Annotated in this window: 98 protein-coding genes, 1 tRNA gene and 1 pseudogene; 53 read left to right on the forward strand and 47 right to left on the reverse strand. The window is 67.8% G+C overall.

Annotated features, from left to right (window positions below; translation table 11 throughout):
* The 12 genes from AC1DKV_RS11645 to AC1DKV_RS11700 form a co-directional block, all read right to left on the reverse strand.
* Nucleotides 1-1,389: hypothetical protein (locus AC1DKV_RS11645; protein ID WP_477137608.1), on the reverse strand; the 1,389-nt coding region annotated here is incomplete at its 3' end.
* Between the two features lie 203 nt (nt 1,390-1,592).
* Nucleotides 1,593-2,897 (reverse strand): glycosyltransferase WbuB, encoded by a 1,305-nt coding sequence (locus tag AC1DKV_RS11650; RefSeq protein WP_441614556.1) that lies wholly within the window; start codon nt 2,895-2,897, stop codon nt 1,593-1,595.
* Nucleotides 2,898-2,988: 91 nt separating this feature from the next.
* Nucleotides 2,989-4,164, reverse strand: a complete 1,176-nt coding sequence (locus AC1DKV_RS11655; RefSeq protein WP_441614558.1) for a glycosyltransferase family 4 protein — start codon at nt 4,162-4,164, stop codon at nt 2,989-2,991.
* Between the two features lie 19 nt (nt 4,165-4,183).
* Nucleotides 4,184-5,173 carry a GDP-L-fucose synthase family protein gene (locus AC1DKV_RS11660; protein WP_441614560.1) on the reverse strand — a complete coding sequence of 330 codons (990 nt, stop codon included), beginning with the start codon at nt 5,171-5,173 and terminating at the stop codon, nt 4,184-4,186.
* Nucleotides 5,174-5,226: 53 nt separating this feature from the next.
* The gene (gene gmd / locus AC1DKV_RS11665; protein WP_441614562.1) at nt 5,227-6,345 is read right to left on the reverse strand and encodes a GDP-mannose 4,6-dehydratase; all 1,119 of its coding nucleotides are present in this window, start codon (nt 6,343-6,345) and stop codon (nt 5,227-5,229) included.
* Between the two features lie 84 nt (nt 6,346-6,429).
* A complete protein-coding gene (locus tag AC1DKV_RS11670; protein WP_441614564.1) occupies nt 6,430-8,655 on the reverse strand; it encodes a polysaccharide biosynthesis tyrosine autokinase in 2,226 nt (741 codons plus the stop codon).
* A 56-nt stretch (nt 8,656-8,711) separates the two neighbouring features.
* A complete protein-coding gene (locus AC1DKV_RS11675; RefSeq protein ID WP_441614566.1) occupies nt 8,712-10,091 on the reverse strand; it encodes an undecaprenyl-phosphate glucose phosphotransferase in 1,380 nt (459 codons plus the stop codon).
* A 226-nt stretch (nt 10,092-10,317) separates the two neighbouring features.
* Nucleotides 10,318-11,835: a mannose-1-phosphate guanylyltransferase/mannose-6-phosphate isomerase gene (locus tag AC1DKV_RS11680; RefSeq protein ID WP_441614568.1), complete on the reverse strand. Its 1,518-nt coding sequence runs from the start codon at nt 11,833-11,835 to the stop codon at nt 10,318-10,320.
* 148 nt (nt 11,836-11,983) lie between these two features.
* On the reverse strand, nt 11,984-12,991 hold the full coding sequence (locus AC1DKV_RS11685) for a GlxA family transcriptional regulator (RefSeq protein ID WP_441614570.1): 1,008 nt from the start codon (nt 12,989-12,991) through the stop codon (nt 11,984-11,986).
* A 686-nt stretch (nt 12,992-13,677) separates the two neighbouring features.
* The gene (locus AC1DKV_RS11690; protein WP_441614572.1) at nt 13,678-14,367 is read right to left on the reverse strand and encodes a PIG-L deacetylase family protein; all 690 of its coding nucleotides are present in this window, start codon (nt 14,365-14,367) and stop codon (nt 13,678-13,680) included.
* A 109-nt stretch (nt 14,368-14,476) separates the two neighbouring features.
* Complete coding sequence (locus AC1DKV_RS11695) at nt 14,477-15,553, reverse strand: glycosyltransferase family 4 protein (RefSeq protein ID WP_441614749.1); 1,077 nt, start codon at nt 15,551-15,553, stop codon at nt 14,477-14,479.
* Complete coding sequence (locus AC1DKV_RS11700; protein WP_441614751.1) at nt 15,553-16,818, reverse strand: oligosaccharide flippase family protein; 1,266 nt, start codon at nt 16,816-16,818, stop codon at nt 15,553-15,555. The genes AC1DKV_RS11695 and AC1DKV_RS11700 overlap by 1 nt, the downstream gene beginning before the upstream one ends.
* Nucleotides 16,819-17,154: 336 nt before the next feature.
* On the opposite strand from AC1DKV_RS11700, the gene AC1DKV_RS11705 reads away from it, so the two are divergent.
* From AC1DKV_RS11705 to AC1DKV_RS11720, 4 genes and pseudogenes are all read left to right on the forward strand, one after another.
* Nucleotides 17,155-18,363: a glycosyltransferase family protein gene (locus AC1DKV_RS11705; protein ID WP_441614574.1), complete on the forward strand. Its 1,209-nt coding sequence runs from the start codon at nt 17,155-17,157 to the stop codon at nt 18,361-18,363.
* Nucleotides 18,364-18,527: 164 nt separating this feature from the next.
* On the forward strand, nt 18,528-19,217 hold the full coding sequence (locus tag AC1DKV_RS11710; protein WP_441614576.1) for a DapH/DapD/GlmU-related protein: 690 nt from the start codon (nt 18,528-18,530) through the stop codon (nt 19,215-19,217).
* Nucleotides 19,218-19,359: 142 nt separating this feature from the next.
* On the forward strand, nt 19,360-20,502 hold the full coding sequence (locus AC1DKV_RS11715; RefSeq protein WP_441614578.1) for an acyltransferase family protein: 1,143 nt from the start codon (nt 19,360-19,362) through the stop codon (nt 20,500-20,502).
* Nucleotides 20,503-20,543: 41 nt separating this feature from the next.
* Nucleotides 20,544-20,978 (forward strand): annotated as a pseudogene (locus AC1DKV_RS11720) (IS3-like element ISAzo10 family transposase); the annotation flags it as partial.
* Between the two features lie 280 nt (nt 20,979-21,258).
* Here AC1DKV_RS11720 and AC1DKV_RS11725 read toward each other — a convergent pair.
* Together AC1DKV_RS11725 and AC1DKV_RS11730 are read right to left on the reverse strand one after the other, a co-directional pair.
* Nucleotides 21,259-23,217, reverse strand: a complete 1,959-nt coding sequence (locus AC1DKV_RS11725; protein ID WP_441614580.1) for a hypothetical protein — start codon at nt 23,215-23,217, stop codon at nt 21,259-21,261.
* A 67-nt stretch (nt 23,218-23,284) separates the two neighbouring features.
* Nucleotides 23,285-23,869 carry a phosphatase PAP2 family protein gene (locus AC1DKV_RS11730; RefSeq protein WP_441614582.1) on the reverse strand — a complete coding sequence of 195 codons (585 nt, stop codon included), beginning with the start codon at nt 23,867-23,869 and terminating at the stop codon, nt 23,285-23,287.
* Nucleotides 23,870-24,150: 281 nt separating this feature from the next.
* Here AC1DKV_RS11730 and galU point away from each other — a divergent pair, with 281 nt between their 5' ends.
* On the forward strand, nt 24,151-25,143 hold the full coding sequence (gene galU / locus AC1DKV_RS11735) for a UTP--glucose-1-phosphate uridylyltransferase GalU (protein ID WP_441614584.1): 993 nt from the start codon (nt 24,151-24,153) through the stop codon (nt 25,141-25,143).
* 45 nt (nt 25,144-25,188) lie between these two features.
* On the opposite strand, the gene AC1DKV_RS11740 is transcribed toward galU, so the two are convergent.
* The gene (locus AC1DKV_RS11740; RefSeq protein WP_441614586.1) at nt 25,189-25,659 is read right to left on the reverse strand and encodes a GDP-mannose mannosyl hydrolase; all 471 of its coding nucleotides are present in this window, start codon (nt 25,657-25,659) and stop codon (nt 25,189-25,191) included.
* Between the two features lie 551 nt (nt 25,660-26,210).
* Between AC1DKV_RS11740 and AC1DKV_RS11745 the strand changes: the two genes are divergently transcribed.
* The 18 genes from AC1DKV_RS11745 (at nt 26,211) to AC1DKV_RS11830 (ending at nt 45,558) form a co-directional block, all read left to right on the forward strand.
* Nucleotides 26,211-26,369 (forward strand): hypothetical protein, encoded by a 159-nt coding sequence (locus AC1DKV_RS11745; protein WP_441614588.1) that lies wholly within the window; start codon nt 26,211-26,213, stop codon nt 26,367-26,369.
* 639 nt (nt 26,370-27,008) lie between these two features.
* Nucleotides 27,009-30,077, forward strand: a complete 3,069-nt coding sequence (gene fdnG / locus AC1DKV_RS11750; protein ID WP_441614590.1) for a formate dehydrogenase-N subunit alpha — start codon at nt 27,009-27,011, stop codon at nt 30,075-30,077.
* A 13-nt stretch (nt 30,078-30,090) separates the two neighbouring features.
* Nucleotides 30,091-31,047 carry a formate dehydrogenase subunit beta gene (gene fdxH, locus AC1DKV_RS11755; protein WP_441614592.1) on the forward strand — a complete coding sequence of 319 codons (957 nt, stop codon included), beginning with the start codon at nt 30,091-30,093 and terminating at the stop codon, nt 31,045-31,047.
* 11 nt (nt 31,048-31,058) lie between these two features.
* The gene (locus AC1DKV_RS11760) at nt 31,059-31,700 is read left to right on the forward strand and encodes a formate dehydrogenase subunit gamma (protein ID WP_441614594.1); all 642 of its coding nucleotides are present in this window, start codon (nt 31,059-31,061) and stop codon (nt 31,698-31,700) included.
* A gap of 81 nt (nt 31,701-31,781) precedes the next feature.
* Complete coding sequence (gene fdhE, locus AC1DKV_RS11765) at nt 31,782-32,750, forward strand: formate dehydrogenase accessory protein FdhE (RefSeq protein WP_441614596.1); 969 nt, start codon at nt 31,782-31,784, stop codon at nt 32,748-32,750.
* Nucleotides 32,747-34,198 carry an L-seryl-tRNA(Sec) selenium transferase gene (gene selA / locus AC1DKV_RS11770; protein WP_441614598.1) on the forward strand — a complete coding sequence of 484 codons (1,452 nt, stop codon included), beginning with the start codon at nt 32,747-32,749 and terminating at the stop codon, nt 34,196-34,198. The genes fdhE and selA overlap by 4 nt, the downstream gene beginning before the upstream one ends.
* On the forward strand, nt 34,195-36,150 hold the full coding sequence (gene selB / locus AC1DKV_RS11775) for a selenocysteine-specific translation elongation factor (RefSeq protein WP_441614600.1): 1,956 nt from the start codon (nt 34,195-34,197) through the stop codon (nt 36,148-36,150). Before selA ends, selB begins: the two co-directional genes overlap by 4 nt.
* Nucleotides 36,129-36,224, forward strand: a tRNA-Sec gene (locus tag AC1DKV_RS11780). The genes selB and AC1DKV_RS11780 overlap by 22 nt, the downstream gene beginning before the upstream one ends.
* A 340-nt stretch (nt 36,225-36,564) precedes the next feature.
* Nucleotides 36,565-36,810, forward strand: coding sequence for a hypothetical protein (locus AC1DKV_RS11785; RefSeq protein ID WP_441614602.1), 246 nt, complete (start codon nt 36,565-36,567; stop codon nt 36,808-36,810).
* A 634-nt stretch (nt 36,811-37,444) separates the two neighbouring features.
* Nucleotides 37,445-38,566 (forward strand): transglutaminase-like domain-containing protein, encoded by a 1,122-nt coding sequence (locus AC1DKV_RS11790; RefSeq protein ID WP_441614604.1) that lies wholly within the window; start codon nt 37,445-37,447, stop codon nt 38,564-38,566.
* Nucleotides 38,567-38,574: 8 nt separating this feature from the next.
* Nucleotides 38,575-39,648 (forward strand): selenide, water dikinase SelD, encoded by a 1,074-nt coding sequence (selD, locus tag AC1DKV_RS11795; protein ID WP_441614606.1) that lies wholly within the window; start codon nt 38,575-38,577, stop codon nt 39,646-39,648.
* A gap of 310 nt (nt 39,649-39,958) precedes the next feature.
* Complete coding sequence (locus AC1DKV_RS11800; RefSeq protein WP_441614608.1) at nt 39,959-41,353, forward strand: selenium-binding protein SBP56-related protein; 1,395 nt, start codon at nt 39,959-39,961, stop codon at nt 41,351-41,353.
* 15 nt (nt 41,354-41,368) lie between these two features.
* Nucleotides 41,369-42,043 (forward strand): hypothetical protein, encoded by a 675-nt coding sequence (locus tag AC1DKV_RS11805; protein WP_441614610.1) that lies wholly within the window; start codon nt 41,369-41,371, stop codon nt 42,041-42,043.
* A 343-nt stretch (nt 42,044-42,386) separates the two neighbouring features.
* Nucleotides 42,387-42,728, forward strand: a complete 342-nt coding sequence (locus AC1DKV_RS11810; RefSeq protein ID WP_441614612.1) for an FKBP-type peptidyl-prolyl cis-trans isomerase — start codon at nt 42,387-42,389, stop codon at nt 42,726-42,728.
* Between the two features lie 120 nt (nt 42,729-42,848).
* Entirely contained in the window at nt 42,849-44,507 is a 1,659-nt protein-coding gene (locus AC1DKV_RS11815) for an FAD-dependent oxidoreductase (protein WP_441614614.1), read from the forward strand.
* A complete protein-coding gene (locus AC1DKV_RS11820; protein WP_441614616.1) occupies nt 44,504-44,872 on the forward strand; it encodes a 4Fe-4S binding protein in 369 nt (122 codons plus the stop codon). Before AC1DKV_RS11815 ends, AC1DKV_RS11820 begins: the two co-directional genes overlap by 4 nt.
* Entirely contained in the window at nt 44,869-45,003 is a 135-nt protein-coding gene (locus AC1DKV_RS11825; protein WP_441614618.1) for a hypothetical protein, read from the forward strand. Before AC1DKV_RS11820 ends, AC1DKV_RS11825 begins: the two co-directional genes overlap by 4 nt.
* 237 nt (nt 45,004-45,240) lie before the next feature.
* Complete coding sequence (locus tag AC1DKV_RS11830; RefSeq protein WP_441614620.1) at nt 45,241-45,558, forward strand: hypothetical protein; 318 nt, start codon at nt 45,241-45,243, stop codon at nt 45,556-45,558.
* A gap of 78 nt (nt 45,559-45,636) precedes the next feature.
* Here AC1DKV_RS11830 and AC1DKV_RS11835 read toward each other — a convergent pair whose 3' ends face one another.
* A complete protein-coding gene (locus AC1DKV_RS11835; protein WP_441614622.1) occupies nt 45,637-46,587 on the reverse strand; it encodes a LysR family transcriptional regulator in 951 nt (316 codons plus the stop codon).
* Between the two features lie 122 nt (nt 46,588-46,709).
* Here AC1DKV_RS11835 and AC1DKV_RS11840 point away from each other — a divergent pair, with 122 nt between their 5' ends.
* The 3 genes from AC1DKV_RS11840 to AC1DKV_RS11850 all read left to right on the forward strand — a co-directional run bounded on the left by AC1DKV_RS11840 (nt 46,710) and on the right by AC1DKV_RS11850 (nt 50,264).
* On the forward strand, nt 46,710-48,539 hold the full coding sequence (locus AC1DKV_RS11840) for a gamma-glutamyltransferase family protein (protein WP_441614624.1): 1,830 nt from the start codon (nt 46,710-46,712) through the stop codon (nt 48,537-48,539).
* A gap of 212 nt (nt 48,540-48,751) precedes the next feature.
* Nucleotides 48,752-49,732 carry a Bug family tripartite tricarboxylate transporter substrate binding protein gene (locus tag AC1DKV_RS11845; RefSeq protein WP_477137609.1) on the forward strand — a complete coding sequence of 327 codons (981 nt, stop codon included), beginning with the start codon at nt 48,752-48,754 and terminating at the stop codon, nt 49,730-49,732.
* Nucleotides 49,733-49,736: 4 nt separating this feature from the next.
* Nucleotides 49,737-50,264, forward strand: coding sequence for a GAF domain-containing protein (locus AC1DKV_RS11850; RefSeq protein WP_441614628.1), 528 nt, complete (start codon nt 49,737-49,739; stop codon nt 50,262-50,264).
* A 208-nt stretch (nt 50,265-50,472) separates the two neighbouring features.
* On the opposite strand, the gene AC1DKV_RS11855 is transcribed toward AC1DKV_RS11850, so the two are convergent.
* Nucleotides 50,473-51,426 (reverse strand): LysR family transcriptional regulator, encoded by a 954-nt coding sequence (locus AC1DKV_RS11855; RefSeq protein ID WP_441614630.1) that lies wholly within the window; start codon nt 51,424-51,426, stop codon nt 50,473-50,475.
* A gap of 135 nt (nt 51,427-51,561) precedes the next feature.
* On the opposite strand from AC1DKV_RS11855, the gene AC1DKV_RS11860 reads away from it, so the two are divergent.
* From AC1DKV_RS11860 to AC1DKV_RS11880, 5 genes are all read left to right on the forward strand, one after another.
* A complete protein-coding gene (locus tag AC1DKV_RS11860) occupies nt 51,562-52,455 on the forward strand; it encodes a TauD/TfdA dioxygenase family protein (RefSeq protein ID WP_441614632.1) in 894 nt (297 codons plus the stop codon).
* A gap of 2 nt (nt 52,456-52,457) precedes the next feature.
* Nucleotides 52,458-53,579 (forward strand): mandelate racemase/muconate lactonizing enzyme family protein, encoded by a 1,122-nt coding sequence (locus tag AC1DKV_RS11865; protein ID WP_441614634.1) that lies wholly within the window; start codon nt 52,458-52,460, stop codon nt 53,577-53,579.
* 131 nt (nt 53,580-53,710) lie between these two features.
* On the forward strand, nt 53,711-54,688 hold the full coding sequence (locus tag AC1DKV_RS11870; RefSeq protein ID WP_441614636.1) for a Bug family tripartite tricarboxylate transporter substrate binding protein: 978 nt from the start codon (nt 53,711-53,713) through the stop codon (nt 54,686-54,688).
* Nucleotides 54,689-54,691: 3 nt separating this feature from the next.
* The gene (locus tag AC1DKV_RS11875; RefSeq protein WP_441614638.1) at nt 54,692-55,285 is read left to right on the forward strand and encodes a chromate transporter; all 594 of its coding nucleotides are present in this window, start codon (nt 54,692-54,694) and stop codon (nt 55,283-55,285) included.
* Complete coding sequence (locus AC1DKV_RS11880; RefSeq protein WP_441614640.1) at nt 55,282-55,866, forward strand: chromate transporter; 585 nt, start codon at nt 55,282-55,284, stop codon at nt 55,864-55,866. The genes AC1DKV_RS11875 and AC1DKV_RS11880 overlap by 4 nt, the downstream gene beginning before the upstream one ends.
* Before the next feature lie 135 nt (nt 55,867-56,001).
* Here AC1DKV_RS11880 and AC1DKV_RS11885 read toward each other — a convergent pair whose 3' ends face one another.
* The 3 genes from AC1DKV_RS11885 to phnN all read right to left on the reverse strand — a co-directional run bounded on the left by AC1DKV_RS11885 (nt 56,002) and on the right by phnN (nt 60,497).
* Nucleotides 56,002-57,147 carry a porin gene (locus tag AC1DKV_RS11885; RefSeq protein WP_441614642.1) on the reverse strand — a complete coding sequence of 382 codons (1,146 nt, stop codon included), beginning with the start codon at nt 57,145-57,147 and terminating at the stop codon, nt 56,002-56,004.
* 195 nt (nt 57,148-57,342) lie between these two features.
* Entirely contained in the window at nt 57,343-58,335 is a 993-nt protein-coding gene (locus AC1DKV_RS11890; protein ID WP_441614644.1) for a tripartite tricarboxylate transporter substrate binding protein, read from the reverse strand.
* Between the two features lie 53 nt (nt 58,336-58,388).
* On the reverse strand, nt 58,389-60,497 hold the full coding sequence (phnN, locus tag AC1DKV_RS11895) for a phosphonate metabolism protein/1,5-bisphosphokinase (PRPP-forming) PhnN (protein WP_441614646.1): 2,109 nt from the start codon (nt 60,495-60,497) through the stop codon (nt 58,389-58,391).
* A gap of 373 nt (nt 60,498-60,870) precedes the next feature.
* Between phnN and AC1DKV_RS11900 the strand changes: the two genes are divergently transcribed.
* Nucleotides 60,871-61,416 (forward strand): MarR family winged helix-turn-helix transcriptional regulator, encoded by a 546-nt coding sequence (locus tag AC1DKV_RS11900; protein WP_441614648.1) that lies wholly within the window; start codon nt 60,871-60,873, stop codon nt 61,414-61,416.
* Nucleotides 61,417-61,570: 154 nt separating this feature from the next.
* On the opposite strand, the gene nadC is transcribed toward AC1DKV_RS11900, so the two are convergent.
* Nucleotides 61,571-62,407, reverse strand: a complete 837-nt coding sequence (gene nadC, locus AC1DKV_RS11905) for a carboxylating nicotinate-nucleotide diphosphorylase (RefSeq protein WP_441614650.1) — start codon at nt 62,405-62,407, stop codon at nt 61,571-61,573.
* A gap of 375 nt (nt 62,408-62,782) precedes the next feature.
* Between nadC and AC1DKV_RS11910 the strand changes: the two genes are divergently transcribed.
* Nucleotides 62,783-63,298 carry a (2Fe-2S)-binding protein gene (locus AC1DKV_RS11910; RefSeq protein WP_441614652.1) on the forward strand — a complete coding sequence of 172 codons (516 nt, stop codon included), beginning with the start codon at nt 62,783-62,785 and terminating at the stop codon, nt 63,296-63,298.
* Nucleotides 63,295-65,610, forward strand: coding sequence for a xanthine dehydrogenase family protein molybdopterin-binding subunit (locus AC1DKV_RS11915; RefSeq protein WP_477131439.1), 2,316 nt, complete (start codon nt 63,295-63,297; stop codon nt 65,608-65,610). The genes AC1DKV_RS11910 and AC1DKV_RS11915 overlap by 4 nt, the downstream gene beginning before the upstream one ends.
* A gap of 55 nt (nt 65,611-65,665) precedes the next feature.
* On the opposite strand, the gene AC1DKV_RS11920 is transcribed toward AC1DKV_RS11915, so the two are convergent.
* A complete protein-coding gene (locus tag AC1DKV_RS11920) occupies nt 65,666-66,574 on the reverse strand; it encodes a LysR family transcriptional regulator (RefSeq protein ID WP_441614656.1) in 909 nt (302 codons plus the stop codon).
* 163 nt (nt 66,575-66,737) lie between these two features.
* Between AC1DKV_RS11920 and AC1DKV_RS11925 the strand changes: the two genes are divergently transcribed.
* Both AC1DKV_RS11925 and AC1DKV_RS11930 read left to right on the forward strand, forming a co-directional pair.
* On the forward strand, nt 66,738-67,427 hold the full coding sequence (locus AC1DKV_RS11925) for a 3-oxoacid CoA-transferase subunit A (RefSeq protein ID WP_441614753.1): 690 nt from the start codon (nt 66,738-66,740) through the stop codon (nt 67,425-67,427).
* Nucleotides 67,424-68,059, forward strand: a complete 636-nt coding sequence (locus AC1DKV_RS11930) for a 3-oxoacid CoA-transferase subunit B (RefSeq protein ID WP_441614658.1) — start codon at nt 67,424-67,426, stop codon at nt 68,057-68,059. The genes AC1DKV_RS11925 and AC1DKV_RS11930 overlap by 4 nt, the downstream gene beginning before the upstream one ends.
* A 38-nt stretch (nt 68,060-68,097) precedes the next feature.
* Here AC1DKV_RS11930 and AC1DKV_RS11935 read toward each other — a convergent pair whose 3' ends face one another.
* Nucleotides 68,098-69,129, reverse strand: a complete 1,032-nt coding sequence (locus AC1DKV_RS11935) for an isocitrate/isopropylmalate dehydrogenase family protein (protein WP_441614660.1) — start codon at nt 69,127-69,129, stop codon at nt 68,098-68,100.
* Nucleotides 69,130-69,531: 402 nt separating this feature from the next.
* On the opposite strand from AC1DKV_RS11935, the gene AC1DKV_RS11940 reads away from it, so the two are divergent.
* The 3 genes from AC1DKV_RS11940 to AC1DKV_RS11950 all read left to right on the forward strand — a co-directional run bounded on the left by AC1DKV_RS11940 (nt 69,532) and on the right by AC1DKV_RS11950 (nt 72,849).
* On the forward strand, nt 69,532-69,912 hold the full coding sequence (locus AC1DKV_RS11940; protein ID WP_441614662.1) for a DUF1484 family protein: 381 nt from the start codon (nt 69,532-69,534) through the stop codon (nt 69,910-69,912).
* Nucleotides 69,913-70,022: 110 nt separating this feature from the next.
* Entirely contained in the window at nt 70,023-70,991 is a 969-nt protein-coding gene (locus AC1DKV_RS11945) for a LysR family transcriptional regulator (protein ID WP_441643321.1), read from the forward strand.
* Between the two features lie 184 nt (nt 70,992-71,175).
* Nucleotides 71,176-72,849 carry an FAD-dependent oxidoreductase gene (locus tag AC1DKV_RS11950; RefSeq protein WP_441614757.1) on the forward strand — a complete coding sequence of 558 codons (1,674 nt, stop codon included), beginning with the start codon at nt 71,176-71,178 and terminating at the stop codon, nt 72,847-72,849.
* A 92-nt stretch (nt 72,850-72,941) separates the two neighbouring features.
* On the opposite strand, the gene AC1DKV_RS11955 is transcribed toward AC1DKV_RS11950, so the two are convergent.
* Complete coding sequence (locus AC1DKV_RS11955) at nt 72,942-73,391, reverse strand: hypothetical protein (protein ID WP_477137610.1); 450 nt, start codon at nt 73,389-73,391, stop codon at nt 72,942-72,944.
* A gap of 108 nt (nt 73,392-73,499) precedes the next feature.
* Nucleotides 73,500-73,943: a MarR family winged helix-turn-helix transcriptional regulator gene (locus tag AC1DKV_RS11960; protein ID WP_441614666.1), complete on the reverse strand. Its 444-nt coding sequence runs from the start codon at nt 73,941-73,943 to the stop codon at nt 73,500-73,502.
* Between the two features lie 123 nt (nt 73,944-74,066).
* On the opposite strand from AC1DKV_RS11960, the gene AC1DKV_RS11965 reads away from it, so the two are divergent.
* Nucleotides 74,067-75,605 carry a DHA2 family efflux MFS transporter permease subunit gene (locus AC1DKV_RS11965; protein ID WP_441614668.1) on the forward strand — a complete coding sequence of 513 codons (1,539 nt, stop codon included), beginning with the start codon at nt 74,067-74,069 and terminating at the stop codon, nt 75,603-75,605.
* 18 nt (nt 75,606-75,623) lie between these two features.
* Here the strand turns inward: AC1DKV_RS11965 and AC1DKV_RS11970 are convergent, their stop codons facing one another.
* Nucleotides 75,624-76,298, reverse strand: a complete 675-nt coding sequence (locus tag AC1DKV_RS11970; protein ID WP_441614670.1) for an alpha/beta hydrolase — start codon at nt 76,296-76,298, stop codon at nt 75,624-75,626.
* A gap of 161 nt (nt 76,299-76,459) precedes the next feature.
* Between AC1DKV_RS11970 and AC1DKV_RS11975 the strand changes: the two genes are divergently transcribed.
* Together AC1DKV_RS11975 and AC1DKV_RS11980 are read left to right on the forward strand one after the other, a co-directional pair.
* On the forward strand, nt 76,460-76,819 hold the full coding sequence (locus AC1DKV_RS11975) for a hypothetical protein (RefSeq protein WP_441614672.1): 360 nt from the start codon (nt 76,460-76,462) through the stop codon (nt 76,817-76,819).
* Nucleotides 76,820-76,914: 95 nt separating this feature from the next.
* Nucleotides 76,915-77,355: a GFA family protein gene (locus AC1DKV_RS11980; RefSeq protein ID WP_441614674.1), complete on the forward strand. Its 441-nt coding sequence runs from the start codon at nt 76,915-76,917 to the stop codon at nt 77,353-77,355.
* 41 nt (nt 77,356-77,396) lie between these two features.
* Here the strand turns inward: AC1DKV_RS11980 and AC1DKV_RS11985 are convergent, their stop codons facing one another.
* From AC1DKV_RS11985 to AC1DKV_RS12040, 12 genes are all read right to left on the reverse strand, one after another.
* Nucleotides 77,397-78,353 carry a DMT family transporter gene (locus AC1DKV_RS11985; RefSeq protein ID WP_441614676.1) on the reverse strand — a complete coding sequence of 319 codons (957 nt, stop codon included), beginning with the start codon at nt 78,351-78,353 and terminating at the stop codon, nt 77,397-77,399.
* A gap of 118 nt (nt 78,354-78,471) precedes the next feature.
* A complete protein-coding gene (locus tag AC1DKV_RS11990) occupies nt 78,472-78,999 on the reverse strand; it encodes a hypothetical protein (RefSeq protein ID WP_441614678.1) in 528 nt (175 codons plus the stop codon).
* A 206-nt stretch (nt 79,000-79,205) separates the two neighbouring features.
* Complete coding sequence (locus AC1DKV_RS11995) at nt 79,206-80,216, reverse strand: branched-chain amino acid ABC transporter permease (protein ID WP_441614680.1); 1,011 nt, start codon at nt 80,214-80,216, stop codon at nt 79,206-79,208.
* The gene (locus AC1DKV_RS12000; RefSeq protein WP_441614682.1) at nt 80,216-81,100 is read right to left on the reverse strand and encodes a branched-chain amino acid ABC transporter permease; all 885 of its coding nucleotides are present in this window, start codon (nt 81,098-81,100) and stop codon (nt 80,216-80,218) included. The genes AC1DKV_RS11995 and AC1DKV_RS12000 overlap by 1 nt, the downstream gene beginning before the upstream one ends.
* A gap of 10 nt (nt 81,101-81,110) precedes the next feature.
* Nucleotides 81,111-81,830, reverse strand: a complete 720-nt coding sequence (locus AC1DKV_RS12005) for an ABC transporter ATP-binding protein (protein WP_441614684.1) — start codon at nt 81,828-81,830, stop codon at nt 81,111-81,113.
* Between the two features lie 8 nt (nt 81,831-81,838).
* Nucleotides 81,839-82,615: an ABC transporter ATP-binding protein gene (locus AC1DKV_RS12010; RefSeq protein WP_441614686.1), complete on the reverse strand. Its 777-nt coding sequence runs from the start codon at nt 82,613-82,615 to the stop codon at nt 81,839-81,841.
* A 50-nt stretch (nt 82,616-82,665) separates the two neighbouring features.
* Nucleotides 82,666-83,355, reverse strand: a complete 690-nt coding sequence (locus AC1DKV_RS12015; protein WP_441614688.1) for a DUF2848 domain-containing protein — start codon at nt 83,353-83,355, stop codon at nt 82,666-82,668.
* Nucleotides 83,356-83,413: 58 nt separating this feature from the next.
* Entirely contained in the window at nt 83,414-84,640 is a 1,227-nt protein-coding gene (locus AC1DKV_RS12020) for an ABC transporter substrate-binding protein (protein WP_441614690.1), read from the reverse strand.
* Between the two features lie 52 nt (nt 84,641-84,692).
* Entirely contained in the window at nt 84,693-86,039 is a 1,347-nt protein-coding gene (locus AC1DKV_RS12025; RefSeq protein WP_441614692.1) for an amidase, read from the reverse strand.
* 2 nt (nt 86,040-86,041) lie between these two features.
* Nucleotides 86,042-86,422, reverse strand: coding sequence for a cupin domain-containing protein (locus AC1DKV_RS12030; RefSeq protein ID WP_441614694.1), 381 nt, complete (start codon nt 86,420-86,422; stop codon nt 86,042-86,044).
* A gap of 58 nt (nt 86,423-86,480) precedes the next feature.
* Nucleotides 86,481-87,965 (reverse strand): 4-hydroxyphenylacetate 3-hydroxylase family protein, encoded by a 1,485-nt coding sequence (locus AC1DKV_RS12035; protein WP_441614696.1) that lies wholly within the window; start codon nt 87,963-87,965, stop codon nt 86,481-86,483.
* A gap of 33 nt (nt 87,966-87,998) precedes the next feature.
* Nucleotides 87,999-88,523, reverse strand: coding sequence for a flavin reductase family protein (locus AC1DKV_RS12040; protein ID WP_441614698.1), 525 nt, complete (start codon nt 88,521-88,523; stop codon nt 87,999-88,001).
* Nucleotides 88,524-88,885: 362 nt separating this feature from the next.
* Between AC1DKV_RS12040 and AC1DKV_RS12045 the strand changes: the two genes are divergently transcribed.
* Nucleotides 88,886-90,109 (forward strand): IscS subfamily cysteine desulfurase, encoded by a 1,224-nt coding sequence (locus tag AC1DKV_RS12045; RefSeq protein ID WP_441614759.1) that lies wholly within the window; start codon nt 88,886-88,888, stop codon nt 90,107-90,109.
* Nucleotides 90,110-90,114: 5 nt separating this feature from the next.
* On the opposite strand, the gene AC1DKV_RS12050 is transcribed toward AC1DKV_RS12045, so the two are convergent.
* A complete protein-coding gene (locus tag AC1DKV_RS12050; protein ID WP_441614761.1) occupies nt 90,115-90,687 on the reverse strand; it encodes a MarR family winged helix-turn-helix transcriptional regulator in 573 nt (190 codons plus the stop codon).
* Between the two features lie 143 nt (nt 90,688-90,830).
* Between AC1DKV_RS12050 and AC1DKV_RS12055 the strand changes: the two genes are divergently transcribed.
* Complete coding sequence (locus AC1DKV_RS12055; protein WP_441614700.1) at nt 90,831-91,406, forward strand: hypothetical protein; 576 nt, start codon at nt 90,831-90,833, stop codon at nt 91,404-91,406.
* A 54-nt stretch (nt 91,407-91,460) separates the two neighbouring features.
* Here the strand turns inward: AC1DKV_RS12055 and AC1DKV_RS12060 are convergent, their stop codons facing one another.
* On the reverse strand, nt 91,461-92,300 hold the full coding sequence (locus tag AC1DKV_RS12060; protein WP_441614702.1) for an enoyl-CoA hydratase/isomerase family protein: 840 nt from the start codon (nt 92,298-92,300) through the stop codon (nt 91,461-91,463).
* 488 nt (nt 92,301-92,788) lie between these two features.
* Here AC1DKV_RS12060 and AC1DKV_RS12065 point away from each other — a divergent pair, with 488 nt between their 5' ends.
* Both AC1DKV_RS12065 and AC1DKV_RS12070 read left to right on the forward strand, forming a co-directional pair.
* Entirely contained in the window at nt 92,789-93,463 is a 675-nt protein-coding gene (locus AC1DKV_RS12065; protein WP_441614763.1) for a type 1 glutamine amidotransferase domain-containing protein, read from the forward strand.
* A 170-nt stretch (nt 93,464-93,633) separates the two neighbouring features.
* Entirely contained in the window at nt 93,634-94,056 is a 423-nt protein-coding gene (locus AC1DKV_RS12070; RefSeq protein WP_441614704.1) for an organic hydroperoxide resistance protein, read from the forward strand.
* On the opposite strand, the gene AC1DKV_RS12075 is transcribed toward AC1DKV_RS12070, so the two are convergent.
* From AC1DKV_RS12075 to AC1DKV_RS12090, 4 genes are all read right to left on the reverse strand, one after another.
* Nucleotides 94,053-95,711, reverse strand: a complete 1,659-nt coding sequence (locus tag AC1DKV_RS12075; protein WP_441614706.1) for a methyl-accepting chemotaxis protein — start codon at nt 95,709-95,711, stop codon at nt 94,053-94,055. The two genes, AC1DKV_RS12070 and AC1DKV_RS12075, sit on opposite strands and share 4 nt — an antisense overlap.
* Before the next feature lie 368 nt (nt 95,712-96,079).
* The gene (locus AC1DKV_RS12080; protein ID WP_441614708.1) at nt 96,080-97,672 is read right to left on the reverse strand and encodes a hypothetical protein; all 1,593 of its coding nucleotides are present in this window, start codon (nt 97,670-97,672) and stop codon (nt 96,080-96,082) included.
* Complete coding sequence (locus AC1DKV_RS12085; protein WP_441614710.1) at nt 97,626-98,912, reverse strand: ATP-grasp domain-containing protein; 1,287 nt, start codon at nt 98,910-98,912, stop codon at nt 97,626-97,628. The genes AC1DKV_RS12080 and AC1DKV_RS12085 overlap by 47 nt, the downstream gene beginning before the upstream one ends.
* Nucleotides 98,909-100,429, reverse strand: coding sequence for a pyridoxal phosphate-dependent decarboxylase family protein (locus tag AC1DKV_RS12090; RefSeq protein WP_441614712.1), 1,521 nt, complete (start codon nt 100,427-100,429; stop codon nt 98,909-98,911). The genes AC1DKV_RS12085 and AC1DKV_RS12090 overlap by 4 nt, the downstream gene beginning before the upstream one ends.
* 361 nt (nt 100,430-100,790) lie before the next feature.
* Here AC1DKV_RS12090 and AC1DKV_RS12095 point away from each other — a divergent pair, with 361 nt between their 5' ends.
* Entirely contained in the window at nt 100,791-102,179 is a 1,389-nt protein-coding gene (locus AC1DKV_RS12095; RefSeq protein WP_441614714.1) for an MFS transporter, read from the forward strand.
* A gap of 121 nt (nt 102,180-102,300) precedes the next feature.
* On the opposite strand, the gene AC1DKV_RS12100 is transcribed toward AC1DKV_RS12095, so the two are convergent.
* The 3 genes from AC1DKV_RS12100 to AC1DKV_RS12110 all read right to left on the reverse strand — a co-directional run bounded on the left by AC1DKV_RS12100 (nt 102,301) and on the right by AC1DKV_RS12110 (nt 105,295).
* On the reverse strand, nt 102,301-103,284 hold the full coding sequence (locus AC1DKV_RS12100) for a Bug family tripartite tricarboxylate transporter substrate binding protein (RefSeq protein WP_441614716.1): 984 nt from the start codon (nt 103,282-103,284) through the stop codon (nt 102,301-102,303).
* 86 nt (nt 103,285-103,370) lie between these two features.
* Entirely contained in the window at nt 103,371-104,183 is an 813-nt protein-coding gene (locus tag AC1DKV_RS12105; protein WP_441614718.1) for an SDR family oxidoreductase, read from the reverse strand.
* Nucleotides 104,184-104,350: 167 nt separating this feature from the next.
* A complete protein-coding gene (locus AC1DKV_RS12110) occupies nt 104,351-105,295 on the reverse strand; it encodes an IclR family transcriptional regulator (RefSeq protein ID WP_441614719.1) in 945 nt (314 codons plus the stop codon).
* 458 nt (nt 105,296-105,753) lie between these two features.
* On the opposite strand from AC1DKV_RS12110, the gene AC1DKV_RS12115 reads away from it, so the two are divergent.
* The 6 genes from AC1DKV_RS12115 to AC1DKV_RS12140 form a co-directional block, all read left to right on the forward strand.
* Complete coding sequence (locus AC1DKV_RS12115) at nt 105,754-106,614, forward strand: branched-chain amino acid ABC transporter permease (RefSeq protein ID WP_441614721.1); 861 nt, start codon at nt 105,754-105,756, stop codon at nt 106,612-106,614.
* A 10-nt stretch (nt 106,615-106,624) separates the two neighbouring features.
* Entirely contained in the window at nt 106,625-107,677 is a 1,053-nt protein-coding gene (locus tag AC1DKV_RS12120) for a branched-chain amino acid ABC transporter permease (RefSeq protein ID WP_441614723.1), read from the forward strand.
* A complete protein-coding gene (locus tag AC1DKV_RS12125) occupies nt 107,670-108,434 on the forward strand; it encodes an ABC transporter ATP-binding protein (protein WP_441614725.1) in 765 nt (254 codons plus the stop codon). Before AC1DKV_RS12120 ends, AC1DKV_RS12125 begins: the two co-directional genes overlap by 8 nt.
* Nucleotides 108,421-109,128 (forward strand): ABC transporter ATP-binding protein, encoded by a 708-nt coding sequence (locus AC1DKV_RS12130; RefSeq protein WP_441614727.1) that lies wholly within the window; start codon nt 108,421-108,423, stop codon nt 109,126-109,128. Before AC1DKV_RS12125 ends, AC1DKV_RS12130 begins: the two co-directional genes overlap by 14 nt.
* Before the next feature lie 85 nt (nt 109,129-109,213).
* Nucleotides 109,214-110,386 carry an ABC transporter substrate-binding protein gene (locus AC1DKV_RS12135; protein ID WP_441614729.1) on the forward strand — a complete coding sequence of 391 codons (1,173 nt, stop codon included), beginning with the start codon at nt 109,214-109,216 and terminating at the stop codon, nt 110,384-110,386.
* Nucleotides 110,387-110,526: 140 nt separating this feature from the next.
* Nucleotides 110,527-111,752: hypothetical protein (locus AC1DKV_RS12140; protein WP_477137611.1), on the forward strand; the 1,226-nt coding region annotated here is incomplete at its 3' end.

The raw sequence follows: 111,752 nt of genomic DNA on the forward strand, positions 1-111,752 counted from the left end.
GGCCGTAGCCGGGGCCGGCAGCGGCAACGGCACCGGCCGCGGCAGCGGCGGGCGCACCGGCGGCACGGATGCCGCGCCGGCAGCCTCGGCCTCCCGGGCTTGCTGGCTGCGGGCCTGCGCGCGGCGCAGCCGCGCATGCGTGGCTACCAGCAGACCCAGCGCCACGCCGTACAGCAGGCCGGAAAAGCGCGGCCCGAGCGGATTGCCGCCGATCGACGTGGCTGGCAGCGCCGCCAGCACCAGCAGCGCGCGCCCGAGCACGGCCAGGTAAGGCGCGTCCGGCGCCACGCGTCGCCAGTGCCGGTAGGCGACGCTGCCGCAAAACAGCGCGTACAGCACCATGAGCGGCATGGCGATGCCGAACAGCAAGCCGCCCGCAAAGAACTGGTAGACCCAGAAATTGTGGCCGGCCGTCCATTCGTTGATGGCGTAGAACTCCTTCTCGGTCATCTGCCCGGTGAGTGCGGGCAGGTAGGCCGGCGAATAGCGGTAATGGTGTCCGTAGCCCTTGCCGAGCACCATCGAGGTCTTGGTCTGCGTGACCTGGTCGAACTGGTCCTTGAGCTCGGCAAGCCGGGTCGCGGTGGTGGGGTCCACGCCGGACTCGGTGGCCTTGGCCGCCGCGATGCGCTGGGCCCAGTGCGCCGCGACCGCGGGGAACAGCGCCGAGCCCACCAGCGCCGTGCCGCCCACCAGCGTCGTGGTGATGACCGCCGCCCGCAAGGCGGCGCGCAGCAGGTGCCGGATCGAAGGCGCGCTGAGCCAGGTCGCGAACAGGAACAACAACACCGTGCCGACCAGCAGGCTCCGGGTCACGCTCAGCAACTCGACCACCACGGTGACGATGAAGAGCAGCAGGTTGCTCTTGCTCACCCGCCGCGCAATCACGAACTCATGCAGCAGCACGCCCTGCAGTGCAAGAAAGGCCGGCGCGACGATGCGGAAGCGGACGTTCTCCAGCCCGCCGCCCACCGCCATGCCGTAGCCGAAGGTAAACAGCAGCGAAACCGCCATGCCCGTAAACATGGCCGTTTCGACCTGTTCCAGCCGGTCTTGCGGCCAGGGATGGCGCGCCGCCAGGTAGCCGATCAGGAACAGCAGGAACGGCAGCAGCACGCGCAGGTAATTGCCTGTCTCGTTGCCTTGCAGCAGATGGGGGACCAGACTGCCCGGCACCGTCAGCATCAGCGCCGCCATCACCAGCCGGCTCAGCCGGGTGCGCCCGGTGAAGCGCGGTGCGATCAGCGCCAGCGCGATGCCCCCGCCGAGCGCGGGCACCGCCAGCAGGATCTGCAGGATCCGGCTGCCCTGTCCATCGACGCTCTTGAAATCGAGCGCCAGCGGGAACAGCATCATCCAGATCCACAGCGGCGCGAAGCGGTTACGCATGGCGGCAATCCTCCCCTGCCCGCCGGAGGCCGGCGCGTGAGCGCGCCGGCGCCTCCGGGGCGCCGCCTGCCTGCACCGCTGCCTGTTGTCTGCCTGGCATCTCGCGCTTCCCTCCTCGGCTGCTCGTCCTGCTCGTCCTGCTCGTCCTGCTCGTCCCTTGCGACCCGCGCCCGCGCGCCAATTGCATTGCGCGGCGCCGCGGCCTATTCCGTTTTCCCGGGCTGCAGCGCATGCGCCGTCAGGTCCTCCGCGCCGCGCGCCTCTGCCGTCTGCGGCCGCTCCGGTCCGTCACCGCCCCAGGCGCGAAGCCTGGCGTCGAGACGGGACAGCACGGCATCGGACGACAGCGTGGCCTCGGCGTAGGCACGCGCCGCCGCGCCGAGCTCGGCGCGGCGCGCGGGATCCGAGGCCAGCGCCTTGATCGCGCCGGCCAGGGCGTCGATATCGTCCGGCGGCACCGCCACCCCGCGCGCGGACACGGTGGCAAACAGTTCGGTGCCGACATTGGCCATGGCAATGATCGCGCGGCCGCTGGCCAGCATGCCCGTGAGCTTGGACGGCATGACGAGGTCGGCAGCGTCGCCGCGCTGTGGCAGGACATGGATATCCGCCAGGTTGAGCAGCTCGTTGAAACGGTCGGCGGGCTGTAGCGGCAGGAAGCAGCAATTCTCCAGGCCCGCGCAGTAGGTCTCGAGCATGGCGCGGGCAGGGCCGTTGCCGCAGAAGACAAAGGTGATGCCCGCATTGCCGGCCAGCGCCGCCACGGCGCACACCAGCACTTCCAGGCCCTGCTTCTCGCCCATGTTGCCGGCGTACAGCACCACGATCTGCTCCGGCGCAATGCCGAGTTCCTCGCGGTAGGTGCTGGGCCGGTCAAGCGGGAAGACCGCGCCGGTATCCACCCAGTTCGGCAGGCGGAACACCCGCGCGGCGGGAACGCCCTTGCGCGTGGCATGCTCGGCCATCCTCTCCGAGATGGTGGACACCACGTCGAAGCGCCGCATCAGGAAGCGCTCGACGGACAGCGCGGCGCGCCGCAGCCAGGCACGCCTGAGCAGCCCCAGTTCGAAGGCAGCGTCCACTTCGTAGTCCTGCACATGCAGCCAGCTCCTGGCGCCGGTCATGCGCGCCAGCGCCAGCGAGGCGGGCACGCTCATCAGGCTCGGCGCGATGGCGATGACGGCATCGGGCCGCCACGGCACCTGCGCCAGCAACGCCGGCAGCGCGCACACCGCAAAGCTGGCGAGGTGCAACAGGCGCGTGACGCCGGTGGGGCGCCGCGGCACCCACAGCGGCGCGCGGTAGATGCGTACCCCGCCGCGCCATTCGCGGCTGAAGCGCCAGGCCGCATAGCCCTCGCCAACGCGCCAGGCGGGATAGTAGGGCGGTGCGCAGACCACGCGGACATCGTGACCCGCCGCCGCCAGCGCCTCCGCCATCTCGGCCGTGTACTTCCCGGTCCCGGTCAGCTCCGGCGCATAGTTCTGTCCGCAAACAAGGATTTTCACGGGACCCTCCCCTCGAACTTCCGCGAAATGACTCGGGCCGCGATGCCCTGCCCGTCAGCCAGGCATCGCGGCGTCTGTGTGGCGAATGGCTTCAGGTCTGCACCCCGGTGCGCTGGTGCATGTCAGGCGCACTGAGCATCGCGGCGCAGCCCCTGGCGATGTTCGATGCCGCATTGGCCGGGTCGAAGCGCCGGATCACGGCAAGGCAACGCTCCGCCGTGACCTGGGTGTCCGCGAACGCCTTCACCGCCCGCGCCATGCCGGTCTGCAGCGCGGCGGCGTCGCGCACCGGCACCGCAAAGCCGGTCTCGCCCTCCAGCACCAGCTCGGGCACGCACCCGCAGATATCGCTGGCGACCGTCGGGCAGCCGTGGCTCAGTGCCTCGTTGACCACCAGCCCCCACGGCTCGCTATGGCTCGGCAGCACCATGCAGACCGCCCGGTAATACTCCTGCGACAGCCCCTCGTCCTGCAGGCTGCCGACCTGGCACACCGCATCCTCGATTCCCAGGCTGGCCGCCATCTGGCTCAAGGTGCCGGCCAGCGGGCCGGTGCCGACGATGCGCAGCGTGGCCGCGGGGATCTGCTTGCGCAGCCCGGCAAACGCGCTCAGCAAGGTATCGAGGCCCTTTTCCTCGGACAGGCGGCCCACGTAGAGAAACACCGGCTTGCCATCGGCCCGGTGGCGCAGGCGTTCGCGCACCACCTGCTCTGGCCGGTACGTGGCCGGCATCGCCGCGGCCTGGCATGGCGTGAAGATCAGCTCGGGCTTGGCGCCGAGCGACATCAGGTATTCACGGCTGCGCTCGCCGAAGCCGAAATAGCCGTGGCACAACGAGAAGAACAGCCGCTTGGGGATCGAGGTCAGCATGCGCCGGGGCCGGTCGCGCCCGGTGGAATCGCAGAACACCGCGCGCCGCTTGCCGGTGACGATGCAAGCCAGCAGCATGGCCCAGTACTCCGGCCGGTGATAGCCCGGCAGCACCACCAGCTCGCTCTTGGCCTTGAACACTTCCCAGGTCAGGCGCGCTGTCATCTTCCAGCGCGGCACGTCCTCGTAGCAGCCGGTGTACAGCTGGTGCATCGGGTATTTGTGGAAGGAGTAGTCCACATCGGAAAAGCCCACCCGGTAGTGCTCGGTCTCGGCGATCTGCACCATGGTGTACCGGATCGGGCTGGCCGCCGACTGGCTGTACAACGCCGAGAACACGGCGCCCTTGTGACGTGACCAGACGATGTTATGGAATATGGTGACTGAACCTGCCATGATTCGCTCCTGTATCTCGTCACTCGATGACGGCGCTTGCCTGTGCGTCGGCCTCGGCCGGCGCCCCCCCGGGCAAGGCACCATCCCTGCGACTCGCGTACTCCTGGTAGACGGATTCGATACCCTCGTCGAGGCTGATCGCGGGCTGCCAGCCGAGCCGCGCCAGCCTGGAAATGTCCAGCCGCTTGCTTGGCGTGCCGTCCGGCTTGGAGGTGTCGAACGACAGCGTGCCCGCGAACCCGGCGACACGGCAGATGCGCTCGGCCAGCTCGCGGATCGGCAGGTCCGTGCCGGTGCCGACGTTGAACACGCCTTCGGCCACGTCGTGCTCGAGCATGAACAGCGTGGCCGCGGCGAGGTCGTCCACGTGCAGGAACTCGCGCCGCGGCGTGCCGGTGCCCCAGATCTGCAAGGTCGATGCGCCCTCCCGCACCGCCGTGTAGGCCTTGCTGATCAGCGCGGGCAGCACGTGGCTGGTGGACAGGTCGTAGTTGTCGTTCGGGCCGTACAGGTTGGTCGGCATCAGGCTGAAATAGCGCGCGCCGTACTGGCGGTTGTATGCCTCGCACAGCTTCAGCCCGGCGATCTTGGCGATCGCGTAGGCCTCGTTGGTGCGCTCCAGCGGACCGGCCAGCAGGTACTCCTCGCGGATGGGCTGCTGGCATTCGCGCGGATAGATGCACGAGGAGCCGAAGAACACCAGCCTCCCCACGCCGGCCTGGTACGCGGCGTGGATCACATTGGTCTCGATGACCAGGTTCTCATAGAGAAAATTGACCGGGCGCAGGGCATTGGCAAGGATCCCGCCGACGCGCGCGGCGGCCAGCAGCACGACGTCGATGCCCTCGTCGGCGAAGAAGCGGTGCACGGCACCCTGGTCGGTCAGATCCAGTTCGGCGCGGTCACGCGTGACCAGGTTGCTGTATCCCTCGGCGCGCAGGCGCCGCAGCAGCGCCGAGCCCACCATGCCGTTGTGCCCGGCGATATAGATAACGGAGTCTTTTTCCATGGCTCTTGCTGTTGGAGTCGCTCGTGGAGTCGTTTGTGGATGACGGGGTGGCGTTACTCGTGATGCTCGAGCGCCTGGAAGCCGGCCAGTGTCACCAGCGCGTCGCGCCGGGCAATCTGGAAGTCGGCCCGCACCATTTCCTTGACCAGCTTGGCGAACGATGTCGTGGGCTTCCAGCCGAGCTTCTCATGGGCCTTGGACGGGTCTCCCAGCAGCGTCTCCACCTCTGTGGGGCGGAAATACTTCGGGTCCACGCGCAGGATCACCTTGCCCGGCGCGAGACGGGTTTCCTTGCCTTGCACCCGCTCCACCACGCCAACCTCGTCCACGCCCGTGCCTTCGAAGCGCACCGTCACCCCCAGCTCCGCCGCGGCGCACTGGACGAAATCGCGCACGCTGTACTGCTCGCCGGTGGCGATGACGAAATCCTCCGGATGCTCCTGCTGCAGCATCAGCCACTGCATCTCCACGTAGTCCCGCGCATGGCCCCAGTCGCGCAGCGCGGAGAGGTTGCCAAGGTAGAACTCGTCCTGCAGCCCCACCGCGATGCGCGAGATCGCGCGCGTGATCTTGCGCGTGACGAAGGTCTCGCCGCGCACCGGGCTCTCGTGGTTGAAGAGGATGCCGTTGCAGGCATACATGCCATAGGCCTCGCGGTAATTGACCGTGATCCAGTAGGCGTAGAGCTTGGCCACCGCGTACGGGCTGCGCGGATAGAACGGCGTGGTTTCCTTCTGCGGCACTTCCTGCACCAGCCCGTACAGCTCCGAGGTCGAGGCCTGGTAGAAGCGCGTCTTCTTCTCCAGCCCGAGGATGCGGATGGCTTCGAGCAGCCGCAGCGTGCCGAGCCCGTCGGCGTTGGCCGTGTACTCGGGCTCCTCGAAGGACACCGCCACGTGGCTCTGCGCCGCCAGGTTGTAGATCTCGTCGGGCAACACCTGCTGGATGACGCGCAGCATGCTGCTCGCGTCGGTCAGGTCGCCGTGATGCAGGAAGAAGTGCCGGTCGGGATCGTGCGGCTCGCGATAGAGATGATCGATGCGGTCCGTGTTGAACAGGGAGGTGCGCCGCTTGACGCCGTGCACCTCGTACCCCTTTTCCAGCAGCAGCTGCGCAAGATAAGAGCCATCCTGCCCGGTAATGCCTGTGATCAGAGCAACCTTGTGCGTCATCGTCATTCTCCCGCCGTGCGTTGGTGTTGGTGTTGGTATTGGTGATCTGCATCGCGGACCGGGCCGCGCCCGGTGGCGGGCGCGCTACTTCGCGCTGCCCTGGTAACCGTAGTAATCGGTGTAGCCCGTGCGCAGCTGCAAGGGCGGCTTGGGCACGTCGGTGAGCAGCACGCCCTGCAGCGTGACGCTGCCGTTGTTGAGCCGCCGCGCGGTCTCGGCCACTTCGTTGGCCGAATGGCGGCCATGCCGCACCACCAGCAGCGTGGTGCCGGCATGCCGGCCCAGCAGCGCCGCATCGGTCACCGCGAGCACCGGCGGCGTGTCGATGACGACCATGTCATAGCGCTGCTTGAAGTGGTCGAGCAGGGAGTCCAGGCGCTCGCTCATCAGGAGCTCGGCGGGATCGGCGGGCAGCGTGCCGCGCGGCAGCACATCCAGGCCGGGCAGCACGTCGTGCACCACCACGGAATCGATATCCGTGCCCATCAGCGCATCGGACAGGCCCGGCACCTGCGCCAGCCCGAAATGCGCGTGGACCTCGCCGCGGCGCATGTCGCCGTCGATCAGGAGCACGCGCTTGCGCCCCGATGCCACCAGCGCGGCCAGGTTGACCGACATGAACGACTTGCCGGCATCCTGGCTCGACCCGGTCAGCATCACCACGTTGTTGCTGGCGGTGGCCAGCGCACCCCGCAAGGCCGTGCGCAGGCTGCGCACGCCCTCCACGGCGATGTCGTCGGGCGCGCGCGCCGCCAGTACGCCCTGGCGGTTGCGGCCAGAGTGGATTTCACGCTGCAGCCGCAGCTGGGTGCGGCTGCGCGGGATCACCGCGCAAACCGGCACGCCCAGCATCCGCTCCAGCTCCTGCGGATGCTCCACCCCGCCATACAGCCCCTTGCGCAGGAAGGCCAGCAACGCGCCCAGCACCAGGCCGACGCCGCCGCTGATCAGGATCAGCACGACGCGCTGCGGGCGCACGGGGTCGTCCGCCGGCTCGGCGAAGTCCACCACGCGCACGTTGCCGACTTGCCCCGCCTTGACCACGCGCAACTGCTGGGCATTGTTGAGCAGGTTGGTGTACAGCTCCGTGTTGACGCGTACATCGCGCTCCAGGCGCAAAGCGGCCTGTTCGGTATCTGGCAGCACCGACACCTTGCGGCGCAGCGCGCCCTGCTGCGAGGTCAGCGTGGCGATCTGCGCGGTCAGCGCCTGCACGGCGGGGTTCTGGTCGGTGTAGAGCGTGCGCACCTCGGACAGCCGCGTCTGCAGCTTGTCCAGGCTGGCCTTGTTGTCCACGATCTGCTGCAGCAGCAGGCGGCTCTCTTCCCCGAGATTGACGGTGCCCTGGCGGTTGCGGAAGGCGTTGTAGCGCTCCTCGGCCTGATCGAGCTGCTTGCGCAGGGCCGGCAGCTGCTGGTCGAGGAAGGCCAGGGTGTGCTCGGCCTCGGCCGAGCGGCGCCCGATGTCCTGCTGCACGAACTGGCGCGCGATGGTGTTGATGATATCGGCGGTGAGCTTGCTGTCCGGGCCTTCGAGGCTCGCACGGATGATGCCCGACTGCAGCGTCAGTTCGCCGACCGAGAGCGCGCGCTGGATGCGCTCCACGGTGCCGACGGTGGATGAGCGCACCAGCACGAACTGCGAGCCCTTGCGCCCCACCAGCTGGTCGATGCGCACGCTCACCGGACCCAGCGGCGTGGTGCCGGTGGTCTCTTCGCCGACGCGGCCCTGCAGCACGGGGTTGCCATCGGGGTCGCGCAGGCTATAGCTGCGATCGCCCTCGACCACCAGCACGAATGGCTTGCCGTATGACTTCTGCGGCGTCTCGAACGAGGACATCGTGATCGACTCCGGGCCCCACGCGTAGTCGGACAGGCCCAGCAGCGTCGTCGGCGCCGCCAAGCTCCCGTTGAGCGATGCCAGCCAGCGCCCGATCACGGGAAAGTAGCGCGGCCCGGCGGCGATATCCAGGTGCAGCTTGCGTACGGCTTCTTCCACCACCAGCCGCGAGCGGATCAGCTCGGTCTCGGCCGCCGCGGAGGACTTGGAATCGAAGATCGAGGACAGCGTCTGCAGCGAATTGTTCTGGTTCTGGTTCTGGTTGCCCTTGCTGTCTTCCACCTGGATCATCGCGTCGGCACGGTAGACCGGGCTTTGCAGGAACGCGAAGCAGGTGCCCACCGCCAGCGCCAGCAGCGTGACGGCGGTGATCATGCGCCAGTTCTCAAGCAGCGTGACGAGGTAGTCGGAAAGGCGAAGCTCCGACCCGCCGGAGACATCTGTGTACTGGGTGTCGAACTTCGCAGCCATAGCTTTGACTCCCTGTGACCATTGCTTGTCCGCCTGCGGCGCAGCGCAGGCGTTCTTCAATATGCGTTGCGATGAATCAGCCCCTTGACCACGGTGGCCGCGATGATGCGCATGTCCAGCGCGAACGACCAGTTGCCCAGGTAGTACAGGTCGCAGGCAATGCGGCCTTCCATTTTTTCGATGCGGTCGGTCTCGCCGCGAAAGCCGTTGACCTGGGCCCAGCCGGTGATGCCGGGCTTCACGCGATAGCGGTGGATGTATCCGCTCACCAGCTTCTGGTACTGGTCGTCATGCTCGATGGCATGGGGGCGCGGGCCCACCACCGACATGTCCCCGCGCAACACGTTGAAGAACTGCGGCAGCTCGTCCAGGCTGGTACGGCGCAGGAAGGCCCCCACGCGCGTGACGCGCGGATCGTTGCGGGTGGCCTGCGTGACCACGCCCGCCGCCTCCGCATGCGCGCGCATCGAGCGGAACTTGTAGATGGTGAAGATGCGGCCATCGGCGCTCTTGCGCTTCTGCCTGAACAGCACCGGCCCGTGCGAGGACAGCTTGACGGCGATGGCGATGGCCACCAGCAGCGGCGACAAGCCGATCAGCGCGGCGGCGGCGAACAGGCGGTCGAACACATCCTTCTGCCGCAGCGCGCTGGGGGACAGCGGCGACGCCACCAGGTTGATGGCGGGCATGCCGATCAGCTCGACGGTGCCGCTGTCGAACAGGGCCAGGCTGCGCAGGTCCGGCATGAAGCGGACATTGACCAGCTCCTCGCGGAACTCCGCCACGAACTCCAGGATGGTGCGCTCTTCCGACAGCGGCAGCGCCAGCCAGACTTCGTGGATGTCCTGCGAGCGGATGTAGCGGTGGAAGGCCACCCGATCCTCGAAGGTGGGCACCTTCACGTTGAGGCTGCCCACGGAGGGCGCCACGTTGAACGCCGCGACCACGCGAAAACCCGAGGCCGGCGCCCCTGCGCTGCGCCGGATGACAGCGCTGCAGTGCGCGCCGCACCCCACCACGGCGACCTTGTGCAGGTTCATGCCGGCGCTGCGCACCTGGCCGAGCACGCTGTGCGTGAGCAGGCGCGAGAGGATGAGCAGCGCGCCAGTGGAAGCGGTCCAGTAGGCAAACCACAGCCGCGAGACGATGGAGGCGTGGTGCAGGGAGAACAGCACCATGATGCCGCACAGCTGCACCAGCAGCCACGCCAGCGCCAGGTGCCCCGCCAGCCCGATCTTGGAGCGGCCGCGCCAGGAATCGTAGATGCCGAAGGCGGGAAACAATGCCAGCGTGAAGGCCACCGACAGCGCGAGGAAGACATCGTAGAAGGTGCGCTGCGCCATCTCGTCGAAGCGGATGTGCGAGGCGATGGCCGCTCCCGCGAACACCAGCGCGACATCCAGCATGCGTGCCAGCAAGCCTTCGATCTTCAGCATGTTCCCCTCTCCCGGTGCCTTCCTGCCTTGCCCGAAACTACCCCCGCCCCGCGCCGTGCCGCCGTCTCAGTTGCATCTGTTGCCCGTGTTTCCGTGTTTCTTCCCGCCTGGCCCGCTTGTCCCTTTTCCCTCTTTTCCCTCTTTTCCCGCTCTTCCCTTCCTCGCTGTTCGCCCCGCACTGGCCGCTCGCACCGGCCTTGCGGCGCCCGCCGTCCGGGCGGGACCGTCAGGCGCAGCGCCCGTAGGTGTCGTCGACACGCACGATGTCGTCTTCGCCGAGATAGCCGCCCGACTGCACCTCGATGATTTCCAGCGGCAGCTTCCCGGGGTTCTCCAGGCGGTGAAGCACGCCCAGCGGAATGAAGGTGGACTGGTTCTCGCTGAGCAGGAACTTCTCATCTCCGCGCACCACCAGCGCGGTGCCGCTGACCACCACCCAGTGCTCCGCGCGGTGGTGATGCAACTGCAGCGACAAGCGCGCACCCGGCTGCACCACGATGCGCTTGACCTGGAAGCGGTCGCCGTGCTCGATCGAGTCGTAGAAGCCCCAGGGGCGCCGCACCTTGCGGTGGGCATCGGCCTCCGGCGCGTGCAGGATCTTCATGCGCGCAACCACGTCCTTGACGTCCTGCACGTGCGAGCGGTCCACCACGAGCACCGCATCGGCGGTCTCGACCACCACGATATTGCTGGTGCCCACGCAGGCCACCAGCCGGCCGTCGGAGTGCACATAGCTGGAGTGCGCCCCCTCGAACACCACGCGGCCGCGCGCGGCATTGCCGGACGTATCCTTGTCCATGGCGTCCCACACCGCGTCCCATGAGCCCAGATCGGACCACCCGGCCTCCAGGGGCACCACCACGCCATGGCAGGGCGCCTCGGCGCTGTCGAGCCGCTCCATCACGGCATAGTCGATCGAGTCCGACGGGCTCAGCAGGAACTGCCTGGCGCAGGGCCGGAAGAACTGGCCGTCCTGCTCGCCTTCCGCGGCGGCGGCGACGCACATCTCGTGGATGGCCGGATGCAGGACCTCGATGGCTTTCAGCCAGACCGTTGCGCGCACCACGAAGATGCCGCTGTTCCACCAGTAGTTGCCGCTGGCCACGTATTGCGTGGCCAGTTCCACCGCGGGCTTTTCGACGAAGCGCTCCATGCGGCGCACCCCGTCCTGCAACGGCTCGCCGAGCTTGATATAGCCGTAGCCGGTATCCGGGCGCGTGGGCGGCACGCCCAGCGTGACGATGGCGCCCTGCTCCGCGTGGACGGCGGCGAGCGCCAGCGTGCGATGGAATGCGCCGGTATCGGGGATGGCGTGATCCGCCGGCATCACCACCAGGATCGCGTCTTCGCCGCCGGCATAGGCCAGCGCCGCGGCCAGGGTCAGCGCGGGCGCGGTATTGCGCCGCACCGGCTCCACCACCAGCCGGCCTTCCATGCCGCTGGCCTGCAATTGCTCCGCGGTGACAAAACGGTGCTCGTCGCCGCAGACGATGATGGCGGTGGATTCCACCGGATGCCTGCCCGTGAAGCCTTGCATGCGGCGCACGGTGGCCTGCAGCAGCGAATCCGGGCCGACCAGGTCGATCAGCTGCTTGGGAAAGTGCTCCCGCGACAACGGCCACAGCCGGGTACCGGCGCCACCCGCCAGCACGACCGGGGTGATGCGCAAGCGCGCGGCAGTATCCGGCACCTGCGCTTGCGCCGACAAGTGCGCGGCATCGCCTTCCACGAGCGTATTCGACATATCCCGGTCCTCCTTCAAGTGGAGCCGTGCTCCCGTTGCGCCTGGCTGTGCGCCGCCGTGCGTGGCGGCCGCCAGCCGATGCAGCAGCGCGCACACGCAGCGATGGCGCCTGCGCTGTGCCCTGTGCTGCTGCCAGGTTCCCCGCATCTCATTGCTCCGCTTCCGCGGCACCGGACTTGCTGCGCTGGCGGTACTCGGTGGGCGAGATCGACATGCGCTTGCGGAAGATCTTTGCCAGCCTGTCGCCATTGCCCATGCCGCAGCGCCTTGCCACCTTGTCGACCGGCAACTCGGTCTCGGCGAGGAAGCTGCAGGCGGTGTCGAGCCGTGCGTGCAGGAGGTAGTCAGAAGGCGTCACGCCCATTTCGAGCTTGAAGCGTCGCAGGAAATTGCGTTCGCTCATGGTCGCCACCTGGGCCGCGTCGGACACGGAGATCTGCTGCTCGCAGTGCTCGTGGAGCCATCGTGCGGCGCTGCGGATCTTGTCGCCCACGCTGGTGGTGCCGGTGTCGGCAAGCCGTGGCATCAGGCGGGCGGTCCACGCCGGCATCACGCGGCTGCCCACCGCGCGCGCCACGTCCAGGCCCAGGTCGCGCTTGATCAGCGTCAGCGCGCTGCGCACCAGTTCGTACTGCTCGCCGGACTCGTCGGCGCTGTGCAGGCCATAGATCACGTTGCTGTGCTCGCCACCCTGCGACTTGAGGATGCCAGCCGCGGCCAGCACCGCGCGCCCTTCGGCGATCGGCCTGACGGTTGCCGTCCTGGGCGACACCACGCGCAACCAGCGCAGCAGCCGCTCGTCGGCGGCGGCGTTGCGCGCACCCGCGCCGCCGGCGATGAAGAGGACGTCGAAGCCGGAGAACTCACGCGGATCGAGCCCGTCCGTCCACACCCGCATGGCGGCGGAGCAGGCGACACTCCCGCCATCGACGGAAAGCAGCTGGACGTCGTAGGCAGACTCTTTTCCGGAAGCAGCGGCCGAGCATTCATTGGCGGTCTGGAACAGTTCCGCCACCAGCCCGGCCCCCAATAAGGAGAATCCGTCGAACAGGAGAATGCCAACGCGACGCACGGCGCACTTGGAACGGTTTATGGAAGTGCTAAGCGAGGAACTGAGCCAACTAACCGTCGCCGGTTCGAGTTGCGCATAGGGCATGATTCTCCCCCCAAAGAATTGATGAACCGTTTCCGCGAGAATATTTAATTGGTGTTGCGTTGCATCGTAGCCATCCCGAAACCCTAGGAATATGACGGTGTCGGAAAGTAGCGAGATGTTGGCGGAAGGCATCCGTCTATCAGAAAAATCCCTGAAAAATCGGATGCGCCTCCCACTACACCAGCAAGAATCTGGCCCGCATAACCGCTGTAATACGGCGCCGGATGAGGTTCTTGCACTGTAGGCACCATGTTGCTAAGCAGCAAATTTCGCAGAAAAAACAATGCGTGCCAGCGAACATAAGGTCCTATTAAAGTGCATGGACGGCAATAGTCATAACATTAACTTTTGCTTACAATTAATTTCGCACGGACGGAAATGCCATTTTGTAGTTTTTTACAAATAATAAAATTAAGAAAAAATAATTAATATGTCGCATCCGATCCCGATTGAGCCACATGCGCAGTTCGCGAGATTCTTCTATTGTTACGGCGCCTTTCATCCGGCGCGGCGGTGAAAATGGCGCATGCGCCGCGTGCGAGCGCCGGCGCGCGCAAGCGGCGGCGCGCACGGGTTCGCGCGGCGGCAGCGTGAGAATGGAACTCAGGAGAACGACGGACGAGGCACGGGCAGGCCCTCCGGCGCGGCCGGAACGACCTGCCCTGCGGGCAGCCCGCCGGGGCCGGTCAGGCGCCCCAGCGCATGCGCAGGACGTGCAATACCTCGGCCAGTGGGAAGCCGGACTCGGCGCCGCGCCACTGCGCCAGCGCGGTGACGCCTTCCACCCCGACCAGATGGCCGGCCCCTTCGTGGATCTGCGAGACGTGCTGGCGCAGCGCATCGATCTTGCGCTGCCATGTCGTGCTCACATCGATATAGAGGGTGCCGCCAGCCACGCTCACGATGCCGCCGCCACCCCAGCAAGTCGCCGGATACTCATAGGCGGCCACTAGGCCAGGCGCATGCTTGGCGCGGCTCGGGCGCGTAGCCGCGAGGCCGACTTCCCAGCAGTAGCGATGGTCCTGGTGCGAGGAGGCCAGCGGGATCAACACCTCGTCGGGTTCGAAGCGGTTCTGCAACATGTCGAGGCGGTGGATCATCTGCGCGCGCGGCACGGCGTCGAGCGCGCCATCGAAGCCGGTGGTCAGGATCTCGGTTGCCTGCACGCCCAGCACCTTCATCGACTCCAGGAACTCCCCGAGCCGCTCGCGCTCGCTCACTTCGCGCCCGAGGTTCAGCGAACGGCTGGTGCCGGCCGTCGCCAGGGCCACCAGGACTTCGCCGCCGGCGTCGACGACCCGCGCCAGGTACCCGCCGACGCCCAGTTCGGCGTCATCAGCATGCGGGCTCAATACAAGTACGCGCTTGCGTTCCATGTCTCCTCCTTTTTTCCCCTCGCCCTCTTGCCTGGTATCAAGGCGCCATCACGCTCACACTTCCGCCACGCCTCCATCACACCTGCGCCCCGCCTCTGCCACCTCTGCGTCACGCCGAACTCAGCAGCCTGCGCGCCAGGAGGCGGTACTGGCCGGCGGTATCGTTGAGCGTCAGCCCGTCGAGCGGGCGCGCCACGCGCGGCTGCGCCAGCGCGCGCGTCAGCGCCGCTCCATACGCGGCGGCATCGCCGGTATCGAGCAACTGCACGCCGGGGTAGTCCCGTGCGAAGGCAAAGGCGGGAATGGCGCTGGCGACCACCGGCACGCCCGTGGCCAGCGCCTCCAGGAATGCGATGCTGTGCGCCTCCGAGGCCGACGGCATGGCGAACACGCTCGCCGCCGCCAGCAGCTCCGGCACGTTGTTCTGCGGCCCGTTGACCCAGACCCTGTCGACCAGCCCCAGGCTGGACACCAGCGCGCAGACCTCGGCGTAGTAAGCCGGGTCCTCGATCACGCCATACATTTCCAGCCGCGCGCCGGGCACGCTCTGCAGCGCTTCGCGGAACGCAAGCACGGTCTGCAGCTGGTTCTTGATCGCCGCGTAGCGCCCAACCTGCACCACCAGCGGCGCGCGCGCGTCGCCGGGCGCCTCGCGCGTAGCCGCGGGGTGGATGAAGAAACGGCTGGTGTCCACGCCGTTGGGAATCACCGCCATCAGCGGATGCTCGCCCACCGCGCCGATGTAGTCGCGCAGGTTCCCTTGCGAGACGCCGATCACCGCGCGGGCGCGCGTGGAGAGCAGGCGTTCGACGCAGCGGAACAGCTTGCTCTCGAAATCGTTGGCGGCCGAGTGCATCACGTAGACCACCGGCACCCGCGACGGCAGCGCGCGCGCATAGAAAGCCGGAATGGTGGCGTGGGCAAAGATGATGTCGGGCTGGTATGCGCGCAGCGCGCCGCGCAGGTGCCACAGGCGCCCGGGCAGGCGGCGCGGCTGGTCGGGAAACATGCAGCGCACGCCGGCGGCGTCGAGCTGGGCGCGCAGCGGCAGGAAATCGTCCTGCTGCGGCATCAGCGCCGACACGCACACGGTATCGCCATAGGCTTGCTGGTGGATGGCCAGATCCTTGGCCAGCATCTCCGCGCCCGACAGGCGCGGCGTCAACACCAGATGGAGAATCCGCATCATGCCCTCCTCGTTGTCCGTAGCCGGCGTATCTGGTAGAGCATCCAGCCGGCCGCGCACGACAGGCCCAGCGTCATGGCCCAGGCAATGCCGATCGCGCCCCGGTAGTGCGTGGCGAAGGGCACCGTGGCGAGCAGCACGCCGATCTGGATCACCGAGGCCTGCGTGGCCGCCTTGGGCAGGCCCACCGCCCGCAGGTACGCCACCAGCACGGCGATCAGCGCGCCGATCGCCATATAGATGGTGAAGATGCGGAACAGCGGCACGGCGCCGAGCCACGCCGGCCCCAGGATCAGCATGAAGAGCGGCTCCGCCACCAGCCGCAGCACCACCACCACGCAGGCCAGCCCCAGGCCGCCGATCAGCACGAAGCGCCGCAGCAGCGTGGCGTCGGAGCCGTCCTGCTTGCGGAAGCGCGCGGCGAAGGTGGGGAACAGGTACTGCGACATGGCGATCCCGGCGTCGGCCAGCAGCATCTGCGCGAACTTGGACGACATCTGGTACACGCCGAGCTGGGCCGGCCCGAGCAGCTTGCCCACGATGACCTTGTCGAACTGGTTGAGCAGCAGGTTGACCACACTGCCCGCCCAGATCCAGCGGCTGAATCCCATGTAGTGGCCGATGCCCGACCAGCGCGGGCGCAGCGGCGGGCGGGGCTTCATGGTCAGCCAGGTCAGCGCGCTCTTGAGCGATTCGCCGGCCAGCAGGCCGATCAGGATGGCGCTGGCACCGGCGCCGGCCAGCGCGCAGGCCAGGCCGACCACGCAGTCGGTGGCGGCGGCGGCCACCTCGACCCCGGCGATCTGCTGGAAGCCGCGCTCGCGCGTGACCACGAAATAGGCCGGCGAGGCCAGCCCGCGCAGCAGCGGCAGCGCGGCGGCCATCAGCAGCGGCAGCAGGCCGCCCTCCAGGTGGAACTGCGTCTGCAGCACCGGCGCCAGCGCCGCCAGCAGCAACGCCACCAGCGCACCGCGGCAGGTCAGCACGGTCCACAGCGCGCCGAGCTGGTCGGTCGTGGGCGGCTGCTGGCCCTGCACCACGGCCTGTGGCAGGCCCGTGTCGCTGAGGGCCTCGGCAATGGCCACGGCCAGCAGCGCCACCGCGGCGATGCCGACGGCCGACGGCCCGAGGATGCGCCCCACCATGAGGAACTTCACGGCGACCAGCCCGCGCACCAGCACCTGCTGCGCCAGCACCCACGCAGCCGAACTCGCATCCAGGCTACCCGGTGGCAGGAATGCGACACCTTTCAGGGATCTGGCCATATTGCTCTGTTGTCCCGTGGCGACAGCGGTGGCGGCGACGACGCGCACAAAGATGGTCACGCGCCGCGCCGGTGGCTATTGCGAGCCATGCGACCCAATCTACCGTAGCCGTGCAGGCGGGAATCGCCATGGCATAGCGTTAATCCGTCACCAAGGCGATGACCATGTGGACAAGCGCGCCGGCGCGAGCTTGCGTCCCGGCCGCGCCGGCCCAGTCCTTTTCCGCCAGGCGTGGCCACATATTGGCGGCTGGCGCGGCAGGCACGGTGCTAATGTGAAAAGGACGAGTCTTTCGCAACCTGCAGCACGGCGGCCCGCGCCGGGCCTGGATACGCCATGCCCGACCCGACCGCACTGATCATCGAGCACGACTTTACCGGGCACCGCTGGCGCTATGTCGAATGGGCGATGCAGGCTTACCGCGAAGCCGGGTATCACTGCATGGTAGCGACCGATCCGTCAAACCGCGATCACCCTCTCGCACGGCGGCTGCTCGACAGCCCCCAGCCGCACACCACGCTCCTGTTCGTGCCGGCGCCGGCCGCGGCGGGCGACGGCCTGGGCCGCATCGCCTATGTGCGCTTCTGGCGCATGTTCCGCCACGCGTTCCGCATCGCCAGCGCCGAGCGCGCCGCCTCGCTGGTGGTCGTGCCCTATGCCGACTACTTCCTCTATATATTGCCGCTGCTGGGCTCGCCGTTCGGCGCCGTGCCCTGGGTCGGCATCACGATGCGCGCGAACTTCCATCACAGCAAGGTGGGCGTGAAGGCGCCCAGGCGGCCGCTGGTCAACGCGGTCAAGACCTGGCTGTTCCGGCGCGCGCTCGGCACCGGCGGCATGAAGACGCTCCTGTCGATCGACCCGACGCTGCCGCAATGGTGCGCGCGCGCCGGCGGGCGCACGCAGGATGTCGCCTCGATTGCCTGCGTCGCCTATCTTGCCGACCCGTGTCCGGATGCCCTCCCGGCCGATCCCGCCGCGGCCAGGGCGCGCTTCGGGCTGGGCGAAGGCGCGCACCTGCTGGTCTACGGTGCCATCACCGAGCGCAAGGGCATCTGCGAACTGGTGGCGGCGCTGGCGGGCCGCCCGCATGCGCCGGCCCTGGTGGTGGCGGGACAGCAGGATGCGCAGATGCGCGCATTCCTGAGCGAGGCCGCGCCTGCATTGCTGCCTCCGCCGCTCATCCTGGACCGCTTCATTACCGACGAGGAAGAAGCCGCCCTGTTTTGCGCCTGCGACGCGGTATGGCTCGGCTACAAGGGGCACTACGGCATGAGCGGAGTGCTGGTGCAGGCTTACCGCGCCGGCAAGCCTGTCATCGCCACGGCCGACGGGCTGATCGGCTGGTTCTGCCACGGCCGCGAACTCGGGCCGGTGCTGGAGGATCTCTCCGTCGCGGCCATCGGGCGCGCTCTCGACCAGCTCGCCTCGCCTGCGCGCGCAATGCAGCCGGCGGTACCTGCGCAAGGGCCACCGCGCGCCCACCTGCTGGCGCATAACACCCTGAGCGAATTCAAGCAGACGCTGCGCCGCGCGGCCATCTGAGGCCCGCGACCCGCGCGCCGTAGTGCGATGCCGCCAAAACGCCCCTTGCCAGAGGCCAATCCGGCCAAATAGCGGTGCGCCCGCGTTTTCACGTTCGATAATTTTCCCGACAGGAACGAAATGAATGAAATCGCCAGCGGAACGCGAAGCACGAAGGGCCGGACATGAAAACCGAAGCTTACGCAGATTACCTGGATCGGGCGGCCAAGCGCCGCGAAGCCGGCGCAGCGGATGTGCGCGACGGTAGCCGCCAGGCATACGCAGGCCGCGCCGGTGGCCGAGTCATCGATCTCGACCTCGCCGGCAAAGGCAACTATGTCCGCCGCCGCAGCCAGCTGGTCGAGGCGATCTGGTTCGTGATCGAGGCGCTCATCATCAACAACAAGCTGATGCCATTTTCCGGCCTGCGCGCCGGCCTGCTGCGGCTGTTCGGCGCGCGCATCGGAAGGCACTGCCGGCTGGTCCATCCGATTCGCGTCAAGTCGCCGTGGAACCTGGAGGTCGGCGACAGTTGCTGGTTCGGCGTGGACGTCTGGATCTACAACCAGGCGCCGATCCGCATCGGCTCGAACGTGTGCATCTCGCAAGGCAGCTTCCTCACGGCCGGCTCGCACGAAGTGGACGGCAGCATGGACCTGCAGGTCGCACCGATCGTGATCGAGGATGGCGTGTGGATCACCGCCAGGTGCGTGGTCCAGAAGGGCATCACGATCGGGCGCTCGGCGGTGGTCACGCCGCTGTCGGTGGTGCATTGCTCGCTGGAGCCCGAAGGCATCTACGGCGGCAATCCGTGCCGGTTTATCCGCAAGCGCTTCAGTACGCCAGGTGAACCTGGCACGCACGGCGAGCGGTAAGCCTGGCGCGTACAGCACGCCGGGCCAGGTGGCCAGCGGCCAGCCAGGCGCCGCCCGCACCCTGGCCGCGCCGGGGGCCGCCGGAACCAGCGCCGGGACCACCGCCGGGACCATTTCGGAAGCGCCCTTGGAGGAGAACAATATGGAAAACCCGGCCACCCACGGCAAGCACATAGGAAACCGCTCGATAGAGCTGGATTTCGTTCGCGGGCTGGCCATCATTGCCGTGATGGGGATGCACTTCCACACGGTCGCGACCGGCAGCCAGTGGATCGCGCTGCTCGAGTACCCGCTCAAGAACTTCGGCCGCGAGGGCGTCAACCTCTTCTTTACGCTGAGCGGCTTCCTCGTCGGCGGGCTGCTGCTGCGCCAGTATGCGCAGCGCGGGCAGGTGGATGCGCGGCGCTTCATCATCCGCCGCATCTTCAAGATCTGGCCGGCGTACTACGCACTGATCCTGTTCCACGTGCTCGCGGGCAGGCACCCGACCAGCTCCTTCCTGTACCAGAACCTGACGCACTTGCAGAACTATTTCGGCAGCTCCATCGCGCAGACCTGGAGCCTTGCCGTCGAGGAGCACTTCTACCTGTTCCTGCCCGCGGTGCTGCTGCTGGTGGCGCGCTGGAGCCTGCGCGCCGGCACCATCCTGTGGGTGACGGCGGCGCTGTGCGTGGTGGTGCTGGCGGCACGCTGCTTCGCGGTGGCCAGCGGCGACCTCGAGGGCGCTTCGGCCTACACGCAATACCGCATCGACAGCCTGCTGTACGGCGTGATGCTGGCCACGATCTACTGGATGAAGCCCGAGCTGTACCGCCGCATAGCGAGCCGGAAGCTGGTGCTGGTATCGGTCGTCGCGGCCACGGTGGTATGGCTGGTGGTGCTGCAGCGGAACCTGGTGCTGGAGGAAACCATCGGCTACACCATCCAGTCGATCGGCTTTGCCGCGCTGATCGTGCTCGTGCTCGAGTATTCCGGCACGCTGCGCAGCGCACGGCTGTACCGCGCGGTGGCGTGGATCGGCGTGTACTCCTACGGGATCTACCTGTGGCACTCGGTGGCGCTGGCGCCCGGCGAGATCTTTATCCGCAAGGCAACGGCGTTCGGCGTACCGGCGATCCCGCTATGGGGCCTGGCGCTGGTGGTGCAGTTCGCAGTCGCCATCCTGGTCGGCTATGCCGCCACGCGGGCCATCGAATTTCCGTTCTTGCGCATCCGGGACGCACTTTTCCCGGCCAACCGGCGCGGCCAGCCGGCGCTGCAACCCGGCGAACAGCACGCCGCCTAGCGCACCGGATACCGTCGCACGGAGAAACAGGGTGAACCACAGTGGCTAGGTATGCTCAGGCCATCAAGGATCTCGCGGTAGCGCGGATGCTGCCTCCCGAGAATGCCAGCGTCGAGCAGGTCGCGACCGAGATGCATATCTCGTTGGCAGCACTCGGGCGGTGGCGCGCCGATGCCATGGCCATGCCGTCGGCCGACCCGGCTGCGGCCGGCGAAGCCCGGCTCGAAGCCGTGCTGGCCACCGGCGCCATGGGCGAGCTGCAGAAGTCCGCCTGGTGCCGCGAAAACTCGGTCGACCCGCTCGAGCTGGAATACTGGCGCCGCAGCGCCGCCGCGGCGCTGTCGGACAGCCGCGGCATGGGCGCCGTGCGGCGCCTGCACGAGCAGGACCAGCGCAGGATCCGCGAGCTGGAGCGCGAGCTGCGCCGCAAGGAACAGGCGCTGGCCGAAGCCGCCACGCTGCTGGTGCTGACCAAGAACGTCACCGCGCTGTTCGAAGCCCGGGACAAATAGCCAGTAAATAGCCAACAAATAGCCAGCCGGCATCTCGCATGGCTGCGCATTGCGCGCCGCACAGGCATGCGCAGCCGTTCGGCGCGCAGCCCGCTTCCATCCGTTCCTCGGTTCCTCTCTTCCCTCCGCGCCGCTCACCCTGGCGGTGCCATCGCAGCCGCCGTGCGGCGCAGGTGGCAGACTTGCCGCGGCGACGCAACCACGCCGGGCGCTTGCCGATGGCGCCGCGCCGGGCTCGCCCGCCCTATTGCGCGATATATCCCTCCGGCGTGGTCACGCCGGCCTGCGCCACCGTGGCGTTCGCCGAGATGACGTAGATCGGCGCCTCCGTCAGCGTGAGCGTGAGCACGCCATTGGCGTAGGGCACCGTCGATACGTTGCCCATCATGTCCAGCACCGCCACGCTGCCGCTGGTGCCGGGCGCATCCACCTGCAGCGTGTAAGGCACGCTATAGGTCGCGCTGAAGCCGGTGGAGGCGCTCCAGTTCGCATTGTTGTGCGTCCACAGCGCGGTCACTACGCTATTGCTGCCCAGGCGCTGGAATGCATAGCCGTAGACGCCGGCAGGCAAGGCCTTGAGCGGACCCAGCGTATTGGTGCCGTCGATCAGCCGGGTCATCACCGCCACCGCCAGCGCCGCGGGCTTGGGGCTGATGCTCGACGTGCCGAAGCTGCCGCTCGCGCTGGCCAGGTCGAAGAAGATGCCGTAGCCAGGCTCGATCGGTGCGTCGGCGGCGTAGAACACGAAGCTCACGTCCGCGCCTTCGCCCAGCATGATCAGGTGCGTGCGCGCCGTCACCGCACCGTGCGCGAAGAGGATGTTCTGCGTCGGGTAGTCGGGGCCGTAGGTCGAGCCGATGTCATAGCTGATGCCGGTCTCGGTGACGAACAGCTTGGCGCCGCGCTTGAGGCGCGTGGCCATCACGTGACGCAGTTCGCGCATGGAGGCCGGCAAGGCATTCGCGGCGTCGTCGGCGCTGGCGGCACCCACCAGCCGCTCTGGCGGATGCGACGGCGAAGTGCCCGCATCGTAGTAGCCATGCGCGGTCACGCCATCGAGGTACTGTGCGATGCCGAGCGGCACCAGGCGCTCGATCCAGACGGAGTTCTGCCGCAGGAAGGCGTTGGTGGTGCCCATCACCACGGCGCTGGGATCGCCCGCATGGATGCCCTGCCAGGTGGCGCGGTACATCGCCACGAAGTTTGCGTCGGTGTCTTTCCACGGCAGGCCGCCGTCATAGTCCGGCTCCCAGGTCACCTGGTAGTAGTTGGCCGACTGCGCCGGGAAATAGCGCGTGCGCACCGTGTTCGATTCCTGTCCCACGCGCGTCATGTAGTCCTGGTAGGCCGGCAGGGATTTCGGCGCATAGGCGTGGTGGGTGGTATCGGCGACGGGGCTGGCCCAGTCGGGAATGCCGTCGAGCTGGATCAGCCGCATCAGGTCGCCCGGCTTGAAATAGGACGCGAGCTGGTCGGTGGCCGGGTTGAAGGTATTGGGACCGTTGGGCTCCATCTTGTACCAGTTGCGGTTGTCGTTGGCCCAGGACAAACCCAGCGCGGGATAGAGCGGGCGATAGCCGTCGCCGTCGCAGCACGTCTGCCCCGGCGCGAGGTAGGACGTGCCCTGTCCGCCGAAGCGGTGCAGGTCCTGGCGCGCGTAGCTTGCCGCCGGCAGCACCGCGGAGATATCGGGCAGCACGCCGAACGTGGCGATGCCGTTGGGACGGGTGCCGCGCGAACGCACGCCGCCGCCGGCCGACGCCAGGCTCACCGATACGGCGAAGTAGCCGGCAATGGTCGACTTGCAGTCCAGCGTCGATACGCGCGGGCCGGCGATCACGGGGAACTGGCCGCTGGCGCGGGAGCGGCCCCAGGTGTCGGCGATGGTCCAGTTCACGACATCGGCGGCGGCGGACCGCGTCGTGACGCTGAGCTGGAAGGTACTGCCTGCGGGGAACAACCGCGTGCCGTCGCTGCCCGGCGTATCGGCCTCGAGGGTATCGCCGTCCGGCGCGGCATCGGTGCTGGCGGCGGGCGCGGCGCAATTGAGGATGCCGCTGTCGGTCACGCCCGCCGCGGCGGCGGGCGGCGCGCTGCCGTTGGCCTGGGGCTTGGCCTTGTCGGCGCTGCGGTCGCCTCCGCACGCCGTGAAGGCGAACAGGAGCAGGCAGGCGGCAAACGGGAACGGGACATGTCTGGCCATGGCGCGCTGGCGGCGGCACGGCTGGGGCCCGGCAAGCAGGCGGGGAAGAAGCGGCACACTAGCCTCCCTAACGACAAATCACCGGTGCGTAGTACGGTGAGTAGTGCCAGATGATCTGCTCGAAAGGGGCATGGCGTCCATAGGCAACCGTGCACAAGCCGAGTAGTGCAACCCCGGCGATCACGCCATTGCCGAGCCGCCGGGGCGCGGCGGCGCATGCGCGCAGCACCCAGCCTCCGATCGTGCCGCCCAGCAGCCATCCCGCGATCACTTCGGTCGGGGTATGCGCGGCGAGCATCACGCGGCTCAGGCAGATCAGCGCCGCGAGCAACAGCCCCAGCATGAAGCCGCCGTCGCGCCATGCCGGCCTGATGCTGCGCAGGAGCAAGGCGAGGAACACCGACCACACCGCCGCCGACAACATCGCGTGGCCGCTGATCACGCGCATGTCGAAACTCTCCAGCGACATGCCGCAGCCGGCGTTCAGCAGCTTGCTCGCCAGCACCAGCGCCGCGCCCGCGGCGAGGCTGGCGGCCCAGCGCAAGGCGACCCGCCAGCCGTCTGCCTGCAGCAGCCACAAGGCCACGGCCAGCGCCAGCGGCAGCGTCACCGCGGCATCGCCGAGGTCTGTGATGCGGTACCAGTTCATCATTCCTTCCATTGCGCACAGGCACGCCGGCACGCTTGTGCCGCCCCATGTCCGACTCTAGTCGGGCCGCGCCGGCCTGTGGCGCGCGCACCGCCGCGCTGGCTGAATATGGCGAACTGTTGGCAGATGCCCGGATCGGCGCGGCGATACGCTGGCTGCACCTGGACCGGCCGCAGCCGTCTTGCAGTGCGCTTCGCTGCCGGTTCCGCGGTCCGTTTTGCAGTTCGTTTTGCCCCCCATCTCGCAGCAAGTCAACGGAAGAACCACACTACGGGAGTCGCTCCATGCTCAAGATCAGGAAAGCCGTATTTCCGGTAGCCGGACTCGGCACGCGCTTCCTTCCCGCCACCAAGGCAAGCCCGAAGGAGATGTTGCCGGTCGTCGACAAGCCGCTGGTCCAGTACGCCGTGGAAGAGGCCATCGCGGCCGGGATCACCGAGCTGATCTTCGTCACCGGGCGCAGCAAGCGTGCCATCGAGGACCACTTCGACAAGTCGTACGAAGTGGAGGCGGAATTGCTGGCGCGCGGCAAACAGTCACTGCTCGACCTGGTGCGCGGCATCAAGCCCGCCCACGTCGATTGTTTCTATGTGCGGCAGGCGGAGCCGCTCGGGCTCGGCCACGCGGTGCGGTGCGCCAGCAAGCTCATCGGCGACGAAGCGTTCGCGGTGATCCTGGCCGATGACCTGCTGGACGCGCGCACACCCGTGCTCAGGCAGATGATCGAGGTCTTCGACCACTACCACAGCAGCGTCATCGGCGTGGAAGCGATCCGGCCAGAGGATTCCCGCTCCTACGGCGTGATCGAAGGCAAGCCGTGGGACGAGCGCGTGTTCAAGATGTCCGGCATCGTGGAAAAGCCCGCGCCCGAGGCGGCGCCGTCCAACCTGGGCGTGGTCGGGCGCTACGTCCTGATGCCCAGCATCTTCGCGCACCTGAACGCGCTCACGCCGGGCGCCGGCGGCGAGCTGCAGCTGACGGACGCGATCCAGGCGCTGCTCGGCCATGAACAGGCGCTCGCTTACCGCTACGAAGGCCGCCGCTTCGACTGCGGCAGCAAGCTCGGCTACCTCAAAGCCACGGTGGAGTTCGCGCTGCGCCATGCCGAGGTGGCCGCGCCGTTCGCCGAGTACCTGCGCACCGAGTGCGCGCTATTCGCTCAGCCCGCTCAGTCCGAGCAGGCGCACCCGGCTGGCACCGCTGCCGATGCCCCCGCCGCCGCGGCCGATGGCAAGGCCGCCGGCCGGGACGCCGCCCTGGTCCCGCTGGCCGCGTGAGCCGGCCCGGCGGCGGCCTGGCACCCGCCTGGTGCACCAGGGCACTCAGCGAAAGTAAGCCTTGGTGTTTTCATGCACATCGTCGCGGCCGAGGAGTTCCGCCGGGCTCATCCAGCGATATGCACTGTGCTGGCCCGGCGTGCCCACGGCAGCCTCCCTCGCCTCCTGCGTCCCGGCAGGCATCGTCCAGGCGTAGGCCAGCACGACATAGTGGGTGGTGACGCCAGGCTCGCCGGCAAAGTTGTCCGGGTAAAGGTGCTCGAACACGCCGCGCGCGGTGGCGCTGGCACGCTCCACGCCGGCGATGCCCAGTTCGTCCGCCACGATGCGGCGGAATGCCGCATCCAGGTTTTCGTCCTTGCGGATGCGCCCGCCCGGCACGAACCAGGTGTCGCGCGCCGGGCGGTTGCGCCGCCGCCCCAGCAGCGCGCGGCCCTGCGCGTCGGTGACGATCAGGTCGATCGAGACCAGCGGGGCGTGGCGGACCACGGAAAGGAAATCCATTGCGCCAAGCATCGAATGCAGCTCCTGGGATGGCATGCGGCGGCCAGGCCAGCCGCATGCAGCAAAAGGGGAAGTCGTAAAAGGGAAGTCGTAAGGGGGACGTCGTAAGGGGGAAGCGTACCAGTACCGCGCCGGCGCGGAGGCGCCTTCGGGCGGTGGGCAGGCGAACCCGGGCTTGCGCCTGCAGGGGGGATGACCGCAGACGTCGACGCACCCTCGCCGGCGCAGAAAGGCGCCCCGCCCACCGGGGGATAGGCGAGGCGCAAAACGCGCGCAAGTGGGTCAGACCTGCACGCGGCCTTTCGAGCCTAACCGCGTCCGCGCGATTGCAGCGTGGGCTAGCGCACCAGGCGTTGCCGAAGGCGAACGATTGGCGGAAGGCGACGGCATGCCGGCAGGCCGCCGCGGGCGCCATACCACCCTGACGTTGGGTATCCCTTCAGACTGGACCACGGCTGACGTTATTTTCCATGCGGCCGGGACTGGCCTGCCGCATGCCGGGCGCCCGCGCCCGGGTATCATCGCGCGCCAGCAAACCGTGCCCGACCGCACGCAGAATCACCATGCACCCTGAACTGACCAAATTTGCAGCGCTGTGCTGCACCTTCACCGCAGTGCTCTTTACTGCGCTGTGCATCCGCTATATCCGCAAGCGCTCCCGCGTGGACCTGCGCATCGCCGAGCTCGAGGCGCAGTTGCGCGAGCGGCTGCGCAACCGCTGACGCATCGCGCGCCGACTCCCCAGCGTTGTGCGGTAATCGCACGACCAGTACACGGTCCCGGCCTGCGCGAGCGCAGGAACAGAGGCGGAAAATAGGGGCTATTCTCTATACTATGTCTTATAGGCAATACGTATGATTCGTCGCGTGCCAAGTCGCAGCAAATACCTATAAATCCGAGAACTGGGCCAAGCGCGGTTTTGCCGCCTGGAACGATTTGGTTGCCGGTCTTCGCTGTGTGATTCCAGCAATGCCTACGCAGGCCACAGAGTCCGCGGGGCTGGAGTCACGATGTGCGGGATGTCGCGGGGTGTAAAAAGCCATTCTTCGGAATGGCTTTTTTTATGGTTGTGACCCGTCCTGCACAAGCTGAAGCAGGTTGAAGCAAGGTAGAAGCACGGTTGAAGCCTGGTCGACACGGTTCCCGCGCGGGGATGTTGTCGATCGGAAGTGGCTTCCGGGCGCCTGGGCCGGGGCATCACGGCCCCAAGCGGCCCAGGGCGGTGCGACCGGCAACGCCCCGCGGAGGCCGCCCTCGCGGCAAATCCCTCAAAAAGCCGCAATGCCATGCCATTGTGCATCTGGCTTCCTATACTGGACGAGACAATCCCCACCGCTGTCGCCATGCCCAGGAGGGTAGCCATGGTAACGATGAACCGGCGCCAGTTCCTCAAGATAACCGGCGCATCCCTAGCAGGCTCCAGCCTGGCGCTGATGGGATTCTCCCCCGGCGAGGCGCTGGCGGAAGTGCGGGCCTACAAGCTGGCGCGCGCCACCGAGACCCGCAACACCTGTCCGTACTGCTCCGTGGCCTGCGGCATCCTGATGTACAGCCTGGGCGACGGCGCCAAGAACGCCACCGCCAGCGTGATCCACATCGAAGGCGACGCCGACCACCCGGTCAACCGCGGCACGCTGTGCCCCAAGGGCGCCGGCCTGATCGACTTCATCCACAGCCCCAGCCGGCTGAAATACCCGGAGTACCGGGCGCCCGGCTCGGACAAGTGGCAGCGCATGTCGTGGGACGACGCGCTGGATCGCATCGCCAAGCTCCTGAAGGAAGACCGCGATGCCAATTTCGTCGACAAGACGGCGGACGGCAAGACGGTCAACCGCTGGCTGACCACCGGCATGCTGGCCGCATCCGCCAGCAGCAACGAGGTGGGCTACCTCACGCAGAAGACGATCCGCAGCTTCGGGATTCTGGCCTTCGACAATCAGGCGCGCGTCTGACACGGCCCGACGGTGGCAGGTCTTGCCCCGACGTTTGGCCGCGGTGCGATGACGAACCATTGGGTCGACATCAAGAACGCGGACGTGGTCCTGATCATGGGCGGCAATGCGGCCGAGGCGCACCCGTGCGGTTTCAAATGGGTGACCGAAGCCAAGGCGCACAACAAGGCCCGGCTGATCGTGGTCGATCCGCGCTTCACGCGCTCGGCCTCGGTGGCCGACATGTACGTGCCGATCCGCACCGGCAGCGACATCGTCTTCCTCGGCGGCGTGATCACCTACCTGCTGGCCAACGACAAGATCCAGCACGAGTACGTGAAGAACTACACGGACTTCTCCTTCATCGTGCGGGAGGACTTCGCCTTCGACCAGGGCATCTTCTCCGGCTACGACGCCGGCGAGCGCAGCTACGACAAGTCCACCTGGGACTACGAGCGCGGCGACGACGGCTTCGTCAAGACCGACCCCACGCTGGCGCATCCGCGCTGTGTGTTCAATATGCTCAAGCAGCACTACGCGCGCTATACGCCCGAGATGGTGGAGCGCGTGTGCGGCACGCCCAAGGACAAGTTCCTGGCGGTGTGCGAGATGATGGCCTCCACCGCCTCGCCCACGCGCGCCATGACCATCCTGTACGCGCTGGGCTGGACGCAGCACTCGATCGGCTCGCAGATCATCCGCACCGGCGCCATGGTGCAGCTGCTGCTGGGCAATATCGGCATCGCCGGCGGTGGCATGAACGCGCTGCGCGGGCACTCCAACATCCAGGGCCTGACCGACCTGGGGCTGCTGTCGAACCTGCTGCCCGGCTACATGACGCTGCCCAGCGAGGGCGAGCAGGACTACGACAAGTACATCGCCGCGCGCGCGCTCAAGCCGTTGCGCCCCAACCAGCTCAGCTACTGGCAGAACTACCCCAAGTTCCACGTCAGCCTGATGAAGGCGTGGTGGGGCAACGCCGCCACCGCCGACAACCAATGGGCCTTCGACTACCTGCCCAAGCTCGACAAGCCGTATGACCTGCTGCAGGTGGTGGAGCTGATGAACCAGGGCAAGATGAACGGCTACATCGCCCAGGGCTTCAACCCGGTGGTGGCCGCACCCAACAAGGCCAAGCTCATCGCGGGCCTGAGCAAGGTGAAGTTCCTGGTGATCATGGATCCGCTGGCCACCGAGACTTCGGAGTTCTGGCGCAACCACGGCGAGATCAACGACGTCGATCCGGGCAAGATCCAGACCGAGGTGTTTCGCCTGCCAACCACCTGCTTCGCCGAGGAAAACGGCGCGCTGGTCAATTCGGGGCGCTGGCTGCAATGGCACTGGAAAGGCGCGGAGCCCCCGGGCGAAGCGCGCAGCGACCTGGAGATCATGTCCGGGCTGTTCCTGCGCATGCGCAAGATGTACCAGGCCGATGGCGGCAAGTACCCCGACCCCATCGTCAACCTGACCTGGCAGTACGCCGACCCGGCCAGCCCGAGCCCGGAAGAACTGGCCAGGGAATACTCGGGCCGCGCGCTGACGGACCTGCAGGACCCAAAGGATCCCACCAAGTTCACGCGGCGCGCCAACGAGCAGCTGGCCGGCTTCGGGGAACTGCGCGACGACGGCAGCACCGCCAGCGGCTGCTGGATCTTCTGCGGCGCGTGGACTGCCGCCGGCAACCAGATGGCGCGGCGCGACAACGCCGACCCCAGCGGCATCGGCCAGACCCTGAACTGGGCCTGGGCGTGGCCTGCCAACCGGCGCATCCTCTACAACCGCGCCTCGTGCGACCTCAGCGGCAAGCCGTTCAATCCGGCGCGTCGGCTGGTCGCCTGGAACGGCAAGAGCTGGGGCGGCGCCGACGTGCCGGACTTCAAGGCGGACGAAGACCCGGCGGGCGGCATGAGCCCCTTCATCATGAACCCCGAGGGCGTGGCGCGCTTCTTCGCCCGCGCCGGCATGGCCGAGGGGCCGTTCCCTGAGCACTACGAGCCGTTCGAGACGCCGCTGGGCTACAACCCGCTCAACGACAAGCAGCCGCAGGCCACCAGCAACCCGGCCGCGCGCGTCTTCAAGGGCGACCTGGAGGCAATGGGCAAGGTGGCGCAGTTCCCGCATATCGCCACCACGTACCGGCTCACCGAGCATTTCCACGGCTGGACCAAGCACGCCCGCATCAACGCCATCCTCCAGCCCGAGCAATTCGTGGAGATCGGCGAGGCGCTGGCCAAGGAGATCGGCATCAGCGCGGGCGACCGGGTCAAGGTGTCGTCCAACCGCGGCTTCATCAAGGCCGTGGCGGTGGTGACCAAGCGCATCAGGCCGCTCAAGGTGGACGGCAAGACACTGCACACGGTCGGCATCCCGATTCACTGGGGCTTCACCGGACTGGCCAAGCCGGGCTTCATCACCAACACGCTGACACCGGTGGTGGGCGACGGCAATTCGCAGACGCCCGAGTTCAAATCCTTCCTCGTGAAGGTCGAGAAGGCCTAGGGAGGAGCATGCCATGGCACTGCAATCACTCGATATCCGCCGGCGCTCGGCTACCACCACGCCATCCACGCAGGCGCGCGTGCCGGTCACCGGCTCCGTGGCCAAGCTGATCGACACCACCAAGTGCATCGGCTGCAAGGCCTGCCAGGCCGCGTGCATGGAATGGAACGACCTGCGCGACGAAGTCGGACACAACGTGGGCGTGTACGACAACCCGGCCGACCTCAGCGACCAGTCGTGGACCGTGATGCGCTTCTCCGAGTACGAGAACCCCAACGGCAACCTCGAATGGCTGATCCGCAAGGACGGCTGCATGCACTGCGACGACCCCGGCTGCCTCAAGGCCTGCCCGGCGCCGGGCGCCATCGTGCAGTACACCAACGGCATCGTCGATTTCAATGAGGAGAACTGCATCGGCTGCGGCTACTGCATCACCGGCTGCCCGTTCAATATCCCGCGCATCTCCAAGCACGACCGCAAGGCGTACAAGTGCACGCTGTGCTCGGACCGGGTCGGCGTGGGACAGGAGCCCGCCTGCGTGAAGACCTGCCCGACCGGCGCCATCGTGTTCGGCACCAAGGAAGACATGAAGCAGCATGCGGAAGAACGCATCGTCGACCTGAAGTCGCGCGGCTTCGACAAGGCCGGCCTGTACGATCCGGCCGGCGTGGGCGGCACGCACGTGATGTACGTGCTGCATCACGCCGACCAGCCATCGCTCTACCACGGCCTGCCCGACGAGCCGCGCATCAGCCCGCTGGTGGGCCTGTGGAAGGGCCTGGCCAAGCCGCTGGCGGTGGCCGGCATCGCCGTCACCGCGCTGGCGGGCTTCTTCCACTACATCCGCGTGGGCCCCAACGAGACGCTGCCAGAGGACGAGGCCGCCGCGCAGGCCGAACTGGCCCGCGAGCGCGAGCGCGCCGGGCGCGACCCGCGCGATCCGGACGATTCGCGCGGCTTGCCCGGCTGAGGAGGAACGCCATGAGACCCGAAGACAGGCCCGGCCTGATCGTGCGCTACACCCCCGGCGAGCGCACCAACCACTGGATCGTCGCCATCACGTTCATCCTGCTGGCGCTGTCCGGGCTGGCGATGTTCCATCCGTCCATGTTCTGGATGAGCAACCTGTTTGGCGGCGGCACGTGGACGCGCATCCTGCACCCGTTCATCGGCATCGTGATGTTCGTGGCGTTCCTGTGGCTGTCGCTGCGGTTCTGGCACCACAACATGCTCGACCGCAACGACCGCGTCTGGCTCTCGCAGATCCGCGACGTGCTCAACAACCGCGAGGAGGCCCTGCCCGAAGTGGGACGCTACAACGCCGGCCAGAAGCTGCTGTTCTTCGTCATGGTGCTGTGCATGCTGTTGCTGCTGCTGTCCGGCATCGTGATCTGGCGGGTCTACTTCTCCGCGTACTTCCCGATCGGCATCATCCGCTTCTCCGCCGTGGTGCACGCCATTTGCGCCTTCGTGCTGATTTGCGGCATCATTGTCCACATCTATGCCGCGTTGTGGATCAAGGGATCGGTCGCAGCCATGACGCGCGGCACGGTGACCTATGGTTGGGCCTGGAAGCACCATCGCGCGTGGTTCCGGGAAGTCTTCAGGCAAGGCAACAAGTAGCGCCGTCCGGATGCTGCCGCCCGCACCGCCGGCGCTTCCGGCGTCCCCTCGGGGACGCGGTTTCACGGACGCGGGACAACCATGGTGCAGCGCATTCTCCAACCCCACGAAATCGAAGCGCTCGATCACGTCGCGCTGGCGCGCCTGCGCCTGCCGCAGCGCACCGGCACCTTCGGCGCGCGCGCGCAACGCCTGCGCCAGCTGGCCGCAGGCAATCCGATCGGCGCCTACCTTGGCCTGATGGCCATCGTGGCCGATGCCCAGGAAGCCATCGCGCGCACCCTGGAAGTACCGCCGCCCGACACGCACGCCATCGCCCTGGCACACGAGCACCGCATGCCGCCGCTGGCGGCCGCGGGCGGCCAGGGCCAGCACGCATGGCACGCCGCGCTGGCGGCGCTGGCCGGCACGCTGCGCCAGTCGCCCGGCCTGCCCGCACCCGTGATGGCGACGCTGGCGCGGCTGGAGGCCCTGCCCCCGCTCGAGCTGGATGTACAGGCCCAGGCGCTGCTCAGCGGGCGCGACGCGGAAGCGGACCTCGCCATGGCGCCGTTCCTGATGGCGGCGCTCCAGGTCGGCTGGACCTGCAAGGCCAGCCAGCTCGCCGAGGCCGACGTGCCGGCGCTCGACGTGCACACCGTCTGCCCGGTCTGCGGCACGCTCCCCGTTGCCAGCATCGTGCGCATCGGCGGGCGCTACCAGGGCCTGCGCTACCTGCATTGTGCGCTGTGCGCCACCGAATGGCATATGGTGCGCATCAAGTGCAGCCATTGCGAATCCACCGAAGGCATCGCCTATCATGTCGCCGAAAGCAGTGGCGCTGGCGAAGGCGGCGAAGGTGGCAAAAAGAACGACGGCCTGCACGCCGTCAAGGCCGAGTCCTGCGAGCACTGCCAGACCTACCGCAAGATCTGCTACATGGAGAAGGACGCGCAGGTCGAACCGGTCGCGGACGATCTCGCCACGCTGGCGCTGGACGTGTTGATGGGCGAAGCCGGCTACGCGCGCGCCAGCGGCAACCCCATGCTGTGGCAGGGAGCGGAGTCTTGAGCGCACTGGACGACGGCGCGCCCGCCCTTGCCGGCCCGGCGGACATCCCCTCGGTCGACCGCCTGCTCGGCGGCCCCGAACTGCAGACCTTGCTGGCCAGCCACGGCCGCACCCAGGTCACGGCCGCGCTGCGCAGGCTGCTCGACGGCCACCGCGCGCAGGCCATCGCCGGCAGGCTCGCCATGGACGCCGTGGCCCCCGGGGCCCTGGCCGACGCCCTGGCCGCGGCACTGGCCCGCGCCGGCGAGCCGCGCCTGCGCGCCGTGTTCAACCTCACCGGCACCGTGCTGCATACCAACCTCGGCCGCGCCCTGCTGCCCGACAGCGCCGTGCAGGCGGTAGCGCGCGCGCTGACCGCGCCCGCCAACCTGGAGTTCGACCTGGCCACCGGCGCGCGCGGCGACCGCGACGACCTCATCGAAGACCTGCTGTGCGAGCTGACCGGCGCCGAAGCCGCGACGGTGGTCAACAACAACGCCGCGGCCGTGCTGCTGATGCTCAACGCACTGGCGCAGCGCCGCGAGGTGGTGGTGTCGCGCGGCGAACTGGTCGAGATCGGCGGCGCCTTCCGCATCCCGGACATCATGCAGCGCGCCGGCGCGCGCCTGGTCGAAGTCGGCACCACCAACCGCACGCACCCGCACGACTACGCCGATGCCATCGGCCCGCGCACCGCGCTGCTGATGAAAGTCCATTGCAGCAACTACCAGGTGACCGGCTTTACCCGCAGCGTGGCGGTAGCCGAGGTGGCAGCGCTGGCCGCCCCGCACGGCCTGCCGGTGGTGGTGGACCTCGGCAGCGGCACCCTGGTCGACCTGACCCGCTGGGGCTTGCCGGCCGAGACCACGGTACGCGAGACCATCGAAGCCGGCGCCAGCCTGGTGACCTTCAGCGGCGACAAGCTGCTCGGCGGACCGCAGGCGGGCCTGATCGTCGGGCGCGCCGACCTGATCCGCAGGATCAAGAAGAACCCGCTCAAGCGCGCGCTGCGCGTGGGCAAGCTCACGCTGGCCGCGCTCGAGCCGGTGCTGCGGCTCTACCGCGCGCCGGAACTGCTGGCCGACAGCCTGCCCACCCTGCGCCTGCTCACGCGCAGCGCGCCCAGCCTGCACGCGCAGGCGCTGCGCCTGTGCCCGCTGCTGCAGCCGGCGCTGGGCGACGCGTTCCTGGTCTCGGACGCGCCGATGTTCAGCCAGGTCGGCAGCGGCGCGCAGCCCGGCAGCCAGTTGCCCAGCCACGGCCTGGCCATCGCGCCCGTCGCAACCGCGGCGGGCGGGCGGCGCGCCGGCGCGGGACGGCAGCTACAGCGGCTCGAAGCCGCGCTGCGCGAACTGCCCCGGCCAGTCATCGGCCGTATCGCCGGGCAGGCCCTGTGGCTGGACCTGCGTTGCCTCGAGCAAGCCGACGAGCCCGCCTTCACCGCCCAGTGGCAGGCGCTGCGCCTATGATCGTCGGCACCGCCGGACACATCGACCACGGCAAGACCACGCTGGTGCGTGCACTGACCGGTGTCGACACCGACCGCCTCAAGGAAGAGAAGGAGCGCGGCATTTCCATCGCGCTGGGCTACGCCTACACGCCGCTGCCCAACGGCGACGTGCTCGGCTATGTCGACGTGCCCGGGCACGAACGGCTGATCCACACCATGGCGGCCGGCGCCAGCGGCATCGACCTGGCGCTGCTGGTGATCGCCGCCGACGACGGCGTGATGCCGCAAACGCGCGAGCACGCGGCCATCGTCGAGCGGCTTGGCATCGCGCGCGCCGCGGTGGCGCTGACCAAAGCCGACCGCGTCGGCCAGGCGCGCCAGGCCGAGGTGCGCCGCGAGATCGAGGCACTGCTGGCCGGCACGCCATTCGCGCAGGCGCCGGTGTTCGCGCTCGACGCCACGCGCGCCGACGATGCCGGCGTATCGGCCCTGCGCGCCTATCTGCACGAGATCGCGCAGCAATTGCCGCCGCGCGGCACCGACGGCCTGTTCCGGCTGGCGGTGGACCGCGTCTTCACCTTGCCGGGCCACGGCACGGTCGTCACCGGCACGGTCCTCGGCGGCCGGGTCCATGCCGGCGACACGATGCGCCTGGCGCCCTCGGGCAAGCCGGTGCGCGTGCGCGGCATCCATGCGCAGCAGCGCCCGGCCGACACCGGCCTTGCCGGACAGCGCTGCGCGCTGAACCTGGCCGGCATCGACAAGGAAGCGGTCAGCCGCGGCGACTGGGTAGCGGATCCGGCGCTGGTCGCGCCCTCGGCCCGCATCGATGTCTCGCTCACCTTGCTGCCCCAGGCAGAGCTTCGCCTGACGCACTGGACCCCGCTACACGTTCACCTCGGCACCCTGCACCAGCTGGCCAACATCGTGCTGCTCAGCACCGAGGCCCTGGAGCCCGGGGGCACGGCGCTGGCCCAGCTGGTGTTCGGCGCCCCGGTATGCGCCCTGCCCGGCGACCGCTTCATCGTGCGCAATGCGCAGGCGACCCTGACCGTTGGCGGCGGCCGCGTGCTCGACCCCTTCGCGCCCGAGCGCCGGCGCCGCACCGACCGGCGCATCGCCTGGCTGCAGGCGCTGCAGCAGATGACCGAAGGCGCCGGCCTCGCCCCCCTGCTGATGCAGGCCACGCACGGCATCGCCGCGGCGCGGCTGGCCTGCCTGAGCGGCAGCGGCCCGGCCGGCTGGCGGCTGCCGGACGACGCGCTGGTCGTGCCCGCGCCCGGCCATGCCGATGCCTGCGTCATCCTCGCCGCGCACTGGCAGGCGCTGCAGCGCACCGTGCTCGACACGCTGGCGGCATTCCATGCGCGCATGCCGGACGAGCCGGGGCTCGATGCCGGCTCGCTGCGGCGCGTGGCCTTTGCCGGTGCGCCGGCGCTGCCGCATGCCGCCTGGGCGGCGCTGCTCGACACGCTGCTGGAGCGCGGCGAGCTGCGCCGCAACGGCGCCTGGCTGCAGCTGCCATCGCACCTGGCCACGCTGTCCGAGGACGATCTCGCCCTGGCGCTGCGCGTCGTGCCGATGCTGGCGGCCGGCCGATACGATCCGCCGTGGGTGCGCGAGCTTGGCACCGCGCTGAACGTGCCCGAGGAACGCATCCGCGGCCTGTTGCGCAGGATGGCGCGCCAGGGCACGGTGCACCAGGTGGTGCATGACCTGTTCTACGACAACACGCAGGTGCGCGAACTGGCCGCGCTGCTGGCGGCCCTGGTCGCGCAGCACGGCAGCGTGGACGCGATCCGCTTCCGCGACGCCACCGCCCTGGGCCGCAAGCGCGCCATCCAGGTTCTGGAGTTCTTCGATCGCGTCGGATACACTCGTCGCGTCGGAAACGCGCGCGTGCTGCGCCCCGACAGTGAATGGCAGCCGTCGGGTGTTGCCAGCTGCGAGGAAGGCATGCGTATCCGGTGATGCGGCCGGGCTTCAAACCCGGTTGGGGGCGTTAGCCGTTCCCAGGTAGGTTCGACTCCTGCTGCTTTCCGCCATAAGGTTTCCGGGTTTTTGCGGGCATATCGACAAGCGAAGACTTGAAAGGGAGGCGTGTTTTTTTGCCTTCCCCATGCAGATCGTCGAGATTGGATGACTCACAACTGCGGCGGGCGGCGCTAGAACCCCCCGCTCTATCGGAAGGTGCCCCCACCAATTTCCAGCCGGGATCTCATCCGGCGCGTCAGGTCGGAGAGAATGAGGCCGCACCGGGATCACTGTATATCCATACAGTAAACTCAACTATACCCCCACGGCCTCGGATGACCCATACACTGTATATTCATACAGGTCAGGGGCTGCATTCCGCGGCACCCACCTCCGCCCGGAGTTGCCGCCATGCCCGATACTCTCGCCGTCAAGTACATCATCGTGCCGTACCGCAAGGGCAAGAGCGACGCACTCCTGCCTGGTGAGATCCGCCAGGCATCGAGCGAGGTCAGCGCTATCCGTATTGCCAACGCCATGGCATCAAGCTTCGCCGGCGTCGCGGCCTATGAGGTATTGGTGGACGAGGAAACCGGCGAGATGAATTCGCCCCGAATCCTGGTGCAGGAGGGGAACGTCCCCACCCTCGGCGAATGAAACCTGTCGGCCTTGCCGACAGCTTGCGCCAGGTCGGGAAACTGCCGCATGGGTGCGCCCCGGGCGCGGAGGGCAAAGGCAGCCGAGTAGCGACCCATGCAGGCAGGACGGACAATTGGCAGTTGCCAGCGGAGGTCCGCTCTCGGCCAAGGAACAGTCCTTCGACAATCACGTCAGGAGCATCGACAATCTGCATGCTCTCCCTGAACGTGAAGTTTGGGGGCTCGCTAGCGATGCGTGGAGTTGGCAGTTCTGCGTTGCCTTGGCGCATCCATTTGGCGCTGGGCCGCTCCTGGAATCGCTCAGCTCGCTTGTGGTAAGAGCCGACCGGCTCACGACTGGTGGAGGTCGCTTGCCGGGCCAGGAAGAGACATTCGCTGGTGGAACTTCGGATTTAGCGGCGAACTCCTCCGCCCACCGAAACAGCGGCGTGCACGGCTTAGGCCGAGCTGGCCTATGCTTACTCTTACTATTCTGCTTACTCCTCTCCCTACTCCTCGCCCGCTTTTCATTTGCTGTGCCGCAGCATGCGTGCGCATCATGTTGTGCTCCCCGCTTGTGCCGCGCCGGCCTACTATGCATTGGGCAGGCATATTGCCGCGCATTGCCCTGGCTTTGAGTGGGAGGAGTGCAAATGGACCGTCGTTCTTTCCTGAAAGCGGGCGCGGCCGCGCCCGTCCTTGCGAGCACAGCCGGCCTGGCCCGCGCCGGCGCGCAAGGCGCCGAGGCGCTGCCCGCGGCCGAAGGCTGGCGCATCTATGAAGTGACCACCGAGGTCACGCTGCCCGCGGCCGCGGCGCCGGCCAGCGTGTGGGTGCCGATGACCGCCGCGCGCATCGATGACTACCAGCGAACCTTGTCCACCACCTGGAGTGCCCCTGGCGCCATGGCCCGGGATACCCTCGCGCCCGGCTACGACGCGCGCATGCTGGCGCTGCGCTGGCCCGGCCCGGACGCCGTCGAGGGCAAGCCGCTGCATGCCACGCTGACCAATGTGGTGGCCCTGCGCGACCGCAAGACCGACCTTGGCCAGCCGCCTTCGGCGCGCGCGCCGCGCGAATCGGCCGCCACCCTGCGCGAATACCTCCGGCCCACGCGGCTGCTGCCCACCGACGGCATCGTCAAGGCCACCGCGCTGCAGATCACGGCCGGCGCGCCGGACGACATGACGCGCGCCCGCGCGCTCTACGAATGGGTGATCGACCACACCTGCCGCGAAGCCAGCGTGCGCGGCTGCGGCGTGGGCGACGTGCAGGCCATGCTGCGCACCGGCGGCATCATGAACGGCAAGTGCGCGGACATCAACGGCCTGTTCGTGGCGCTGGCGCGCGCCTCCGGCATACCGGCGCGCGATGCCTACGGCGTGCGCGTGGACACCTCCGCCTACGGCTTCAAGGCCATGGGCAAGGCCGGCGACATCTCCAAGGCGCAGCATTGCCGGGCCGAGTTCTACAACGCCGGCTACGGCTGGGTGCCGGTAGACCCCGCCGATGTGCGCAAGGTCGCGCTCGAGGAGGCGCCCGGCGGGCTGCCGATGACGCACTGGAAGGTGCGCTCGGCGCGCGCGATGCTGTTCGGCGCGTGGGAAATGAACTGGGTGGCCTACAACCACGGCCATGACGTGGCGCTGCCTGGCAGCAAGGAGGCCCCGGTTCCGTTCCTGATGTACCCGAACGGCGAGAGCGTCGCCGGCACGCTGGACAGCGTCGATCCCGCTGCGTTCGGCTACCGCATCGCTTCACGACGGATTGCATAGGGAGACTCATGACGCAAGAGACGATGCCCAAACGGCCGGCCAGCACGGCGATCAAGCTGACGGCCTTTTCCCACGGCGGCGGGTGCGGCTGCAAGATCGCGCCCGCCGTTCTCTCCGAGATCCTGAAGAACGCGCGGGGCTTGCCGGCCCCGCCCGCCCTGATGGTGGGCATAGAGACCAGCGACGACGCCGCCGTCTACAAGCTCAACGACACCCAGGCGCTGATCGCCACCACGGATTTCTTCATGCCCGTGGTGGACGACCCCTACGACTTCGGCCGCATTGCCGCGGCCAACGCCATCTCGGATGTCTACGCCATGGGCGGCACGCCGATCATGGCGCTGGCGCTGGTCGGCATGCCGGTGGACAAGCTGCCGCCCGAGGTCATCGGCACCATCCTGGCCGGCGGCGAATCGATCTGCGCGCAGGCGGGCATCCCCATTGCGGGTGGCCATACCATCGATGCGGTCGAGCCGATCTACGGCCTGGTCGTGATGGGCCTGGTGCATCCCGACCACGTCAAGCGCAATTGCGGCGCGCGGCCCGGCGATGTGCTTGTGCTCGGCAAACCGCTCGGCGTGGGCATCATGTCGGCCGCCATCAAGAAGGAAAGACTGGATGCGCACGGCTACCGCGAATTGATCGCCAGCACCACGCGACTCAATACCCCGGGCCGCCTGCTGGCCGGCATGGCGGGCGTGCATGCGCTCACCGACGTGACGGGCTTCGGCCTGCTCGGGCATCTGCTGGAAGTCTGCCGCGGCAGCGGCGTGGGCGCGCGCCTGGCGATGGAGCGGATCCCGCTGCTGCCCGGGGTGGCCGCGCTGGCCGCGGACGGCGTGATCACCGGCGCATCGGGGCGCAACTGGGCCAGCTACGGCGGCGAGGTGACACTGCTGCCGCAGATCGGCGCCGCGCAGAAGGCCCTGCTCACCGATCCGCAGACCAGCGGCGGCTTGCTGGTCGCGTGCGATCCGGCCACGGTGGACGACGTTCTTGCGCTCTTCCGCGACGAGGGCTTCCAGCACGCCGCCGTGATCGGCGAGACCACCGGCGGACCGGCCCGCGTGACCGTGGCGTAGTGGCATGGTCGCGTAGCGGCGCGCGGCTACCGCGGCCGCAAACCGTCGAACGGGTCCTGCAAGCGTTGCCGGGTCGCGGCTTTGCCGGGCACGCGCGGATGGCATGCACCTCCGTGTGTGGCAGGCCGAAACTGCCGCCGGGCGTATGGCACAGCTTGTGGTGCAGCGCTTCGCTTTGGACCGGCGCGTTCGGGTTGCGCCCCGATGTGTCCTATAGTTCAAATCCCGCCCCTGTCCAGCCGGTCAAGCGCACGCGCGCGGCATGCGGGGCCAGGCGGGGATATACGGCATAGGCACAAGGAGGCGCATCATGGCAACCTGGAAGCCCGACCCCAGCTTTTACCCGTCGCCCCGCCTCGCAGCGAAGGCGCCGCCCGAATCACTCGCCTATGTGGCGATGTTCGATCCCACGCGCAGCCAGCCCGACGGCATCGCGGTGGTGGATACGGACCCGGCCTCGCCGTCCTACGCCACCATCGTCGGGCAGGTGACCATGCCGAATGCCGGCGACGAACTGCATCACTTCGGCTGGAACGCCTGTTCCTCCTGCCTCTGCCCGAACGCGCCGCACCCGCATATGGAACGGCGCTACCTGGTGGTGCCTGGCCTGCGCTCCTCGCGCGTGTACATCATCGACACCAGGCCCGATCCGCTGCGGCCCGCCATCGCCAAGGTGATCGAGCCGGGCGAACTGGCCGAGCGCACCGGCTATTCGCGCCCGCACACAGTGCACTGTGGCCCCGGCGGCATCTTCCTGACGGCACTCGGCAATGGCGAAGGCAAGGGGCCGGGCGGCATCATGCTGCTGGACCAGCAGAGTTTCGACCCCCTCGGGCAATGGGAAGTGGAGCGCGGCCCGCAGCAGTTCGCCTACGACGGCTGGTGGCATCTCGGCTACGACACGCTGGTCACCAGCGAATGGGGCACGCCGGACATGATCGAAGACGGCCTGGTGCCCGAGATCCTGCTCGGCTCGCGCTACGGGCGCCGCCTGCATTTCTGGGATCTCAACAAGCGCAAGCATCTGCAGGAGATCGATTTTGGCGAGGAGTACCAGCTGGTGTTCGAGCTGCGTCCCGCGCACAACCCCACCAAGGCCTACGGCTTCGTCAACTGCGTGATCAGCCTCAAGGACCTGTCCTCGTCGATCTGGACCTGGTACCGCGACGGCGACAAATGGGCCGTGCGCAAGATCATCGATATCCCGGCCGAGCCCGCCGACCCCGACCTGCTGCCGCCCATCCTCAAGGGCTTCAAGGCGGTGCCGCCGCTGGTGAGCGACATCGACCTGTCAATGGACGACCGCTTCCTCTACGTCTCGTGCTGGGGCACCGGCGACCTGCTGCAGTACGACGTCTCCGACCCGTTCGCGCCGAAGCAGACCGGACGCGTGCGCATCGGCGGCATCGTCTCGCGCGCCACGCATCCGGGCGCCGGTGGCGCCGCGCTCAACGGCGGCCCGCAGATGGTGGAGATCAGCCGCGACGGCCGCCGCGTCTATTTCACCAACTCGCTGTACGGCGCGGTGGATGCGCAGTTCTACCCGGAAGGCATCGACGGCTGGATGGTCAAGCTCGATGCCGCGCCCGACGGCGGCATCGCGTTCGATCCGCGCTTCTTCCTGCGCTGGCCGGCGGGCCACCGGCCGCACCAGGTGCGGCTGGAGGGCGGCGACTGCTCGTCGGACTCGTACTGCTATCCATAACGGCCCGGAGCCGCCATGTTCACCGGTGCGGCCATCGCGCCGCAGACGCATCTCGCCGCGCAATGGGCCGCGCTGTGGCCGCTCTGGTGGCCGTGGCTCGCGGTCGCCGCGCTAGGGCTGTTCCACGGCATCAATCCCGCCATGGGCTGGCTGTTCGCGGTCGCGCTCGGGCTCCATCGCGGGCGCCGCAAGGTGGTGCTGCTGGCGCTGCTGCCGATCGCGCTCGGCCATGCGCTGGCGGTCGCGCTGGTACTGGCCGCCACGCTGACCCTGGGCAGCCTGCTGGACCCGGCCTGGCTGGCGCGCGCCGGCGGCGCGGTGCTGGTCGGCTGGGCCGCGTGGCACGCGCTGCGCGGGCACCGCCGGCACCCGCGCGTGGGCATGCAGGCCGGCATGGCCGGGCTGGCACTGTGGTCGTTCCTGATGGCGGGCGCGCACGGCGCGGGACTGATGCTGGTGCCGGTGATGCTGCCGCTGTGCGGCGCCGCCACCGCCACGGGCGGCGCGCTGGTGCCCGCGCTGCTGGCGCTGGGCCTGCATACGCTGGCCATGCTGCTAGCCATCGGCACCGTGGCGCTGCTGGTGTACGACCGCGTTGGCGTGGCCTTCCTGCGTACCGGCTGGATCAACCTGGACAAGGTCTGGACGGCGGCATTGGTCGGCTGCGGCACGATATTGCTGCTGGCATGAGCGAGCAGGGCGCCCGGCTCGCCCAGAGCAATCCGCCGGTATCCGCCGGGTAGCCTGCCGCGGCGTACTGCCGTGCCTTCGCTTCGCAGTACGAGCGCAGGGTCCGGCAGGAACCACATGCAGATGGCCTGCATATGGTCCGGCCTGAGGTTGCGCTCGCAATGCTTGCCGCCCGAGCCGGCGGAGAACACGTAGTAGTATCGGCCCCCTCATGACGCAACACATCCTTTCGTGGAAACCGCCGTTCCGCGCCACGCTGGGCGCGGCAGCGGCCTTCGCCGCATAGCGCACGCACCGGCGCATCGAAAGGGCACGACAAGGCAAGACAAGGCAAGACAACGCAATGAGCACCGAACTGAAGATCGAAGACATCGAAGCCGGCACCGGCAAGGCCGTGGTCAAGGGCGCCCTGATCACCACCCAGTACACCGGCTACCTCGAAGACGGCACCAAGTTCGATTCCTCGCACGACCGCGGCAAGCCGTTCCAGTGCGTGATCGGCACCGGCCGCGTCATCAAGGGCTGGGACATCGGGCTGATGGGCATGAAGACCGGCGGCAGGCGCAGGCTGTTCGTCCCGGCGCACCTCGCCTACGGCGAGCGGCAGGTGGGCGAACATATCAGGCCGAATTCGAACCTGGTGTTCGAGATCGAGCTGCTGGAGGTGTTGACGCGGGATGACTGACCGTCGCGGCGGACCTGCCTCCCGCGACAACCGCATAAGGTTCTCACCAATCCTTCGTTGTGCGCGCGGCGCGCCGTGGCTACTGTCCTCCGGTACACCACGATCCGGAGGAACCGTCGCATGCCATCCAGAGAGCGCGAACAGCGCGCCGATATCCATTCGCTCGAAGCCGATGTCCTGGTGATCGGCGGTGGGCCCGCCGGCACCTGGGCAGCGATTGCCGCGGCCGAACGCGGCGCGCGCGTGGTGCTGGCCGACAAGGGATACTGCGGCGCATCGGGCGCCACCGCCGCGGCCGGCACGGCGATCTGGCATGTCGCGCCCGAACCCGCGGCGCGTGCGGCGGCCAGGGCCAGCCGCTACACGCTGGGCGGCGAGCTGGCGGAGCCGGCGTGGATGGACCGCGTGCTGGACCGCACCTGGACCGGACTGGAACGCCTTGCCGAATGGGGCTATCCCTTCCCGCGCGACGAGAACGGGCAAAGCCGGCGCAATTCGCTGCAGGGGCCCGAGTACATGCGCCTGATGCGCAAGCGCGTCAAGGCGGCGGGCGGCCGCCTCCTGGACCATAGCCCCGCGCTGGAACTGCTGGTCGACGCCGGCGGCAGGGTGCGCGGCGCGCGCGGCCTGCACCGGCAGCCACGCGAGGGGCAGGCCGCGCAATGGCGCGTGCACGCCGGCGCGGTGGTGATCGCCACCGGTGGCTGCGCGTTCCTCAGCCGCGCGCTGGGGTGCAACGTGCTGACCGGCGAAGGCCACCTGATGGCCGTGGAAGCCGGCGCCGAATTGTCGGGCATGGAATTCTCCAACGCGTACGGGCTCGGGCCCGCCTTCTCCTCGGTGACCAAATCGCTGTTCTACCAGTGGGCCACCTTCTACGACGCGCAGGGCCAGGAACTCGAAGGCGCGGGCTCGGCGCATGGGCGCGGCGTGATCGCGCGCGCCTTGCAGACGCAGGCCGTGCACGCACGGCTCGACCGCGCCGACGCCAAGGTGCGGGCGTGGATGCGCAGCGCGCAGCCGAACTTCTTCCTGCCGTTCGACCGGCTCGGCATCGATCCCTTTACCCAGCGCTTCCCGGTCACGCTGAGGCTGGAAGGCACGGTGCGCGGCACCGGTGGCCTGCGCATTGCCGACGCGCAATGCGCCACCAGCGTGCCCGGCCTCTACGCCGCCGGCGACGCCGCCACGCGCGAACTGATCTGCGGCGGCTTCACCGGCGGCGGTAGCCACAACGCGGCATGGGCAATGTCGTCCGGCTGGTGGGCCGGCCAAGGTGCGGCTGCGTTCGCGCAAGACGCGCCCGCGGCTGCGGGCGAACCCTTGCGCGGTGCCGGCGCCGGCGACGGCGCACAGGTCCTGCCCGCCGGGCCCGCTCCCGGCCCCGATCCGCAGGTACTGGTCGCCGCCGTGCAGGCCGAGGTCTTTCCCTATGCGCGCAACTGGTTCCGCCACGGCGAGACCCTGGCCGATTCGCTCACGCGGCTCGATGCGCTCTGGCATCAGTGGGGCCAGCGCGCGCCGCAACGCGACGGCGAACGGGCGCTGCGCACGCGCGAAGCCACCGCCATGCTGGCCACCGCGCGCTGGATGTACCGCAGCGCGCTGGCTCGCACGGAGACGCGCGGCATGCACCGGCGCACCGATCATCCCGGGCTCGATGCGAGCCAGCGCTATCGCCTGGTCAGCGGCGGCCTGGACGCGGTGTGGACCACGCGCGAAGCCGTGCGCGACGAGCCCGGTGGCGGGACGGAGTCCGGGTGGAGAGCCGCGGCATGATCGAACTGCTGAACAGCGCGCGCTGCACTGGCTGCAATATCTGCGTGCGCGTGTGCCCCACCAATGTCTTCGCCATCGTCCCCGGCAACGTACCGTCGATCGCGCGGCAGCATGACTGCCAGACCTGCTTCATGTGCGAGCTGTACTGCCCCGAGGATGCGCTCTATGTGGCGCCCCTGGCGGATGCATGCCAGCCGGCGGACCACACCGCGGCGGCGCCGCCGCACCACGCCGGCAGCTATCGCGCGGCAGTTGGCTGGGGCAAGGGGCGAGAGCCGACCGCCGCGCAGGACGGCAGCCACGCGCTGCTCGGCCTGGCCCGTCCAGCCCCGCGCGCAGCCGGCGCCCGCCGGGGAACGCCATGATGGACCTGATCGACTGGATCACCGCCATTGCCACCGCCGTGCTGGTCTACGCGGCGCTGCGGCACCCGCTCTATCCGCCGCGCCTTGGCAAGGAAAAGGACGCGGCGGGCCGTGACGATGCCGGCCGTTGATGCCAGTCGTTGATGCCAGTCGTTGATGCCGCTCGTTGATGCCGTATCCCCTGAAAACCCATATTCAAAAATTCTGAACAATAAATCCTGATAAGTGCGCTCTTAGGCCTGGATGACTCCCCTATAGTTCGTGACATGGACAGCACGCAAACAAGCAAAAACACTGCGGCAGCGTCCTGGCAGATGCAAACGAACAATCAACGAAATTCAACGAATTTTCAGATACTGGAGCCCATCATGACCAAGACCTTCGCCCTCAAGCTCGCTTCCACCCTCGTGCTGTCGTTCGCCGCCTTCGCCGCCACCGGCAACGCCCACGCCGCTTCCGCCCGCGATCTCCAAGCCGGCGACAAGTACGGCTACGATTTCCGCACGCACGACGCCTTCACCGATGGCGCCCGCAGCGGCAAGCTCGATCCGTTCACCGAAGGCGCCCGCATCGCCGGCCTGGACCGCAGCGGCGTCTCGGCCGCGCCGGCACGCAGCTTCGACCCGTACACCGAAGGCGCCCGCAGCGGCAAGGTCGATGTCTTCACCGAAGGCGCCAAGGCCTGAAGCGCGCCGCAGGCTTCTCCCGCTGCGCACGCGGCGCCGGTTGATCCCGGCGCCGTTTTTCCGTCCGCGGCCCGCGGCCTATCCCCTTGCCGGGACGGCCAGTTGGAGCGCACGCACCAGCGCCAGCAGCGGCTCGCTCTGCCCGCTGCGGCGCAGCCACATCGCGCCCACCGCGGGCAGGTCCCAGGTCAGGTTGTGCGGCAGCACCGCAGCGCTGCCGGTGGCCGCCAGTTCGGCCGCGACGGCACGCGGCACGATGGTGATGGCACGCGGCTGGGTGCGCAGCAGCGTGGCAATAGTCTTGATCGAATAGGTCTCCACCATCGGCGTGGGCGGCACCGCGCCGGCGGTCGCGAACAGCGTATTGATGGTTCGCCGGATCGGCGTGTGCCCGGGCGGCAGGATCCAGTCCAGCGCAGCCAGGCGCTGCCAGTCCAGCTTGCCGCGCGCCAGGCGCGCCGCGGCCGCCACCGGCACCACCAGCGCCGGCTCCTCCCGGTACAGCGGCGCCTGCACGATATCGTCGCCGGGCGCGTAGAAGGAGCGCGCGATCACGCAGTCCAGCTCGTGCGCGCGCAGCGCCGCCACCAGTTCGTCCGTGGTGCCTTCGCGTACCAGCACTGCCGCGCGCGGCTGCTGCTGCAGGCCATGCGAGCAGGCCGCGTCGAGCACCACCGGCGCCACATAGGGAATCACGCCAATGCGCAGCCGCCCGTGCAGGCCGGCGCCGATCACGGCCAGCTCGCGCCCCAGCGCCTCGGTGTCCGCCATCGCCAGCCGTGCGTGCGCCAGCACCGCCGCGCCGGTATCGGTGGGCTCCAGGCCGCGCCGCGAACGCACGAACAGCGGCACCATGAAGATCTCCTCGATCTCGCGCAGCGCCTTGGTCACGGCGGGCTGGGACAGATCCATCTCCGCCGCCACGCGCGAAACCGAGCGCTGCCGGTCCAGCGCCAGCAGCAGCGCGAGATGCTTGAGGCGCAGGCGCGAGATCAGGTTGTGCTGGAGCTGGTCGGCGGCGGTCGGCATGGCGGGTCCTCCATATATAACCAATCTTTCATACAACAATAATTAATCGGCTGCAATTGGTTATCCGGGACTTCTATACTTGCCGGGTATCACCCCCTTCGCCACCTCGTCTCGGAGCCCCCATGTTCACCACCCGCCCGGAAATCGTCGGTACCTTCGGCGTCGCCTCGTCCACCCACTGGCTGGCGTCGCAGACCGCCATGAGTGTGCTCGAGCGCGGCGGCAACGCCTTCGATGCGGCCGTGGCGGGCGGCTTCGTGCTGCAGGTGGTGGAGCCTCATCTCAACGGACCCGGCGGCGAGGTGCCCATCCTGCTGTGGAGCGAACGCGAACGCGCGGTGCGCTCGATCTGCGGGCAGGGCCCCGCCCCGGCACTGGCCGATCCCGCCGCGCTGCGCGCCATGGGACTGGACCTGGTGCCCGGCATCGGCCTGCTGCCCGCCACCGTGCCCGGCGCCTTCGGTGCCTGGCTCACCATGCTGCGCGACTACGGCACCTGGCCGCTGGCCGACGTACTGGCGCCGGCCATCGCCTATGCACGCGACGGCTTTCCGCTGGTGCCGCGCATCTCGCAAGCCATCCTCGCGGTGCGCGAGCTGTTCCAGCAGGAATGGCACAGCTCGGCCGAGGTATGGCTGCCGGACGGCCGCGTGCCGCGCCCGGGCAGCCTGCATGCCACGCCCGGCGTGGCGCGCACCTATACGCGCATCCTGGAGACGGCGGCGGCCGCCGGCGGCACGCGCGAGCAGCAGATCGACGCCGCCATGGCATGCTGGTACCGGGGCTTCGTGGCCAGGGAAATCGACGCGTTCTGCCGCACGCAGGCCGTGCGCGACACCACCGGCGAGCGTCACAAGGGCCTGCTGCGCCTTGACGACATGGCGGACTGGACGCCGGAGGTGGAAGCGCCGGCCACGCTGGATTTCGGCCGCTACACGGTGGCCAAGTGCGGCATCTGGAGCCAGGGCCCGGCCTTCCTGCAGCAACTTGGCATGCTGCGCCACGCGGACCTGGCGGCGCATGCCCCCACCTCGCCGGAATTCGTGCACCGCATTGCCGAGGCCGCCAAGCTGGCCATGGCCGACCGCCTGGCGTGGTATGGCGATCCGCGCTTCGGCGCTGCGCCCCTGCCCGGCCTGCTGGACGCCGGCTATCTCGCGGCGCGCGCGCGGCTGATCGGCCAGCAGGCCTCGCCCGACATCCGCCCCGGCACGGTCGACGGCACCGCGCCGCGCCTGCCCGATCTCGGCGCGGCCGAGCGCACGCTGCGCGACGCCGACGTGCGCTTTGGCGTTGGCGAGCCCACCTTCGCGGCAATGCCACCCGTGACGGAATGGGCCGAGCGCGAGATCTTCGTCGGCGATACCTGCCATATCGACGTGATCGACCGCCACGGCAATATGGTCGCGGCCACGCCGTCGGGCGGCTGGCTGTCGTCGAGCCCGGTGATTCCGGCGCTCGGCTTCGCGCTCAACACGCGCCTGCAGATGACCTGGCTCGAGCCGGGCCTGCCCAACACGCTGGCGCCCGGCAAGCGCCCCTGCACCACGCTGTCGCCCTCGCTGGCGCTGCGCGACGGCGAGCCCTACATGGTGTTCGGCACGCCGGGCGGCGACCAGCAGGACCAGTGGTCGGTCGCCTTCTTCCTGCGCCACGCCGTGCACGGCATGAACCTGCAGGAAGCCATCGACTCGCCGGCCTGGCATATCGATCATTTCCCCGGGTCCTTCTGGCCGCGCTCGGTGGTGCTCAACCGCCTGAGCGTGGAGTCGCGCCTGCCCGACGACACCATTGCCGAGCTGCGCGCGCGCGGCCACGAAGTGAAGGTGGGCGAGCCCTGGTCGGAAGGCCGCATGTCGGCCTGCACGCGCGAGCGCGATGCGCAGGGACGGCTGGTCCTGCGCGCCGGCGCCAATGCGCGCGGGATGCAGGGGTATGCGGTGGGACGGTGAGCGGGGTTGTTCCCGGTCGCACGGCATCACCGGAACACAGCCACAACTACTGCACCAGCGACACCAGATGCATCGGCTGCATCAACTGCATCAGCTGCATCAGTTGCATCCGTTGCACCAGCCACACCAGCCACATCGAATCAGTTCGAACCAGATCGAATCAAAGGCGGACCGCCCCGCGCGGCCCGCATCGCCATCGGAGAGAGAAAGACATGAAAGCCGTCCTCAAGCGCTGCCTGCTGGGCCTTGCCACCTTCTCGCTGTTCTGCGCCGCAACCGGCGCCGCGGCGGCGGATGCCTATCCCGCCAAGCCCATCACGCTGATCGTGCCGTGGGCCGCGGGCGGCTCCACCGATATCCTGGCGCGCGTGCTGTCCGAGCACCTGACGCGCTCGCTGGGCCAGCCGGTGATCGTGGACAACAAGCCGGGCGCCTCGGGCAATATCGGCTCGGCCATGGTGGCGCGCGCCAAACCCGACGGCTACACGCTGCTGGTCGGCTCCATGAGCACGCATGCGATGAACCCCGCGCTGATGCCCAATATGCCCTTCCGCGGCGTGGAGGACTTCACGCCGCTGGGCCTGCTGGCCTACGTCACCAACACCATGGTGATCCATCCCTCGGTGCCGGCGCACAACGTCAAGGAACTGATCGCGTATGCGCGCGCCAATCCCGGCAAGCTGGCCTATGCCAGCGCCGGCCCCGGCTCCACCAACCACCTGAGCGCGGTGCTGTTCGAGAAGATGGCCGGTGTGCAGATGCTGCATGTCGCGTACAAGGGCGGCGCGCCGGCGGTGGTCGACACGGTGGCCGGGCAGACCCAGCTGCTGTTCTCCGCCGGCACGCAGACGCTGCCGCACGTGAAGGCCGGCAAGCTGCGCCTGATCGCCGTCACCGAGAGCAAGCGCTCGCCGCTGCTGCCCAATGTGCCGACCGTGGCGGAAACCGTGCCCGGCTATGAGCTGTCGGTCTGGTACGGCGCCTTCGGTCCCGCCGGCATGCCGCCTGCGCTGGTGGCGCGCCTGAACCAGGAAATCAACCGGATCATGTCGATGCCCGAGGTGAAGGAGAAGATGAACGCCATCGGCGTGGAAACCGCCACCTCCACGCCGCAGCAGTTCGGCACCATCCTGCATCGCGATGCGGACCGCTACGGCAAACTGATCCGCGAACTGGGCATCAAGGGAGAGTGATACCGTGAACGGATACAACCCCGATGCAGCAGCCTGCGTGACGCTGCCTGCCGACCTGCTCGCTACGCTATGCGATGCGCTGGCTCGCGCCCCCGCGCCCGCGGCCGCCTTCGACGCGCTCGGCAGCGCCACCGCCGCGCTGCTCGGCCCCGGCCTGCTCACCATCAACGCCTGGCGGCGCGCGAGCGCGGAGATCGAGCGGCTCTGGTCTTCTGACACCGGCGCCTATCCGGTCGGCGGCCGCAAATACAAGGCCGATACGCCATGGACCATCCGGGTGCTGCACCAGGGCCAGGTCTTCGTGGGCGAAGGCGACACCGCGCTGGCCGCCGTGTTCGACGACATCGCGGTCATCCGCGGGCTGGGCCTCTCCGCCGTGGTGAATGTCCCGGTCTGCGAGCACGGGCAGTGTGTCGGCACCTTCAATTTCCTCGCCGCGCGCAATGCATGGACCGGCAGCGAGATCGCCACCTTGCGCATGCTGGCGCAGATGGCGGTGCCGGCGGTGCTGGCGGCGAGCCGCACGGCATAGCTGATGGCCGGGGCGCCGCCTGGCGCCCCGGCAAGTCCGCGGAGACGGTTTTCTCCACCGCCACGCCGCCACGGCGGCCGACTTGACCGCGCACGCCGGCGCGATCCTGCGCAAGCCGGCGCCCGACCGCCCCCCGCGCGAACCGGTGATCCTGCGTGTCGGCGCCCCTTCGGTTGGTGACGTCTCGCCGGGCCGCAGCCAGCCGGCATCATTCGCGCGAGCGCGCGGTCTGGTGAATCATCTGGCGAAAGCCGCTGAGCAAGGGATCGTCGTTGGCCATGCGGTTGAAGGCGAGCATCACCGGGTTCGCCGGAAGGGGCCGCCGCAGCTTGACGATGCGCAGCAGCCCGAACGCCACATGGCTGCGCGCAACGGATTCCGGCGCGATCGAAACCAGGCTGGTGCCTGCGACCAGGGCCAGGTTTGACTCGAAGGAACGCGTTTCGATGACCGGCCTGATCTTGGCCAGGCCGTGCTCGTTCCAGAACGCATCGAAGGTCGCCCGCGAGCTGGTCTCGGCTTCGGGCAAAGCCCAGCCCTGGCCAGCCAGGCGAGACAGGGCAATCGGGCCCGCCGGAATGGTGGGATGGCCGGCCGCGCAGATGATCACCGTGCGCTCCTGGTACAGGCGCTCCACCACCAGGTCATCGCCCTCCTCGCCGTCGCGCGCGATGCTGCGCAGGATGGCGAAATCCAGGCTGCCCGCCGCTATCTGGTCGAACAACATCTTCGAGCTGCCCTCGACCACGCGGAATTGGTAAGGCGTGCCGGCGGCCTGCGCCGACGCATCGGCCGGCACCGCCGGATAGAGCCGGGCGAGCAGTCCGGGCATCAGGGTATGCATTGCGCGCGGAATGCAGCCGAGCTGAATCGGCCGCCGCAGCGACTCGGCGGTGGCGTCGTTCAGGCGCTCGATCGCGCGCAGCACGAATCTCGCCTGGGACAGCACCGCCTTGCCCTGCTCGGTCGGCAGGCTGCCATGACTGGAGCGCTCGAACAGGCGGGCGCCCAGCAGGCTTTCCGCTTCGGCAAGCAGGCGCGACAGCACGGGCTGCGGCATGCCGAGCTCACGCGCGGCGCGATGCACGGAATGGCTGTCGCCGACAGCGACGAGGGCTTCGATATGGCGGCGCTGCAACGGCTTGCTGGCTGGTGAAGTCATGGCGCGGGCAGGAATCGGCATCGGCGTGGGGGATACTAGATCCGTATAACTTGATGCGCAATCTATATCATTTACGCTATCGGGTACCAGGTCTATATTGGGGGCACTCCAATTCACCACGGAAGGGCAGCCACCATGACACGCATCTCCGTTACGCCGCTCGGGCCAAGCCTCGGCGCTGATGTCAGCGGCATCGACCTCGGCCGGCCGGTCGGCGACGATATCCTGGCCGAGCTTCGCCAGGCCTGGGCCACGCACCTCGTGCTGCGCTTTCGCGGCCAGGCGCTGTCGGATCCGGAGTTGCTGGGCTTCAGCCGGCTGTTCGGCGAACTCGATCCGCCGGGCCCCAATCCCTACGGCAAGCCTTTCCTCAGCGAATTCCCCGAGATCAATGTGATCTCCAATGTGAAGGTCGATGGCATGCCCATCGGCAACCTGGGCGACGGCGAAGCGGTGTGGCATTGCGACATGACCTATGTCGAGCGGCCGCCGCGCGCCGCGCTGCTGCATGCGCTCGAGATTCCGCCCGGCGGTGGCGACACCTACTGGTCCAATATGTACCTCGCCTACGAGACCCTGCCTGGCGACATGAAGGCGCTGGTCAAGGGCCGCCGCGCCATTCACGATGCCACGTACAATAGCGCCGGCATGATGCGCAAGGGCATGAAGGAGGTGACCGATCCGCGCGAAGCGCCCGGGGCGCACCATCCCCTTGTGATCGTGCATCCCGACACCGGGCGCCCGGCGCTTTTCCTCGGCCGCCGCCGCAATAGCTATGTGACGGGCATGGACCTCGCCGAAAGCAATGCCCTGCTCGATGCGCTATGGGAGCACGCCACCCGGCCCGAATTCACCTTCCGCCAGGAATGGCAACTGCACGACCTGATCCTCTGGGACAACCGCTGCACGCTGCATCGCCGCGACGCATTTGACCCGAATGCCTCCCGCATCATGCACCGCACCCAGATCAAGGGCCCTGCCATCGAAGCCTTCGAGCCGGCCGCGGCCGGCATGGCGCTGGAGTCGTGAACATGGATGGCTTGCACCTTCCCATTCGCCGCGTCGAGGTGTTCGGCGTGGCCGTGCCGCTGGTCGGCCCGGGCTTTCGCAATGCCTATGTGACCAAGACCGTGCAGAAAAGCGCACTGGTACGCCTCACCGCGGAAGACGGCTCGATCGGACTGGGCAATATCGATCCCTCGCCCGGCTATTCGGTGGAGACCATCGAACAGTCGCTGCTGGCGATCCGCGACCAGCTCGCGCCGCTGGTACAGGGCGCCGACGCCGGCAATCCGCACCAGGTAATGCAGCGCATGAACGCCGGACGCGCCGGCTACCTCGACGCCAAGGCGGCGATCGAGATGGCCTGCGTCGACATGCTGGCGCGCCGGCTCGATATCCCGGTGCACCAGTATCTGGGCGGCGCCGTGGTGGACACGGTGCGCTTCAATGCGTGGATTGGCATTGTCCCGCCCGACGAGGCGGCCGCGGAGGCCCGCAAATGGTTCGACCGCGGGTTCCGCTCGGCCAAGATCAAGGTCGGCGGAGGCATCGAGGCCGACCGCGACCGCCTGACGGCGGTGCGCGAAGCGGTTGGACCCTCCATGGCCTTGCGTGCCGATGCGAATGCCGGATACAGCGTCGAGGAGGCGATTGCGCTGGGGCGCCTGCTGGAGCCGATCGGCCTGCAACTGCTGGAACAGCCGGTGGCAGAAGACGATCTCGCCGGCATGGCAAAGGTGAGGCAGGCCATCGGCATCCCCGTGATGGCCGACGAATCGATCACCGACCACGCCAGCCTGATCGCGGTGATCCGCGCCAATTGCGCCGATATCGTCAAGCTCAAGGTGATGAAGCAAGGCGGCTTCCTTACCTGCAGGCGCATGCTGGAAACCGCCAGCGCGGCCGGCATGAAGGTGGTCATCGGGCACGGCTTCGGGCTGGGCGTCAACACCGCGGCGGAAATCATGCTGGCATGCACCAGCGCCGACGTGCTCGAGGGGCTGGAATGCGTCGGCCCGCTCAAGACTTCCGACGATATCGTGACCCACAAGCTCGACATCAGCAGTGGCGCGGCCGCCGTTCCGGCCGGCCGCGGGCTCGGCGTCGAACTCGACGAGGAGAAGGTGGCACGCTATCGATTCGCCTTCTAGGTTCGAGGTTCGAGGTTCGCGGTTCGCGGTTCGCGTCCCGGTGCGGTCGACAGGCTCCGGGACCGGGCGCGCGCGTAGTTGCGGCACAGAGCAGAAAAAAACCACGGCAAACGTGGTACCAGGAGACAAGCATGTCGATTCGGAAGTTTTCTGTTCTTTGCGCGGGCATGTCGCTGGTTGCCGCCACCGCGGCCGTGCCGGCCCGCGCGGCCGACTGGCCGGCCAAGCCGGTCACCATCCTGGCGCCCTTCGCCGCGGGCGGTACCGTCGACCTGGTGGCGCGCGTGCTGGCGGTGAAACTGGGCCGCGAACTCGGCCAGCCCTTTGTCGTCGACAACCGCGGAGGCGCGGGCGGCACCATCGCCACGGCGATGCTGGCGCGCGCGGCACCCGACGGCTATACCGTGATGATCCACCACATGGGACTGGTATTCAGCGATTCGCTCTATAGCCATCTCCCCTATGACACCAGGCGCGACATCCTGCCGGTGGCCTATATCGGCGCCACGCCGAACGTCCTGGTGGTGACCAAGACCCTGCCGGTCAAGACCATGGACGATTTCCTGGCGCTGGCCAAAGCCAGGCCGGGCTCGATCAACTATGGCTCCGGCGGCATCGGCAGCGCCGGCCACCTGCCCATGGCGGTGCTCGGCATGATGACCGGCGTGAAGCTCCAGCACGTACCCTACAAGGGTTCCGGCCCCGCGCTGACCGAACTCGTCTCGGGCCAGATCCAGTCCATGCTGCTGACGATTCCGGCCGTGATGCCCTTCATCGCGTCCGACATGGTCCGCCCGATCGCCACCTCGGGCAAGAAGCGTTCGCCGGCATTGCCCAACCTGCCGACCATGGAGGAAGCGGGCATCAAGGGTTTCGAGTACGCGCCCTGGTATGGCTTCTTCGCGCCCGCCGGCACGCCGCCGGCGGTGGTGCAGAAGCTGCACGAGGCGGTCGGCAAGGTCCTGCGCGACCCTGAGGTGGTGGCGAAACTCAGCCGCGAAGGGATCGAGGTGGAAGCCATGTCGCGCGAGCGGTTCGCCGGCATCGTCGAGGCCGACACGCAGCGCTGGGGCAAGACCATCAGGCAGCTTGGCATCAAGGCCCAATAAGGTATGCCGGCGATGCGTGCGAATCATCCGGAAAGCGGCAACGACCGCCGCGAGCCCCGCTCTCCCACCGACCTGTTCGTGACGTTCACGCTGCTGGGCCTGCAAGGGTTCGGCGGCGTGCTGGCGGTGGTGCAGCAGGAACTGGTGGAGCGCAAGCGCTGGCTCACGCGCGAGGAGTTCGTCGAAGACTGGGCGGTGGCGCAGATCATGCCCGGCCCCAACGTGGTCAATATGGCGCTGATGATCGGCGGCCGCTCGTTCGGCCTGGCCGGCGCGCTGGCCGCATCCACAGGCCTGCTGGCGCTGCCGCTGGTGCTGGTGGTCCTGCTCGAGTTGCTGCATGCCCGCTTTGCCGACCACGCCGGCGTGGCCGGCGCATTGCGCGGAACCGGGGCCGTGGCCGCAGGGCTGTTCGCGGCCACCGGGCTCAGGCTGCTGAGCGCATTGCGCGCCAATCCGCTGGGCCGCCCGCTCGCCATCGCGCTGGGCGCCGCCTGCTTCGGCGCCGTGGCGCTGCTACGCTGGCCGCTCTTCTACGTGCTTGCCGGCCTGGGCACCGCCGCCTGCCTGCTCTGCTACCGGAAGCTCAAGCCGTGAGCGGCGTACCGGTGCTGGCGCTGGGATGGGGCGACTGGCTCAACCTGTTTTACCACTACCTCTCGCTATCCTTGCTGTCGATCGGCGGCGCCATCACCACGGCGCCCGACATGCACCGTTACCTGGTAGATCAGCAGCACTGGCTCAGCGAATCCCAGTTCAATGCATCGGTGACGATCGCCCAGGCGGCACCGGGACCCAATGTGCTGTTCATCGCCCTGCTCGGATGGAATATCGGCATGAACGCTGGCGGCGTCCCCACCGCCCTGCTGGGCGTGGCACTGACCATGTCCGGCATCCTGCTGCCCAGTTCTGCCCTGGCCTACCTCGCCGCCCAATGGGGTCACCGCAACCGCGGCTTGCGCTGCGTGCAGGCGTTCCGGCAGGGCATGGCGCCGATCGTGGTGGCGCTGCTGATCGCGACGGCGTGGACACTGGCCAGCGTCCACGCCGACGCGCCCGGCGACTGGCGCCTGTGGCTCGTGACAGTGCTCACCGCCCTGATCATCTGGCGCTTCCGGCTGCACCTGCTGTGGCTGCTCGCCGCCGGCGCCGCGCTTGGCTGGTTCGGGCTGGTTTGACTCATCGCCGCACCTGGGCGGGAACGCCACCCGGCCATCGCGGGAGCCAGAAGCCGCGCGAATTGCTCGACGGCCCGGATGAATCGCTACCGGGCATCCGTGGCGTGGCAACCCGCGAGGGGGGAGAGTTCGCGGCTAGAACTTGTGGCGAATGCCCGCTACCGCGCCGAACTGGCTCATGCCTGGCCCGATGCTGGTCTGCGGCCCGTTGAGCCCCACCCGCGAGCCGTCCTTGTTTTTCACGTAACCCACCGTCAGGTAGGCATCGGTGCGCCGGGAGAACGCGTAGTCGAGGTTGCCCACCAGGCTCCAGGGGTCCTGGCCGGAGCGACGGTCGTCCGTCACATAGGCGGAGGTGCTCAGCGTGAGCGCCGGCGTGAGGGCATAGCTTGCGCCAAGCCAGAACAGGTTGTTGCGCCGCGCGGGCACCGTCGCGGTCGCGCCGATGTCGCCGCTCAACCAGCGGTAGCCGGCGAACAGCTTCGCCTTGGCCAGCGTGAGGTTCGCGGCGAGAGCGATGCGCCGGTCCCGCTGGGCGGGGCTCTGGCCGGCGATCCCGGCCGTGCCCTGCTGCTGGTCGTAGATCAGCGCGGCCGCCGCGTTGCCGGCGTCGTATTCCAGCGCGCCGCTGAAAGCGCGGTCGCTCCTGGCATCGCCCGGGGTCTCGCCGGCGATGGTGCCCGTCGCGCCGCTTCCCACCGTTGTGCCGCGCGCGAAGGAATACATCGCGCTGGCGCTGAGTCCGCCGAACTTCGCCACATACTTGGCCGCATTGTCGTAGCGGCCGGCAAGCGAGGTATCCATCAGGAACGCGGAGTAGCGCGGCGCGATGGCCATGGCGTCGTAGTTGATCAGGATGTCGTAAAGCAGGTTGTTCTGGTGGCCCGCGGTGAGTCGTCCGTACGGCGTGGCAAGGCCGGTGAATGCCTGCCGCCCGAACAGCCGGCCAGCCTGGCCCAAGGTGCCTGCGTCGATGTCGAAGCCACTCTCGAGCACGAACAACGCACTGACTCCGCTGCCCAGATCCTCCGTTCCGCGCATGCCCCAGCGCGACCCGGATAGGTTGCCCGAAGCCATGCGCGTCAATGCGTGCCCGCTGGCGTCGGCATGGCTGAGGTACTCCACGCCGACATCGGCCACGCCATAGAGCACAAGGCTCGATTGCGCCCAGGCAGGCGCACAGGCGGCCGCAAGCAGGCCGATGGCAGCACGTGCTAGCCGGGCATGCATGGCGCGCTCCGTGGCGGATTCGAAGCGGGTCGTTGCCGTTTTCGCTGACATTGCTCTCATGGATTGTTCTGTTCGTGTTGCTTGCCTCCCTCATGCCGCGCCTGCCCCCGGCCCGGCGCGTGCGAACACGTGCCAGGCCTGGGCGCAAGCGGGCACACGGGGCCGGCGGCGTCCGTGACTGGAGGGGAATGACTACGGAATGGAACTGGGGCTGGCTCCCGGCGCGGACCGGTTGCCTGCGCCGGGTCAGTCGACCCGGAGGCCGATCTGCGCGGCGAGCTTCTTCCAGCGTTCGATGTCGCTGGCGACGACCTTCTGGAACTCGGCGGGGGTGCTGTTTGCGGTGGCAAAGCCGAGTTGGGCGAGATTGGCCTTGATCTCCGGCTTGGCGACGGCGCGGGCGATGGCCTGGTTCAGCTTCTGCACGATCTCCGGCGGCGTATTCGCCGGGGCGAGGATGCCGAACCACTGATCGACATCGTAGCCGGCGACGCCCAGTTCGCTGACCGATGGCACTTCGGGCAAGAGCGGCGAGCGGCTGCGGGAAGTCACGGCCAGCGCGCGCAGCTTATGGCTCTTCAGGTACGGCACGGTATTGGCCAGCGTATTGATACTGATGTCGGCCTGCCCTCCCAGCACATCGGCAAGCGCCGGCGCGCAACCCTTGTACGGGATGTGCAGCATATCGACCTTGGCGGAGATCTTCAGCAACTCACCCGCCAGGTGCTGCGGCGTGCCGTTGCCGCAGGACGCATAGCTGGGAGGCCGGGCCGAGCGCGCGGCGCTCAGCAGGTCGCCGAACGTCTGGATCTTCGAGCCGACCGGCACGGCGATCACGGACGGCACCGAGGCCATGGAAATCACCGCGCTGAAGTCCTTGCCCGGATCGAACGGAAGATTGCGAAAAACGGCGGGATTGATCGCGAAACTACTGTTGACCGCGAGCAAGGTATAGCCATCGGACGCGCTCTTGGCAACGAACTCCGCGCCGATATTGCCGCTCGCGCCGGGTCGGTTGTCCACCACCACCGGCTGGCCGAGGCTGTGCGCGACCTCGGCCCCGATCACGCGGGCCAGGATGTCGGTTCCCCCGCCAGCCGGGAAGGTCACAACCAGCCGGATCGGCTTCTGGGGAAAATCCTTGGCGATGCTGGCGCTGGCCAGCGCGGGCATGCCGAGCAACGCCGCGCCCAGCAGGGATAGAGAGACGATACTGCGAACCACAGATACAGGGGTCATTGTGAAGCCTCGACAGTTGAAGGAAATGATAGTGCAATGCGCCGGCGCGCCGGCTAACCGGGAACGACGCTGATGGCAGGCGGCATGGCGCGGGCACCGCCTGCGCGAAGCAGCGCACATGCCTCGCGCGCCGCTTCCAGGTCTGCGGCATTGCCGGCGTGGATGCGCAACAGCGCCTGCCCCGGCACAACGCGCTCGCCCACCGCGCACAGCAGGTCCACGCCGGCGCCGGGGCAGCGCGGCGCGCCGGCGCTGCGGGCAATGCCGGAAATGGCGAATCCGTCGATCTGCGTGACCACGCCGGCGCTCTGCGCGACCACCTCGTGCACGTGCGCGGCTGGTTTGTCCGCCACCGGCTTCGCGCCCTGGGCCGCCACGATGGCATCGAGCGCGGCGCGGGCGGCACCCGAGGCCAGCAGTTGTGCGGCACGCTGGCGGCCCGCCGCGGCTGTGCCGATGGCGGGGTCGAAGGCCAGGATCTCGCCAGCGAAGAAAAGTGCCTTGTCGCGCAGGTCGGCGGGCGCACGCGCATCGCCGTCCAGGACGAGGCGCACGTCGCGCACCTCGAGCGCCGGCCCCACGCCACGGCCAATGGGCTTGCTGCCGTCTGTGGCAAAGGCACGCACATGCATGCCCAGGCCTTGGCCCACCACCTCGAACAGGGCCGCCAGCTCGCGCGCCTCGGCCTCGCTCGCCAGCTTGGCCTGCGGGCCGTAGGGCAGGTCGACGATCACGTGCGTCGAGCCGGCCGTGTACTTCTTGGAAAGGATCGAGGCGACGGACCACCGGTTGGTATCGAGGCCGAGCGGGCGCGTGATGGCATTCATCACATCGTCGACCGGTGAGTGGTTGAGCCGGCCATTCCAGGCGATGCAGGCACGCGCCTGCGCCACGCAGCGGCGTACGCCCTCGAAGTCCAGGTCCACCTGCGCCAGCGTCTCCATCGCATCGGCCGTGCCGGACGCCGAAGTGATGGCCCGCGAGGATGTCTTTGGCATCGCCAGCCCGTGCGCGGCCACGATCGGCACGACGATCAGCGTGATGCGGCTGCCGGGCACGCCCCCCATCGAATGCTTGTCCACCACAATGGGCTCGCTCCAGTCGATGCGGCGCGAAAAGCGCGTGCGCGCCCGCGCCACCGCCACCACTTCCGCATCGGAGAGCTGGCGCGAGGCGGCCACCAGGAACGCCGTCAGTTCCAGCTCGGTATAGCGCCCTTCCACCGCGTCGCGCAGCACCGCCTCGAAGCCCGCTTCGTCGAGCGGCTCGCCCCGCAGCTTGGCACGCAGCGATGCGCGGCTGGCCGGCTCCGGCAGGCGACGCACGCGCACGGTGGCGCCCGCCACCGCGCCCAGCCGCTCGCGCAGCGGGCCTGACAGTCCCACTTCGTGGTCGCCCAGCAGCGCCGCGCTGTCCAGTACATGCAAGGCGGCGGGCAACTCCAGGCCGCCGGCGCGCACGGCCACGCGCGCGTGGCGAACGGCGTCGGCAACAGCGGGGGAAACGTAGGCGATATGCGCGCCTTCGGCCGAGACCGGCACCGGCCGCAGGGCCAGCGCAATGGCCGTCGAGCGCAATGCGTGCACGAAATGCATGACGCCGGCTTCGAGCGTGCCGTCATTGCACACCGAAACGCATGGCACGCCGGCCGGCATGGGATCGGGCGCGCGCTCCAGCCGGCGCCGCACCGCGTCGCCGGATTCGCGGCCCCGCGCAGCGATGCGTTGCGCCAGCACGGCAGCCGGCGCCGTCACGTGGATCACCATGAAATTCCGCATGCGCTGCGCCAGCGCCGCCACCACGCTGCGCGAACCGTTGGCTACCACGTGGCGTCCGCACTCCAGCTCGCGCAAGGTCGCTGCCGGCAAGCCGTATCGCAGGCCATGCGCCTGCCAGGTCATCAGGAACTCGCCGGCTGCCTCGCGGGCGGCGAACTCGCACTCATCGACGCCCTCGTGGTCCTCGCCTGGCGCACCTGCAGCGCGCGTGATCACCCGGCGCGCGAAGACATAGCGCGCATCGCCCGCCAGTGCCGCACGCGCGCCGTCCATCAAGGAGTCCTTGCCCGCCCCGCTGGGTCCCACCACGAGAAAGAACGTGCCGGCGGCCACGGGCTTGCCTAGCGGCGCCGTCGAGATGGTGCTGAAGTCCTCGCTTCTCATTTGTCGTCCTTTGCGGCATCGCGCAATTTTGCTTAGATATCGAAGTACTAGCTATGCTAGCAGCTGTCATCGCGTTGTCAAGATAAGTTCGACATCTAAGAATATGCAAGAGCCGGGCCAATGCCGGAAAGCCTTTGTGCACAAGGAACCGGAGGAATTTCCGTCTCCGGCGCCAGGCGAAATCCCTGTGCGGGTGCATGCCGGCGCCGGCCCTGCGCACGCCGCACTGATGTAGTGAGCACTACATTAGTGAAAGCGGACGGTCCGCAGCGCCACGCCCGCGTCGCGGCACTTCGGGGGCCGACGCGATATCATTCGGAGATACAGGCGCGGCGCTTCGCAGGCGCCGCAATCGGAATCGAAGACCGTCAACATGGCAACCACGAAAGCGAAAGCACCCCAGGCAGCCCCGAAGGAAGAGGAGCTTGCCAGCGAGCGCCTGGCTCACCTTGTCAAGGATGGGGCGCGCGCATTCATCCGTGCCCTGCAAATGCGGCTGGCCGAACACCAGGTGTCGTATGGGCACTGGGTGATCTTGCGCATCCTGTGGACCAACGACGGGCTGTCGCAACGCGAGCTGAGCGATCTCGCCGGCGTCACCGAGCCGACCACGTTCACCGCCGTCAAGGCACTCGAGGCCCTGGGCTATGTCGAACGCACGCACCTCCCCGGCAACAAGAAAAACATCCACGTTTTCCTGACGCGGTCGGGCAAGGCGCTCGAGCGCAAGCTGGTGCCGCTGGCGGAGGAAGTCAACGACATCGCCATCCAGGGCGTGTCGGCCGCGGAAGTGGCCGCGGCGCGCAAGGTGCTGATGGCCGTCATCCGCAACCTGGCGCAGGACGAGACCGAAGCGGAAGGCACTGGCCGCCGCGTGCCATCCACGCAAGAACTGGGCCGCCTGCTGGCAAGCCTCTGAGGCCCGCCGGAGACAAGCGCCCGCCGTCTGCGCGGGGTACGCGCCGGGAGCGCGCGAAAAAAAGCGCGAGGACTTGCCTCGCGCAACCAACATGACCGGTCGGCAGACTTCTGGCCGGCGATGCAGGAGTGACCTGACGTGTTGCCCTGCCCGCTTACACCGCGTCGTCCAGACCGATGTCCACCGCAGGTGCCGATTGGGTGATCTTGCTGGTGGAGATGTAGTCGACGCCGGTCTCGGCGATCGGGCGGATCGTTTCGAGGCGAATGCCACCTGACGCTTCGACCTTGATCCGCCCGTCGACGAAGGCCACCGCCTCGCGCATGTCGGGCACCGACATATTGTCGAGCATGATCACATCCACGCCCGCGTCGAGCGCCTCGCGCACCTGATCGAGCCGGTCGCATTCGACCTCGAGCCTGGTCAGCACCGGCAACTGCCGCCGCGCGCGCGCCACGGCCGCGGCAATGCTGCCGCAAACGGCAATATGGTTGTCCTTGATCATCACGCCATTGTCCAGGCTAAGCCGGTGATTCAGCCCGCCTCCGCAGGTGACCGCGTGCTTTTCCAGCGCCCGCAGCCCCGGGGTTGTCTTGCGGCTGTCGATCAGGCGCGCCTTGGTGCCGGCGATCGCTTCCACGTAGCGAGCCGTCTGGTTGGCGATGCCGCAGAGCCGCTGCATGATGTTCAGCGCCGTGCGCTCCGCGGTCAGCACGCTGCGCGCGGAGCCGCTCACCGCGATCAGGATGGCGCCCTTGCCGACCTTGTCGCCGTCGGCGACGCGTACGTCGACATGCAGTTCGGGGTCATAGCGCTTGAACACGCGCGCGGCCACGTCCACGCCGGCAATCAGCATCGGTTCACGTGCGTTCATATAGAACGAACCTGTCTCGTCCTTCTCGATCATGGTCTGGACGGTCAGGTCGCAGATGCCGATGTCTTCGGTCAGCCACAGGTCAATCAGCTTGTCGGTTGCAAAAGTGTCGTACATGCTTGGCTCCAGGTTCCGGTTGATCCGGCAGGTTCGCGTGGTATCCCACAAAAAATACTTAGATATCGAACTACATGAAGCAATCGTAGCACCTTGGCAGCCCTTGTCAATAAAAAGTTTGATCTCTAACTAAAATAGCGCGACGACCGGCGCAGGCCGGCGCGCGCCGATGCTGGCCAGTGCTCCTGCTTTCGCCCCCCCTTGCGATGGCCTGGCGCCTTTATTCCGTTTTCCGGAATTGACAAATCCCGACGGCGTCATTCCCGCCCCATCCCCGCCGGCGTCACAATGCGCATTGCGCCACGTTGCCGCAGCGGCCCGCATGCCGATGCGCGCTGGCCGTCCTTCCTCCGCTGGACCACTCCCCACAAGACGATGAGAACAATCACGATCAACGGCAAGCCGCATTCGATCGACCTGCCGGACGACGCCCCCCTGCTATGGGCGGTGCGCGACCACCTCGGCATGACCGGCACCAAGTTCGGCTGCGGCATGGCGCTGTGCGGCGCCTGCACCATGCACCTGGACGGGCAGCCCATCCGCTCGTGCGTGACGCCGATCTCGGCGGTCGCAGGCAAGAAGATCACCACCATCGAGGGCCTGTCGGCGGACAAGACCGGCCAGGCGCTGCAGGCGGCCTGGGAGGAATTCGGCGTGCCACAGTGCGGCTACTGCCAGGCGGGCCAGCTGATGTCCGCCACGGCACTGCTCCACGCCAACCCCCACCCGACCGAAGCCGATATCGACGGCGCCATGAGCGGCAATATCTGTCGCTGCGGCACCTATACCCGCATTCGCGCGGCCATCCAGCACGTGGCCAAGTCCAATGTGGCGGGCGCCAAGGCCGGTGGCAAGGCCACCGGCACCGCCGGCAAGCGGAGCGCCAAATGAACGCCCGCGACGCACTCACGACGGCCGCGGACGGCAGCCCGCAATCGGCAGCGCGCCGCCGCTGGCTCAAGGGCATGGGCGCCATCGCCGGGCTGACGCTCACGGTGGGCCTGGACGGCGTCGTGCTGGCCGCCGACGAACCCAAGAAATACGGTCGCGACGGCATGCCCGGCGGCGCGGTGGACAGCCCGCTGGTGTTCCTGTCCATCGGCGAGGACGGCCAGGTCTCCATCGTCTGCCACCGCTCCGAGATGGGCCAGGGCGTGCGCACCAGCCTGCCGATGGTGGTGGCCGACGAACTCGAGGCCGACTGGGCCCGGGTGCGCGTGGTGCAGGCGCCCGGCGACGAAGCGCGCTACGGCAGCCAGAACACCGACGGCTCGCGCAGCGTGCGGCATTTCTTCGAGCCGATGCGGCACGTGGGCGCAAGTGCCCGCGCCATGCTGGAAACCGCCGCGGCGGCGCGCTGGGGCGTGCCGGTGAGCGAGGTGCAGGCGCGCAACCATGCGGTGGTGCACGCCGCGAGCGGCAGGAGCCTGGGCTACGGCGCGCTGGCGAAGGACGCCGCGCGCCTGCCGGTGCCGGCACCCGCCAGCCTCAAGCTCAAGGACCCCGCGCAGTTCCGCTATATCGGCAAGGACAGCACGCGCAGCATCGACGGGCATGACATCGCCACTGGCCGCGCGCAATATGGCATCGACGTGCGCCTGGACGGCATGCTCTACGCCGTGGTGGCGCGCCCGCCGGTGTTCGGTGGCAAGGTCGCCAGCTTCGATGCCGCGCAGGCGATGAAGGTGCCCGGCGTGGTCAAGGTGGTGGAAATCGCCGGCAGCCCCGCGCCCGCGCTGTTCCACCCGCTCGGCGGCGTGGCGGTGATCGCCACCAATACCTGGTCGGCCATCAAGGGCCGCGAGGCGCTCAAGATCCAGTGGAACGACGGCCCCAACGCCAGCTATGAGTCCGCTGCTTTCCGCGCCACCATGGAAAAAGCCGCCAGCCAGCCCGGCAAGGTCGTGCGCAACCAGGGCGACGCCATGGCCGCGCTGGCCGGCCCCGGCAAACACGTCACGGCGCAGTACTACCTGCCGCATCTGGCCCATGCCACCATGGAGCCGCCGGTGGCCACCGCGCGCATCGCAGGCGGCAAGTGCGAGGTATGGACCTCCGTGCAGGCACCGCAGGCCACGCGCGAGACCGTGGCCGGGCATCTCGGCCTCAAACCCGAGGACGTCACCGTGCACGTGACGCTGCTGGGCGGCGGCTTCGGCCGCAAGTCCAAGCCGGACTTCGCCGCTGAAGCCGCGCTGCTGTCGAAGGCCATGGACGGCAAGCCGGTCAAGGTCACGTGGACGCGCGACGACGACCTGCACCACGATTACTTCCACACCGTCTCCGTCGAGCACATGGAAGCCATGCTGTCCGCCGACGGCCGCGCGCAGGCCTGGCTGCACCGCACCGCGGCTTCCACCATCGCCTCGATCTTCGCTGCCGGCGCCAGGAACGAAGCGGCGTTCGAGCTCGGCATGTCGGCCGTCAACATGCCCTTCGACATCCCCAACGTGCGCGTGGAGAACCCTGAGGTGGAGGCGCACACGCGCATCGGCTGGTTCCGTTCGGTATCCAACGTGCCGCACGCGTTCGCCGTGCAGTCGTTCGCGGCCGAACTGGCCGCCGCGGCCGGGCGCGATCACCGCGACTACCTGCTCGCGCTGCTGGGACCGGACCGCAAGGTCGACCCGACGCAACTGTCCGATACGTGGAACTACGGCGAGTCGCCGCAGCAGTATCCGCTCGATACTGCCCGGCTGCGCAACGTGATCGAACTGGCCACGCGCGAAGCCGGCTGGGGCAGGAAGCTGCCCAAGGGCCGCGGCCTCGGCCTGGCGGTTTGCTACAGCTTCGTGACCTATGTTGCGGCGGTGATCGAGGTGGCGGTGAGCGATGATGGCGGCATCAGCGTGCCGCGCATCGATATGGCGGTGGATTGCGGCGCGCAGATCAACCCGGACCGCATCCGCTCGCAGGTCGAAGGCGCCTGCATCATGGGCATCAGCCTCGCCACCACGGGCGAGATCACCTTCAAGGATGGACGTGCCCAGCAGGACAACTTCCACCAGTACGAAGTGATGCGCGCCCCGGCCGCACCGCGCGCCATCCACGTGCACCTGGTGCCGGGCAGCTTCGACGCGCCGCTCGGCGGCGTCGGCGAGCCCGCGGTGCCGGTCATCGCGCCGGCGCTGTGCAACGCCATCTTCGCGGCCACCGGCAAGCGCATCCGCGCGCTGCCGATCCGCGAGCAGCTCAAGGCGTAAGCCCCGCTGCGCGTGGCGGCGGGCCGGGCGGGAGATCACCCCGCCCGGCCCGTTTTCATTTCTGGCGCCGGCCTTTGAGCTGCCGGCACCGCTCCAGCAGCCGCAGCACCGCGGGGGAGCGCTCGTTGCGGCGATGGATCACCGCCAGGTGGGACAGCACATCGTTGCGCGCGAGCGGCTTGAATACCACGTCCGGCGGCGCGAACGCGCGCATGGAGGCCGGGATGAACGCCACGCCGAAGCCCGCCGCCACCATGCTGATGATGGTCGCCATCTGCCGCGACAGCGCCTCCACGCGCGGCTGGAAGCCGGCCTGGCCGCAGATGGCCAGCGTAATGGCGTAGAAGCCGGTGCCGTGTTCCGTGTGCGTGCAAATGAAGGTCTCGTCGCGCAGCAGCGCCACGTCGATGCGCGCGCGCCGCGCCAGCGGGTGGGTGGCGTGCATGGCCAGCACCACCGGTTCGGCCGCGATGTCGAGCAGCGCCACGCCTTCCGGCAGGGAGCGCAGCGGCGGCCGCACGAAGCCGATATCGAGCTCGCCGCGCGCCACGGCTTCGAGCTGCGCCGGCACGTCGGTCTCGCGCATCGACATGCCGACGCCGGGATACTCCTGGCGGAAACGATGGACCAGGCCCGGCAGCAGGCCAGACAACGCGGCCGATGCCACGTAGCCGATCGACACGCTGCCGACATCGCCCCGGCTGGCGCTGGCGGTGGCCAGCTCGGCCTGGCGTACCTGCCGCAGGATGCCGGCGGCCTCCTCGTAGAACACCGTGCCGACCTCGGTCAGCGCCAGGCGTCGCTTGTTGCGCGAGAGCAGGGGCGCGCCCGCCTCCTGCTCGATCCAGCGGAACTGCTGGCTCAGCGCCGGCTGCGAAATGCCGAGCCGCTCCGCCGCCCGCCCGAAGTGCAGTTCTTCGGCCAGCGCGACGAAATAGCGGTAATGGCGGAGTTCCAGGTTCATTGGCGCCGTCTTTTCCGGATCACCGGAGTTCGTCATGATCATAAGTCTAGCTTATCAAAAATTAAGCAAGCGATACTTGAACCTATGCTGCTCCCCGACGCATGATGCTGCCTTGGCGGCATGGAGTGCCGCGGCACGGATGGGGAGCAAGCCTCGCATGGGACTGGTGAACAAACAGGTGGGCAGCTGCGGCGAGGCCCTGCACGGGCTGCACGACGGCGCCACGGTGATGGTGGGCGGCTTCGGCAGCGCCGGACTGCCGGGTGGCCTGATCGGCGCGGTGCTGGCGCACGGCGCGCGCGACCTCACGGTGATATCCAACAATGCCGGCTACGACGGCGAGGGCGTGGCCAGCCTGATCGAGGCGGGCCGCGTGCGCAAGCTGGTCTGCTCCTACCCGCTGACCGCGGGCGCCACCGCCTTCCGCGACGCCTACCGGCGCGGCGAGATCGAACTCGAACTGGTGGCCCAGGGCACGCTGGTGGAGCGCATCCGCTGCGCGGGCGCCGGTCTGGGCGGCTTCTACTGCCCCATCACCGCCGGCACCATCCTGGCAGAAGGCAAGGACACGCGCGAGATCAAGGGCGTGCAGCATGTGCTGGAGCTGCCCTTGCATGCCGACTTCGCGCTGATCCGCGGCCGGCACGCCGACCGCCTCGGCAACCTGGACTATCAACTGGCCGGGCGCAACTTCAATCCCGTGATGGCCACGGCCGCGCGCGTGGTGGTGGCCGAGGTCGACGGCATGGTCGAGGCCGGCGCCCTGGACCCGGAACGGATCGTGACACCCGGCATCTTCGTGCACCGGGTGGTCGTCACGGCAGCGGCAACGCAAAATGGGAGCGCGCAATGATGCGGTGGACCCGTGAACAGGTCGCGCAGCGCGCGGCACAGGACATTCCCGCCGGGGCCTACGTGAACCTCGGCATCGGCCTGCCGGTGCAGGTGGGCGACATGATCCCGCCCGGCCGCGAGGTTTTCCTGCACAGCGAGAACGGCATCCTCCACCTGGGCCCGAGGCCGCCGGCCGGGCAGGAGAATCCGGAACTCGTCAATGCCAGCAAGCAGCCGGTGACGCTGCGCCCGGGCGCGGCGATCTTCGATTCCGCGCTGAGCTTCGCCATGATGCGCGGCGGCCATCTGGACCTGGCCATCCTCGGCGCGTATGAGGTCGCCGAGAACGGCGATCTCGCCAACTGGACCCGCGCCGACCCGAACACCCCGCCCGCGGTGGGCGGCGCCATGGAGCTTGCCTACGGCGCGCGCGAGGTGTGGGTGCTGATGGAACACACCACGCGCGAAGGCCGCCCGCGCCTGAGGCACCGCTGCAGCCTGCCGCTGACCGCGCACGGCGTGGTGAAGCGCATCTACACGGACCTGGCGGTGATGCGTGTCACGCCGGATGGCCTGCAGGTCGAAGCGATGGCCGAAGGCATGAGCCTCGACACGCTGCAACAGCTGACCGAGGCAAGGCTGCTGGCCTGACGCACGTATCGGCGCGCTGGCGGGTCCGGCGCGTGGACTCAGCCCAGGCGCTTCACCACCGCTTCGGTGAACTGCAGGGTCGAGGCCGATCCCTTCAGGTCGCCGGTCCTGACCTGGTCCTGGTTGAGCGCCTGGTCGATCGCGCCGCGCAGCCGGACCGCCAGGTCCTGCCGGCCCACATGCTCGAGCATCAGTCCGGCGGCCAGCATCAGCGAGATCGGGTTGGCGATGCCTTTGCCGGCGATATCCGGCGCCGAGCCGTGCACCGCTTCGAAGATGGCGGCGGCGTCGCCGATGTTCGCGCCCGGCGCCATGCCCAGGCCGCCTACCAGCCCGGCGATCTGGTCGGACAGGATATCGCCGAACAGGTTGGTACACAGCAGCATGTCGAACTGCCAGGGATCGAGCACGAGCTGCATCGCGCAGGCATCCACGATGCGGTCGTCCATCTCGACGCGGCCGGCATAGTCCTGCGCCACCTCGCGCGCGGCCTCCAGGAAAATCCCGGTCAGCGCCTTGAGGATATTGGCCTTGTGCACCACGGTGATCCTCTTGCGCTGGTTCTTCACCGCGTACTCAAAGGCGAAGCGGGCAATGCGCCGGCAGGCATCGCGCGTGTTGGTGCCGGTGGAGACCGCCACGGCATGCGGATCGTCTCCCACGCCGATGTAGTAGTCGTGCGCCACGTAGAAACCGCCCACGTTCTCGCGTACCAGCACCAGGTCGATATCCTCGAAGCGCCCCGGCACCAGCGTGCGCGCGGGCCGCACATTGGCGTAGAGGTTGAACGCCTCGCGCAGCCGCACGTTGACCGAGCGGAAGCCGCCGCCCACCGGCGTGGTCAGCGGCCCCTTGAGCGCCAGGCCGGTGCGGCGGATGCTCTCCAGCGTCGCCTCCGGCAGCGGGTCGCCACCCTGCGCGATGCCCGCCATGCCGGCCTGCTGCACGTCCCAGGAAAACGGCGCGCCCAGGGCATCGAGCAGCTTGACGGTGGCCTCCACGACTTCGGGGCCGATGCCGTCGCCGGGGATGAGGGTGGCGGGGATTTGTTGGGGTGTCGGGGTGACCATTTGGGTGTCCTGTCGTTGGCGTGCGATCTACAAGAATAGGTGATGGATCGACCGTCGGCGCTGCCGGCATCGACGCTGCGCGTCCCCCCGCAACCACCGCGCGACCCGCAACAGAAACGTCACAAAACCGACATGGCATCAGCTTGACACCCCCACCCCGATCGTCAAGAATCGCAGGATCGGGTTGCCTGCAAATCGCACGAAGCAGTGCCGGGGAGTGCGGGACGGCGCAAGAATGGCGCAAGAACGGCGCAGGAACGGCGCAAGAACGGCGCGGCAACAACACAGAAGCTGCGCCAAAGCAGCGGGGAAACGGCGTAGCATCGCCAGGCAGTTTTTCCGGGCCCGCTTCCCTTGCATGGGAACAAGCGCAAGCGGCCCTCCCTATCCCAGGAGGCACCATTGCGCCACAACGCCCGCAACAGCTCCAAGCCCGCCACCGCTGCCGCCGCCAGTGCGCCGCTGCTGTCCGGGCCCGTCATCAGCCAGCACAGCGAGCTGATCGCGGAACTGATCGATGCAGCCATCGCCGCCGGCACCAAGCCCAATCCCCGCGTCCCCGAAGTGGCTGCCCTGATCGAGGTATTGGGCGCGGATATCCGCCAGCGCGTGACCAACGGTTGCGCCGAACTCGATAGCGTCCGCGCGGGGCTGGACAGCGTGATGACGCTGGCGGAGATGCAAAGCGAGAAATCCGAAGAAGCCTACGGCATGTATTGCCTGCTGAGATTGCTGAGACATCAGCTGGAAGCAGCAGCGGGACAACTCCGGCAATTGATCTGACACCGCGCGCCACGCCGGCGCGCGCGATGCTTCCGGCTGCCATCGGTTTGGCGCGTCCATTGCGCCAGGCGTACCATCATTGCTTCATTCCCAACCGCTGGTTGCAAATCATGGACAAGGCCCGGGCACTCACTCTCTTTCTTGGCGTCGTGCGGGCGAAGAGCTTCAACCAGGCGGCAGTGGAGGCCGGCGTCACACCGCAAGCCGTCAGCAAGGCGATTCGCACCCTGGAGGAAGAACTGGGCGTGCGGCTTTTTCACCGGACCACGCGCAAGATGAGCCTGTCCACCGAGGGTGCCCGGCTATTCGAGCTCGCGGAGCCCGGCATGCGTCAGCTCGACGAGGCGCTCGGACAGGTGCGCAGCAGCAAGAGCGAAGACGACGGAATGATCCGTCTCACGGCGCCGCCTTCCATTGGCGCCCGCGTGCTGGTGCCGCTGATCAGGGCATTCCGCGAACAGTACCCCGGGATCACCTTCGATATCGTCTTGAGCGACCTGTTCACTGACCTGGTCGAGTCACGGATCGATATCGGATTTCGCGCCGGCACGAGCCCCGGCCAGAATCTCGTGGCCCGGCGGCTGTGCGACCTGCCGCTGCTGATCTGTGCCGCCCCGGCCTACCTGGAAAAGCATGGCGAGCCGGGTAGCCTGGAAGACCTCGCCAACCACCAGTGCACAGGGTTCAGGCGCCCCGTCACGGGCCGCATGGTGCCATGGGAGCTGCAGGTGGACGGCAATCTCGTGTACCAGGAATTCCCCGCCGTGGCCACCTTCAACGACGTCGAGACGGAGGTCGAGGCGGTGCGGGCCGGCATCGGGATCGGTCAGCTCTCGGCCTACATGGTGCACGAGGACCTCGGGACCGGCAGGCTCGTCCCGGTGCTGTCGCGCTTCAGCAGCAATAATGTGGGCCTCTACATGTACTACCCGCATCGCAGCCACATCCCCGTACGGGTCAGGCGCTTCATTGACTTCGTGGCCGATGCCAGCCGCGGTGCCGAGCATTCGCTGTCGCAGCTGGCGGGCGTTGCGGGCGCCGCCAGCCCCACAAGGCGCACGCGGCGCCAGGCCGGCTAGCGCCATGCGCCACGGCGGATCGCGCGGCGAGATCCGAGGGCACCCTCAGGCACTTTCGCCATGCGAGAACGCTGCTAATATTGTCTGAGCCATGCATGCGCTGGCCGGAGTCGCTCCCGCGGCTTTCGGGGCTGCGCGATTCGCGGCCGCACGGCTGCGCGCCGGGACGGATGAGGGGGACGTGATGAATAAGGCCGATCCGAAAGACTTGCCACCGTCGCCACTCGCCAGCCGCCAGCACCAGCTCTATCCGCTACTGAGCCAGGCGCAGCTGCAACTGATGAGCCGCTATGGAGAGCGGCGCCACATTCCCGCCGGCGAGGTGCTGTTCCGGCAGGGCGACCGCCATGTCAGGACCTTCGTCGTGCTCTCCGGCGGCGTCCAGGTCGAACGCAGTACCGCCCTCGGCTCGCACGTCGTCGGCAAGCACGGCCCCGGCATGTTCTCGGGCGATATCGGTTCGCTGGTCGGGCGAGGCGCGGTCGCTACCGTCAAGGCCGACCGCGACAGCGAGATGCTCGTCATCGAGGCCGAGGCAATGCGTACGCTGGTCATTTCCGAAGCCGACCTCAGCGAGATTGTCATGCGCGCGTTCATCCTGCGGCGCGTCGCCTTCATCGACGATGAAGCAGGTGGCGGCGTGATCGTGATTGGCTCGCGGCAGTGTCCCAACGTGCTTCGCCTGCGCGAGTTCCTTGCGAGAAACGGCCAGCCGGCGGCTTACTTCGACATCGAAGTGCATGAGGAAGCAAAGGACCTGATGCGCCGGTTCAGTGTCCGCGCCGAGGATATTCCCGCCGTCATCACGCCGCGCGGCGAGGTCTTGCGAAATCCGAGCAACCGCGAGCTGGCCGACGCGATCGGCTCAAGCCCGGACGCACTGCACGGAAGGCACTTCGACCTTGCGGTGGTCGGCGCGGGCCCCGCCGGCCTGGCCGCCGCGGTGTATGGCGCGTCCGAAGGCCTGCGGGTCATCGTGCTGGACGCCAAGGCGCCCGGCGGCCAGGCGGGCACGAGTTCCAAGATCGAGAACTACTTCGGTTTTCCGACAGGCATCTCGGGGCGGGCGCTGGCGGGGCGCGGCTTGTCGCAGGCGCGGAAATTCGGCGTCGAGGTGGCCGTGCCGGTGCAGGTGGAAGCGCTGCGCTGCGATGGTGAAGCCGCGTTCGACATGCGGCTCGACAACGGGGAGGATATTCACGCGCGCGCGGTGGTGATCGCCACGGGCGCGAGGTATCGCAAGCCGCCCCTGAAGAACCTGGCGCAATTCGAAGGAAGGGGGATCTATTACAACGCCTCGTTCATGGAGGCGACCTACTGCTCCGACGACGCGGTGATCGTCGTCGGTGGCGGGAATTCGGCGGGGCAGGCGGCGGTATTCCTCTCGGGACACTCGCGCCACGTCCACGTCATGGTCCGCGCCAAGGGCCTCGCGGCGAGCATGTCGCGTTACCTGATCCAGCGGATCGAAGCCGCCGGCAACATCACGCTGCATACGGAGACCGAGATCGTCGACCTGATCGGCGACTCCAGGCTGCGGCAGGTGCGGTGCGTGACGCGGGGCAAGGACCCCGTGCTGCTGGACATCGAGCACGTGTTCCTGTTCCTTGGCGCGGATCCTTGTACGGCGTGGCTGGGCGATTGCGTGGCGCTGGACGAGAAGGCCTTCGTCCTCACGGGCTCGCAGGTGCCGCCCTCCCTCTGGCGGCTCGAGCGGCCTCCGCAGCCCATGGAGACAAGCCATCCGGGCATCTTCGCCGTTGGCGACGTGCGCGCCGGCTCCGTGAAGCGCGTTGCCGCCGCGGTTGGCGAGGGAGCGGTGGCGGTGCAGTCCTTGCACGAGTACTTCGCGGGCTGAGCCGCGGCCGGAACTGGCACAAGCTTGGCGCAGGCCTGGCGCGGACCCGGCGCGGCCCGCGGCCGGACGCCAGGCACTGGCAGGCGCGGGTATTACGCCGTGGTATTCAGCATCGAGCCCGAGGTGTTGCCGTTCTCGGCCAGCAGGGTCCGGGTCAGTGCGTTCATGGCCGTCTGCAGCGACGCCGAGGTCTGGGCGACCTGGGCCTGGAGGTTGCCCACGGCGGCGGTCTTGGCCTCGCGGTCCATCTTGCTGGCCTCGACTGCCTTGAGCTGGCGCAGTTCTTCGGCCAGTTGCTTCTGCAACTGGGCGATCTGCTTCTTCAGTTCCTTGACGGTGTCGGACTCGCCGCTGCTGCTGTCGCTGCTGGCGCCGCTGGCACTGGCGCCCCCCAGCCCGGCCGGGCCGGAGATGTGGCCGCCCGCGGCGGAAGCCGATGCGCCCGTGGCCTGGGTGTCCTGGCCTTCGGCCGCTGCGGCCTTGACGGGGGTAGTCGATCCGGAAGGCGTTACCTGAGGGGCAAACGCGGTGATGCTCGACATGATCAGGTTGTCCGAAGAGTTTGGGATAACCGGATCATCGGCACCCGGGCGGAGAACTTGAGCGGCTTGCGGTGGCTGCGCGCGCGGCCGCCCCCCCGGGCGCCCCCTTTACCGGTCGACAATCGTCCCCAGGTTGATGCGCACGCGCTGCAGCAGGCTGATCAGCTGGTCCCGGTCCTGCGCGCTCAGGCCGGCCAGCGCCTCGGCGGCGACCTCGTCGCCGACGCGGCGCGCCTTGTCCAGCGCCATCTCTGCCTTGGCCGTCATGCGCACCACGCGTTCGCGGCGGTCTTCGGGATTGGGCTTGCGCTCGATCCAGCCCCCCTCTTCCATGCGGTCCAGCAGGCGGCCGGCGGAGATCGGCGCCACTTCCAGCAGGTCCGCCAGCCGCGCCTGGTTCACTTCGCCGTAGTGGCTCAGGTAGGCAAGCGCATGGCACTGCGCGCGGGTCAGGTCGAGCGAGGACTTCGCCAGGTCGTCGAAACGCTTGCCGCACAGGCGGCCAACGTCCGAGACCAGGAAGCCAAAGCGCTTTTCGAGTTTCGTTTCCATGGCGCGATTGTACAAACATCTGCGCGGCGCCCCTTCAGTGCGCGGGGAGGACGTAAGCGCTTGCCACATCGGGGCGCCGCCGTATAATAAGCATGCTTATCATCCTGCCAGGCCGCCCCCACCATGTCTTCCCTAGCGGTGCCCGCGCGCGTCGAGACGCCGCTCAACCGGCCCATGATCACTATCGCAATCATGGCCGCGACCCTGATCCAGACGCTCGACAGCACCATTGCCAACGTGGCGCTGCCGCACATGCAGGGCAGCCTGTCCGCCTCGCAGGACGAGATCACCTGGGTCCTCACTTCCTATATCGTCGCCGCCGCGATCGCCACGCCGCTCACCGGCTGGCTTTCCGACCGGCTCAGCGTCAAGCGACTGCTGGCCATCTCGATCGCCGGTTTCACCGTGGCCTCGGCCTTGTGCGGGCTCTCCGAGACGCTGGCGCAGATCGTCGCATCGCGCCTGCTGCAGGGGATCTTCGGTGCCTCGCTGGTGCCGCTGTCGCAGTCGATCCTGCTCGATATCAACCCGCGCGAGAAGCAGGGACAGGCCATGGCGGTGTGGGGCATGGGCGTCATGGTGGGACCCATCCTGGGCCCGACCCTGGGGGGCTGGCTGACCGACAGCTACAACTGGCGCTGGGTATTCTTCATCAACGTGCCGATCGGAGCCTTCGCGCTGTTCGGCGTGCTGTCGTTCCTGCCGAACCGGGAGCCGGCGCGCAGCGTCAGGTTCGATGCCTTCGGCTTCATCACGCTGGGGCTGGCCATCGGCGCGTTCCAGGCCATGCTGGACCGCGGCGAACAGCTCGACTGGTTCGGCTCGATGGAGATCCGCGTGGAGGCCATCGTGGCGGCGCTGGCCTTCCTGTACTTTGTCGCGCACACCGCCACGGCAGGCAAGCTCTCTTTTTTCCGCTACGAACTGCTCAAGGACCGCAACTTCGCCACCGGCGCCTGCTTTATCTTCGTGATCGGCGCGGTGATGTACGCCACGCGCGCGCTGCTGCCGCCCATGCTGCAGAACCTGATGGGCTACCCCGTCGCCACCACCGGGCTGGTGACCGCGCCGAGCGGCGCCGGCACCATGCTGGCCATGCTGCTGGCCGGGCGCCTGCTCAAGCGCATCGACGCGCGCATGCTGCTGCTGTGCGGCTTCCTGATCTCGGCCTTCGCGCTGTGGCAGATGATGCAGTACACCATCGTGCTGTCGGTTTCGGACATCGTGTGGCCAGGCGTCATCCAGGGCTTCGGGCTGGGGCTGGTGTTCGTGCCGCTGAGCGCGCTGACCTTCTCCACCCTGGCGCCGGCGTTGCGCGCCGACGGCACCGCCACCTACAGCCTGATGCGCAATATCGGCAGCAGCATCGGCATCTCCGTGATCCAGACCCTGATGACGCGCAATACGCAGGTCGCGCACGCAGACCTGGCCGCCAACGTGAGCATCTACAACCCGGCCATGCAGTCGCTGCTGGCCAGCGGCTCGCGCCATGACCTGGCCTTGCTCAACCAGTCGATCAACCAGCAGGCCACGATGATCGCATACCTCAACGACTTCAAGGTCATGTTCGTGGCAACGCTGCTGGTGGTGCCGCTGATCCTCCTGATCAAGCCCGCCCGCCACGCCGACGATGCCACCGTGGCCCACGCCGCCATGGATTGACGCGGCGCGGCGGCCCGGTCAGCCGGCGGCGGCCGTGCGCGCCTGCCGGTCGAGGTATTCCGCCACCGCCCGCTGGAATACCGGCAGCTTGCCGGTGAAGAAATGGTTGGCGCCCGGCACCACCACCACGGGCAACTCCTGCGGCCGCGCCCAGTCGAACACCGCCTGCAGCGGCACGTTGGCGTCCTGCTCGCCGTGGATGACCAAGGCATCGGCCGGCACCGCCGGCGTGTCGTAGCTGCGCCCGCCCGGTGCCGGTCCCGCCGGCATGCCGGCCAGGACCAGGCTCGCCACGCGGCCACCGGATGCCAGCACCCGTCCCGCCACGCGCGTCTGCACATAAGCCCCGAACGAGAATCCCGCCAGCGCCAGCGGCAAGCCGGGATGCGCCTGCATGAGCTGCCGCACCACGCCCAGGGTGTCGTCCGTCTCGCCCTCGCCGGTATCGTGCCCGCCCTGCGTGCCGCCCACGCCACGGAAGTTAGGGCGCACTGCCAGGTAGCCGCGTGCCTCGAACAGCCTGGCCAGCGCCACCGGTATCTTGTGCGTGGCGCTGCCGCCGAGCAGCGGATGCGGGTGCGCGATCACCGCGATGCCCTTGGGGGCGCCCTGCGGCGCGTTGGCCAGGGCCTCGATGCGGCCGGCGGCGCCATCGAACCAGAGCGGATTGTCAGGGGAAGAAAGCGAAGACATGGGGAAGCGAAACTCGATGGATGTGGCGGCCCGGGCAGCGGATGCCGCGCCGCGAACCGGCATTGTAATGCCGGCGGCCCGCGGACGCGCCGGGGCCGCTCCTGCCTATACTCACTCCAGCACGGATACCGCTTCTCTGCCGCCGATCAGGAGGACTCCCCATGAGCGCCCCCCAAGCCCCAGCCGCACCAGTGCCCAAGCCACTGCCGCCACAGGTGGTGCCGGCCGGCTACCGGCAAGGCATCATCACCGCCATCACGGTATTGCTGGGCTTCTCGCTGGCATTCTGGCGCTTCTGGGGCTTCGAAAGCCCCGGACACTGGAGCGCGCAGGCGCTGTGCGCGGCGGTGTCGCTGGTGGCTGCCGTGTGCCTGCAGATCGTCGCGCTGTTCCGCTCGCTGCGCATCGAGGACGACCAGGTCCCGGAATACCGCAAGACCGTGCGCTGGTTCATCGCCTCCGCGCTGGCGTTGCTGATCGGCCTGTCCGGCGCCATGCTGGATGCCGCCCTGCAAGGCTGAGCGGCCGTTCACGGGCGCCGCGCGAGGGCCGCCAAGCAGGCTCGCGCGACCGCAAGTAGAATGCACATCGCCTTACCAAGACAGGAGACAAGCCCATGCCGATTCCCGCCACGCTGGCGTGCCTTTGCGGCCAGGTCGAGCTGCGCATCGCCGGGGAACCCGTCGCGAAAGCCAACTGCCATTGCCAGGCCTGCCGTGACTTCTATGCAACGCCGATGTTCGCGGCGACAGCCTGGGAACCCTCGCAAGTGACGGTGCAACGCGGTGCCGAGCACGTCGCCACGTATCACCATGCCACGCGCGCGCTGCAGCGCCAGTTCTGCCGGCATTGCGGCGAGACCCTGTTCGGCATCAACCGGCTGGGCATGTCGGTGGTGCCCAACAGCTTGTTCGCGCGGGCGGCCGGCGGCCAGTTGCCGGAAGCCCTGCAGCCGGCCATGCACCTGTTCTACCGTCACCGCGTGGTGGATGTGGCGGACGATCTGCCCAAGTACCTGGACGGCTGGGACGGCCCCCTTCACAAGGCCGGCTTCTGAGCCGCCCGCCGCCGGGGATCCCGGGCGGCGCGGCATCATTGCTAGCGCCGCCCGGGCAAGGTCATGGCGGCCACGCCCGTCACCACGCAGGCCAGCCCGATCCATGCGGCGGGCGCCAGCGACTCGCCGAGGAACACCATGCCGATGGCCACGCCGACCGGCACGCGCAGGTAGGCCTGCGCGGTGGTTCCTACCGGGCCGAGCGTGCGCACCAGGCGGAAATAGATCACGAAGGCCAGCGCCGTGGAGAACACCGACAACGCCAGCAGGGCCGCCACCGATGCCATCGACGGATGCAGCGTCCAGGGCCGGTCCACCACGACGCTGACCGGCACCAGCAGCGCCGCGCCGACCATCAGCGAACCGGCGGCCGGCGCGGCCGGCGGCAGGTCCTTGAAGCCGCGGCCATAGATCGCCGCGCCGGCATAGCAGACCGTGGCGGCCACGATGGCCAGCTGCGGCAGCAATTGCTGGCCGAGCCCGCCAAGCGCGCTCGCGCCCACGATCATGCAGATGCCGGCCAGCCCGGCCGCCACGCCAAGCAGCTTGCGTGCGGTGATGCGCTCGTGCCGCGTGACGAGCCATGTGCCCAGCACGGCGATGACCGGCGAAGACGAGTTCAGGATGGTGGCCAGCCCGGCCGGCACCGACTGCTCGGCCCAGGCGATCAGCGTGAACGGCACCACGCTGTTGAGCAGGGCCTGTACCGCGAAGCGCCGCCAGACCATGGCATCGACCGGCATCGGCACGCCCGTGGCCGCCATCCACGCGACGAGAAGCCCGCCGGCGATCAGCGTTCTTGCCGCGATCAGGGTCAGCGGTGGAATCGTGGCGACGCCGATGCGGATGAAGGTGTAGGACGCGCCCCACAGCGTGGACAGCGCCAGCAGGAGCAGCAGGTCCGCGGCGCGCCCGCGCGTGCGCGGCGGGTCGTGCGGACCACGGGCATGGCCGCTGGCAGGGTTGGCGGCCGCATCGGCCGCCGGCGTGACTTGCATGGCTGTCTCCGCAGCTGGACTTGCCTCCATTGTGGAAGCCAGGCGCGGGAAACGTTTCAACGCGTGCCGAAGGATGGATTGCACGCCGTCCGGCATGCCGGACGGCAGAGACTTCAGCTTAGTTGGAGCGGCTGCTGTCGCCGCCGAGCGGATCCACCGTGATCTGCACCTGGCGCAACACGCCCTGGCTGTCGAAGTAGCAACTGAACAGCGAGGCGAGCATGCCGTCCTGGCGGAAGCGGTAGGACCAGACCTCGCGCTTCATCAGCGGAAAATACTGGAGTGGCATGCGCGGCTTGCCGAAATGCTCCTCCACGTCGCGCTTGGTCCAGGTATCGACCTTGGCCTTGTAGATTTCCGTGTTGGTCAGCATCTGCCGGAAGTCCGTCAGCTTGCCGCCGGCATCGAAATCCGCCGCGTAGGCCTGGTAGCCGAGCGGCTGCCTGGAGTAGATCCAGCGGGTGGTGCCATCGGCCAGGCGATACACGTCGGTGGGCGTGCCGAAGGTGCCGCGCACGGCATCTTCGGGAGCGCCGATCATCTTCTGGGCCGTTTCCACCGGCTGCAGCACGCTGCAGCCCGGCAGCGCGGCCGCCGCGGCGGCGCACAACAGCCAGCCACCAAGGTATTGCGAAGGAGTCTTCATGGTTTCGATCCTGGTCCGGGTCGGCACGCCTGGAGCAGCGTCCGGCTGCGGGGCGATGGTGCCCTGGCGCGCTGGCGCCGGCGGCCGCTCCTGCCTGCAATATAGAGCATCGGCCGGCACACCGCCCGAAGCCGCGCGCGGGAAGCCATCCCGGGGGTAACCGATACCACGAAGCACTGGGCTGGCGGCTGCCCGCCAGCCACCGCCTATCGTTCGCCCAGCCGGCCGACAATACCCTTGCGGAACGTCAGGACGCACACAATGAATATCACGCCCATCACCATGGAAACCGATTCGCCAAGGGCGTTGAAGCCGTCGATACCGGTCAGCGCGCCAAGGTAGCTGCCTATCTCGCCCAGCTTGTTCTCGAGCGCCACCACCACGAAGGCGCCGATGATCGGTCCCGACAATGTGCCAAGCCCGCCCACCAAGGTCATGAGGATCACCAGGCCCGACATCGACCAGTGCACGTCGGAGAGCGTCTCGAAACCCAGCACCAGCGCCTTGATCGAACCCGCCAGCCCCGACAAGGCCGCGGACAGCACAAACGCCATCAGCTTGAAGCGGTCCACGTCATAGCCGAGCGAGATGGCGCGCGGCTCGTTCTCCCGGATCGCCTTGAGGATCTGGCCGAACGGCGAATGCACGGTGCGAACGATCAGCGCGAAGGCCGCGACGATCATCGCCAGGGCCACGTAGTACAGCGTCGTATCGTCGGACAGCGACAGCAGGCCAAGCAGCTTGCCGCGCGGAATGCCCTGCAAGCCGTCTTCCCCGCCCGTGAAGGGTGTCTGCAGGCAGATGAAGTACAGCATCTGCGCCAGCGCCAGCGTGATCATCGAGAAGTAGATGCCCTGCCGGCGGATGGCCAGCGAGCCGACCGCATAGCCGATCAGCGCCGCGCTGCCCGCGCCCAGGAGCAAGCCGGTCTCCGGGCTTACGCCCCACACCTTCATGGCGTGGCCGGCCGCGTAGCCGGCACCGCCGAAGAAAGCGGCATGCCCGAAGGACAGCAGCCCGGTGTAGCCGATCAGCAGGTTGAACGCACAGGCGAACAGCGCGAAGCACAGTACCTTGAGCACGAACACGGGGTAGGCGCCGGCCAGCGGCGCCACCAGCAAGCCCAGCAGCAGCAGGCCATACAAGGCGCCCTTCGGAAAGCGGCGGGCCGCCGCGTCTTGCCGCGGTGTGATCGCCGCGATGGATTGTCCGTTCATCATTTCTCCTTCCCGAACAGCCCTGCCGGGCGCAGTAGCAGCACGATCACCATGATGACGAACACCACGGTCGACGATGCCTCTGGATAGAACACCTTGGTGAAACCCTCGATCACGCCGAGCCCGAGCCCGGTGAAGATCGAGCCCGTGATCGAGCCCATGCCGCCGATCACCACGACGGCGAACACGATGATGATCAGGTTCTGCCCCATCAGCGGCGATACCTGCATGACCGGCGCGGCCAGCACGCCGGCAAACGCCGCCAGCGCCACGCCGAAGCCATAGGTCAGCATCACCATCAGCGGCACGTTGACGCCGAAGGCCTCCACCATCCTGGGGTTCTCGGTACCGGCGCGCAGGTAGGCGCCGAGCCTGGTCTTCTCGATGATGAACCACGTCGCCAGGCACACCACGAGCGATGCGGCCACCACCCATACGCGATAGTCTGGCAAGCGCATGAAGCCCAGGTCCGTGGCGCCTTGCAGCGCTTCCGGCGGCGAGTACGGCAGGCCCGACACGCCATAGACGGCGCGGAACACGCCCTCGATCACGAGCGTGATGCCCAGCGTCAGCAGCAGGCCATAGATGTGGTCGAGCTCGTAGATCCGGCGCAGCATGGTCTTCTCGATGACGACACCCAGCACCGCCACCACCAGCGGCGACAGCCCCAGCATCACCCAGTAGCTCAGCCCGGCGTATTCCATGCCGGCCCATGCCAGCAGCGCGCCGAGCATGAAAAGCGCGCCGTGCGCGAAGTTGATCACGTTGAGCAGGCCGAAGATCACGGCCAGTCCCAGGCTCAGCATCGCATAGAAGGCGCCGTTGACGAGCCCCAGCATCAACTGCGACAGCAGGGCCGGGAGCGGGATAGCGAATATGGTCATGCGACGTTCCTTATACGCCCAGCAGTGCATGCAGCACGGGCATCTTCGTTTCCAGCTCATTGGCCGCGAAGCGCTCAACGATGCTGCCGTGCTCCATCACATAGAAGCGGTCCGCCAGCGGCGCGGCAAAGCGGAAGTTCTGCTCCACCATCACCACCGTGTACCCCCTCGTCTTCAGCATCAGGATCATGCGGGCCAGCGCCTGCACGATCACCGGCGCGAGTCCTTCCGAGATTTCATCGAGCAGCAGCAGGTTGGCGCCGGTGCGCAAGATGCGCCCGACCGCCAGCATCTGCTGCTCGCCGCCCGACATGCGCGTGCCCTGGCTCTCGCGGCGCTCCTTCAGGTTCGGGAACATCTCGTAGATCTCGGCCTCGCTCATGCCGGCGCGCCGCCCCTTCAGTTGCGGCGGCAGCAGCAGGTTCTCCCCGCACGACAGGCTGGAGAAGATGGCGCGCTCCTCGGGGCAGTAGCCAATGCCGTAGTGCGCAATGCGGTGTGTGGGCAACCCGATGGTTTCATTGCCGTCGACGCGGATCGAGCCCTTGCGCGTGCCGGTGAGGCCCATGATCGCGCGCAGTGTCGTGGTGCGCCCCGCACCGTTGCGACCCAGCAGCGTGACCACCTCGCCGCGATTCACGCTCAGGTCCACCCCGTGCAGGATGTGGGATTCGCCGTACCAGGCGTGCAGGTCCCTGATCTCGAGGGCCGGTGTGTTCGATGTTGTCATGTCTTCCCTCAGTGCGCGCCCCGCAGTTCGGCATCAGCGGTGCCCATGTACGCCTCCATCACGCGCGGGTCCGTCGACACCGCTGCGTACGGGCCCTCGGCCAGGATGGCGCCACGCTGCAACACCGTGATCTTGTCGGCGATCGATGCGACCACGTTCATGTTGTGCTCCACCATCAGGATGGTGCGGCCCGCCGACACTTTCCTGATGAGCTGCGTCACGCGGTCCACGTCTTCATGGCCCATGCCCTGCGTGGGCTCGTCAAGCAGCATCAGCTCCGGATCCATCGCCAGCGTGGTGGCGATCTCCAGCGCGCGCTTGCGGCCATACGGCAGGTTGACAGTCACGGTTTGCGCAAACTCGGCCAAGCCGACCTGTTCGAGCAGCTCCATCGCGCGGTCGTCGAGCACCCTGAGCGAACGTTCGCTGCGCCAGAACCGGTACGCGGTGCCAAGCTGGCGCAGCAGCCCGATGCGCACGTTGTCCCGCACGGTCAGGTGCGGGAATACCGCCGAAATCTGGAACGAGCGAATCACCCCGCGCCGCGCGATCTGCGCCGGACGCTCACGGGTGATATCGATACCGTTGAAGAGAATGGTGCCGGTGGTCGGCTCCAGGAACTTGGTGAGCAGATTGAAGCAGGTGGTCTTGCCCGCGCCGTTGGGGCCGATCAGGGCATGGATCGAGCCGCGGCGTACGCGCAGGCCAACGCCGCTGACCGCGGTGAATCCCCGGAATGTTTTTCCCAGGTTGCGGGTTTCTAGTATCAAGTCGTCTAGGTGCATGGCCGTGACACAATGGGTATGCCTTGGAGATATGGCCGCCGAAGCGGTGCTCAGCCCGCGATGGGCAGCGTCGTGATGGCGTACGCATGCCGCAGGGTGCGGCGGAGCACCGGGTCGTCGAGCTCGATCTCGAAGCGCTCTGCCGCCCGGATCCCGCCTATCGCGGGCAAGGTCCCGCACAGCATCGCCGAACCGTCGGAGAAGTCGCCGCCATGCCCGGCGAACTTCGCCAGCAGATCGGCCGGAGAGCGCATGGCCGTCACCGCGCCCTCCTGATACAGCACGCGCTCGCCGTCGATGGTGGCGTAGGAACGCAAGATCAGCCGGTCCCAGTGGCCCTCGACCTCGGCGAGGCGCCACAGGGCCGCGGAGCAAGGTTTCTCGCACATCTGCTTCGAAACCGTGATGCCATAGGTTTCCACCTCGCGGTCGGTGTGATCCGATGCAATGCCGATCAGGATCTCGCCTGCGTCCTTTACCAGCAGGAACTCCGCCTCGCCGCTGCTCGCCTCGCCGCTCACCTGGATCTCCCGCGGCGAAGCCAGGCGTTGCGCCGCCACACGATAGAAGACCGGCGTGTAGGGCGGGCGCCTGACGCCGAGCGCTTCCAGTTCCCGGATGTGGGCCTCCATGGCTTCGGCATCCCGTCCGGTCCAGCCCGCCACGACGAGCTGGCGGATCGTGACGCTGCGCTGCGAATTTCCCTGGCGGCTCTCGATATCAAAAGTGAGCGTTTTCATGCTGAATGGTCTCCTGGATGGTGGGTCTGGCCGGCGCTCGCGCCGGCCGGGGGCACGCCTATTTGCCGACGAGCGGGCAGGTGCTGGCGCTGAGCGGACGGAAGGCTTCGCTTGCGGGAATCACGCTCTTGATCTTGTAGTAGTCCCACGGCCGCCTGGACTCTTGCGGCCGTTTCACCTCGACCAGGTACATGTCGTGGACCATCAGGCCATCGGCGCGTATCTTGCCGTCCCTGGCGAAGAAGTCGTTGACGGGCGTCTCCCGCATCCTGGCCAGCACCGCATCGCTGTCGTCGCTGCGCGCGGCCTGGACGGCCTTGAGATAGTGCATCGTCGAGGAATAGACCCCGGCCTGGACGAGGGTTGGCATCCGCTTCGTCTTCTCGAAGAAGCGCTGGGACCAGGCCCGCGTGGCGTCGTCGCGATCCCAGTAGAACGCGGTCGTCAGCGTCATGCCTTGCGCGGCGGGAAGCCCCAGGCTGTGGATGTCGCTGATGAACATGTGCAGCCCGGCCAGCTTCTGCTTGCCTGTGGCGTTGATGCCAAAATCCCTTGCCGTCTTGATGGCGTTGACGGTGTCGGCTCCCGCGTTGGCAAGGCCGATCACCTTCGCGCCGGACGCCTGGGCCTGGAGCAGGTAGGACGACAGGTCGGCGGAATTGATCGGGTGCCTGGCCTTGCCCGCCATCTTGCCGCCGACGCTGCCCAGCGCGTCGGTCGCATCCTTCTCGAGCGATGCGCCGAGGGCATAGTCGACGGTCAGGAAGTACCAGCTGTTGTCCCCGCCCTTTGTCAGCGCCTTGACGGTGTTGGCGGCGAATGCATAGGTGTCGTACGAATACTGGATCGTATAGGCAGAGCAGTCTTCGTTGCTCAGCCGGGTCGTGCCGGCGCCGCTCGCGATGACGATCTTGTGCTTGACCTTGCCCAGGTTGGACACCGCCAGCGCCACCGACGACGGCAGCGCGTCCTGGATGATGTCGACCTTCTGGTTGTCGAACCAGCCGCGGGCGATGGTCGCGGCGACGTCCGTCTTGTTCTGGTGATCGGCGTGGACCACCTGGACCGGCGCGCCCAGCACCGTGCCCCCGAAATCCTCCACGGCCATTTGCGCCGCCACGACCGACCCTTTGCCGCCGATATCGGAGAATATCGATGACATGTCGGTCAGGACGCCGATCTTGACCACGCCGTCGCTGATCCGGGCTGGCTCCGCCGCTCCCACGGGGGCGGCACAAACAGTGGCGCTGGCCAGGATGGCCGCACCGAAACGCATTGCAGGCATGATGTCTCCTCTGTGTTTTTTCGTTGCGTCTGGAATCGTCGCCGGTGCTTGCCTAGCGCCGGTCCTGCTGCAGCACCTTCTCCACACCCATGCCGATGGCCAGCAGCCTGCGGTCGGCCAGGTGGCGGCCGAACAGCATCAGGCCGACAGGCGCGTCTCCCGGCCGATGGCAAGGAACGGACAGCGAACACAGGTCGAGCATGTTGGCGATGGCGGGGTTGCGCAGTAGCAGCCGATTGGTCTTGAAGAACGCCTCGTCATCGTCGAGATCGGCGATGCGGGGAGCCACGATCGGCACGGTGGGCAGGACCACGGCGTCAAAGCCGGTCAGTTCCGCGTCCGCCTGCCGGCACAGCGCGGCCCGGCGCTTGAGCATGCGCAGGTAGTCGGCGGCACGCTGGCCGTCAGCCAGGCGGATGCGCGACAATACGCGGGGATCGTAGCGCCCGGCATGCGCTGCCATCAGGTCGCCATGCCAGGCGCTGGCTTCCGCTGCGACAAGCCCGCCGTCGGCGCCGATTTCGGCAAGACTGTTCCAGCTGTCGAACCAAACGTCCCGCAGCAATGCGCCCGCCGCCGAAAGCCGGCACAGGGCGCGTTTATACGTCTGCGCCACTTCGTCCGTCATGCCTTCGAGTACCAGCCCGGCCGGTACCGCCAGGCGCAGGCCTGCCACCGGCACCGGCTTCAGCGCAGCCAGGTCCTCGCCGGCCATCACGGCGTCGATGGCGGCGCAACACGCCACCGTGCTGGCCAGGCAGCCGACCGAGTCGTAGCTGGACGACAGGGGCACGGTGCCACGCAACGGCACGCGGCTCGCCGTGGGCTTGAAACCGGTGATGCCGCACAGGGCTGCCGGAATGCGGCAGGACCCGCCGGTATCCGAGCCTATCGCGGCAAGAGCCATGCCGTCGGTGACCGAGACCGCGGCCCCGGCGGACGATCCGCCCGGGATGCGTGCCGCGGAGCGGTCGAAGGGATTCCGCGGCGTGCCATAGTGCGGATTGATGCCGACGCCCGAGTAAGCGAATTCGCTCATGTTGGTGCGACCGACGAAGACGGCACCCGCCGCCCGCAGGCGCCCGATGGCGAGCGCATCGTGGCTGGCAGGCACTTCCGGCAACACGCGGGCGCCGGCCCGCGTGACATCGCCTTGCACGTCGAACAGATCCTTGACCGAGAGCGGCACGCCGGCGAGCGGGCCGGCAACGCCCTGCTCGCGCAGCATGTCGCAGGCCGCGGCCTGCTTTCGCGCCGCCATGCTGACGCCGTGCGGAAAGACCCGCCCGCCTTCGCCGGCGGGATTGCAGATCCGCTCGACGCACGATGCCAGCAAGGACTTTGCATTTGCGCCACCGCTCGCCAGCAGGTGCAGCGTCGCTTCCAGGGTCGGGGCCACGATCAGGCGGGGTCGAAGTAGTGGATTTCCAGCAGCATGCAGCCGCCGTCCGACTTGAACGGACCGTGGAATGCGCCGGGCGGACGGCAAGCGTAGGTGTTGGGCGCGAAGGCTTCGCCGCCCTCTCCGTTGACGTCGTTGCCGACGGTCAGGTCGCCGCTCACGAGATAGACTTCCTCCCAGTACTCGTGAACGAACGGCGAGGTAGTAAACACGCCGGGCTGGAAGCGCAGCAGGCGGGTACGGCTGCCGCTGCGGCCGCGCTCGTCGAGCGAGCCGGACAGGATCTTCTGCTGGATGCCCGAGGGATAGCCGTGCGGGACCTCCCAGCCGGATGCAAGGTCCAGGGAGTGGAACTCGTCGTGGAGTTTGTTGATCGCCATGTTGATCTCCGTAGGTGTGGTGATGGATAGCGCGAAGGGGACTGCGTTGAAGGTCAGCTCAGGCGGCCTGGGCCAGGCGGGCCAACTCGCCGTCGAGGGAATAGCTGCCCAGCATGTTGTCGACCAGATTCGCGGCACCCTTCCAGTCGTAGGTCCGGTAGGCATGCCCCTTGGTGACAAAGGAGGCGCCGGCGTAGAACATCTCGTACTGGTTGTGGCGCGACGCGAACTCTGAGCCGACCGCGTCCCATGCCAGCTTGAAGAACTTGACCCGCTCCTCGGGGCTGCAGGCGGGCGACTTCTGCGTCTTCGCAATGATTTCCGCCAGCGCGGGATTCGCGAAGTCATTGATGCTCGACGGCAGCATGATCATGCCGCCACCGGCCAGCTCGCGCAGCGTGCCGAGCACCTTTGCATAGAGCTGCTGGGTCAGGACCTGCGAGCCATACAGCATGCTGCGATCGGGAATGTAGTAGCCATTGTTGTTGACCTGCCCCTTGGCCTCCATGGCGTAGACCCACGCTTCGACCATCCCGGCCTCGGCGGCAAGCTGGCCGAGCATCTCCCTGACCTGCGGGAAGCTGTTCGTGCCGTTGACTTCGGTGATCTTGAGCGCGATCCCGACCAGGAAGCGCAGCTTCACCATCAGGCGAACCTGGCATTGATAGTTCTGGTAGCTGTGCGCCGGCGTGGCATGGAACTGCTTCGCGCACATCGCGACGTCGCCCGCGACGAAGATCCGCTCCCAGGGCACCTTCACATCGTCGAAGTAGAGAACGGCGTCGTTCTCGTCATAGCGGCTTGCCAGCGGGTTGTCGAAGACCGAGGTAGCGTTCTCCTCGTACGACTTGCGGGACATCACCTTCAGCCCCTTCGTGTTCATCGGCACGGCGAAGGACAGCGCGTACATGTCGTCGCCCTCGCGCAGCGGCTGGATGCAGCTGCAGAAGACCTCGTTGGCCATGATCCCGCTGGTGGCCAGCATCTTCGCGCCCCTGACCGTGATGCCCTCGGCGTCCTGGTCCACGATCCCGACGGCGAGATACTTGTCTTCCTGCTCATGTGCCGACTTGGACTGGTTCGCCTGCGGATTCACGATGACGTAGGTCAGGAACAGGTCGTTGTCGCGGGCGTACCTGTAGTAGTCGCGCAAGGCGCCGGCGCGTGCGGGGTCGGCCTGCTCGAACACGTCGATCCCCATATACATGCCCGATATGCAGGAGGCGACGTGGTCGGGAGAGCGGCCCATGAAGCCGTAGTGCAGCTCGGTCCAGGCCTCCAGCATCTGGCGGCGCTCGACCAGTTCGTTGTAGCTGGTCGGCAATTCCCAGATCCGGCTCACGCGCTTGTGCGTGCCCTCGGGCTGGAACGTCATCTTCCCGATGTTCTCCGGGCGCGCCTGGAAATCGTAGAGATTGGCGTAGCTGCGAATCGAGTTGCGGAACGCCGGGTGGCTCGTGACGTCGGTCACGCGCTTGCCGTCCAGATAGACCTCTCGGCCATCGCGCAGCATCTCGATGTGCTGGTTTCCGGTCTTAACCATGTCTTTTCTCCTGATTGCCTGCTTGCTGTGGATTCAGGCGGCTGCCGGGCTGCTCTCGAGTGCCCGGTACCTGCCGCCAAAGAAGATCAGGGGCCGGCCGTCATGCCGGGCCTGATAGCGGATCACCCGCCCGATGAAGATCACGTGATCGCCACCGTCATGCTGCGCATACGGCTCGCATTCGAAGGCGGCCAGGGCGTCGGGCAGGAGCACGTGGCCGCGGCTGTCGCGCGCCGAATAGTCGATGCCTTCCCACTTCCCGGAGTTCGCCTTCGCAAACCGGTTCGACATATCCTGCTGGGCCTCGGCGAGCACGTTGACCGCGTAGCGCGGCGCCGTGTATAGGTCCGCCAGGCTCAGGCAGCGGCGATCCACCGAGAACAGGACCAGAGGCGGATCGAGGGAAACCGAGTTGAACGACGCGACCGTGATGCCGACCGGCATCTCCTCCCTGGGCGCGGTGATCACCGCCACGCCCGTCGCGAACATTGCCAGCGCATTCCTGAAGCGGCGCTGCGCTTCGGCGTCGAAGCCGGTACCGACAGATGACTCAGACATCGCTACTCCTACACATGTTGTCGTTGCCTTGTTGCTTTGTTTATTACCTTTGTAAATTAGGTGTTATTGAATGCTATGCAACACTGCTATTCAAGTTGGTAAAAACCCTAGGAGGAGCGGGAGCGCGCTACGCTGGCGGACCGGATTTGCGCCGCAAAGCCTTGCTGCACAAGGGCTGGACGATCGTCTCCGGATTTCGGGTGACTGCAGGCGGACCACGCCAGGGCCATCCAACAACCCTACCGCCGGTGTGGCGCCAGCGCAGATGGAGCGCGCGCGGTGCTAGACTCCGCTCCACTTTCCCGCGCAGGGATCGCTCTTCCCTGCGACGCCAACCCATCAGCCGTCAGCGTAGAAGCAGCATGCACACAGCACCCAGGACCTATCCGATCTATATGGATTACAGTGCGACGACGCCTGTCGACAGACGGGTCGTCGATGAAATGGTGCCCTTCCTGCACCAGCATTTCGGCAATCCTGCTTCGCGCAGCCATGCCTACGGATGGCATGCCGAGGAAGCGGTGGAGACGGCACGCTCCCATGTGGCGGCACTGCTGAATGCCGATCCGCGGGAGATCGTCTGGACATCCGGCGCGACGGAAGGCAACAACCTCGCCATCAAGGGTGCGGCGCATTTCTATCGCGGCAAGGGAAGGCACATTGTCACCGTCAGGACCGAGCACAAGGCCGTGCTCGATACCTGCCGCGAACTCGAGAGGCAAGGATTCGAGGTAAGTTATCTCGAGGTGCAGGAAGACGGCCTGATCGATCTCGGCGCGCTGCGCGCTGCCTTGCGGCCGGATACGATCCTGGTGTCGGTGATGATGGTCAACAATGAGATCGGCGTCATCCAGCCGGTTGCGCAGATCGGCGAGATCTGCCGCGCGGCGGGCATCGTGTTCCATTGCGACGCGGTGCAGGCGGCGGGCAAGATCCCCATTGACCTCGCTGCGCTCAAGATCGATCTGCTCACCGTGACCGCGCACAAGGTCTATGGCCCCAAGGGGATCGGCGCGCTCTATGTGCGGCGCAAGCCCAGGATCCGCCTCGAGGCGCAGATCCACGGCGGCGGACATGAGCGCGGCATGCGCTCAGGCACCCTGCCGACGCACCAGATCGTGGGCATGGGCGAAGCGTTCAGGCTTGCGAGGGTGGAGCTTGCAGAAGAGGCAGGCCGCGTCGGGGCCTTGAGGGACAGGTTGCTGGCGGGGCTGACGCAACTCGACGAAGTCTATGTGAACGGGAGCCTGCGGCAGCGAATCCCGCACAACCTGAATATCAGCTTCAACTTCGTCGAAGGCGAATCCCTGATCATGGGCATCAAGGGTGTCGCCGTCTCTTCCGGATCCGCTTGCACCTCGGCCTCGCTCGAGCCATCGTTCGTGCTGCGTGCGCTCGGCCGCAGCGATGAGCTGGCGCACAGCTCGATTCGCTTCACGCTGGGCCGCTACACCACCGAGGCGGAAGTCGATGAAGTGATCCGGCTTGTCACCGCCACCGTTTCCAGGCTGCGCGAACTCAGCCCGCTCTGGGACATGCACCAGGAGGGTATCGATCTGCGCACCATCCAGTGGGCCGCGCACTGAAGCTGTCAGCGCTCCCTGGCGCCACCTCGCGCGGGCTGGACCGTTTGCCGGCGCGCCTGGAGGTGCTCGAGGTCAAGCGCGGCCCGGTCTCCGTTGGCGACGAGCCTGTCGACAACGGAGCACAAGACCTTGAATTCGGTGCGACTCACGCCGTCGAACAACACGTCGTTGATCTGCTGCTGCAGGGGCAACAGTTCATTGAGCAAGCGCGTGCCCGCGGCCGTGATGGTCAGGCGCATCTTGCGCTTGTCGTCGGGGTGGGCCTTCTTGTCGATCAGGCCCAGCTTCTTCAGCTTGCCGGTCTCGAGGGTGACGAAGGCGCCGCTGAGGTGAAGATGATCGGCCAGCTGGTTCACGGTCACCTCACCTTGCTGGGAGAGATGCGCAATGGACCGGATCAGCGAGTACTGGACCCCGGTCAGGCCAATCACGCTGCCGAAGCCGTCCCGCACCGAAAGCAGCCTTGCGGCGAATGGCAGCAGTCCGTTCACGAGATGACGGAACTCGACGTCAGAACCATCGACGAGGCACGCCGGATTGGTGATCGTCAGGGTTTTGTTTCCGGTAGTTGTCGCCACAGGCAATTGCTCCACATAGCTTTTCAAGCAAGCTTTGTGCCAAATTCTAGCAAACAACCCGGCTACGCGGCGGGAAGCTGCAGCGACAAGCCGGATTTCCGCCCTTCCGGGCGCCTCCATCCCTTCGCTGCTCAAGACATGCCATGAACCCGATCCCCTTGCATACCGCCAAGTCACTCCTGGAGACCTATGTCCGGGCCAAGGACAACAACCGCCCGGAACTGATCCATGAGGCCTTTGCGCAAGACGCTACGCTGACGATCTCGATCAACACCGATACGATCGCCTTTCCTGCGAAGACCGAGGGTGCACAGGGCATCGCCGCCACGCTCGTCACGGAGTTTGCCAAGACCTTCGATGCCTGCCGTACCTACTACGTCGCCGACGAACTCGCCCTGGTGGGAGACAGCATTGTTGTCCCCTGGCTGGTGGCAATGCGCGAAACCGCCGCCAACGTTCTCCGGCTTGGCAAGGGCTACTACCGCTGGGGCTTTGCGCAGGCCGATGGCCCGGCGCGCATCGCCAGCCTGCACATACATATCGAGCGGATGGACTCGGTGGCCGATCCGATGGCGGCCACGCTGGCGGCCCTGCAGGCAGGATTGACCTACCCCTGGCTTCCCGCGGATGAACTGAAAACAGAAATCAACCGGCTCGTGGCGGCAAAGCCGTCGCTCGCTTTCCTGCAGGCCTTTGCCGAGCCAGTGCCGCTGCCCTGACACGACACTGGCGCGGGCTCTATCGCGGATGGCCACAGGTTCGGCGCCAGGCCTTCAATTTCCCAGGGTACTGGTGTAATAGCCAAGTCGCGCTTCGACGTCGGCATTCTCCTGCAGGCCGAGCTTCAGCAACTCGCCTACCTTTCTCTGGGCCTGCGGACGACCCACCGATGTAATGAAAGCATCCCATTCGAGGCGAATCTCGGCGTCGGGCGGCAAGCTGGCGATGTCGACCAGGCGCTTGGTGTCGGCAATGGCTTGCTTGTCGAACGAGGCGATCCGCAAGGCGAGCGCTTCCACAAAGGCGTCCAGTTCGGAATCCGGCAACGAGCGATTCACGTAGCCATATCTCTCCGCGAGGTCGCCGTCGATATCGTCGGCCCCCAGCAGCACCTCAAGGGCGCGCCCTCGTCCCATCAGGCGAGGCAACCGTGCCATCGGGCCGCCACCGGGAACAAGCGCGGCGCCGACCTCCCACTGCGAAAGGATGGCCTTTTCCCGACTCGCGAAGCGCATGTCGCTGGCGAGCGACAACTCGCTGCCCACGCCAGTCGCCCGTCCGCGAATAGACGCGATCGACACGACCGGGGCGCGACTCAGGCGCACCAGCATATCCGGCAGCGGGTGCATGCCCGTTGGCCCGGGCGCCATGCTTGTCGACTCTTCAAGATCGCGGGTGAAGTCATAGTGCGTCAGGAAAAAACCCGGCACGGCACTTTCGAAAACGACGACCTTGACGTCCTTGTCCGATTCCAGCGCAGTGATGACTTCATTCAATTGCGGGATGCTATCCGGCCCGAAAATATTGAAAGGAGGATGATTGAGCGTGACTCTCCAGTATTCTGGCGTACGGCATTCCATAAAGATCTGCCGGTCTTTATTTGTCTTAGACATTTGGGATCCTTGGTTGCGGCAAGTGACGCTATACCACCATCATCGCCTCCATAAACCAATCGCGAGAGCCGACGGCACCGCCGGAAACGCACGCGGGCCGGCCTTTTCGAGGACGCTCCTTGAACAGGCTCGCCGCTATCTGGCTCCTTAGTATAGGCAAGGAGAGCAAGATCCAGCGTCGCGCGACGCGGGCGGCATTGTCCGGGCAAACCCCGTCCACGCAACAATAAATAGAATATTAATTGTCAATTCATAAATATTGATTTATTGAACGTAACCGAATCATAAAGATACCGCTTCGTCATAATTTCCAATTCCATCACCATCCGTTTTTTGATTGCGCCGTACCCTGCTGCTAAGATGAAGAGCGCATCGGCCGCCCGGCAAGGAGGGGGCGATGGACGAAAAGGGGGCGCCGTGGCTTCAGGCCGGAGGCGGCGCCCGCCGTCCCGGCGGGGTAACGCAGTCCCGGCCCAAGGAGCACGATGATGAAGATTCTGATGGTACTGACCTCCCACGATCAGTTGGGAAATACGGGGAAGAAGACTGGATTCTGGCTCGAAGAGTTTGTCGCCCCTTACTACACATTCCTCGACGCGGGAGTAACGATCACGGTTGCTTCTCCCAAGGGTGGCCAGCCGCCGCTCGATCCGAAGAGCGACGAGCCCGAGGGCCAGACCGAACTGACAAAGCGATTCAAGGAAGACACGGCTGCGCAGGCGGTCCTCGCCAGCACGGTCAAGCTCGCCGGCGTGAAGGCCGATGACTATGACGCGGTCTTCTATCCGGGCGGCCACGGTCCGATGTGGGACCTGACCGAAGACAAGAACTCGATCGCATTGATCGAGGCGTTCTACAACGCCGGAAAGCCGGTGGCGACAGTCTGCCATGCCCCCGCCGTCCTGCACCGCGTCGTTATCGACGGCCAGCCGATCGTGAAGGGCCGGCGCGTAACGGGTTTCACCAATACGGAGGAAGAGGCAGTCCAGCTGACCAAGGTCGTCCCGTTTCTTGTCGAGGATGAACTCAAGCGGCTCGGCGGCCTGTTCGAGAAGGTGGACGATTGGCAGAGCTTTGCGATCGTCGACGGCCTCTTGATTACCGGTCAGAATCCCGCCTCATCCACGGCCACTGCGCAGAAGCTGCTGACGCTTCTCGGCTGAGTGAAGCCGGTTTGCACAAGGCCTCGCGCAAGGCGGCCTGGCCGTGCGCGACGCGATGCACGATCGACGAGATCCGCCGCGGGCTCCCAGGGAGGCCGCCCGCGGCAGCTGTTGAACCGACTTCACCAACCCGCCAACACTTGGCCGCGGGCCCTTCTCAAGGAGTCATCATGAAGCTGGAAAAAGCTATCTACACCGCCCATGCCACCGCCACCGGAGGGCGCGATGGCCGCGCTGCATCGTCGGACGGCCTGCTCGACGTGAAGCTCGCGCTGCCCAAGGAAATGGGTGGCGCCGGCAATGGCGTCAATCCCGAACAACTGTTTGCTGCCGGCTACTCTGCCTGCTTTATCGGGGCCATGCGTTTCGTAGCCGGACAGCAGAAGATCACGCTGCCGGCCGATACCTCGATCGAAGGCGCGGTCGGCATCGGCCCGATCCCGCAAGGCTTCGCCATCCAGGTCGAACTGAAGATTTCGATTCCGGGATTCGATCGCGCCGAGGCCGAGAAGCTGGTCGAGCAAGCCCATCAGGTCTGCCCCTATTCGAATGCCACTCGCGGCAATATCGACGTGACCCTGACGCTGGTCTAGGGGGCCGGCACGCCGCGCGCGCCAAGCGATCGCATGCCGGTGGCAACCGGCCCGGTCGTGGCCGCCCGGTCCGGTGCCTGGCGGCGGCCACTGCCGGTGCCAGGCAGGCGGAAGAACGCCACCGCTTCATCCAGGTCCCGGCCCTGATCCTGCAACGCGCGCGATGCGCTGGCGGCCTGCTCGACCATGGCTGCGTTCTGCTGCGTGACCTGGTCCATCTGCGAGATCGCGGTGTTGACCTGCTCGATGCCGCGGCTTTGCTCCTGCGCCGCGCCGGCAATTTCCTCCACGATGCCGCTGACGCGCGCCACGGCCTGGGTCACCGATGCCATGGTCCGCCCTGCTTCGCCGGCGAGCGTCGAGCCGTCCTCGATCTGCCGCATCGAACCTGAAATCAGTTCCTTGATCTCCTTGGCTGCGCCGGACGAGCGCTGGGCCAGGCTGCGCACTTCGCTGGCCACCACCGCGAACCCGCGGCCCTGCTCGCCTGCGCGCGCGGCTTCCACCGCCGCGTTGAGCGCCAGGATATTGGTCTGGAAGGCGATCCCCTCGATCATGCCGGTAATGTCGGCGATCTTGCTGGAACTGGCGCTGATGCCTTGCATGGTATCGACTACCCGGCCCACCGCCACGCTGCCGCTCTGGGCAATATCGGCGGCTTCGCGGGCGAGGTCGTTGGCCTGCCTGGCGTTCTCGCTGCTCAGGCGTACCGTGGTGGTCAGCTCTTCCATGCTGGCGGCGGTTTCTTCGAGCGAGGCCGCCTGCTCTTCAGTGCGGCGGCTCAGGTCCGCGTTGCCCGCGGCGATCTCCGCCGAGGCCCCGGCAATGCTGCCGCAGCCTTGGCGCACGCGCGAGACGATCTCGATCAGGCGTTCGTTCATGTCGCCCAGCGACGACAACAGGCGGCCGGCCTCGTCCTGCGAGGTGGCCACGATCTTGCTTCCGAGGTCGCCGCGGGCTACCGTCTGCGCCACCCCGACGGCCAGTTGCAGCGGGCCGGTGATCGCACGGGCGAGCAACAGCCCGCCCGCGGCGGCCAGGACCACGGCGCCAATCGACATGGCGATCAACAGGTTGCGCTGCGCCAGATAGTCCTCTCCCAGCCGCTGCACGGTTTCGGCCTGGCGTGCGGCGGTGAATTGTGTATAGGCATCGGTGGCCTGGACCAGCGCCGCGAGCAGGGGCCGGCATTCTGCATTCATCTTGAGGATGGCTTCGTCACGCTTGCCGGCAAGCGCCAGGCCGACGATGTCCGTGGCCACCGGCCCGTAGCGCGTTTCGATGCTGTCGATATCGCGCACCAGTTTGCGCGCGCCTTCGCTGGCGTCGCTGGCCTGGACCATCTCCTTGAGCCGCGCCAGGTGCGCCTTCACGTCATCGTGCGCGCGCAGCGCCTCGGTCTTCTCGATGGCGATATCCTCGGGCCTGGTCACCAGCACGAGGTTGCGCGCGGCAATGGCGCGGCGGTCGACGGCGGTGCGCACCTGCGCGGCCATCTCCGCGCGCGCATTCATGCCGTGCAGATAGCGGGTGAAGCCTTCGGTGGTCTGGCTCAGCGCGCGCAGCGAGAGCGCGGCGACGGCCAGTGTGATGATGGCGAGCAGGCTGAAGCCGAGCAGGAGCTTGCGCTTGATGGACAGGCTGTTGAACTTCACGGTGATCCCCTCTTGTCCCGTCAGGACATTGGCGCTGCGGATTGGTCCAAGGTTTCTGCTTTGAATCGCCAAGGCGAACCGCTGCCATCCCGTTCCCGCTTGCCCGTCTTTTGTGGTGTGGGCGATCATCGTCTACGCGTCGCTCTTCGGCTCATGCGTGTGCAGCCCGGCGCCGCATGCATGCGGCGCCGGGCTGCAAAGCGGCTAACGGCAGAAGTCGGGAATACTCACCCCCTACCAAAGTGGGGATAGATTTTCGTGAGCGCGCGACCAGGCGGCGCAATCGCCACAGCTCCCGCGCGCTGAAGCATGCCGGCATCGGCGCCGGGGCAAGAGCTGGAATCGGGCAGGCATGCCCGCGCCGGGGATCAGGAAAATGCCGTTTCCGCTAGCGCCGCCGGGTTGAGAGAAGGCGCGCAGCCGTGGGCCAGCGCCGCAACGGCATCGAGGCAAGACATGGCCTGGCGGATGATGCGCGTCTCATGACCGATGCCGCGCGCGGCATCGACTGCCAGCCTGGCGCTCATGCACAGCCGCAGGGCGCTGACCGGAACGCCCGCCTGGTGGCCACAATCCACCGGCTGGCCAAGCTGGCAGGCGCCGCTACCAGACGCCGGCATCTGCAACTGGCGATAGACGGCGGCGGTCTCGTCCCGGCTGAGCGGAGCCCTGCCGCCATGCGAGACGGGCCGGTACAGCAGGAAAGGGTGGATGGTCTGGATACCGTCCCAGCTCGACGGACTGTCCAGCGCGGCGCGGTCCAGCGCCGGTACATCGAGGGCGGCAAAGGCCGGATCGTGGTGCAGCCGTTGCCCGACGGCGTCGGCAAAGCGCCGCAGGATGCCTTCGACCTGCGAGGCGCTTACCGCCCGGAACGCGCGCAACTCATGGACCGCCGCCTGCCAGCGCAGCAGCAGGCCGAAATTGGCGAAGGATCCCAGGGCCTGCGCGCAGGCCCAGTCCTGCGGCCATTCCTCGCGCGCGGAGTAGATACGAAGCTGGGCAGGCACGCCGCGCTGGCGCAGCTTGCCGCCAATCTCCGCTGGCAGCAGCAAGGCGCCGGAGAACGAGGGTCCCGTGAGGAACTTGGAGCCGGTCAGCGCCACCATGAAGCCACTGCGCAGGTAGGCCTGGATGGTGCGTGGTTCAAGGCGGAACTGGCAGGCATCGACCAGCACCTGCACCACCGACGGCCAGCGGCGCCGCAGCCGCATGACGCACGAGATGCCCGGCGCGATGCAGCCGGTCTTGGAGACATCGATCAGCACCAGCAGCACATGGCGCCCGTTACGCGCGGCCTGGCCGACCAGCGCCTCGATTTCCGCGTCGACCATGGCCGCATCCCGCAGGGTTCCGTCGGCATTGCGGATCGGCACATCGAGGATATCGCTGGCGCAGGACTGGCCGAGGGACTCGCCCGGGATGGTGGTACGGCCCAGGGCGTTATACGTGCTGAAGTGCTGCCCGGCGAGCGCCGCGGGCACACCGCTGCCACTTTCGGCCGCGCCCGCCATGATCACCAGCGGCCTGGCGGGCGCGCCATCGCCAGCGCGGTCGCCGTCCCCCGTCACGCGCGCGGCTACCCGCGCGGCAAGCAGGTGCACATCGGTGCCCGACGCCGAGAAAACGAGCCCGGGGTCCTGCGCCTGGTCGATGCCGCACAGTGCCAGCACCTCGCTGCGCAGCCGGTCCATCTCGCGGCGATAAAGCTCGGCCGGCGTCTGGTGCGCCAGCGCGGCGGCGAGCCGGCCGCGCAGTTCGTCGACCACGGCGAACGCCGCCGGCGAGATTCCCGAAGACGTGGACGAGCCGAACGCAGCGAGGTCCGCGCAGGCGAGCGGCTCGCAACCGTACTTGTTGCGGCCTGTGGCGGGGTCCAGCGCGATGCGGTGATCGCCGCCGCTGACCAGCAGCTCAGCCGTCGATGGCAGCGGCATCGGCAGCGTGCGTTCGACCGGCATGCTCGGTCTGGCTGGCATTGATCAGCATGGCCCGGAATGCAGCGAAGATCTTGTGCATTTGCGGCTGCTTGTAGGGAAAGAGGTCGACCGGGTCGATGTCGTGCACGACCATGGCCGTGTCCGCCTCGAACACCAGCAACTCGCCGTCCTGCGTCTCGGCGCAATCCAGGCCGACATAGTCGAGATCCAGGCGCGCCTGGATCAGTGCCAGGGCATCCTTGTGGCGCAGCGCGAAGGTGTGGTCGAAGTCGCGCATGATCGCCGCTTCCTCCTCCCGCTTGACGGCGCTCTCGGCCATGCCGGCATTCAGGTAGTGGATCATCCAGTGCTCGGAAATGCCCACGTGGCACACATAGGGACGCCCCTCGATCAGCACGAGCCGGTATTTGCGGAACAGTCCGTCCGCGTTCCGGTAGTCGATGAAGCGCGACACATAGAAGGCCGGCTCGCCGGACTGCGCCAGGTAAGCGGCCAGCTCGGCCGCGTCGCCGAGCTTTTCCAGCCCCTTGCCGGCATGGGAGCCGAGCGGCCGGACGATGATCGGGAATCCACCTTCGCCCAGCACCGATACGATCGTGGCTTGCTCCCCGGCCACGGCCGCCAGCACCTCGCGGTCCACGCGCAGCGTGGGCGGCATGCAGATGCCCGGTGCCGACGCCAGCGCCGATGCGGCCCGGTCGCGCGACAGCCGCTGCAGGCGATCCGGCAGGTTCAGCACGGGGCGCGGCCAGATCGCGGCGAGCGCGCGGAGTTGCTCCAGCACGGGCTGGGTGCGGTCCGATTCGCCAACGGCAATGAAAAGCACATCGTGCTCCGGCACGGCCTGCGGCAGCGGTTCTTCCGGGGTGACGTACAGCACGTCGAGCGCCACGTCGGAGTTGCCCAGCAGGCATTCCAGCGGCGTGTTCGCCATCAGGTCGCCTGACACCATGATGGCCAGCACGCGCAGGCCAACGGCGCCATCGCGCAGCGTCGGCAGGTGATAGAGCTGCCGCGTCTGCAGCGCCTCGGCCTGGATGGTCATGGCAAGCGCATGATCGCCGAGCAGCTGCAGGACCAGCGAGAGATCCATCAGCGCATTGGCGTCATCCGGCTGCGACTGCAGATGGTTGATCAGCTTCGCGCCGAGGGGGCGCAGGTCTTCATTCTGATGGGCGGCGCGCAGCAGGTGGCGCAGGCCGATCAGCGTGTCCCGGGCCGGCGTGGCGGTTGCGGAATCGTGGATGGCGTTCACGTTCATTGTGTTAGATCGCTGACTTCAGGCACGGATGTCGAAGCGCTCAGCGCCTTGCCGAGTGCGAGGGTCGCGCCAAGCAGGGCATCGATATCCTGCGAGGTGCTGCGATGGTTGAACAAGGCAACCCGGATCGCGAAGCGCCCGTCGAGCATCGTCGACGAAGGCGCGGCGAGGCCGGATTCCTGCAAGGCGACGACCAGATCGCGATTGACCTGGTCGATGGCGCCGCTCGCCGCGGGCCCGGTGCCGGTGAAGCGGAAGCAGACGATATTGAGCGATACCGGCGCCAGCAGCTCCAGCTCCGGCTCGGCACGGATGCGGCGCGCGAGTTCCTGCGCCAGTGCGCACGTATGCGCGATCATGCCGCCCAGCCGCTCGGTGCCGTAGACCTTGATCGTGAACCAGGTCTTCAGGGCGCGAAAGCCGCGCGAGAGATCCGGGCCGAAGTCGCACGGCCAGGGCGAGCCGGCCGCCATGCCGCGCTCGCCGCGGCTGAGATAGGTGCCTTCGTGCGTGGCAAAGGTGCGCAGGTGCAATTGCCGGTCCCGGACCACGAAAAAGCCGGCGTCATAGGGGACTTGCAGCCACTTGTGGAAATCGAAGGCGATCGAGTCCGCCTGCTCGATGCCACGCAGGCGCGGGGCAAGCTGGGGACACAGCATGGCAAGTGCGCCAAAGGCGCCGTCGACATGGAAGTGCAGTTGCTCCCGGCGTGCCATGCGAGCGATGCCGGCCAGGTCGTCGATGGCACCGGTATCGACCGTGCCGGCGGTGCCGACGACGAGGAATGGCGAGAAGCCGGCAGCACGGTCCACCGCGATGGCGGCGGCGAGGCGGGCCAGATCCATGCGCCCTTGATCGTCGACGGGAATCGAGCGCAGATTGTCTTTCCCCAGGCCGGCCAGGTCCATGCCTTGCGCGATGCAGCCGTGCGCCCGCGCGGAGGTATAGGCGGTAAGGCGGCACGCTGCCTGCGCCACGCCGCTCGCGCGCACCTCGCCACCGAGTGCCCGGGTCCTGGCGGCCAGCACGCCGCACAGGTTGGCCATGGAGGAGCCGGTCAGGAACAGGCCGCTGGCATCCTGGGGAAAGCCGAACAGCTCGATCACCCAGCGCAGCACCTGCCACTCCACCTCGACCGGGATGTGGTCGCGGCCACCGAGGTTGGCATTGAGCCCGGCCGCGAGCATTTCCGCCAGCATGCCGACCGGGGTGCCGCCGCCATGCACCCAGCCCATGAAGCCGGGATGCGCATTGCCCACGGCATAAGGCAGGATGCTGTCCATGAAGGTCTGGTGCACCCGCTCCAGCCCGCTTCCCTCGCGCGGCAAGGGCTCGCGGAAGCGCTCGCGCACCGCGTCGGGGATCGGCTGCCAGACCGGCCGCTCGCGAATGCCCTGGAGGTAGTCCAGCATATCGTCGAGCATGCTGTGGCCCTGCGCCCTCAGCGCGCTCCAGTCGACAGGGTCGAGGCTGGCGCGGGCTGGCTGCCGGCTGCCCTCGGGGGTTGGTGTTGACATGGCTGATGGCTGTCCGGAAAACGCTGCGTCCCAAGGCGAGGTGCTTTGCGCGGCCTCGCTTGCGGGACATTGTGGCGGGGATCATAGCGCCGGGCCGCCGGCCCGTTCTGACGAGGATGGCGGGTTTCCTGCCCTATTTCTCTGCCAAGCCAGGGGCCCGCCGTGGGTATCCGGCTCCGCCCGGGGCGCGGGCCGGCCCCGCTGCCGGCCCGCGCCGGCACCCCGGGGACCGAAAAACAACACTGCGGCCCCGCCTTACCACAATCCGATCGATTGCGGGCACCGCCGTGCGCGACGATAATTGTGCAATCAAGTATCGCAGGCAACGCTCGCGCCTCCCGTCGGCACTCCCCCACTTCCCATGCAGACACACCAAGGCCTCCCCCACCCCCAACGCGGCTGGGCCATCCTCACCGTGTTTTGCGGCCTCATCATGGCCGTGCTCGACGGCTCGATCGCCAATATCGCACTGCCATCGATCTCCCGCGAGCTGGCGGCAGACCCGAGCAGCACCATCTGGGTGGTCAACGCCTACCAGCTCACCGTCACGGTATGCCTGCTGCCGCTGTCCTCGCTCGGCGACATCCTTGGCTACAAGCGGGTGTACCGCGCGGGGCTGGCGATCTTCCTGCTCGGATCGCTGCTGTGCGCGCTGTCGCCGAACCTGCCCGTGCTGGTGGCGGCGCGCGTGCTGCAGGGCGTGGGCGGCGCCGGCATCATGAGCGTGAACACGGCGCTGGTGCGCTTTATCTATCCGCCCACCAAGCTCGGCCGCGGCATCGGGCTGAATGCGCTGGTGGTGGGCATCACCATCGCCGTGGGCCCGTCGGTGGGCGCACTGATCCTGTCCATCGCGAGCTGGCCGTGGCTGTTCGCCATCAACGTGCCGGTGGCGGTGTTCGCCCTCGTGCTGGCACGCAGCGCGCTGCCGGCCACGCCGCCCCAGCCGCATGGCTTCGACTATCGCAGCGCGCTGCTGTCGGCAGTGGTATTCGCGCTGTTCATCCTGAGCGTCGACGGCGCCGGCCACGCCAGCCTGCGTCCTGCGGCGGCGGCCGGACTGGTGGCCGCCGCGCTGCTGGGCTTGGGGCTGGTGCGCATGCAGCGCGGCAAGCCGGCGCCGCTGGTGCCGGTGGACCTGTTCCGCAACCGCGCCTTCACGCTGGCCGTGGGTACCTCGTTCTGCTCCTTCATGGCGCAGATGCTGGCCTTCGTGGCGCTGCCGTTCTACCTGGAATACCAGCTGGGCCGCTCGCTGCACGAGACCGGGCTGCTGATCACGCCGTGGCCGCTGATGGTGGCGATCATGGCACCCTTGTCGGGTCGCCTGTCGGACCGCTATCCCGCCAGCATCCTGGCCGGAGTCGGGCTGGCGCTGCTCGGCAGCGGGCTGGTCGGCCTGGCCTTGCTCGGCCCCGACGCATCGAGCTTCGGCATCGGCTGGCGCATGGCGATGTGCGGGCTGGGCTTCGGGCTGTTCCAGTCGCCCAACAACCGCGCCATGATCGGCGCCACGCCGCCCGCGCGCAGCGGCGGCGCCAGCGGCGCGCAGGCCACCACGCGGCTGCTGGGGCAGACCACCGGCACCGCGGTGGTCGCACTGCTGTTCAGCGTGGACCAGACCGGCGCGGCAAGGCTGGCCTTGTATGTGGCGGCGACGGTGGCCACGGTGGGCGCGGTGGTGAGCTTCAGCCGGCTGCGCAGCGGCAGTGGCTCCCAGGCGCGGGGCGCGGCCGAAGCGGATATCTGACGCCCGGCCGGCGCCCTGCACCGGGATCCCGCCGGCTTGCTCCCCTCCCCCGCAGCGCCCGCTGCGGGAGAGGGGAAGCCTTACACCGCCAGGCCAGCCCCGACTGTGCGCTCCGGGGCGATCACTCCGCCTTGGCCCCCGACTCCTTCACCACCCTCGCCCACTTCGCGATCTCGGCGCGCTGGTAGCTTGCCAGCGTTTCCGGCGTGCCTAGGATCGGGTCCAGTCCCAGGGTCTTGAGCTTGGCCTGGACGTCGGGCAGCGTGTAGATACGGTTGAGTTCGGCGTTGAGCTTGGCGACCACATCCTTGGGCGTGTTGGCCGGCGCGAAGATGGCGAACCAGGAATCGGCCTCGAAGCCCGGCAATCCCTGCTCGGCCAGCGTGGGGATGTCCGGGGCCGAAGGCGAGCGCTTGGCGCTGGTGACGCCCAAGGCCCGCAGCTTGCCTTCCTTGACCACCGGCAGCGCCGACGGCAGGTTGTCGAACATCATCGTGATATGGCCGCCGAGCAGGTCGGGGATGGCCATGGCGCGGCCTTTGTACGGCACGTGGGTGATCTTCACGCCGGCCATCGAATTGAACAGTTCGCCCGCCACGTGCAGCGAAGTGCCGACGCCTGGCGTGCCGAAGGTGAGGCCGCCCGGCTTGGCCTTGGCCAGCGCGATGAGTTCCTGCACGTTCCTGGCCGGCACCGCGGGGTTGACCACGAGCACGTTGGGCGTGGACGCGACCAGGATCACCGGCACGAAGTCCTTCACCATGTCGTACGGCATCCTGGCGTAGAGCGCGCCGTTGATCGAGTGCGTGCCCACCGTGCCCATGGCCAGCGTGTAGCCGTCGGGCGCGGCGTGCGCCACGGCCTCGCCGCCGATATTGCCGCCCGCACCCGGCTTGTTGTCGACCACCACCGGCTGGCCCCACGCGGGAGAAATCTTCTCGGAGAAGATCCGCGCCAGGATATCCGGCGCGCCGCCGCTGGGAAAGCCCACCACGATGCGGATCGGCTTGGAGGGATAGGTATCGGCCCGGGCCGATGACGCGGCCAGCGCGGTAAATGCGGCGCAGGCGGCCAGCATGGCCGCCGCGAATGGTTTGCTGCGCATTGATGTCTCCCTTTGCTTTTGCTTTTGCTTTTTCTTTTGCTTTGATCGGGTTATTGCCTGGGATGCCGCGCGGGGCGCGGCCATGCTCACACCACGGTGCCGCCGAACTCGGCCATCACCTTGTCGTGCAGGCGGCGCATGCCCTTGAGCCAGCGGTCGTAGTCCTGGCCCTTGCGCTGGTAGTACTCCAGCACTTCGGGATGCGGCAGGATCAGGAAGCGCTCCTCCTGCACGCCTGCCAGCGTGACCTGCGCCACATGCTCGGGCGTGACCGATCCCGCCTGCAGGAAGCCCTTGCGCGCCCCGTCCTCGCCGAACAGCATGTTGGTCTGCACGCCCTGCGGACAGATGCAACTGACCTTGATGCCGCGGTCGCCGTAGGTGATCGACAGCCACTCGGCAAAGCCGATGGCGGCATGCTTGGTCACGGCGTAGGGTGCCGAGCCGATCTGCGACAGCAGCCCCGCGGCCGATACGGTGTTGACGAAGTAGCCCTCGCCGCGCGCGAGCATCTGCGGCAGCACCGCGCGCGCGGCGTGGATGTGGGCCATCACGTTGATCTCCCAGATGCGCTGCCATTCCTCGGCGCTGGCGTCCAGGCCCTTGCGCAGGATGATGCCGGCGTTCGAGCAGAACACGTCCACCTGGCCGAAGCGCTCGGTGGCCGCATCCGCCAGCGCCTGCACCGCGGCGGCATCGGCCACGTCCGTGCGCTGCGCGAAGACCTTGCACGCGGGACTGGCCTGCGCCAGCTCCGCGGCCACCTTCTGCGCGCCCGCTTCGTCGAGGTCGGCCACGGCCACGCCGCGCGCGCCGCCCGCGGCGAAGGCCAGCGCCAGCGCACGTCCGATGCCGGTGGCGGCGCCCGTCACGATCACGGTCTTGTTGCGGATCTCCATCTTTGTCTCCTTTGTTTTCTTTGTCTGTAATGCCAGCTAGATGTACGGCTCACATGGCCGCGGGAATTCTGTGATTCTTGCTGTGATTCTTGCTGTGATTCTTGCTGTGATCCTTGCTGTGAGGGATGGCGGTGGATGCATGTCGATGCCGCTGCGATGATGCCTCGCTATCCCTGTCCTTGCCAGAGCCGCGCCTGCAGCGTCTCGGCCAGCTCGCGAATGCGCGGCCCGAGGTTGCCATCGAGAATCTCCGGCGTGAGCCGCGTGGCGGCGCCGCCGATATTGATGGCCAGCACCTCGGCGCCGCCTTCGAGCACCACCGGCGCGGCCGCGCCGCTCACGCTGCGGTCCCACTCCGCATGCGCGAGGCAGAAGCCGCGCCTGCCGTAGTCGCGCAGCGCGCGTTCGAGCTTGGTGCGGATAGGTGCCCAGCGGCTGCCGTAGAAATGCTCGAGGTCGGCCACCACGGCGGCGCGGCGCGGCGCTTCCAGCCCGGCCAGCCACGCACGTCCGATGGCCGAGGTGGCGGTGGGCAGGCGCGATCCCGGCGCCAGCCGCATCACCAGCGCGCCGCGCGGCTGGCAGACCTCCAGGTAGACCATCTCGTGCCGGTCGGCGGTGGCCAGCGCCACCGTGCAATCGGTGGCGAACGCGAGCGACTGCATCAGCGGCTGCGCGATCTCGCGGATGCGCGAGCCGGCCAGGTAGCGCTGCCCGAGCACCATAGCACCTTGCCCGAGGCGGTACTTCTCGAGCGACTCCGAATAGATCAGGTAGCCCAGGCTGGTGAGCGTGTAGGTCAGGCGCGAAACGGTCGGCCGCGGAATGCCGGCGCGCCGCGCGAGTTCGGCGTTGCCGAGGTAATCGTCATGCGGGCCGAAGGCGCGCAGCAGGTCCAGCCCGCGCGCCAGCGCGGTGACGAAGTTGCGGTCGTCGCGCGCCGCATCGGCGGGCGTGCCGGAAAACAGCACCGGCTGCGCATCGGCCGCATGGGTCGCATGCGTGGCGTGCGTGGCGTGCGCGGCTTGCGTGGCTTGCGTGGCTTGCGTGGCGCTGGCAGCGCCGGCAGGCGATGCGCAGGGCGACAGCGGGATCGACGAAGTGCGCTTCATGGGTGGCGGCGACACATGGCAACTGGCTGCGGAAGGACGCGCCCCGGGGCCGCGCCGGATGGCTGCGGACGCGGGCTGCGCCGGCTATTTCGCTGTGCGGAAGACTATTCCGTATTCCTTGACTGTGCCTCAGGCCGTATGCAACAGTCAATGAAAACGAACGATCGTGCTGGAACGTGCATATGCGTGCGAACGCATGGCGCCTTCACCGACACGACGACACCGGCAGCGGGGCCCGCCCCCGACCAGCCAAATCCGCATTGCACCGCATTGCACAGGAGACAAGACATGGACCACACCATCCGGCAAGCCGCACCACCGCCCGGCTGATCCCCGTATTTGCCCCATGAGCGGCCCGCGCCTCGCGCGCGGCGCCGCAGCTTCCGCGCATGCCGCCATGCGGCTTGCGTGCCTTCGTTCGCGATTTTTTTTGCGACTAGCCAAGAGGTAAGCCCGAGATGTTGTTTCTCCAACAAGTCCTGAACGGCCTCACGCTGGGCGGCGTGTATAGCCTGGTGGCGCTGGGCCTGACACTGGTCTACGGCATCCTGCACGTGCCCAATTTCGCGCACGGCGCGTTCTACATGGCCGGCGCCTATGTCTCGTACTACATGATGACGGCGCTCGGCATGAACTACTGGCTGGCGATGGGCGCCGCCGCGCTGGCGGTGGCAGCGCTGTCGATGCTGGCCGATCGCCTGGTGTTCCATCCGCTGCGCAACGCGCCCGAGTTGCACGACATGATCGCCGCCATCGGCATCATGCTGTTCCTCGAGGCCGGCGCGCAGGCGCTGTGGGGCGCGGACTTCAACCGCATGCCCACGCCCTACGGCCAGATGGTGGAAGTGTTCGGGCTCACCGCCCCCGCCCAGCGCCTGCTGATCATCGGCGCGGCTTTCGGCCTGATGGTGCTGCTGCACCTGTTCCTCACGCGCACCGTGACCGGCTCGACCATCGTGGCGATGGCGCAGAACCGCGAAGGCGCCGCGCTGGTGGGCATCGACGCGACCCGCGTCACCCTGCTGGTGTTCGCCATCTCGGGCGCGCTGGCCGCCATCGCCGCCACGCTGTACGCGCCGATCAACCTGGTCTACCCGAGCATGGGCAACCTGGTCATCACCAAGGCCTTCGTCATCATCATCCTCGGCGGCATGGGCAGCATTCCCGGGGCCATCGTGGGCGGGCTGATCATCGGCATGGCCGAGAGCTTCGGCGGCTTCTACGTCTCCACCGACTACAAGGACATCATCGCCTTCGTGCTGCTGGTGGCCATCCTGTCGATCCGCCCGCAGGGCCTGTTTGCCGGCAAGGCCGCTTAAGGAGCGCAACATGACCAATGCATTGCAAGGAAAAGCCGGCTGGGCACTGCTGCTGGCGCTGGCCGTCGCGTTCCCGCTGCTCACGCCCAACAGCTACTACCTGACGGTGATGACGCTGGCCTTCATCTACGCCATCGCCACGCTGGGGCTGAACCTGATCACCGGCTACACCGGCCAGCTCAACCTCGCGCACGGTGGCTTCATGGCAATCGGCGCCTACACGCTGGGTATCCTGACGGTGGATCACCAGGTACCGTTCTGGGTGGCGTTCGCGCTGTCGGGCGTGGTGTGCATGGTGGTGGGCTACTTCGTGGGCGTGGTGTCGCTGCGCCTGAAGGGCCATTACTTCTCGATCTTCACGCTGTGCATCGGCTACATCATCTACCTGCTGATCGAGAAATGGGAAAGCCTCACGCACGGCACGGTGGGCCTGATCGGCATCCCGGTGCCGGCGTCGGTGGGCCCGCTGGCGTTCGACAACGTGCAGGCGCAGTACTACCTGGTGCTGTTCTTCCTCGTGATCGGCACCTTCGTGATGCACCGCATCGTCACCTCGCTGCTGGGCCGCAGCTTCATGGCCGTGCGCAACAGCGATGCGCTGGCCGAGGCGCTGGGCATCAACCTGATGCGCACCAAGGTGCTGTCCTTCGTGCTGTCGGTGGGCTATGCGGGCTTTGCCGGCGCGCTGTACGCGGGCCAGGTGCGCTTCCTCGGCCCCGATATCGCGCGCACCGACCTCACCTTCGACATGGTGATGGCGATGCTGGTCGGTGGCACCGGCACGCTGCTCGGGCCGCTGCTGGGCGCGGTGCTGGTGCCGTGGGTGACGCAGACGCTGCAGTTCCTGCAGGACTACCGCATGCTGGTGTTCGGCCCGGTGCTGATCCTGCTCATCATCTTCGTGCCGGACGGCATCGTCGGCTCGTGGGCCAAGCGCCAGGCGAGGCGCGCCGCGGCCGCGCGGCGCGGCGGCAAGAGCCGCGCGCAGGCTCCCGCACCGGCCGCCGGTGCCAACGCAGCCAACGCAGCCAACGCAGCCAACGCAGGGGTCGACCATGCTTGAGATCCGCAACCTGACCAAGAAATTCGGCGGCCTGACCGCGGTAAATGATGTCTCGATCCGCTTCGAGACCGGCCACATCAACGCCATCATCGGACCCAACGGCGCCGGCAAGACCACCTTCTTCAACCTGATCGCCGGCACCCACGCACCCAGCTCCGGCCAGATCCTGCTCAAGGGCCAGGACGTGGCCGGGCTGCGCGCGGACCAGATCGCCCGCCTGGGCGTGGCGCGCACCTTCCAGGCGACCCACCTGTTCGACCGCGCCACCGTGCTGGACAACCTGATCGTGGGCCATCGCCTGCGCACGCATTCCGGCCTGGCCGACGTGCTCTTCAACACGCGGCGGCTGCGCGAGGAAGAGCGCCTGTGCCGCGCCAAGGCGGAGGAAGCGCTGGAGTTCGTCGGCCTTGCGCACCTGGCCCATGAAGTGGCGGCCGACATCACGCAGGAGGAGCGCAAGCGCGTGGCCTTCGCGCTGGCGCTGGCCACCGATGCCGAACTGCTGCTGCTCGACGAGCCCGCCGGCGGCGTCAATCCGGAGGAGACCGTGGGCCTGGCCGAACTGATCCGCAAGATGGTCCGCCATGGCAAGACGGTCTGCCTGATCGAACACAAGATGGACATGATCATGCGGCTGGCCGACAAGATCATGGTGCTCAACTACGGCGAGAAGATCGCCGAGGGGACGCCCGCGCAGATCCAGCAGGATCCGCACGTCATCGAAGCCTACCTGGGAGCCGACCATGTTGCAGCTTGAGCGCGTTTCGCTTTCCTACGGCAGCTTCCGCGCGCTGGAAAACATCACCCTGCACGCCGGCGCCGGCGAGCTGGTGGTGCTGCTGGGCGCCAACGGCGCCGGCAAGAGCTCGATCTTCCTGGCGATGAGCGGCATCCACCGCGCCAGCGGCGGCACCATGCGCTTCGACGGCCGCGAGCTGTCCGGCATGAAGCCCTCGCAGATCGTGCAGGCCGGGCTGGTGCACTGCCCCGAAGGGCGCAAGCTGTTTCCCGCCATGAGCGTGCAGAAGAACCTGACGCTGGGCGCTTACGTCCACCGCCGCGATTCGGCAGGCATCAAGCGCTCGCTCGAAGAAGTGTTCGAGATGTTCCCCATCCTGCGGCAGAAGAAGGACGATCCGGCCGGCTCGCTCTCGGGCGGCCAGCAGCAGATGGTGGCGCTGGGGCGCGCGCTGATGAGCCGCCCGCGCGCGCTGCTGCTCGACGAGCCGTCGCTCGGGCTGGCGCCGCTGGTGGTCAAGCAGATGTTCGAGGTCATCCAGCGCATCAACCGTGCCGGCACCACCGTGCTGCTGGCCGAGCAGAACGCCTACGCGGCGCTTGGCATCGCGCACCGCGCCTACGTGATCGAGAGCGGGCGCATCGTCATGGAAGGCGACCGCGAAACCTTGCTCAAGGATGAGGGAATTCGCCGCGCGTATATCGGCGGCTAGCCCTGGCCGAAGGACAGGGCAGGAAAACAGGGCAGGAAGACAGGACAAGAACGAACGCAGTGCAAACACAACAGGAGACCGCCAGATGCAAACCAAGATGATCCGCCGCTTCTTCCCGCTCGCCGCCACCGCCGTGGCCGCGCTGCTGGCTTCGGGCACCGCCTTCGCACAGGAAGTCGTCAAGCTGGGCTACACCGGCCCGCTGTCGGGCGGCGCCGCCCTGTACGGCAAGAACGTGCTTTCGGGCATCCAGATGGCGGTCGACGAAATCAACGCCGCCGGCCTGGAAGTCAAGGGCAAGAAGGTCAAGCTCGAAGTGGCCGCGCTCGATGACAAGTACGCCCCGGCCGAGGCCGCGATCAACGCGCGCCGGCTGGTGCAGCAGTACAAGACGCCCGCCGTGTTCGTGCCGCACTCGGGTGGCATCTTCGCGCTGCAGGCCTTCAACGAGCAGGAGAAGTTCCTGGTGATGGCGTACTCCAGCGTGCCGCGCATCACCGATGTCAACAACAAGCTGACCATCCGCATCCCGCCGGCCTACACCGGCTATATCGATCCCTTTATCAAGGCGCAGATGAAGCGCTACGGCAAGAACGTGGCGCTGGCGCCGGCCGACCATGACTACGCCAAGGCCTGGGTTCAGGCCTTCGTGCCTGCATGGGAGAGTGCGGGCGGCAAGGTGGTGGCCAACAACCCGATGTCCTATACCAAGGCAACCGATTTCTACAGCGGCGTGTCGCGCGTGCTGGCCGACAAGCCGGACGTGATGTTCGTGGGCGGCCCGTCGGAGCCGACCGCGCTGGTGGTCAAGCAGGCGCGCGAACTGGGCTTCAAGGGCGGCTTTATCGTGATGGACCAGGCCAAGCTCGACGAGATGTCCAAGGTCACCAACGGCCTGGCCATGCTGGAGGGCTCGATCGGCGTGATGCCGCTGGCCAACGACAGCCGCCCCGCCGCGCAGAACTACAACAACAAATACAAGAAGCTGCACGACGGGCGCGATGCCACCACCGAGATGTCGCTCAACTACACCATGGTGTACGCGCTGGCCGGCGCCATGAAGCTGGCCGGCACCACCACCGACGTGGCGGCGATCCGCGCCAAGATGCCGGAGGCGGTAAAGACGCTGGCCAAGGATGCCAACCCCAACGAGATCGAGAGCATCGACGCCAAGGGCGGCACCGTGGCCGATACCGTGGTGGGCTGGGTGCAGGGCGGCAAGATTGCCCAGGTGCGCCTGTCCGAACTGGCCAAATAAGTCAACTCCGGGGCCGGCGCGCGCGACGCGCCGGCTTGCCGAAGGTCCCGCCCGGCACTCCGGCGGGATTCAGGCCCGCGCACCGGCGGGCTCCTGTCTTGTCACCCCCCGCCTCTCTTCATTGACGCCGCCGACTAGGCATGCTGTTGCTGACGCTGCAGCTCTTGCTGGCGGCGCTGCTGTTCCTGTTGCTGTTGCTGTTGCTGGCGCTGGTGCTCCTGCTGCTGGCGTTGCACATCCTGCTGCTGGCGCTGCATCTGCTCTTGCTGCTGGCGTTGCATCACCTGCTGCTGGCGCTGCTGCTCCTGTACCTGGTGCTCCTGTGCCTGGCGCTCCTGCTGCTGGCGTTGCTGCACGCGCTGCTGTTCCATCTGCTGGCGCTGCTGCTCCTGCTGCTGCCGCTGCATGGCCTGTTGCTGGCGCTGCTGCTCCTGCATCTGGCGCTCCTGCTGCTGGCGCTGCATGTCCTGCTGTTGCTGCATCGCCTGCTGGGCACGCTGCTGCTCGCCGCGCTGGCGCTCCTGCTGCTGGCGCTGCATGTCCTGCTGTTGCTGCATTGCCTGCTGGGCGCGCTGCTGGTCGCCGCGCTGGCGTTCCTGCTGCTGGCGCTGCATGTCCTGCTGTTGCTGCATTGCCTGCTGGGCGCGCTGCTGGTCGCCGCGCTGGCGTTCCTGCTGCTGGCGCTGCATCTCCTGCTGTTGCTGCATTGCCTGCTGGGCGCGCTGCTGGTCGCCAAACTGGCGTTCCTGCTGCTGGCGCTGCATGTCCTGCTGTTGCTGCATCCCCTGCTGGGCACGCTGCTGGTCGCCGCGCTGGCGCTCCTGCTGCTGGCGCTGCATCTCCTGCTGTTGCTGCATCCCCTGCTGGGCACGCTGCTGCTCGCCGCGCTGGCGCTCCTGCTGCTGGCGCTGCATCTCCTGCTGTTGCTGCATCCCCTGCTGGGCGCGCTGCTGCTCGCCAAACTGGCGTTCCTGCTGCTGGCGCTGCATGTCCTGCTGTTGCTGCATTCCCTGCTGGGCGCGCTGCTGCTCGCCAAACTGACGCTCCTGCTGCTGGCGCGCGAAGGCCTGCGGATCGCCCTGCTGGCCGTGCGCCTGGTCCGGACGCGTGGTCCAGCCCCGCCCCTGCATCTGCTGCTGCGGTTGCGGCTGGCCACCGCGATCGGAATTGACGAAGCCCTGCGGCATCGCCCCGCGCGGACCGCCCTCGGCCCGCTGCGGGTTGAATGCAGGATTGGCGGGGTTGGCCGGGTTGGCGGGACTGCCCGGTCCCGCCGCATTGCGGCCGTGGAAGGCCGGCGCGGCCTGGCTCAGGCGCACCGGGCCGGCTGCCGCGCCCGGGTTCGGGGCGGGGCCACCGCCGCCAC

This window comes from Cupriavidus sp. 05T41, assembly GCF_056396525.1.

Excerpts from the sequence above, each read along its gene's own strand:
- AC1DKV_RS11655 (WP_441614558.1), bottom strand. The coding sequence starts at position 4,164 with ATGGCAGGTTCAGTCACCATATTCCATAACATCGTCTGGTCACGTCAC.
- AC1DKV_RS11660 (WP_441614560.1), bottom strand. The coding sequence starts at position 5,173 with ATGGAAAAAGACTCCGTTATCTATATCGCCGGGCACAACGGCATGGTG.
- gmd (WP_441614562.1), bottom strand. The coding sequence starts at position 6,345 with ATGACGCACAAGGTTGCTCTGATCACAGGCATTACCGGGCAGGATGGC.
- AC1DKV_RS11670 (WP_441614564.1), bottom strand. The coding sequence starts at position 8,655 with ATGGCTGCGAAGTTCGACACCCAGTACACAGATGTCTCCGGCGGGTCG.
- AC1DKV_RS11675 (WP_441614566.1), bottom strand. The coding sequence starts at position 10,091 with ATGCTGAAGATCGAAGGCTTGCTGGCACGCATGCTGGATGTCGCGCTG.
- AC1DKV_RS11680 (WP_441614568.1), bottom strand. The coding sequence starts at position 11,835 with ATGTCGAATACGCTCGTGGAAGGCGATGCCGCGCACTTGTCGGCGCAA.
- AC1DKV_RS11685 (WP_441614570.1), bottom strand. The coding sequence starts at position 12,991 with ATGCCCTATGCGCAACTCGAACCGGCGACGGTTAGTTGGCTCAGTTCC.
- AC1DKV_RS11690 (WP_441614572.1), bottom strand. The coding sequence starts at position 14,367 with ATGGAACGCAAGCGCGTACTTGTATTGAGCCCGCATGCTGATGACGCC.
- AC1DKV_RS11695 (WP_441614749.1), bottom strand. The coding sequence starts at position 15,553 with ATGCGGATTCTCCATCTGGTGTTGACGCCGCGCCTGTCGGGCGCGGAG.
- AC1DKV_RS11700 (WP_441614751.1), bottom strand. The coding sequence starts at position 16,818 with ATGGCCAGATCCCTGAAAGGTGTCGCATTCCTGCCACCGGGTAGCCTG.
- AC1DKV_RS11705 (WP_441614574.1), top strand. The coding sequence starts at position 17,155 with ATGCCCGACCCGACCGCACTGATCATCGAGCACGACTTTACCGGGCAC.
- AC1DKV_RS11710 (WP_441614576.1), top strand. The coding sequence starts at position 18,528 with ATGAAAACCGAAGCTTACGCAGATTACCTGGATCGGGCGGCCAAGCGC.
- AC1DKV_RS11715 (WP_441614578.1), top strand. The coding sequence starts at position 19,360 with ATGGAAAACCCGGCCACCCACGGCAAGCACATAGGAAACCGCTCGATA.
- AC1DKV_RS11725 (WP_441614580.1), bottom strand. The coding sequence starts at position 23,217 with ATGGCCAGACATGTCCCGTTCCCGTTTGCCGCCTGCCTGCTCCTGTTC.
- AC1DKV_RS11730 (WP_441614582.1), bottom strand. The coding sequence starts at position 23,869 with ATGATGAACTGGTACCGCATCACAGACCTCGGCGATGCCGCGGTGACG.
- galU (WP_441614584.1), top strand. The coding sequence starts at position 24,151 with ATGCTCAAGATCAGGAAAGCCGTATTTCCGGTAGCCGGACTCGGCACG.
- AC1DKV_RS11740 (WP_441614586.1), bottom strand. The coding sequence starts at position 25,659 with ATGCTTGGCGCAATGGATTTCCTTTCCGTGGTCCGCCACGCCCCGCTG.
- AC1DKV_RS11745 (WP_441614588.1), top strand. The coding sequence starts at position 26,211 with ATGCACCCTGAACTGACCAAATTTGCAGCGCTGTGCTGCACCTTCACC.
- fdxH (WP_441614592.1), top strand. The coding sequence starts at position 30,091 with ATGGCACTGCAATCACTCGATATCCGCCGGCGCTCGGCTACCACCACG.
- AC1DKV_RS11760 (WP_441614594.1), top strand. The coding sequence starts at position 31,059 with ATGAGACCCGAAGACAGGCCCGGCCTGATCGTGCGCTACACCCCCGGC.
- fdhE (WP_441614596.1), top strand. The coding sequence starts at position 31,782 with ATGGTGCAGCGCATTCTCCAACCCCACGAAATCGAAGCGCTCGATCAC.
- selB (WP_441614600.1), top strand. The coding sequence starts at position 34,195 with ATGATCGTCGGCACCGCCGGACACATCGACCACGGCAAGACCACGCTG.
- AC1DKV_RS11785 (WP_441614602.1), top strand. The coding sequence starts at position 36,565 with ATGCCCGATACTCTCGCCGTCAAGTACATCATCGTGCCGTACCGCAAG.
- AC1DKV_RS11790 (WP_441614604.1), top strand. The coding sequence starts at position 37,445 with ATGGACCGTCGTTCTTTCCTGAAAGCGGGCGCGGCCGCGCCCGTCCTT.
- selD (WP_441614606.1), top strand. The coding sequence starts at position 38,575 with ATGACGCAAGAGACGATGCCCAAACGGCCGGCCAGCACGGCGATCAAG.
- AC1DKV_RS11800 (WP_441614608.1), top strand. The coding sequence starts at position 39,959 with ATGGCAACCTGGAAGCCCGACCCCAGCTTTTACCCGTCGCCCCGCCTC.
- AC1DKV_RS11805 (WP_441614610.1), top strand. The coding sequence starts at position 41,369 with ATGTTCACCGGTGCGGCCATCGCGCCGCAGACGCATCTCGCCGCGCAA.
- AC1DKV_RS11810 (WP_441614612.1), top strand. The coding sequence starts at position 42,387 with ATGAGCACCGAACTGAAGATCGAAGACATCGAAGCCGGCACCGGCAAG.
- AC1DKV_RS11815 (WP_441614614.1), top strand. The coding sequence starts at position 42,849 with ATGCCATCCAGAGAGCGCGAACAGCGCGCCGATATCCATTCGCTCGAA.
- AC1DKV_RS11820 (WP_441614616.1), top strand. The coding sequence starts at position 44,504 with ATGATCGAACTGCTGAACAGCGCGCGCTGCACTGGCTGCAATATCTGC.
- AC1DKV_RS11825 (WP_441614618.1), top strand. The coding sequence starts at position 44,869 with ATGATGGACCTGATCGACTGGATCACCGCCATTGCCACCGCCGTGCTG.
- AC1DKV_RS11830 (WP_441614620.1), top strand. The coding sequence starts at position 45,241 with ATGACCAAGACCTTCGCCCTCAAGCTCGCTTCCACCCTCGTGCTGTCG.
- AC1DKV_RS11835 (WP_441614622.1), bottom strand. The coding sequence starts at position 46,587 with ATGCCGACCGCCGCCGACCAGCTCCAGCACAACCTGATCTCGCGCCTG.
- AC1DKV_RS11840 (WP_441614624.1), top strand. The coding sequence starts at position 46,710 with ATGTTCACCACCCGCCCGGAAATCGTCGGTACCTTCGGCGTCGCCTCG.
- AC1DKV_RS11845 (WP_477137609.1), top strand. The coding sequence starts at position 48,752 with ATGAAAGCCGTCCTCAAGCGCTGCCTGCTGGGCCTTGCCACCTTCTCG.
- AC1DKV_RS11855 (WP_441614630.1), bottom strand. The coding sequence starts at position 51,426 with ATGACTTCACCAGCCAGCAAGCCGTTGCAGCGCCGCCATATCGAAGCC.
- AC1DKV_RS11860 (WP_441614632.1), top strand. The coding sequence starts at position 51,562 with ATGACACGCATCTCCGTTACGCCGCTCGGGCCAAGCCTCGGCGCTGAT.
- AC1DKV_RS11865 (WP_441614634.1), top strand. The coding sequence starts at position 52,458 with ATGGATGGCTTGCACCTTCCCATTCGCCGCGTCGAGGTGTTCGGCGTG.
- AC1DKV_RS11870 (WP_441614636.1), top strand. The coding sequence starts at position 53,711 with ATGTCGATTCGGAAGTTTTCTGTTCTTTGCGCGGGCATGTCGCTGGTT.
- AC1DKV_RS11875 (WP_441614638.1), top strand. The coding sequence starts at position 54,692 with ATGCCGGCGATGCGTGCGAATCATCCGGAAAGCGGCAACGACCGCCGC.
- AC1DKV_RS11885 (WP_441614642.1), bottom strand. The coding sequence starts at position 57,147 with ATGTCAGCGAAAACGGCAACGACCCGCTTCGAATCCGCCACGGAGCGC.
- AC1DKV_RS11890 (WP_441614644.1), bottom strand. The coding sequence starts at position 58,335 with ATGACCCCTGTATCTGTGGTTCGCAGTATCGTCTCTCTATCCCTGCTG.
- phnN (WP_441614646.1), bottom strand. The coding sequence starts at position 60,497 with ATGAGAAGCGAGGACTTCAGCACCATCTCGACGGCGCCGCTAGGCAAG.
- AC1DKV_RS11900 (WP_441614648.1), top strand. The coding sequence starts at position 60,871 with ATGGCAACCACGAAAGCGAAAGCACCCCAGGCAGCCCCGAAGGAAGAG.
- nadC (WP_441614650.1), bottom strand. The coding sequence starts at position 62,407 with ATGTACGACACTTTTGCAACCGACAAGCTGATTGACCTGTGGCTGACC.
- AC1DKV_RS11910 (WP_441614652.1), top strand. The coding sequence starts at position 62,783 with ATGAGAACAATCACGATCAACGGCAAGCCGCATTCGATCGACCTGCCG.
- AC1DKV_RS11915 (WP_477131439.1), top strand. The coding sequence starts at position 63,295 with ATGAACGCCCGCGACGCACTCACGACGGCCGCGGACGGCAGCCCGCAA.
- AC1DKV_RS11920 (WP_441614656.1), bottom strand. The coding sequence starts at position 66,574 with ATGAACCTGGAACTCCGCCATTACCGCTATTTCGTCGCGCTGGCCGAA.
- AC1DKV_RS11930 (WP_441614658.1), top strand. The coding sequence starts at position 67,424 with ATGATGCGGTGGACCCGTGAACAGGTCGCGCAGCGCGCGGCACAGGAC.
- AC1DKV_RS11935 (WP_441614660.1), bottom strand. The coding sequence starts at position 69,129 with ATGGTCACCCCGACACCCCAACAAATCCCCGCCACCCTCATCCCCGGC.
- AC1DKV_RS11945 (WP_441643321.1), top strand. The coding sequence starts at position 70,023 with ATGGACAAGGCCCGGGCACTCACTCTCTTTCTTGGCGTCGTGCGGGCG.
- AC1DKV_RS11950 (WP_441614757.1), top strand. The coding sequence starts at position 71,176 with ATGAATAAGGCCGATCCGAAAGACTTGCCACCGTCGCCACTCGCCAGC.
- AC1DKV_RS11955 (WP_477137610.1), bottom strand. The coding sequence starts at position 73,391 with ATGTCGAGCATCACCGCGTTTGCCCCTCAGGTAACGCCTTCCGGATCG.
- AC1DKV_RS11960 (WP_441614666.1), bottom strand. The coding sequence starts at position 73,943 with ATGGAAACGAAACTCGAAAAGCGCTTTGGCTTCCTGGTCTCGGACGTT.
- AC1DKV_RS11965 (WP_441614668.1), top strand. The coding sequence starts at position 74,067 with ATGTCTTCCCTAGCGGTGCCCGCGCGCGTCGAGACGCCGCTCAACCGG.
- AC1DKV_RS11970 (WP_441614670.1), bottom strand. The coding sequence starts at position 76,298 with ATGTCTTCGCTTTCTTCCCCTGACAATCCGCTCTGGTTCGATGGCGCC.
- AC1DKV_RS11975 (WP_441614672.1), top strand. The coding sequence starts at position 76,460 with ATGAGCGCCCCCCAAGCCCCAGCCGCACCAGTGCCCAAGCCACTGCCG.
- AC1DKV_RS11980 (WP_441614674.1), top strand. The coding sequence starts at position 76,915 with ATGCCGATTCCCGCCACGCTGGCGTGCCTTTGCGGCCAGGTCGAGCTG.
- AC1DKV_RS11985 (WP_441614676.1), bottom strand. The coding sequence starts at position 78,353 with ATGCAAGTCACGCCGGCGGCCGATGCGGCCGCCAACCCTGCCAGCGGC.
- AC1DKV_RS11990 (WP_441614678.1), bottom strand. The coding sequence starts at position 78,999 with ATGAAGACTCCTTCGCAATACCTTGGTGGCTGGCTGTTGTGCGCCGCC.
- AC1DKV_RS11995 (WP_441614680.1), bottom strand. The coding sequence starts at position 80,216 with ATGAACGGACAATCCATCGCGGCGATCACACCGCGGCAAGACGCGGCG.
- AC1DKV_RS12000 (WP_441614682.1), bottom strand. The coding sequence starts at position 81,100 with ATGACCATATTCGCTATCCCGCTCCCGGCCCTGCTGTCGCAGTTGATG.
- AC1DKV_RS12005 (WP_441614684.1), bottom strand. The coding sequence starts at position 81,830 with ATGACAACATCGAACACACCGGCCCTCGAGATCAGGGACCTGCACGCC.
- AC1DKV_RS12010 (WP_441614686.1), bottom strand. The coding sequence starts at position 82,615 with ATGCACCTAGACGACTTGATACTAGAAACCCGCAACCTGGGAAAAACA.
- AC1DKV_RS12015 (WP_441614688.1), bottom strand. The coding sequence starts at position 83,355 with ATGAAAACGCTCACTTTTGATATCGAGAGCCGCCAGGGAAATTCGCAG.
- AC1DKV_RS12020 (WP_441614690.1), bottom strand. The coding sequence starts at position 84,640 with ATGCCTGCAATGCGTTTCGGTGCGGCCATCCTGGCCAGCGCCACTGTT.
- AC1DKV_RS12030 (WP_441614694.1), bottom strand. The coding sequence starts at position 86,422 with ATGGCGATCAACAAACTCCACGACGAGTTCCACTCCCTGGACCTTGCA.
- AC1DKV_RS12035 (WP_441614696.1), bottom strand. The coding sequence starts at position 87,965 with ATGGTTAAGACCGGAAACCAGCACATCGAGATGCTGCGCGATGGCCGA.
- AC1DKV_RS12040 (WP_441614698.1), bottom strand. The coding sequence starts at position 88,523 with ATGTCTGAGTCATCTGTCGGTACCGGCTTCGACGCCGAAGCGCAGCGC.
- AC1DKV_RS12045 (WP_441614759.1), top strand. The coding sequence starts at position 88,886 with ATGCACACAGCACCCAGGACCTATCCGATCTATATGGATTACAGTGCG.
- AC1DKV_RS12055 (WP_441614700.1), top strand. The coding sequence starts at position 90,831 with ATGAACCCGATCCCCTTGCATACCGCCAAGTCACTCCTGGAGACCTAT.
- AC1DKV_RS12060 (WP_441614702.1), bottom strand. The coding sequence starts at position 92,300 with ATGTCTAAGACAAATAAAGACCGGCAGATCTTTATGGAATGCCGTACG.
- AC1DKV_RS12065 (WP_441614763.1), top strand. The coding sequence starts at position 92,789 with ATGAAGATTCTGATGGTACTGACCTCCCACGATCAGTTGGGAAATACG.
- AC1DKV_RS12070 (WP_441614704.1), top strand. The coding sequence starts at position 93,634 with ATGAAGCTGGAAAAAGCTATCTACACCGCCCATGCCACCGCCACCGGA.
- AC1DKV_RS12080 (WP_441614708.1), bottom strand. The coding sequence starts at position 97,672 with ATGCCGGTCGAACGCACGCTGCCGATGCCGCTGCCATCGACGGCTGAG.
- AC1DKV_RS12085 (WP_441614710.1), bottom strand. The coding sequence starts at position 98,912 with ATGAACGTGAACGCCATCCACGATTCCGCAACCGCCACGCCGGCCCGG.
- AC1DKV_RS12090 (WP_441614712.1), bottom strand. The coding sequence starts at position 100,429 with ATGTCAACACCAACCCCCGAGGGCAGCCGGCAGCCAGCCCGCGCCAGC.
- AC1DKV_RS12095 (WP_441614714.1), top strand. The coding sequence starts at position 100,791 with ATGCAGACACACCAAGGCCTCCCCCACCCCCAACGCGGCTGGGCCATC.
- AC1DKV_RS12100 (WP_441614716.1), bottom strand. The coding sequence starts at position 103,284 with ATGCGCAGCAAACCATTCGCGGCGGCCATGCTGGCCGCCTGCGCCGCA.
- AC1DKV_RS12105 (WP_441614718.1), bottom strand. The coding sequence starts at position 104,183 with ATGGAGATCCGCAACAAGACCGTGATCGTGACGGGCGCCGCCACCGGC.
- AC1DKV_RS12110 (WP_441614719.1), bottom strand. The coding sequence starts at position 105,295 with ATGAAGCGCACTTCGTCGATCCCGCTGTCGCCCTGCGCATCGCCTGCC.
- AC1DKV_RS12115 (WP_441614721.1), top strand. The coding sequence starts at position 105,754 with ATGTTGTTTCTCCAACAAGTCCTGAACGGCCTCACGCTGGGCGGCGTG.
- AC1DKV_RS12120 (WP_441614723.1), top strand. The coding sequence starts at position 106,625 with ATGACCAATGCATTGCAAGGAAAAGCCGGCTGGGCACTGCTGCTGGCG.
- AC1DKV_RS12125 (WP_441614725.1), top strand. The coding sequence starts at position 107,670 with ATGCTTGAGATCCGCAACCTGACCAAGAAATTCGGCGGCCTGACCGCG.
- AC1DKV_RS12130 (WP_441614727.1), top strand. The coding sequence starts at position 108,421 with ATGTTGCAGCTTGAGCGCGTTTCGCTTTCCTACGGCAGCTTCCGCGCG.
- AC1DKV_RS12135 (WP_441614729.1), top strand. The coding sequence starts at position 109,214 with ATGCAAACCAAGATGATCCGCCGCTTCTTCCCGCTCGCCGCCACCGCC.